The organism is Haloarchaeobius litoreus (genome assembly GCF_024495425.1).
GTDB lineage: Archaea > Halobacteriota > Halobacteria > Halobacteriales > Natrialbaceae > Haloarchaeobius > Haloarchaeobius litoreus.
The window spans coordinates 715769-824418 of sequence record NZ_JANHJR010000002.1; the positions used below are offsets into that span (position 1 = coordinate 715769).

A 108650-nucleotide genomic window follows, 5' to 3' on the forward strand; every position below is an offset into this window, starting at 1 on the left:
GCGAGCGGTGCGTCCGGATACGCCCGCCACGTGACGACGACCTGCCAGGAGGAGTGGACGCCGGCGAGGCGCTGCCGGGTCGCGTTCCGGACGCCACGCTCGAACGGGGACCGGCCCGCGCTCTCGTCGTCGACCACGTCGGCGACTGCAGCCCGGGCGAGGAGGCCCGCCACCGTGCCGTGAGCGGTTCGACAGGCGTCTGGTCGGGCAGCGTCTGCCGGTCGGCACGCGACGGCTCCGGGGTCCTCACCGTCCGTGTTCGGGTCCGTAGCTGCGTAGTGGACCGTCACGGTCGTCGTCCCCAGCAGCGAGGCCGCGCGGTCCGCGGTCTGGGAGTCGTCCGGCACCGGCCGTTCGACCGTCGCGAGGACGCCGACGGAAGCGGTGACGAACAGCAGGCAGACCGCCACGTCGAGCACGGTGCTGACCGCACGTCCGTAGCGGTGACCGAGACGGGTCACGTCCACACCCCCACCCGGAGCCGCCCCGAGACGACGACGCCAGGCGCGATGCGGACGCTCACCGGACGTGCGGCGGTCGCGGCCGTCGGCGGCGCTGCGGGCCCCACCCGCCAGCGCTCGCCGTCGGCCGAAAGCGTCACCGCGACGTGGTACCCGTCCGGACCGACCGCGAGCGTCTCGTTCAGGTCGGCGGGGTCGGCGACACCGGTCTCAGTCAGGGACCCGTGTACCTGCGAGAGCGTCGGTTGAGTGACCTGCCGAGAGCTCTCGTCGGCCGGCAGCGAGTCGACCGCACCGGCGTACAGCGTGAGTCCGACCGCGACCGCGAACACGGCGACGAGCGCGGCGGTCGGCTCGACCTGCGCCCTACGCGTCGACCAGCGTGACATCCATGTCACCCCATTCGAGGTGCCTGACGACGAGTCGGTCGGCGGCGGGCCGCCAGTCGGCGTCGACTGCGCGCTCGCGGGCGGCCTCGACGGCCTCTCGGAATGCGGCCAGCGAGTCGAAGGCCCGCCCCGGCGGCACGCCGCGGGCGACGCGAGCGAGCGCCGTGCCGTCGCCGACGGGGACGACCGGCCCGAACGCGAACGTCGCGTGGCTCGTCTCGCCGTCCGTCCGGAGGGCGAGTCGGTGCGGGCGGAGCCGGACTGCGTCGGCGTCGAGCGGGTGCTCTGCCGCGCTCGCGTACGTCGAGCCGGCGACGGCGTCCACGGTGTCGGCGGCGGCGGGTGCGTCGGGCGCGGGCTGGCTCGGCAGCTCGGTCGCGACGCCGGCGACGGCGACGCTGGCGAGCGCCACGGCGACCCAGGTGTACCAGGCGTCGGGTGGTGCGTCGAACATGCCGGCTCTGGTCCCGGGTTCGTACTTGAACCCTCAGACGACGATGCCCGCTGCGACGACGCTCCCGACGTAGACGGAGACGGCGGTCGGGAGCGCCCGGCCGACGTGGTGGCCGACGAGCGCGCGGTCGAGCCCGTGTCGGAGACCGGTCGAGAGGACGGTGAGGACCACCGCGAGCAGGCAGACGTAGATACCGACGACGAGCCCGAGCTCGGCCGTCGGGAGCGGCGGGACCCCGGTCGCGCTGGAACCGGCACCCGTCGAGCCACCGCCGAGGCCAGTCGCCGCTGCACCGCCGGCGTCGCCACCCATCCCGGCGGCCAGTGCGACCGTCGCGCCGGCGACGAGCGGGCCGAACGTCGTCGCCGTGCTGGCGAGCGTCCCAGTCACCCGGGCGAGGTCGTTGCGGCACTCGCGCTCCAGCGCCTGCAGGTCGGCGAGGTGGTCGGCCATCGAGACGAGCGCCCGACCGGCCGGTGCGCCCTCCTCGCTGGCGAGGCCGAGCAGGGTTGCGGTTCCCCTGGCCCGCGGGCTCGGCACGTCGGCGAGCGCGCCGTGGTCACCGAGGAAGGCCCGCTCGACGCCGACACGGAGCTGGCGCTGGCGGCTGGCAGCCGTCGCGAACGTCTCGCCGGTCTCGCCGTCGACCTCCGCAGCGGCGCGTTCGACGGCCGTCTCGACGGCGGTGCCCTCCGAGACGCGCCGGCCGACGAGGTAGAGCGCGTCGACGAGGTCCGCCTCGACGGCCCGCGCGTGGTCCCGGACCGCCGCGATGGGCCGGTAGCGGACCAGGAGCGCGACGCCGACGCCGACCGCGACGCCGACCAGCGGTGGCGTCCACGCCGGCGCGACGAGGCCGGCGAGGGCTGCGCTCCCGACCCCGGCACCGAGTCCGGCGGCGAGCGAACGCCAGGGTCGGTCGGGCACGTCGGGGTGCGAGCGCGGCACCGACGGCGGCGGGAACGCGACCGGTCGTCGGACGAACAGCCACGCGCTCGCGGCGAGCAGACCGCAGGGGAGCGCCACGTCGTAGACGAGTAGCAGCGCGTCCACGGTGACGGGAACACCGGCGACCCGTGCCGCCGGGAGCACGGCGACGAGCGCGAGCGGCAGGAGCACACCGAAGGCGTAGATGCCGGTTGCGGGGCCCTGAATGCGCGCGCCGAACTCGGCCATCCGGTCGCGGGTCCCCCGCGTGACGGCCGTCATCGCCCGGTCGAGTGTGCGTCCGCGCTCGCCCGACGGCGCGTCGGCGGCCGCGTCGACGAGGTGCAGGGCGCGCCGGAGCGCAGGGAACTCGTCGCCCCACTCGTCGGCGAAGGAGCCGAGCCCGGAGCCGGGTGCCCCGTGGGCCCGCCGGACGTGGCCCGCGAGGCTCCGCGCCAGCGGTCCGTCGTCGGTCCCGGCCGCGAACGCGGCGGCACGCTCGGCCGCCGGTTCGACGTGCATCCGCAGGACGGCCCGGCCGACCAGGTCCGGTGCGTCGCCGAGCGCGGCGGTCCGGCGGGCGCTGGCGAGTGCGCCCGGTGCGGCGTGGACTGCGTGTGTGACGCCCAGCCCGAGCGCGGCGGCGACGAGCGGGACGGTCGTCGGTGCGAGCGGAATCGAGAGTGCAGCCACGGTCCCGACGAGTGCCGCCAGCACACCCGCGACGTAGCCGCCCCGGACGACCGACGCGGCGTCGAGGTCGCTCCCGACGAACCCGAGCGCGCGCTCGAGCTCGTCGCTCGCGTCGACGGGCCACGGGTAGCCACGTGCCAGCGCCCGGAGAACGGCGGTGAACGAGGCACTCACGACCAGCCACCGGTCCCTGGTGCGTCGCCGTCCACCTCGCCGGCGACGGGCGAGACTGCACCCGGCCCGGTCTGCCCGGCGTCGGCCAGCGAGGCGATGGCGTCGGCACGGCCGGCCAGCGCCGTCCGCACGTCGGCGTAGGACTCGCCGGGGCGGGCGAGCGTCGCGACGAGGTCGCTCTCGCCGCGGTCGATGCGGCCCGTCGATTCGAGCGTGCAACCGTCCAGTTCGAACAGCGGGGCGAAGGTGACGCCGTCCCCACCGCCGGCACGCACCTCCTCGATGCGGCAGACGCGCCGAACGCTCCCATCCGGCGTGTCGAGCGGGCGGAGCGTGACGACGAGATCCGTGACGGCGAACGAGGAGACGGGAACCCCGAGGTCGGAGACGACGCGCTCCCGGACGTCCGCGCCACCGTCGCCGTGGATGGTCCCCAGCACCGCGCTCCCGCTCGCCCCGACGCGCATCGCCTCGTAGAGGACGCGTGCCTCCTCGCCCCGTACTTCGCCGACGACGAGCGCGCCCTCGCCCAGACGGAGCGCCGTCCGGAGCGCCTCGTCGGGGGCGACGCTCGGCCCGTCGTCGGTCGCGGTTCGGAGTGCCTGCACGTCTCGCCCGTGGGTCTGGAGGCTCGCGACCGGGAGTTCGGGGGTGTCCTCGATGACGACCGTCCTCGTCTCGACGGGGAGCTCCCAGAGCAGCGCGCCGAGGGTGGTCGTCTTGCCCGCGCCGCGGGTCCCGGCGACCAGCGTGGCGGCTGCTCGCTCGACAGCCAGCGAGAGCAGCGCGGCGGCGCGTGGCGTCACGGAGTCGACGGCGACGAGCCGTGGGAGCGTCCACGCCTCGCTCCCAGAGCGCCGGAACGCGAAGCCGTAGCCGTCGCTGACAGGCTCGGTGACGCCAGCTACCCTGACCCGCGTGCCGGCGACCGTCGCCGTCGCGTCGAGCGTCGGGCTGGCGCGGGAGAACGCCCGGCCGCTCTCGCGACGGAAGCGCGAGGCGAGCGCGGCCGCCCCATCCGCTGTCAGTCGGACGTTCGTCGGCATCGTGTGGCCGTCGGCCGTGACCCGGAGTGGCGTCCCGGTGACCGGCGCGGAGGCGAACACGTCCGAGACCGCGTCGTCCGCGAAGCAGTCGGTCAGCACGCCGAAGCCGCGGGTGTGCTTCCGGAGGACCGCCGAGAGCGTCTCGACCGGGTCGTCGTCGGCGGCGACGGCGCGGACTGCCCGCCCCGGTGCGCGTCGCCCGCCCTCGCCGTCAGTCGTGGCGTCTGTCGTCCCCGACGCGAGTCGTTCGTAGGCGGCGTCGAGCGTCCGCAGGCTCGTCGGGTCCAGCCGGTGCTCGACCGGCTCGACGTGGTACCGGCGTCGGCCCACGGCGTCCTCGTACTCGCGGACCGCCGCGTCGGTGTCCGTCTCGCGGGCCCGCAGGAGCGTCGCGCCCGGCGGTGGGGTCGCGGCGACCCTGGCGCGGGCCAGCGACGGAGCAACGTAGGGGCGCAGAACGGCCTCGTACGGGCCGTTCTCGTCGTCGCCTGCCTCGGCGAGCGTCCGGGCGCGCTCTGCGGCGAGTGCGAGACCCGTCTCGGCGGCGGCGTCGGCGACCGGACCGGCGCGTGCCTCGGCGTCTGCTGCTGCTCGCAGGGGGGCAACCTCGGCGCGTTCGGCCAGTGCCGGGTCGCGGTGCGCGACGGTCTCGGCGAACCGTCCGGCCGCGACGAGCAGCGCCGCGGCGTCGTCCTCGTAGGCGCGGTCTATCCCTTCTGCACGACAGACCACGCGGTCGACGTCACGCGAAGCGAGCGCCCCGACGACCGTCGCCCGGCAGTCCGGGTCGGCGGCGAGGTCGCCACGGCCGTCGCAGCCGCTCGCGTCGACCAGCAGTCGGTCGTCCTCGAACGTTGGGCGACAGCCACAGCGGCCGTCGTCGTCGGCCAGCAGCGAACGGAGTGGTCCCATGCCGCCTCTGGCCGCCCGTTCCGGTTTAAACTCCGACCTGCTCGACGTGGACGCCGTCCGGGGCGAGGGTCAGCCGCAGTCCGTAGCTGCCTGTCCCGTCGAGCACGAGCGGGCCATCGTCGCTGGTGACGAGCGGGAACGGGAGTTCGCTGGTCCGAGGCTCGCCGCCGGCGAGTGTATAGGCGACGACGTGCGGGTCCGGGTTCGCGGTACCGGGGCGTCCGCCGAGTGCGACCCAGTCGACGCGGGCGGTCGTCCAGCTCCTGCCCGGCACGCGGAGCGTGACGAACCGCCGTGGTCCGGTCGCGGGGTTCGACGTCGGGTCCTCGAGGTCGAGCAGCGCCGCCCCCGCGCGTTCGAGGGTCGTCAGGTCGGTCGCGACGACGCGGTCGCTCCGGTACTCGCGGGCGTCGGCCGCGGCAGGGGCGGCCACGGCGAACAGCGCGAGCGTGACGGCGACCGCGAGGACGACGCGCATCACAGCAGGTCACGGAGGCGGGAGAGCAGCCCGGGACTCGCGTCGGTGTCGTCCTCGCTCTCGAAGCGCGGGGCAGGGGAGGTCGGCCAGCCGGCGTCGAGCGTCCGGTCACGGCGCTCGTCGGCCAGCCGGTCGTCGTCGCGTCGGCCGCCGCTGCGGTGGCCATCGTCGCGTCGGCCGTCGCAGTGCGGGCACTGCTCGTCGTGACCGGCGTTGCGGCGTCCGTTGAGTGGTGCCGGGTCCGTTTCGAGCTCGTCGACACGGTCCTCCAGCGACTCGACCGCGGCGAGGGCGGCGTCGGCGCGCTCCTCGACGCGTTCGTCGACCGACCGGACCTTGCCGGCGTAGCCCCGGAGCGCCTGGACGGCGGCTTCGAGCTGCGCGAGCGTCGTCTCGGCGTCGTCGAGGCGGGATTCGAGCGCGTCCAGCCGGCCGTCCTCCCGCTCGCCGTGGTGCGGGGGAGACTGGTGGCCGGTGTTCGGTTCGTCGGTCGTCGTCGTCACGGTCGCGGCGCGGTCGGCCGACCCGTCCAGTGCGCGTTCGACGGCGCGGAGTCTGTCGTCGAGAGCGTCGGGCATGGCCACTCTGGGCGCGTCATCCGACAAAAACGATTGGTCGGAACGTTTACCCACCTCGTCCTCCGACGTTCGGGACATGAAGGTCGTCCTGATTGGTGTCGGCCAGGCCGGCGGAAAGCTCACCCAGGCCCTGGCCGAGTTCGACTACGAGATGGACTTCGACGCCGTCCGCGGCGCGCTCGCGGTGAACACGGCGAAGACGGACCTGCAGACTCTCGACATCGAGACGCAGCTCATCGGCCAGGACCGCGTGCGCGGCCACGGCGTCGGTGGCGACAACGAGCTCGGTGCCGAGGTGATGCAGGAGGACGCCGTCGAGGTGATGGACGGCCTCGACGGGAAGATCACCGCGGAGGCGGAGGCCATCTTCGTCGTCGCCGGCCTCGGCGGCGGCACCGGCTCCGGCGGCGCGCCCGTCCTCGTCCGCGAGCTGAAGCGCGTCTACGACGTGCCCGTCTACACGCTCGGCATCCTCCCCGGTCGCGGCGAGGGTTCGATGTACCAGGCCAACGCCGGTCGCTCCCTGAAGACCGTCGTGCGGGAGGCCGACTCGACCATCCTCGTCGACAACGACGCCTGGCACGACGCCGGCGAGTCCGTCGAGGCCGCCTTCGACACCATCAACCGGAACATCGCCCAGCGCATCGGGCTGCTCCTCGCCTCCGGCGAGAACGTCGAGGGCGTCGGCGAGTCGGTGGTCGACTCCTCGGAGATCATCAACACGCTCCGCGAGGGCGGCATCGCCTGCCTCGGCTACGCCAGCGCGGCCGGCGGCGAGACGGCCGAGGACAACATCAACGCGGTCACCAGCATCACGCGCTCGGCCCTGTTCACCGGCACGAGCCTCCCCGATGCGGTGACGGCCGACGCCGCCCTCCTCGTCGTCGCGGGCCGGCCGGACGCCATCCCGCGCAAGGGCGTCGAGCGAGCGCGTAGCTGGGTCGAGGACCAGACCGGCAGCCTCCAGGTCCGCGGCGGCGACTTCCCGCTCGACTCCGACCGCATCGCCGCGCTGGTGCTGCTCGGCGGCGTCGAGCGGTCGCCCCGCATCGACGAGTTCATGGAGCGAGCCAGGCAGGCCCAGGAGGAACAGGAGCAGGTCGACCACACGGCGAACTTCCAGAACGACGAGCTCGACGACCTGTTCTGAGCTACTCGCGTTCGAGTTCGGGGTCGTCGTCGGCCCGGTCCGTTGTCTTCGACGACCGTTCGAGGCGGGCACGGGCGTCCTCCAGCGTCTCCGTCTCCAGCAGGTGTTCGAGCTTCTGTTCGAACTGTTCCTCCGAGAGCTCGCCCTGCGCGTACCGCTCCCGCAGGGTTTCGAGCGCGTCGCGCTTCGAATCGGGGACGCGGTCCCCGGTCCGTCCCGTCGACGCGTCGTCCATCCGCCGGTCCGTCTCGTCGAGCACGTCGTCGTCGCCGTCGTCGTCGAACAGGATGGCCACGATGGGGAGGACGACGGCGTAGCCGATGACGAAGATGAGCCACCAGTTCGGTACGCCCAGAAAGAGGCCGAGCAGGCCCGCACCGAGGACGAGCAGCGAGGTTATCGCGGAGGCCTTCCCCTGGGAGTCACCGTCGTCACCCGGTGTCATGGCTCGTCGTTCGTGCAATCGTCGCAAAAACGTTCCGACAGGACTCAGGCGAGCGAGCCGCCGTCGAACTCGGTGCGCTCGTAGTCGACGTCCATCAGATCGAGGATGGTCGGGGTCAGGTCGTAGAGGTCCGCGTCGGTGATGTTCACGTCGGGGTCGTCGACGAACAGCGCGGCGTTGTCGAAGCTGTGCATCCCGTTGCGTGCCTCCTTGCCGAACACGTCGTCGTGGCCCTTGAAGCCGGCCTTGAGGTCGAAGCCGTGGTTCGGGATGACGACGAGGTCGGGCGCGATGTCGTCGTGGTCGCCGCGGAATGCCCCCTCCTTCTCGACGACGCGGTCGGCGACCGGGTCTCCGTTCGGCCCCTCCAGGGCCTCGAGTTTCGCCTTGAGTTCGTCGCGCACGGCTTCGTACTCGTCTTCAGGGACGCTGCCGCGGGGTTCGCGCCCTTCGAGGTTGAGGTAGACCCGGCCCGGGATGAACGAGTACGCGCGCGTCTCGTCACTGATGTCACCGAGCTCGCTGGGCTCGTCGCTGTCGAAGGAGAGCCAGCCCTCGCGGCGGAGCCACTCGTTGAGGTGTACCTCGTGGTCGAGCGTGGTGAACCCGTGGTCGGAGGCGACGAGCATCGTCACGTCGTCGGGGAGCGCCTCGTGGAGCTTCCCGATGTACTCGTCGACCTTGCGGTAGAAATCGAGGAACTCCTCCCTGTACTCGCCGTCGCGCTCGTAGTGCTCGAACAGGAAGTGGTTGACCCGGTCGGTCGTCATGAACACGCCGAAGAAGAGGTCCCAGTCGTCCTTCTCGACGTAGTGCTCGAACGCCTGGAAGCGCTTCTCGAGCGTCTCGTGGGCGTTCTCGATGAACGCCGACTTGTCGTCCTCGTGGCCGAGCTTGGCGTTCACGTCGAGGTTGTAGTCGATGGAGTCGAGGTAGTCCTGGAGCTCTTCGGGCTGTGCAGCCTTCGTCATGTCGTCGACGGAGAGGAAGCCGGAGACCTGTCGCTGGACGTTGCGCTGGGGCGGGAACGTCACCGGGACGTTCAGCACGGTCGCGTCGCGGCCGTCCTCCTGCACGCGGTCCCAGAGCCGTTTCGCCTGCACGTCGTCGCCCATCGGTACGTACGTGTCGTAGGTGCCAGTCTCGCGGTCCTGGAAGCCGTATACCCCCGTCTCACCCGGGTTGACGCCGGTGGTCAGCGACGGCCAGCACGCGCTGGACTCCGGCGGAACGATGCTCTCGATCGCCGCGGCGTTGCCCTCGCGAGCGATCCGGTTGAGGTTCGGGAACACGTCCGCGTTGCCAGTGACGAGGCTGTACGGCACCCCGTCGATACCGAAGAAGGCGACGCGTGGCGCGTCGTCACCGCGTAACCTATCGAAGAGACCCATACCTGCCCGTACTGGAGATGGATACAAGAAGCTTCTTTTCACCTGCAGCGCCACCGGCCCTCGTCGATGGCGGCAAGAACGGCTACCGGTCCTCCCGCTCGAAGTTCGTCGGGACGACGGTGACGTGCGAGATGCCGACCGTGGGACGGTCGTCCTCGGCCTCGTGACGGTCGGTCGTGCGGGTCTTGGTGTTGGTAGCCATCACGGGTGGAGGTACGGACGCAGCCCGGATAAGATTACCCATGCTCATAATTCATCGTACGGTCGGCCCGCATAACCGGTGCGTATCCCGGGGAGCCGCGTCGCTGCGCGGGTGCACGATGTCGTCGAGGAAACGGAGAACTGCGGGTCGTGACGGCGTTACTGGAACTCGTCCTCGTAGAGGTCCATCGCGTGCTCGATGGCCTGCTTCGCCGCGGCCTTGTCCTCCCAGCCGAGGGTCTCGACTTCCTTGCCCTTCTCGAGGTTCTTGTAGGTCGCGAAGAACTCGTCTATCTCGTCACGCTGCTGCTGCGGGATGTCCTCCAGGTCCTCGATGTGGTCGTACCGCGGGTCCTCGATGGGGACGGCGATGACCTTGTCGTCCTGCTCTCCGTCGTCGTCCATCTTCATGAGGGCGACGGGGCGCGCCTCGATGATGCAGCCGGGGAACGTCTGGTCCTCGACGAGCACGAGTACGTCGAAGGGGTCCTCGTCGTCGTAGTACGACTGCGGGAGGAAGCCGTAGTCCGAGGGGTAGTGGACGTTGCTGTGGAGCACACGGTCCAGCACGACACCGGGCACGTCCTTGTCGTACTCGTACTTGTTGCGCTCGCCCTTGAGGCACTCGACGACCGCGTAGATCTCTTCCGGCGGGTTCGGACCCGTCTCGAGGTCTTCCCAGAGGTTCGTCATACGTTCCGGCGTGGGACTGGCCGGGGCAAAGTCCTTTCGTCTCGGCTGCATGACTCCGTTTCGCACGGTTTCGGCCGAATCGTGCGTCTCCCTCACAGACCGCTCCCCGCGGTTCACCCGCCGACCCGAACTGGTCACCGTCTGGTTTTTTACCCTGTCCAACTACCTGTACAGAGAACTGGATACAACGAATAGTTGAGAAGTGTTAAATAGCTCGATGACATTTATGTAACCATGTCAGAGGCACAAACAGTCACCGGCAAGCAGGGCATTGCACGCGAACTCACCGCGTTCCAGCACAATATCCTCGTGATTCTGGCCAAAGAGCCCATGTACGGGCTCGCTATCAAGCGGGAGCTGGAGGAGTACTACGGCACCGAGGTCAACCACGGCCGTCTGTACCCCAACCTGGACGAACTGGTCGGGCTCGGGCTCATCGACAAGAGCGAGCTGGACAAGCGCACGAACCAGTACGAGCTGACCGACGACGGCTACGCCGCCGTCATGGACCAGGTCGAGTGGACGCTCGAGAACATCGCGACCGACGAGGAGCGCGCAGACGACGTCCGGGCCATCCTCGAGTAACGACCCAGCTGCGGTAACCCGAATTACGGTCGACGCAGGAGGCGGACTACGACCCGGGCACCCGCTCTCCTGCCGTCTCGTACACCAGTTCGAGCGACTGCTCTACGACAGCGGTCTGCTCGTCGCTCGGCCACGCGTTGCGTGGGTAGTACTCCTCGATGAACTCCTCCATCTCGCCCGCGGTGAGTGACTCGACGGGCTTCGCGTAGTGGTTCCCGGCGAAGTCGGCGAACGCGGTCGCGTTCCTGGCGTGCACCTCGCCGTGCTCCTCGCGGACCTGTTCGACGAGTTCCCGGTTGTGCTCGTCCACCGCGCGCCACTCGTCGGGGTCGCCGGGGCCGGAGAGGGGTACCTCCACCGCGCGCGAGGTGTCCTCGATGCGGTCCATCTGCACGACGCCGTCCTCCAGCCACTCCTGCGGATAGCAGACCAGCGTCGCTTCGTCCTCGCTCCGGACGCGCGCGGCGTATCCGTGCTCGCCGACGAGGTCGGCACGCCGCTCCCGGTACGCCTCGCCCTCGGCGTCGTCGACGGTCTCACGCGCGAGCCGGGACAGCCGCTCGGCCTCGTCGACGACTGACTGTGGGAGCTCGTTCTCGCCCTGCTCGTCCGCCGCTGTGTCATCGTTCGAAGTGTTATATTTCCCTGACATTGACACGTCTTCTCAGGCCTCGTCGAGTGCCTCGTTTGCCAGTTCGTCCGCACGTTCGTTAATCTCTCGGGGCACGTGGCTGATGGCCCACGAGTCGAAGTTCGACAGCAGTTCGCGGACGGTGACGCGTTTCTCGCGCAGCGTGGGATCGTTCGTGTCGTACTCCCCGCGCACCTGCTTGACGATGAGTTCGGAGTCGCCGCGTATCTCGACCTCGTCGTAGCCGTAGTCGACGGCCACCTCGAGCACGCGCAGGAGCGCCTCGTACTCGGCCTGGTTGTTCGTCGCGTTCCCGATGCGCTCGCCGCCTTCGGCGACGATGCCGTCGCTCGTGACGACGACCCACCCGATGGCGGCGGGCCCGGGGTTCCCCCGCGACGCACCGTCGAAGTAGCAGTGCGCGCGGCCGCTCCCCTCGCGGAGGAGCGCCTCGATGTCGGCGGGGCGCGCACCCTGGACGACGACCTTCTCGTCGTAGGCGACCGCGGAGGCGTCCCCGTACTCCGCTCGCCAGCGTTCGTGGTCCGTGTTCCCCCCGGTGATTGTCGCCCCGGCGGCTTCCAGCGTCGCGCGGGCCTCCTCGACGTCGCACTCGATGACCGGCATTGACCCAAGGTCACCGAACCTCGGGTATAACCGTTCTGATTCCAATTTCGTATCAGAAATACTTACATCGCGCAGTCGTGCGGTTACCTTCCTTCCACGCGGTTGTGTCCCCGTAACAGCCGACAGATTACCACCGAGGGTTTAAGTGTGTGGGAAATACTACTATAAAAGTGCGATGACACGGTCCACCCGCCAGCGGGAGCGAGAAACCGAGACCGAGGCGTCGGACGAGCAGGAGGGAGTCAGGGAGTGTCCCGAATGCAGCTCCGAGAACCTGGTCAAGAGTTCCGACAGGGGCGAACTCGTCTGCGACGACTGCGGGCTCGTCGTCGAGGAGGAGAAGATCGACCCCGGTCCGGAGTGGCGAGCGTTCAACCACCAGGAGCGCCAAGAGAAGTCTCGCGTCGGTGCCCCGACAACGCAGACGATGCACGACAAGGGGTTGACGACGACTATCGACTGGAAAGACAAGGACGCGTACGGCCGTTCTATCTCCTCGAAGAAGCGGAGTCAGATGCACCGGCTCCGCAAGTGGCAGGAGCGAATCAGAACCAAGGACGCGGGCGAACGGAACCTACAGTTCGCGCTCAGTGAGATCGACCGCATGGCCAGCGCACTGGGCGTCCCACGCTCGGTCCGCGAGGTCGCCTCGGTCATCTACCGTCGCGCCCTGAAGGAGGACCTCATCCGCGGCCGGTCCATCGAGGGCGTCGCGACGAGCGCGCTCTACGCGGCCTGCCGCAAGGAGGGGATCCCACGCAGCCTCGAAGAGATCTCGGAGGTCTCACGGGTAGAGCGGAAGGAGATCGGGCGCACGTACCGATACATCTCCCAGGAACTCGGCCTGGAGATGCGGCCCGTCGACCCGAAGAAGTACGTCCCCCGATTCTGCTCCGAACTCGAACTCTCCGAGGAGGTACAGACCAAGGCCAACGAGATAATCGAGACGACCGCGGAGAAGGGACTGCTCTCCGGCAAGTCACCGACCGGCTACGCCGCCGCTGCCATCTACGCGGCGTCGCTGCTGTGCAACGAGAAGAAGACGCAGCGCGAGGTAGCCGACGTGGCACAGGTGACCGAGGTCACCATCCGGAACCGCTACCAGGAGCAGATCGAAGCGATGGGCATCCACAGCTAGGGCCCACGACGCCACCCACCCGTTCTTTCGCCCGTCGCGCTGACAGTCCCGACTGGACGGACCGTACGGACCATCCGTGCGACACAACGCTTAACGAGCGGGACGACAGACGTACCCGAAGATGGTGCTCCTCGTCGGTACGTTCGACGGCGTCTTCGCCGTCCACGACGGTCACGACGGCAGTCCCGAGCGACGGCTGCACGCGACCGTCTACCGGCTGTGCTCGACGGGGGGCGGCTGCATCGCGGCGACCGGGTCCGGCCTCTACCGGACGACCGACGGCCACGACTGGGTCCACGTCGCGGAGCTCCCCGGCGCGGCCGTCTCGACGGCTGTCAGCCCGGACGGCGAGCGCTGGTACGTCGGCACCGATCCCGCCGCCGTCCACGTCTCCACCGACGACGGGGCGAGCTGGCGCGAGCTCGACGCACTCCAGTCGCTCCCGGACCGCGACCGCTGGCGCGACCGCGCCCCCGGCGAGGACGCGAACGTCCGAACGATAGCGGTCCACCCTGGCGCACCCGACCGGCTCGCCGTCGGCATCGAACCCGGCGGCGTCTACCTCAGCGTCGACGGCGGCGAGACGTGGTCGGCCCGCTCGGCGGGCGTCCACGACGACGTCCACCACCTGCTCGCGCTCGGGGCCGACGAGTACGTCGCCGCCTGCGGGAACGGGCTCTACCGGACCGACGACGCCGGCCGCACGTGGCTCAGACAGGACACCGACTTCCGCGACTTCTGGTTCAACTACTTCCGCGAGAGCTGCCAGCACGACGGCACGCTGTACACGGCCGCCAACGGCTGGGGCCCGGCTGCACCCGGTGGGGCGCTGTTCGAGGCGACCGACGACGGCGAGGTGGAGCGGCTCCCCTATCCGGGTGAGAACGACTCGTTCGTCGTCTCGTGGGCCATGGAAGACGACACGGTGTACGCCGGCACGATGGACGTACAGGACGGCTTCGGTCAGTACGCTCCTGCTCGAATCCTCCGTCGCGAGGAGCATGGCTGGTTCGAGGCTGCCCAGGTCCCCGCGGGAGCCAGAACGCTCGCCACCATTTAAGGCCGAAGACGGGGCCAGCGTCGGCGTGTCCTGACCAGGGGCCGACTGCGGGTAGCGGGTGTGCGACACGTCGCAGTCGGCGCGTTTTCGGTGTCGCCTGTCCGCCAGATTGAAGCGCTTCGTCGCCGTAGCTCGGTCGAATGCGGCTCGACGACTACATCGAGGGACTGGAGCCCGACGAGTCCCAACGCCGTCGGCGACTCGCCGAGGAGAAGTCCTACGCCATCACCGAGTACCTGGAGGACTTCCAGTCGCGCTTCGAGGAGACGGTGCAGGGCGACTCCCTGTACGGCGCGACGGCACCGTCCATCTTCGTCGGCCGGACGAACTACCCGAACGTCTCGACGGGCTTGCTCTCACCCGTCGCCGAGGGCGACCCCACCGACTTCGTCACGAACGGCGAGTGGTACCAGCAGGGCCTCGGCGTCGGCGACGTCGTCGAGCGGCGCACCGGCCTGCTGAACTCCCGGCGCAGCGCGAACGTGAACGTCGAGGACGTCTGGGACGGCTTCGTCGGCGTCCAGCGCGAGGTCGCCATCGCGGGTGACCCGGTCGACGTGGAGATCGGCCTCGACGGCAAACTCGACCTCGACCTCGACGTTGGCGAGGGCGTGGCCACGCCGACCGGCCCGAGCGCCAGCGCCACCTCGGTCGACCTCACCGAGAATCCCTACGTCCCGCGCCCGGTGAAGAAGACGCTGGAGGACGACGACTGGCAGGCCCAGGGTGCGATGACGTACCTCTACCGGCGCGGCCTCGACGTGTACGACATCAACCGAGTCCTGTCGGCTGGCGCGCTCGGCCAGGGCGAGAACCGCCGGCTCGTCCCGACGCGCTGGTCCATCACCGCCGTCGACGACACCATCGGGCAGTACCTCCGCGGGCAGATCCGCCACGCGCCGAGCGTCGACAGCGTCGAGGTCCGGATGAACGAGTACATGGGCAACCGCTTCTGGGTGCTGCTCGCGCCCGGCCAGTGGGAGTTCGAGCTCGTCGAGATGAAAGCGCCGGGGAGCGTCTGGAACCCCGACCCGACCGGCGACATCTGGATGGGGAGCGCCTCGGAGGGCTACGAGGGCCGCACCGGCTACGTCGACGAGACCGCCGGCGCGTACTACGCCAGCCGCCTCGGCGTGCTCGAACACCTCGCCGAGCGCGGCCGGCAGGCGAAGTGCCTGGTGCTCCGGGAGGTCAGCGACGACTACTGGGCACCGGTCGGTGTCTGGCAGGTGCGCGAGAGCGTCCGCAACGCCTTCGACGGGACGCCGTGGCACAGCGTCGACGCGGACGCGGTGGACGGGTCGCTCGCAGGCGAGCACGGCGAGGCCGAGACGTTCCACGGCGCGGTCCGAACCATCGCGCAGCGGCTCCCCGTCTCCTACGACCGGCTCCGTCGAAAGTCCGACCTCGTCGCTGGGGTGCAGAGCTCACTGGGGGACTTCTGACCCGGGGACAGTCGTGAGGGACGCGTTCAGACGCTGTCGAGGTTCTCGAACGCCGCCTCGACGAGTTCGCCGGTGTCGGCGACGAGCTCGTCCCAGTCCTCGTCGCGTGGTGCCATCCCGAGCAGCGGCGCGATCTTCATGATGGAGACGTGGTAGACGTGCTGTCGCCCGGGTTCCTCCTCCCAGACGACGACGTTACACGGCATCAGCCCGCCGAGCTCCGGACTCATGTCGAGCCCGCGGTCCGCCATCTCCGGGTTGCAGGCCCCGAGGATGTAGTACGGGTCGCGGTCGGCACCGATCTTCTCGGCGAGGAGGTCCGAGACGGAGAACTCGACGGCGGTCCCGAAGCCGGCCTCGGCGAACGCCTCGCGGACGTGGTCGATGGCCTCCTCGTGCTCCATCTCGAGTGTGGCCTGCTTCTTGCCGATCTCGTCGTCGCTCGGTGTCGGCAGTTCGACGTCGCCGTCGTCGTTGGATTCGAGTCCCATACTACAAGAGGCGGCTCGCAAGGGGAAAAACGTATCCTACAGCGGGACGGGCAGCCACTCCAGCCAGCCGTACACGGTCTCCGGTGGGATGAGCGGGTCGTGGATGACCAGCCAGTCGAGCAGCACCAGCCCGGCCCCGTGGGCGATGACCGAGGGTAGGATGGAGTCGCTCTTGTAGTCGACCGCGCCGAACAGCACGTCGGTCGGTCCAGAGAGCAGCATCTCTATCGGGGGCTTCCCGATGTGATGGAGCGCGTAGACCACGGGGCTGATGAACGCGGCCTTGATGCCGAAGCGCTCGCCGACGCCGACACAGAGCAGCCCCCGGTAGTACGTCTCGACGGCGACCACCAGCGCGAACTGCTTGGCGGCGTGGGCCGCGAACGCGCCGGGTTCGCGGAGCTCGGCCGCCGTCGTCCACATCGGGTAGTATGCACGGATGGACGGCAGCGACGACCCGACGAGGTAGAACGGGAGGACGAACAGCGCGAGCAGCGCGGCGTTGCGCACCGCGGTCCGGTCGACGCGGTAGCCGATCTCCTTGCCGTAGTAGGCGGCGAGCGCCATCGGGCCACAGAAGAAGATGAGGCCGTCGATGACCAGCCGCTGGTCCAGCCCGGGCTGGTGGAACACCATCCAGAGTATCGAGAGGACCGCACCGACGACGAGCGACTTCGCGGTCCAGGAGAGGCGCGACCAGCGCAGGGACGCGAGTCTGGTTCGGAGCCAGTCGACGGCATCGGCGACGACGCCGGCGTCCTGGCTCGACACGGCTCTACTCGTCCGCGGTCGCGACGGGGCCGCGACCGACGACGTCGCGGATGGCCTCCTCGAACTCCTGGCGCTTCTCGAAGTACGTGATGTCGACGTCATCGAGCGCCGTGGAGAGCTCGGTCGGGCCGTCGGGCGTCCGGATGACGGCGTCGCCCTCGAGGGTCTCCAGTCGGCTCTTGGTGATGGGCCAGCTCAGGCGGGACGTGACTCGCGCGAGCGGTGCGCCCTCGACGGACTCTCCCTCGCCGAGCTCGACGGCGGGTTCTGCGTCTGCTTCCTCCTCGTCAGCCATGGTCGGGGGTTTGCAACCGCGTCGATTCAACCTTTCGCTTCCGTGCCCGATGTCTGACGTACTGTTTTGTGGTGGGAGGACCAACACGGGTGCATGACCAGTCTCGCGGACGTGTACGAGGACAACGTCGGGGAGGTCGAGGACCTCCGGCGGTTCTACCTGGGGATCGCACTGTTCGCGGCGGGTGCGTTGCTGACGGTGGTGGGTATCCTCGTCGGGGGGACCGACCTGCTCGGTGCGGTCGGCGTGGGAGTCTACGACGCCCGGAAGGTCGCCGGACTGCTCGGTGGACTCGGCGTGCCGGCCGTGCTCGTCGGCGTCTTCACCGTCCTGCCGGCGAGCGAACGCATCCGGGCCGCCGCTGCCATCGGGGCGAGCCTCTGCGTGCTCGGCGTCGCGCTGTTCTGGTACGCCTACCCGACGTACTGGGTGACGGGTCCGCAGGAACGCACCGGGCTCACCCTGCTCGTCGCGGCGGTGTACTCCTTCGGCGTGTTCGCCTCCATCGGCTGCCTGTTCAGTGCGGTGGTCACGTTCAAGACGCGGAACGACCCCGGCGGCACCGTGACGATGGAGGTCACCCGCGAGGGCGAGACCCGCGTCGTCGAGGTGCCCGCCGAACACGCCGAGCAGGCCGCCTACGGCGGCGTCGGGATGTTCGGCGCGGACCCCGACGGCTCCGTCGAGACGCAGACGAACCAGCCCTCGCCGGGTGCCGGGTCGTCGTCCAGCGCGGCCTCGGCCCGGTCGTCCCGCGGTTCCTCGTCGTCCGGTCTCGGCAGCCCGGGCACGCCGACGAGCGACGGCGGCGCGTCGACCCAGGACATCCGGTCGCCGATGGACGGCTACGACGACGGCGAGGTGCTCAAGTCCGAGCCCAGTCGGCAGGAGCAGAGCCTCGCGGACCGCTACTGCGGCAACTGCCAGCACTTCCAGTACGTCCGGACGAACCACGGAATGCAGCCCTACTGCGGCGCGCACGGCGAGGTGATGGGTGACATGGAGGCGTGCCAGCAGTGGGAGCCGAACAACTAGCTCCCTGTCGCCGATTCTCCTGATGCGTCTCGGACGTCCGCCAGCGTCGCGACCATCCGGTCCCAGTGGCTCCCCTTCCAGAACCGCTGGTCGCAGTTCCGACAGCGCCAGACGGGGGTGGCGTGGTCGGGGACGTAGTCGGGTCGGGCGTCCGAATCGGTAGCGTCCACCCGGACGAGCCGACCGTTGCACCGTCCGCAGTGGACCGGCTCCTCGGCAGGGGTGAGGTCGACGCCGGCCGTCGCGAGTTCGCGGAGCTGTGGCTCGGTGTCGCGGTCCCGCAGCAGGATCGACTGTTCGGCCTGCGTGGCGAGCTGTTCGTCGCGGGTGACGAGCGTCCGGTCCCCCGCCGTCGCGAGTCCGAGCACCGCCTCGTCTGCCTCCACGTCGCGGTCGAGCGCGTAGACGGTATCGTGACCGCAGAGCCGCAGGTACGTCGCGAGGTTGCCGAGCATCGCGTCGAGGAGGAGCCGCATCAGTGCAGGAACTCGCGGACGCCGTCGGCGTCCCGCGTGTTCAGCACGTCGGCGGCCTCGGCCCAGCCACGCCGTGCGGTGTGGACGCCGAACCGGACGTGGCCGAACGAACTCGTGCGGTGGGCGTCGGTGTCGATGGCGACCGTCGCGCCTGCGTCGACGGCGACCTTGACGGGACCACCGGAGAGGTCGAGCCGGTGCGGGTCGCTGTTGATCTCCAGCGCGACGCCCTCTCGTGCGGCGGCCTCGGCGAGCGCCTCGGCGTCGACCTCGAGCCCGGGGCGCTGGTTCAGCAGTCGGCCGGTCGGGTGGCCGAGGATGTCGACGGCGGGGTGCTCCATCGCCCGGACGAGTCGGTCGGTGCCGTCGCCGTCGAGGGCGGCGTGTGGCGAGGCGACGACCACGTCGAGCTCTGCGAGCACGTCGTCGTCGACGGATATCTCGCCGTCGGCGGTGATGTTCGCCTCGACGCCGGTGAAGACGGTGATGTCGAAGCCCTCGGCGGCCGCCCGGATCTCGTCGGCCTGCTCGAGCAGCTCCTCGTCGGGGACGCCGACGCCGCCGACGACGCCCGGACCGGTCGCGTGGTCGGTGACGGCGATGTAGTCGTGGCCGAAGCTGGCCGCGCCGTCGAGCATCGACTCGATGGACTCCGCGCCGTCGGACCGGTCGGTGTGGGTGTGGAGGTCGCCGCGAACCTCGTCCTCGGCCACGAGGTCTGGGAGTTCGTCGTCCGCGGCGGCGGGTATCTCGCCGCGGTCCTCGCGCATCTCGGGCGGGATCAACGGCAGGTCGAGCGCGTCGTACATCGACGCCTCGTCGGTGCCGGCGACACGTTCGCCGACGCGCTGGCCGGCGTCGGGGTCCTCCACGTCGCGCACGTCGAACGCGCCGTACTCGTTGAGCTTCAGCCCGCGGTCGATGGCGTAGTTCCGGAGGGCGACGTTGTGGGCCTTGCTCCCGGTGAAGTACTGGAGCGCGGAACCGAACTCCTCGGGGACGACGACGCGCAGGTCGACGCGCATCCCGTCGCTGCGCACGCTCGCCTTCTCCGTGCCGGCCTCGATGACGTCGTCGGTGCCGTCCCAGTCGCGGAGCGCGTCGATGGCGGCCGCGCCGTCGTCGGTGCCGACGAGCACGTCGATGTCGCCGATGGTCGCGCGCCAGCGGCGCAACGAGCCCGCGACCTCGACGTGTTCGACCGGCGAGGAACCGGAGAGGTACGCCACGAGGTCGTCCGCGAGCGGGCGGGCGTCCCCGAGCAGCGTGCGCTCGCCGGCCGACTTCGCGAACGCGATGTTCTCGAGGATGTTCTCCTCGGTCTTCGGTCCGAATCCGTGCAGCTCCCGTATCTCCGCCGCGCGTGCGGCTGCTTCGAGGTCCTCGAGGTCAGTCACGCCGAGTTCGTCGTACAGCGTGCCGACGGTCTTCGGGCCGACGCCCTCCACCCTGAGCAGCGCGTCGAGCGCGACCGGATAGCGCTCGCGGAGCTCCGCCAGCTCCTCGATCTCCCCCGTCTCGGCGTACTCGACGACCTTGGACGAGATCGCATCGCCGACGTGGTCCAGTTCGCCGACTGCGTCGGCTCCTTCCGCGACGAGGTCGTCGAACGACCCCTGGTAGTCCCGGATGCTCTCGGCCGCGCGTCGGTACGCGTTGGGCTTGTACTCCACGTCGTCGGCTTCGAGCAGGTTCGCCATCTCCTCCAGTCGTGCGGCGACGTCGTCCTGTAGGGTCATGTTCGGGGTCCACCGCCCTCGCGGCCGAGGGCCTTCTTCAGGAAGTTCATCCAGCGCTTCTTGTCCGCTGCCGCCTTCGCGTCGGCCTCCGCCTCGATGTTCGTCGGGCCGAGGCTCTCCAGCGCGTTCAGCGCGCGGTCCAGCCCGATTATCGCTTCGACCAGCTCCTCGCCCTCCGCCCAGCTCATCTCGGCCCAGTCGTTCTCGAGTCGCTGTCTGCGCTGGAGCCGCTCGCGTCGCAGGTTCTTCTTCGCCTGCTGCACCCGCTCGCGCTCGCCCGACGGGATGGTGTCCCGACGCTTGATCTCGAAGACGAACGACTGCAGGTCGATGTCCTCGCCCTGCACGTCGATGCGCTCGGGGATGTCCGCGCCCACGGTCGCCCCCTCGCGGTCGACCCGCGCGAGCAGCTGCTTCTGTTCGTACGATTTCACACACGGGAGTCGGGGCCGTGGGACCAAAAACTCCCACGCTGACGGGGGCGAATCCGTTCACAGTTCGACGCGCAGCAGTCCACGTGGCGCGCGACTGGCGAGACTGCGCGAGTGAAGCGAGCGCGTCGAGCCATCCGCGCGAGGGATGAGCACCGCAGCGGAGCGAGGAGCGCAGTCGGCTGGGGAGGCGTGAGGTGCGGTGCTGTGCGGGGCTTTCTGGCTGTTGTCGACCAGATAGTTCCCACAATCGCCATACTGCAACCGGCTCTACTGCGTCAGTTCGCTGGCCGTATCGAGACTCGAAACGACACCCGAACTCGTTGACACCTTCATGTGGGTACGGCCACACCAGGATGATAGGGGATACGAACTCCCCAGTCACGCCATGTCGACCACGAACCGAACCCGCAACCAGACGAACCAGACCCGCCTCGACCTCTCACGGGCCGAGGAGTGGGTCGTCCACCATGCTGTGCTGACGGACGACTCTGGCGTGCGCTCGTTCACACAGAACGACATGGCGGTCGATCAGGCACTTCGACTGGATCGAGACTGATCCAATCCCGGAACGGTTCCAGAGACCGTTCGTCGGCCGGCGACGTACACAGCATCGCCGGCTACGATTCACCCCCTTCCTGACGCACTCCCGACCGCGAGCGACGGCTGGTGCGTGCCCGACTCACTCACAACCAGTGGCCACACTGGCGGCGTGCGTCGGAATCCCAACCCCTTTGCCGTCCGTGTTCGTACGGGCGACCAATGGCCAACTGCGACGAGTGCGGCGACGAGACGAACATGCCGTACACCTGCAACCGGTGTGGCGGGAAGTTCTGTGGCACCCACCGGCTGCCCGAGAACCATGACTGCCCCGGGCTGCAGTGGAACGACCCGCAGGGCGTCTGGGCCGAGGAGCAGTCGGCGTCAGGGAGCGACGACGGCGACGGGGGACTGCTGAGCGGCGTCACGGCCGACCCGTTCCGCCGTGGGGGCCCCCTCGCCTACTTCCGCGGGAACATGACGTACGTGTTCCTCGGGCTGATGTGGGTGACGTGGGCGCTGCAGTACTTCATCGTCCCGAACGTCACCGACATCCAGGCCGGCTCGCAGGCGTGGACCGACATCTTCGCGCTCCAGAGCGAGCACCCCGAGTACGTCTGGGCGTGGTTCACCTCCATCTTCTCGCACGCGCCCAGCCTCTACCACATCGCCGGGAACAGCATCGTGATCTTCTTCTTCGGCCGGCTGGTCGAGGAGTACGTCGGGAGCCGCGACTACATCTTCCTGTTCCTCGGGAGCGGCGTGCTCGCGGGACTGGGCCACATCGGCCTCGCACTGGTGACCGGCGAACCGACCGCGCTGTACGGAGCCTCCGGTGCCGCGCTCGCGCTGATGGGCGTGCTGACGATCATCCGCCCCAACCTCACCGTGCTCATCTACTTCATCATCCCGACGCCCATCTGGGTGCTCACCGGGCTGTACGCGCTCATCAGCGTCACGGGCATTCTCGGTGGGAACATCATGCCCGGCGGGGCGAACGTCGCCCACGCGGCCCACCTGTTCGGCCTCGTGCTCGGCCTGCTGTACGGCCAGTACGTGAAGGACAAGGTGAGCCTCCCCAGGGAGACGAGTCTCGGCGGCGGCCGTCGCGGCGGCGGTGGCGGCAGAGGCCCGTTCTGAGATGCGGACCGAGTTCGTCCCGGACCCGGCGGCCTCCCGCGCGGAGATGGAGGCCCAGCAGCGCGACATCGCCGCGGCCGCGAGTTTCTCGGACGATTTCGAGTTCGACAGCGACGCGGTCGGCAGCGACACCGGCCCGCTCGTCGCGGGTGTCGACCAGGCGTTCCTCGACGACCGGGCGGTGAGCGCCATCGTCGTCACCCGCGGCGACAGCGTCGTCGAGCGCGCCCACGCCGTCTCGCCGCTCTCGATTCCGTACATCCCCGGCCTCCTGTCGTTCCGCGAGGGCAATCCCATCCTCGCCGCGTTCGAGGAACTGGAGACGGAGCCCGACTGCGTGCTGTTCGACGGAAGCGGCCGCATCCACTTCCGGCAGGCCGGGCTCGCGACCCACATCGGCGTCGTGCTCGATATCCCGAGCGTCGGCGTCGCGAAGAACCTGCTCTGCGGGACGCCCGAACGGTCGACGGAGGGCCTCGCGGCGGGCGAGTGCGTCGGTATCGACGCCGACGGCGGCGTGGACGCACCTGCCGGCACCAGGATCGGCTACGCGGTCCAGACGAAGCAGTACGACTCGCCGAACCGCCACGTCAACCCGCTGTACGTCAGTCCGGGGCACCGCGTGAGCGCCGAGACGGCGGCGGACTGGACGCTCGCCACCGCGGCGGGCTACAAGCTCCCCGAACCCACCCGGCTGGCCGACGCATACGCCGCAGACGTGAAACGAACCAACGACACTTAGGTACCTCCCGGGTGAACGCGGGACCATGACCGCAGACGAGGACGACGGCTCGCCCGGCGAGGTGAGCGCGACGGCTGCCAACGAGGGGTCGTCGGGACCGGAACCGACGCTTTCGACCGTGCTCATCACCGGCTGTTCGTCCGGTATCGGCCGCGCGACGGCGAAGGCGTTCCGCTCGGAGGGCTGGCTGGTGTACGCGACGGCCCGCGACGAGGACGACATCGCGGACCTCACCGACATCGGCTGCGAGACGGCCGAACTCGACGTGACCGACCGCGGGCAGGTCGAGCGCGTCGTCGACCGCATCGTCGACGAGGCCGGCCACATCGACTGCGTCGTCAACAACGCCGGCTACGCGCAGCTGGGCCCCATCGAGGACGTCCCGACGAGAAAGGTCCACGAGCAGTTCGACGTGAACGTCTACGGGCCGCACCGGCTCGTCCGCGCCGCCGCGCCGCACATGCGCGAGGCCGAGGACGGCACGTTCGTCAACGTCTCCAGCGTCTCCGGCAAGCTCTCGGTCGCCGGCACGGGCGTCTACTCCGCCTCGAAGTTCGCCGTCGAGGCGATGAGCGACGCGCTCCGGAGCGAGCTGCGCGACTTCGACGTGGAGGTCGTCGTCGTCGAGCCCGGTCCCGTGGCGACGCAGTTCACCGACCGCGCCGACAGCGAGGTCGACGACCTGCCGCGTTCGGAGGCGTACGACGACCTCTACGAGATCTTCGAGGACGCGAGCCTGGTCGCGGGCGACGGCCCGCTCGCCGTCTCGCCCACCGAGGTCGCCGCGGTCATCCTGAACGCTGCCAGCAGCACCGACCCCGCGACCAGATACCCCGTCGGCGTCGTCGCGAAGTACGGCCTGCTCGCGCGCTACCTGCCCGACCGGATCCGGGACGTGGTCGTGGGGCTCGTCCGGCGCTTCGCCACGTAGGACCGCGGGGAACGGACTGTGACTGTCGAGAACCGCGACGAACTGGCGACGACGCCAGCCCGCGAGACCGCACTCTCCTGTGTCGAGGCCGGCATCGAGGCCGCACTCCCGGAGCGGGTCGTCGCGGACACCGTGGCGGTCGCTGATGGGGTCATGTCTGTCTCCTCGGCATCAGACGAGGATGCCGAGGCCAGCTACGACCTCGACTCGTTCTCGACCGTGCTGCTCGTCGGCGCGGGCAAGGGTGCTGGCCGGCTGGCCGCGGCACTGGTCGACGCGCTCGATGGGCGGGTCGACAGCGGCGTCGTCGTCACTGACGAACCGGCCGACGCGGCCCCGGTCGACGTGCTCGTCGGTGACCACCCCGTCCCGACGGAGCGCAACGTCGATGCCGCACGGCGAATCCACGACTGCGTGGCAGACGCGCCCGCCGACGCGCTCGTGCTCGTCGCGCTCACCGGCGGGGCGAGCGCGCTGCTGACGCTCCCGGCGGCACCGCTCCCCGTCGACGAGATCGCCGACGTGACGCGCGACCTGCTCACCGCGGGGGCATCCATCGCGGAACTCAACGCGGTCCGCAAGCACTGCTCTGCGGTGAAAGGTGGGCGGCTCGCCCGTGCGGCGACACCGGCACGACTGGTCACGCTCGCGATCTCGGACGTGGTCGGCGACGACCCGTCCGTCATCGGGAGCGGGCCGACGGCACCCGACGGGACGACGTACGCCGACGCGGTCGCGGTACTCGACCGGTACGACGTGGCCGCGCCGGGCGTCCGCGAACACCTCCAGCGCGGTGTCGAGGGGGCGGAGCCGGAGACGCCCGACGCCGACGACCCGTCGTTCGACCGCGCGGAGTACCACCTGCTGGCGAACACGGAGACGACGCTGTCGGCGGCGGCGACGGTGGCCCGGGAGCGCGGCGACGAACCGCTCGTGCTCTCGACCAGCGTCGAGGGCGAGGCCCGCGAGGCCGGCCGGTTCCACGCCGCTGTCGCTCGCGAGGTGCGCGCATCCGGGCGGCCCGTCGAGCCCCCGGCGGTGCTGCTCTCCGCCGGCGAGTGTACCGTGACCGTCCAGGGTGCCGGTACGGGCGGCCCGAACCTGGAGTTCGGGCTGGCCGCGGCGCTGGACCTGCGCGGGAGCGACGACGTCGCGGTGGCCGCCGTCGACACCGACGGACGCGACGGTTCGACGGACGCTGCGGGTGCGCTCGTCGACGGGCGGACGGTCGACGACGAGGACGCGACCCGTGACGCGCTCGCAGGGAGCGACAGCCTCGGCTACCTGGACGCGCGGAACGGGGTCCTGAGAACGGGTTCGACGGGGACGAACGTGAACGACCTGCGGGTCGTGGTCGTGGAGCCGGGGCGGTAGCCGGGGGTCAGCGCCGGGGACGCCGCCGCTTCGAGGGGACGTTCCCGCCGGGCGCGTGGACGACACCCTCCCGGTCGCCCTCGCCGGTGGCGAGCAGGAACGCGAGGAGTCCGAGCGGGAACAGGAGCGCCGTCCCGAGCAGCCCCCCGACGAGCAGCGAGGTCTCGCTGACGTGGACGACCCCAGCTTCGGGGTCGCCGACGACGACGGCCCCACGCATCGCGGCCGCGTTCCCGCTGGTGCAGGCGTACGTGCTGATGCCGTCGCCGTCGAAGGTGAGCGAGTAGGTCGTGCCGGCGGCCTCGGTGGGCTCGCTGGCGAAGACGCCGTCGCTGTCCTGCACGTCGTGTGCGCCGCCCTCGCCGGTCCACTCCCAGACGACGGTCGTGCCCGGGTCGACACGGACCGCTGCGGGCTCGAAGGCGTGATTGCCACCGTTCCCGGGTGCGCCGACGGCGACGGTGACCTCCTCCTTGCCGCGCATGTCGACGGTGCCCTCGTAGTTCTCGACACCGTCGAACCAGTCGCCGTAGTCGGGTTCCACCTCGACGAGCCCACCGAGCCCGATGTCGACCGGCACGTCGCCGACGACGACCGCGGCCTTCATCCCCATCGCCTCGTGGGGGACGCAGACGTACGTACTGACGCCCTCGCCCTCGAAGGTGTGCTCGAACGTCGCGCTCGCGTCGTCCACGAGGTCGCTCTCGTACGCGCCGTCGGTCGCGGCGACGTTGTGCATCCCGCCCTCGCCGGTCCACTCCCAGACGACCGTGGTGCCGGGGTCGACTCTGACCGCGGCCGGGCCGAAGCCGAACGCGCCGCCGTTGCCCGGCGAGCCGACGGCGACAGTCACCTCGGACTCGCCACGCGCGTCGACGAGCCCGTCGAAGTTGTCGACGTTCTCGAACCACGCCACGAGTTCGGGCGTCTCCTGTGCCCGCGTAGGCGTGCTGGCGGCACCGGCGAGTGCGGTGCCCGCTGCGAGGGTCCCGACCCCACGGAGGACGGTTCGGCGGTCGACGTCGATGTGTGGCTGCGTCGTGTTCATGGAAGGACATACGCGAACCCCGTATAAACCACGTTTTAGGCTTCCCAAAAAGCGGGAAACGTATTCCGTGTATAAGCAGGCGTATGTGTTCTGTTAGGCTGTAAACCATGAGTTCCAGCACGTCACGACGGCGGTTCCTGCAGGCGGTCGGAGTCGGTAGCGCGACGGCCCTCGCGGGCTGTACCATCGGCAGTCAGCACGACGACCTCTCCGTCGTCGAGAACGAGCTGGGGAGCCCGGCGTCGCTCTCGCCGGCCGCACCGGTCGACGTCGACCGCGTCGCCGCCGATCCGCGGGACATCCCCGCACCCATCACGCGGACCGAACCGGCGACGATCGAGGTCGAGATGGAGACGACCGAGGTCACCGCCGAGGTCGAGCCCGGCGTCACGTTCACGTACATGACCTTCGACGGCCAGATCCCCGGGCCGATGGTCCGGGCGCGTGTCGGCGACACGGTCGACCTCACCATCCGGAACAACGAGGCGAACTCGATGGTCCACAACGTCGACTTCCACGCCGCCCGCGGCCCCGGCGGCGGTGCCGAGGCGACGACGGTCGCCCCCGGCGAGGAGGCCCGGCTCCGCTTCCAGGTCACCTACCCCGGCGCGTTCGTCTACCACTGTGCAGTGGCGAACGTCGACTACCACATCTCCGCGGGGATGTTCGGTCTCATCGTCGTCGAGCCCGAGGAGGGCCTGCCCGCGGTCGACCACGAGTTCTACCTCGGCCAGCACGAGCTCTACACGAACGGCGCGGCCGGCGAGGAGGGCCACCACGAGTTCGACTTCGAGGCGATGGCCGCCGAGGAGCCGACGTACGTGCTGATGAACGGCGAGAAGTACGCCATCGGCCCGCAGGGCTACGACGAGATGCAGGTGAACACGGGCGAGACGGTCCGGCTGTTCTACGCGGTCGGCGGCCCGAATCTCACGTCCGCGTTCCACCCCATCGGCAGCGTCTGGGACGAGGTCTGGGAGCAGGGAGCCCTTGCGAGCCAGCCAGACCGGTTCGTCCAGACGACGCCGGTCCTGCCCGGTTCCTCGGCCGTGGCGACGATGTCGTTCCCGGTGCCCGGTCCGGTCAAGCTCGTCGACCACGCGCTCAGCCGCGTGGCCAGAAAGGGCTGCCTCGCCGTCATCGACGTCCAGGGGCCGGAGGACACCACGGTGTTCGACCCGGAGCCGGCGTAGCCCGGCCGTGAACGCTCGGCCGGCTTCCGCGCGGGCCGCCCTCAGTCCAGACAGGCGGCCACGATTCTGAGCATCCGCTCCCCGCGCACCTCGTCGGCGAACAGCGGGACGCGGCGAACGTCGGTCCCGCGGAACAGCTCCTGTGCCTCCGCCAGCGCTGACTGCTGGACGTCCCAGCGGCGCTGGCAGAACTCGCAGTCCGCGAGGTTCGGCTTCACGAACTCGTCGGCGTCGACGGAGTCGGTCACGTCGGCGAGGTCCTCCATCACCCGGTTGACGACGACCGTCCCGACGGGGATCTCGAAGTCGGCGAGCTGGGCGCGCAGCCGTCGGGACTCGAAGACGCTCATCTCCTCGGGCACCATGACGATGCGGAAGTCGGTCTGTGCCGGGTCCCGCAGGACCGCACGCAGGCGCTCGATGCGGTCGGCCAGCTCGTCGAGGTCGGGCGACTGCTGGTTCTCGCCGTCGCCCCCGCCGAACATCCCGCCGAGCCCGCCCATCAGGCCACTGAGCCGCTCGCGCAGCTTGGCGATGCGGCCGACCATCGTGTCCATGACCTCGGGAAGTTCGAGCAGGCGGAGCGTGTGGCCCGTCGGCGCGGTGTCGACGACGACGCGGTCGAAGCGCGGGTCGTCGAGGTACTCCAGAAAGAGCTGCATCGCGGCGGCCTCGTCCGCGCCGGGCATCGCGCCGCCGAACATCGAGCTCATGGGGTCCTCGCCGTCGCCGCCGAGCATGTCGCCGAGGCCGCCCATCGGTCCCTGTCCCATCGGGTCGTCGCCGCCCATCGGCCCCGCCTCGCCGGTCGTGTCGTCGCCGAACGGGTCGGCGGCCGCGTCGCCCCCGCCCGCGCCGCCGAACAGGGCCTCCCCCTCCGCCATCGCCTGCTCGGGGTCGATCTCCGCGGCGAACAGCGGAATGTCCTCGCGGATGCGCGTCGGCTCCGCTGGAATCTCCGTCTCGAACGTGTCAGACAGCGAGTGCGCCGGGTCCGTGGAGACGACGAGCGTGCGCGTGCCGTCGGCCGCGCTGGCGAGGCCCGTCGCGGCCGCCATCGTCGTCTTGCCGACGCCGCCCTTCCCGCCGTAGAGGACGTACTCCGGGGCATCGACGCCGTCCAGCGCGTCCGCCGTCGCCTCGTCGGTGTCCACCGCGTCGACCGAGATGCCGTCGGCCGGGTGCTGGGACTCGTCCTGCGCGTCCGTCGCGTCGTCGGCGTCCTCGACCTCGTCGACCGGGTCGACGCTGATGTCGCTCATATGCGGGCGTATCGCCCGACGACTTGTGTACTAATCGGTCCCGCTATCGGTTGTGGGCCGGAGGCAGCGAGAGAGGGAAACGGGGCGCATCTTCTTTCCCCCACCTGTTGGGATAGCCTCACCCGAACCGCTCGGCGAGCCGGTCGGCGGCCTCCTCGACCCGGGGTGTGACGAGCGCGAACCGGAACCAGTCGTCGAACGCGTCGCCGAAGGCCTCGCCGGGCATCCCGGCGACGCCGGCCTCGTCGATGAGTTCCTTCGTGTTCGCGACGGTGCCGGGGTAGCCGTCGAACCGGGCCATGACGTAGAACGCGCCGTCGGGCTCGGTGTACGCCGCACCGGCCTCGTCGAGGGCGTCGGTGAAGGTGTCCACGCGCTCGGCGAGCAGCTCGCGGTTGGCCTCGTGGTACGCCGGGTCGGTGTTCCGGAGCGCGTGGAGGACGGCGTGCTGGCCCGGGCGCGTGGTCGCGACGTTGACGAGCATGTGTCGGGCCTTCGCGGCCTCGACGTGTTCCTCGGGGAAGACGGCGTAGCCGACGCGGAAGCCCGTGATGGCGAACGTCTTCGAGAAGGAGTTCGTGACGATGCGGTGGTCGGAGTCGACCGACAGCGCGCTCGAAAAGCGGCCCGAGCGGTCGTAGTGGTCGTACACCTCGTCGCTGACGAGGATGGCGTCGTGGTCCTCCGCGATGGCGACGAGTTCGCGGATGGTCGCCTCGGGGTAGACCGCGCCGGTCGGGTTGTTCGGCGAGTTGACGACGATGCAGGCGGTGTCGTCGCTGGCGGCCTCGCGGACGGCCGCGGGGTCGAGCGTGCCGTCGTCGTCGGTCGGGACGAACCGCTGTTTTCCGCCGAGCATCGAGGTCTTGCCCGGGTAGTACGGGTAGACGGGGTCCGTCAGGATGACCTCGTTGCCAGCACCGCGTTCGAGCGCGCGGGCCATCGCGAGGTAGTTCGCCTCGCCGCCCCCGTTCGTGACGACGACCTGTGACTCGTCGACGCCCCGGCGGTCCGCGATCTCCTCGCGCAGGTCGCGCAGTCCCTCCGAGGGCGCGTACTGGAACTCCGACTGGTCGAAGTCGGCGTACTCGCGCAGGCCGTCGCGCAGGGACGCGGGTGGCTCCCAGTCGGGGTTCCCGCTGACCATGTCGACCACGTCGCGGTCGGCGTGGACCGCGTACGACATGATCTCGAAGAACAGCGGTTTCTCGTACTCCATGGTCGCTCCATCGACGGGCGGATGGGTGTTTCTTTCGGGACCGGACGACACGCCCGGGGTAGGCGGTGACTGCGGTCGGCAACACTTGCCCTGCGGGCCGAACGTTCACTCGACACCGAGTCAGAATCGACCGCCCGTTCCCGGAATCTTCTTTTACTGTGCCGGGGTCTCACCACATACGAATGGCAGTACTCTGGCTGGACGACATCCGGGCCGACGACCTGGAATCGGTCGGTGGCAAGGGGGCGTCCCTGGGCGAACTCACAGGCGCAGGGCTCCCCGTGCCACCCGGGTTCGTCGTCACGGCTGAGACGTACCGGAAGTTCATCGAGGCGGCGGGCATCGACGAGGAACTGTTCGAGGCGGTCGACGTCGACGTCGACGACACCGAAGCGCTCGCCGAAGCCGAGGCGCGCGCGAGCGAGCTGATCCTGGGAACCGAGTTCCCCGACGAGCTGCGCGAGGAGATCCTCGAGGCCTACAGCCACGTCGGCGACGGCGAGGCGTTCGTCGCGGTGCGCTCCTCGGCGACGGCGGAGGACCTCCCCGACGCGTCCTTCGCCGGCCAGCAGGAGACGTTCCTCAACGTCACCGAGGAGGAACTGCTCCAGCGCGTGCGTGAGTGCTGGGCGTCCCTGTTCACCCAGCGCGCAATCTACTACCGGACCCAGCAGGGGTTCGACCACGACGACGTGAACATCGCGGTCGTCGTCCAGCAGATGGTCGACGCCGAGAAGTCCGGCGTGATGTTCACCAGCCACCCCTCGACGGGTGCGGCGACGATGATCGTCGAGGCCGCGTGGGGGCTCGGCGAGGCCGTCGTCTCCGGTAGCGTCTCCCCGGACAACTACCACCTCGACCGCGACTCCGGCTCCGTCGAGGAGGTGACCGTCGCCGACAAGAAAGTCAAGATGATCAAGGACCCCGAGACCGGCACGACCGCCGAGGTCGACGTGCCGAGCGACGAGCGCGAGGCCAGGGTCCTCTCCGACGACGAACTCGCCGAGCTGCGCGAGCTCGGTATCACCGTCGAGGAGCACTACGAGACGCCCCAGGACGTGGAGTGGGCCATCGTCGACGGCGACGTGTACATGCTCCAGTCCCGCCCCATCACCACCATCGCGGAGGGTGACGTGGGCGAGGCCGACGAGACGCGCGTCGACGCCGACATCGACAGCGACACGCCGGGCGAGGCGAGTGCGACCGACGGCGGCGGGGCGAACGCCAACGTGCTCGTTCGCGGCCTGGGCTCCAGTCCGGGCATCGCCTCCGGCCGGGCGCGCATCGTCAAGAAGCTCGACCAGCTCGACAAGGTCGGCGAGGGCGACATCATCGTCACCGAGATGACGACGCCCGACATGGTGCCCGCGATGCGCCGCGCCGCCGGCATCGTCACCGACGAAGGTGGGATGACGAGCCACGCGGCGATCGTCTCGCGCGAGCTCGGCGTCCCGGCCGTCGTCGGCGCGGGCGATGCAACGACGACGCTCTCGGACGGCCAGATGATCACGCTCGACGGCGACAAGGGGACCATCCGCGAGGGCAAGACCCAGACCGACGAGGAGCGCGAACCCGTCGAGGAGGTCCGCCCGCAGGCCCCGGTGAAGCCGATGACCGCGACCGAGGTGAAGGTCAACGTCTCCATCCCCGAGGCCGCAGAGCGCGCGGCCGCGACCGGCGCAGACGGCGTCGGCCTGCTCCGCATGGAGCACATGATCCTCTCGACGAACAAGACGCCCGAGCGCTACATCGCGGACCACGGCGAGGAGGCGTACGTCGACGAGATAATCGACGGCGTCCAGCGCGTCGCCGAGGAGTTCTACCCACGCCCGGTCCGGGTGCGCACGCTCGACGCGCCGACCGACGAGTTCCGCCAGCTCCAGGGCGGCGAGGACGAGCCCCAGGAGCACAATCCGATGCTGGGCTACCGCGGGGTGCGCCGCAGCCTCGACCGGCCGGAGGTGTTCAAACACGAGCTGGAGGCGTTCCGCCGCCTGTTCTCGATGGGCTACGACAACGTCGAGATCATGCTCCCGCTCGTGAACGACGCCGAGGACGTCCTCCAGGTCCGCCAGCTGATGGAGGAGGCAGGTATCGACCCGACGAAGCGCCGCTGGGGCGTGATGGTCGAGACGCCGGCGGCCGCGCTGTCCGTGGGTGAGATGGCCGAGGCAGGCATCGACTTCGCCTCCTTCGGCACGAACGACCTCACGCAGTACGTCCTCGCCGTGGACCGGAACAACGAGAACGTCGCCGACCGCTTCGACGAGCTCCATCCGGCCATCCTCGAGCTCATCACCCAGACCATCGAGACCTGCCGCGAGCACGACGTGGCCACGAGTATCTGCGGGCAGGCCGGCTCCAAGCCCCAGATGGTCCAGCACCTCGTCAACACCGGCATCTCCAGCATCTCCGCGAACATCGACGCCGTGCGCGACGTCCAGCACGAGGTCAAGCGCACCGAGCAGAAGCTCGTGCTCGACTCGGTCCGGTAACCGCGGTTGGCGGTTCGTTGGTTCCGTCTTCCGTTGCGCTGTCTCGTCAGTGCAGAGTAAACACGACGTGCACTTCCGCTCTACCGCCGTCGCTCCGCCAGTGTCTTTGTTCCGAATAGAGCCAGTAAAATCCGGGTGCCAGCGGCTGAGAGTGTCTTTCGTGATACTGCCGAGCGGCTGGAAGTTGTCTGATGGCGAGTATTCCGGCGACAGGTCCGATGACCCCGACACCGAGGTCCACTTTCGTCCCGAGATTCTGAGCCATCCCTACGACACCCCGTGGCCAGTTGATAGCTGTCGGGCACGATCGAATGTTGCCCCTTGCCCCTTCGATAGCTCAGTACAGTCGGTATGAGCAGTGACCGAGAATCCACGACGGCTCGGAAGTTAACACATATATCCGACAACCGTGTGCTCCCACTTTATATGCAATTCTGTGACGAGTGTGGTTCGATGATGCACACGGAGGGCGACACGTGGGTGTGTCGCTCCTGTGAGAACGAGGAGCCACGTGACTCGCAAGCAGAAGCGGCGATGACGACCCAGGATGGACAGCAGGACGACGGATCGCCCGACGTGGCTGACGCGACCCAGGGCTCCAGCGAGACGATGCAGGAGCCCTGTCCGGCGGACGACTGCGACAGCGACCGTGCCTACTACGAGATGATGCCGAAGCCGGGCGGCTCCTACGAGGTTCGGCTGTTCACCTGCGTCGAGTGCGGCCAGAAGTGGCGCGAGTCCTGACGGCGCATCTCGCGGACCCCGCCGCCTACATTTGCACAGACCGCCACATCAGAGTCTGGACTCCCTGGGTTACCTGGAGGCACGAGTCGACGTCAAACCGGCTCCAACGACGTTCTCGAGGCTATCAACAACCTCCGTCACGGGAGCCGTCGTTGGGATGTCCACTCCTCCGATCATCGGTGTGGTACTCGTTGGAACACGCTATCTCCAGAGACGGAACCGAAGACGGGGCGGTGTTCGGACTCCACGGTACCCCAGACCTCCCGATCCGCAGACCCACTCAACAGCCGATTCGCGCGTCTCCCAGGGGAATCTACCACCGAAGCGACTCCACCACGCTCACCCGCGAACGCAACCCCTAAATTCCACAACCCGAAGATAGAGGCATGCGCGGCCAGCCACAGGAGTTCGACCGGGTGCTCTCCTCGATGTGCACGGAACCCCACCCGGTCGCCCGCGAGGCCGCAGAGCGGTTCCTCGCCACGAACCCCGGGGACCCCGCGACGTACCAGACCGTCGCGGACCTGGAGGACGAGGCCATCGCCGGTCTCGGCGAACTCGTCGGACTCGACGACCCTGCGGGCTACATCGCCAGCGGCGGCACGGAGGCGAACATCCAGGCGGTGCGCATCGCCCGCAACCGGGCGGTGTCGAGCACGCCGAACGTCGTCGTCCCCGAGAGCGCGCACTTCTCCTTCCAGAAGGCCGCCGACGTGCTCTCCGTGGAGCTGCGGGTCGCCCCGCTCACCGACGACTGGACCGCCGACGTGGGTGCGGTGCGCCGGTTCTGCGACGAGGACACCGCGCTCGTCGTCGGCGTCGCCGGGACAACCGAGTACGGCAGGGTCGACCCCATTCCGGAACTCGCCGACCTCGCCCACGACGTGGGTGCACTCTGCCACGTCGACGCCGCGTGGGGCGGGTTCGTCCTCCCCTTCACCGACCACGAGTGGAACTTCGAGCACGCCGATATCGACACGATGACCATCGACCCGCACAAGATGGGTGCGGCGGCCATCCCGGCGGGCGGACTGGTCGCCCGCGACGGCGAGCTGTTCGACGCGCTCGCCGTCGACACGCCGTACCTCGAGTCCGCGAAGCAGGCGACGCTCACGGGCACCCGCTCCGGGGCGGGCGTGGCGAGCACGGCCGCAGCGATGGCCGAGCTCTGGCCCGACGGCTACCGCGAGCAGTACGAGCGCTCGCAGGCCAACGCCGAGTGGGTCGCGGGGGCGCTCGCGGAACGCGGCTTCGACGTGGTCGACCCGGAGCTGCCGCTGGTCGCCGTGCCGATGTCCGACGAGCTGTTCGAGTCGCTGCGCGAGGCGGACTGGCGGGTCTCCCGGACCGCCGACGGCAAGCTCCGCATCGTCTGCATGCCACACGTCACCCGCGACGTGCTGGAGGCGTTCGTCGCGGACGTCGACCGGCTGCTGCCCACTGCGAACATTAACACTTAGGTCTGCGCACCGCCGAGGCGCAGGTAGTGTCAATCGTCTCGTCTCCGTCGCTCGCCCTCCTCGACGCAGTCGTGTCGGTCGACCCGGTGGTCTGGCTCCCGCTCTCTGAACTCCTCCCCGACTTCGCCGGGCTCGCCGAGGCGGTCCGGAACGCCTCCGGGATCATCGGCCTCGCCATCATCGCGGTCTACTCCTTCCTCATCGCGTTCGTGCTGCCACTCCCGAGCGAGGTGGTCCTCGCCCCGGTCAGGACGGGGACGCTCGCGCTCGGGTTCCCGACATACCTCGAGTACGCCATCGTCATCGTCGTGAGCGGCGCCGGCAAGGCCGCCGGCAGCGTGTTCGCGTTCCACATCGGGCAGGAGGCCAAGGAGTCCGGACCCGTCGTCCGGTTCCTCCGGAACTCGCGGTTCAACATCATCGAGTGGTCCGAGAAGAAGTCCGTCGAGCTCGCCCGGCAGTACGGCTACGTCGGGCTGGCGATGGCGCTGTCGGTGCCGTTCTTCCCCGACACCATCTCGATCTACGCGTTCGCGGTGCTCGAACGCGACTACAAGAAGTTCGCGCTGGCGACGTTCGCGGGCAGCGTCGGCCGGCTGCTGGTGACCATGGGTGCCTTCGGGGTCGCGTTCGTGTTCCTCTAGAGCGCGAGGCCGACGCCCCAGCCGACCACGACGGCGAGGAGACAGGCCGCGAGTGTCCCGAACGCGTTGAGCGCCGCCGCGAGCCAGCGCCCGCGTTCGAGCCGGTCGACGGTCGCGACGCCGAACGAGGAGAACGTCGTGAACGCGCCGCAGGCTCCCGTGCCGACGAGCAGGGCCACGTCGCCACCCGGGCTGGCCGCGGTGAGCGCGGCGAGCACCAAGCTCCCGATGACGTTCACCGCGAACGTGCCGCGCGGGACGGCCTCCTCGCGGCCGGTGAGCGCGACGGAGACCAGCTGGCGACCCACCGCGCCGACCGCGCCGCCGAGGCCGACGAGCAGCGGGGCTGGCAGGTTCATGCGGATACCCCCCTGCCTTCGAACCGGCCCGCGGCCAGCCGGCCGACACCGACGCCCGCGAACCCGAACACGTACGTCGCGACGACGTAGCCGACGGCGACGGTGGGGACGCTGGTCGCCGCGCCGACGACGAACGTGCTGTACGTGGTGAACGAGGAGAGGAAGCCGGTGCCGACGGCGAGGCGGACCCGGCGCGGGACCCGTTCGCGGTCGAGCGAGACGAGGAAGCCGAGCAGCACGCAGCCCACGACGTTGGCGGCGAGCGTGCCGGCGAGCCCCGTGGGGACGCCCGCGAGCGCCACGTCGACGCCCCACCGGGCGTTCGCTCCGGCGAAGCCACCGACAGCGACCAGCGCGAGCGTACGAACGTGGGCCCCGTCGCTCATCGAGACGGAGTGTCGAGGCACGGCCTAAAAGTCCGCCGACTTCGGTCTGGCGCGGTCGCTCGCGGTGGAACTGTCGAACAACGACCCCCGTTCCACATACCCCGAGTCTCGTTTAGAAGACGTACTCGTCTTCGTGGCCCATCATCCCGTCGTCCTCGTAGCCGCCGCCACCGGGCTCGTCGTCGTCGATGGGCCCACTGGTCTTGTAGGCCTTGATCCCGGTCGAGATGAGATCCTCGATGGCCTCCTCGCGGTTCACGAACTCCCCGCGCTCTACCATCTGGGTGATCTGCATCTCGAGGTGTTCGGGGATGTTGATTTCGACCTTTGGCATCAGTGGTAGGGGCTTCGGTGATGTGGTATTTAAGCCTGTTGGGGCCGGCGGGTCCGGGACACGAACGGTCGATTCCCTGGCGGGCGAGCACGCCGTCGTCGGGCGGTCTCGTCGTCGTGGACGCCGCCCGTCCTCACCGAGTCGGTTCCGTCACCCCTACGGTAGCGCGGCCCCGAATGGTGGGTATGAGCGTCACCGACGTCACGGACCTCTACGAGGAGTACGGCGAGGACCGCCTCCCGCCGGGGCAGCGCGAGACCTCGAAGTTCCCCGTGCTCTCGAAGGGGAACACCCCGAAGTTCGACCCCGACACGTGGGAGTTCCGCGTCACCGGCGCGGTCGAGAACGAGCTGACCTTCGACTACGACGAGTTCCGCGCCCTGCCGAGCGTGACGCAGCGCCAGGACTTCCACTGCGTCACCGGCTGGTCGAAGTTCGACTGCGAGTTCGAGGGCGTCACCTTCCCCGAACTCGCCGAGCGCGCGGACGTCCACGACGACGCCACCCACGTCATGTTCGCCGCGCTCGACGACTACACCACGAATCTGCCTCTGGAGGAGTGCATGCGCGACGAGGTGCTCTTTACGTGGGAGTTCGACGGGGACGACCTCCCGCCGGACCACGGCGGCCCGCTCCGGGTCGTCACCCCACACAAGTACGCGTACAAGGGCGCGAAGTGGGTCTGCGGCGTCGAGTTCCTGACCGACCCCGAGCGGGGCTACTGGGAGCGTCGGGGGTACTCAAACACGGCGAACCCCTGGAACGAGGAACGGTACAGCTAGTCGTTCGACTGTTCTAGGTCGGTCGCGATACGGTCCATTCTGCATCTGCTGTCGACATCTCGAAAGTCCAGTGAGTCGTGGGACTCGCTGGTGCCGCGGGCAATCAGAAAGTCCCGAGGTCCTCGACTCCCGCGACCCGTTGCGCTCCTCGTCCACTGCGAGAGCACGCTCTCGCAAGCCTTCGTCGCACGCTCCCGAAGACCTCGCGCGAGCGTGTGCTGCGCGTCTCGCAGGCTCGACACGCAGCACGGCCGCGCGCCACCCGGCCGATTGACCGATTCCGCCGCCGAAAGTTTACAATAATTGTAAACCTTCCGTCGGGGGACTCGTGATTTTCGAACTGGTTCCTGTTTCGTACGCCACCATCACAGTCCCATCTGAACCCACGCCTCGGATAATGAACACCCTTTATAGGACCGCCCCCTGAGATGGGGGCAATGGAACGAGCGGGCAGCGAGGCGGGCGTCGCGAGCGCGACGCGCGAGGACGCCACACTCGTCAGCCGGAGTCGCCCCATCGCGGACGTCTCCTTCCGGGCCTTCCTCGCGGCACGCGACCCGCCGCGACTGCAGTGGGCCAGCCACGAGGGGCTGGAGCTTTCGGGCGCGGGCGTCGCCGCCCGGCTCACGGCCAGCGGCGAGGACCGGTTCGAGTCGGTCCGGACCGCCGCCGAGGCCCTGTTCGCCGACGCCGACTGCTCGAACTCCGACGCGCCGCGACCCCGCCTCGTCGGTGGGTTCGCCTTCCGCGATGACCACGAGCCCGACCCGCCGTGGACCGGCTTCCCCGCGGCCGAGTTCGTCCTCCCCGAGGTGCAGCTCACCCGGACCGACGACGGGACGTGGCTGACCGTGAACCGCTTCGAGCCGGGCGCGGACCCGGACGACGTCGCCGCCGATCTCGACCGCGAGGTCGACGCGGTCGCCGAGCTGCCGAAGATGCGCCCCGCGGGGAACCGTCCGGGCGTGAACGGCGTCCGTCGCCCGACCTCGAAGGCGGACTGGACCGAACAGGTCGCCGACGCCGTCGACCGCATCGAGGCCGGCGACCTGCAGAAGGTGGTGCTCGCCTGCGCGCTGGAGGTCGACCTCGCGGGCGAGGTGGACCTGCCGGACGTGCTCGAAAGACTACGTCGGACGTACCCGAACTGCTACCGCTTCCTCGTCCAGCCCACCGAGGAGGCTGGTTTCCTGGGCGCACCGCCGGAGCGGCTGGTCAAGCGGACTGGCCGGCACGTCGAGACCGAGGCGCTCGCGGGGTCGGTCGGCCGGGGGGGAACCCCGGAGGCCGACGCCGACCTCGCCGCCGAACTCGTCGAATCGGAGAAGATACAGCACGAGCAGCGCCTCGTCGTCGACGCCATCTGCGACCAGCTCGCGCCGCTCGGCGAGGTCTCGGAGGGCCAGCAGACGGTGCGCAAGCTGGCGAACATCCAGCACCTCCGGACCCCCATCTCCGTCGATCTCGACCGCGAGACGCACGTCCTCGACATCGTGGGTGCGCTGCACCCGACGCCGGCCGTGGGCGGGCTCCCGCCCGAGGCGGCGGCGGAGACCATCCGCGACGTGGAGACGTTCGAGCGCGGCTGGTACGCCGCCCCCATCGGCTGGTTCGACGCCGACGGCGACGGCGAGTTCCTCGTCGGCATCCGCTCCGGGCTGGCCGGCGGTCGCAGCGCCACGCTGTTCGCGGGCAACGGTATCGTCGCGGACTCGGACCCACAGGAGGAGTGGGACGAGGTCCAGCTGAAGTACCGACCGCTGCTCGACGAGCTGGAGTGACCGTCCCGTGGCCCGCGACTACCCCAACCGGAACGTCCTCTGGGCGGAGACGCTCGTCGACGAGCTCGCCGCGGGCGGGCTCACCGCGGTCTGTATCGCCCCGGGGAGCCGGTCGACGCCGCTCACGGTGGCCCTCGACGCCCACGACGACGTGGAGACGTTCTCGCACCTCGACGAGCGCTCGGCCGCCTTCTTCGCGCTCGGTCGTGGCCGCCGGACGGGCGAACCGACCGCGCTGGTCTGCACCTCCGGCACCGCCGCGGCGAACTTCCACCCGGCGATCATCGAGGCGAACCAGGCACGCGTCCCGCTGCTCGCGCTGACCGCGGACCGCCCGCCGGAACTGCGGGATTCCGGCGCGAACCAGACCATCGACCAGGAGAAGCTGTACGGGAGCGCCGTGCGGTGGTACCGCGACCTGCCCGAGCCCGAGGCGACGCCACGGAAGCTCCGGCGGCTGCGTACAGACGCGGCCCGTGCCCTCACCGAGGCGATGGGGAGCGACGCCGGCCCGGTCCACCTGAACTGTCCGTTCCGCAAACCGCTGGAGCCGACGCCCGTCGCGGGCGACGTGCCGGAGAACTGGCACCAGGGCGACGAGCGGGCGTCGGTGGGACGCGGCGCGGGAGCGGACGGAACGCCCTACGTCCGCCGACGGCAGGGCCGGCCCGCACTCGGCGTCGCGGAACTGCGCGACCTCGCCGACGCGGTCGCCGCGGCCGACACCGGCGTCATCCTCGCGGGCCCCGCCGACCCGACGACGCTGGCGGACGACGACTGGCCGGACGCCATCGCGGAACTCGCGGCCGCCACGGGCTTCCCGGTCCTCGCGGACCCGCTCTCCGGCGTCCGCTTCGGCGAGCACCGAGACCACGCGACCGTCCTCGGCGGCTACGACGGCTACGTCCACGCGCTGGAGTTCGACCCCGAGCTTGTCCTCCGGTTCGGTGCCTCCGCGACCTCGAAGCCCCTCCGGAAGGCGCTCGCCGACACCGGCGCACGGCAGGTGCTCGTCGACCCGATGGGCGAGTGGCGCGACGCCGAGTTCGTCTGCTCGGACCTCGTCGTCGCCGACCCGGCCGGGACGGCACACGGGCTGGCGGACGCAGTCGCCGGCCCGGCCGACCCCGCCTTCGCCGACCGGCTCGCCGACACCGAAGCGCGCTACTGGGAGCACGTCGCGGAGTTCCTCGCGGACGAGACGCCCGAGGGAGCCATCGCCCACCGCGTGCTCGCGGACGCACCCGACCCCGCCACCGTCTTCGTCTCGAACTCGATGGCGGTCCGGGACGCCGACCGCTTCGGTGCACCACGGGACGCCGACCTCACCGTGCTCGCGAACCGGGGTGCGAGCGGCATCGACGGCGTCCTCTCGACGGGCTTCGGCGCGGGCAGCGCGACGGACGACCCGCTCGTCGTGCTGACGGGCGACCTCGCGTACTACCACGACATGAACGGGCTGCTCGCGCTGGCGCGCTGTGGTGTCGACGCGACCGTCGTCTGCGTGAACAACGACGGCGGCGGCATCTTCCACCTGCTCCCCATCGAGGAGTTCGACCCACCCTTCACCGAGCAGTTCCGCACGCCCCACGGGCTCGACTTCGCGCCGACCGGCGAGCTGTACGACCTCTCCTTTCAGCGGGTCCGCCCGGCCGAGTTCGCCGACACCTATCGGGAATCACTCGCGATGGACGGCACGCAGGTCATCGAGGTGCCGTTCGACGCCGCCGCGAGCCACCGCGCTCGCGAGCGGCTCGCCGACTCCGTCGCCGGGCTGCTCTGATTCAGCCGACGATATGCCTGAACGCCAGTGCGTACCAGAACGGCACGACGCAGGCACCGACGAGGAACACGCTCATCGGCGCGAGCAGGTTCACGCCGACGAACGCGAGCACGAACGGGAGCCCGATGCTCAGCGCGCCGAAGCCCACCACGGCGATGCGCGGGATGGTGAGCAGGTAGCCCAGCAGCAGCAGCGTACACGCCCCGATGACGACGTTGACGAACAGGTTCAGCTGGGGTGAGACGGTGACGTACGCGAGGAACGGGTACATCAGGAACGTCAGCACGGCGAGCACCAGCGACTGCTGTGAGAGGCTGACTGTCACCGGCTCCTGCGCCAGCTCCTCCTCGTCCCAGTCGTGGACGGAGAAGCCGTCCCACTCGTCGGCCTCCGCCTCGTCGGCGGCAACGTGCTCGCCCTGGCCGCGGGTCTTCCGCCGGGCTGCACCGTCGAACGACGAGCCCGTTCCCGTCGCGCCGCCGTCGGTCGAGGCGGAGGCGCCACCGCTTCTGGTCGACCCACCGCCCGAGCCGTCGGTGTCGCCGACGTAGTAGCTCCGCCTCGTGCGGTTCCCCTCCCCGGCGGTCTCGCGGTCCGAACCGGGGTACTCCTGCCGCCGGTTCCGGTTGCCGTACGTGCCGTCGGCCCAGCTCCGCCGCTCGTCGCCCGTCGCCCGCCCGCGGCCGGCACCGTCGTCGGTCTTGGCCGCATCGTCGTCGGTCCGCGTCCGACCCCAGCCGTCCGCGTCGCCGAACATCCGCTGGTAGGAGGCGTGCCCGAGCCGGTCGTAGCGCGCCCGCTCGTCCGGGTCCGAGAGGACCTCCTCGGCCTCGGCAACGCGCTGGAACGCCTCGGCGGCGTCCCCGCTGTCGTTCAGGTCCGGATGCGTCTCCTTGACCCGCTCGCGATAGGCCGCCGTTATCTCGTCCTGCGTGGCGTCGGTATCGACGCCGAGGACGTCGTAGAACGTCTCCGTCATGCGGTCAGGGGGACCCGAAGTTGGTCGACGTTGGGACGGCACGCCCAAAACAGTTCCTGCTATCGATATGTTCTCGCTCGAAACGTGACCGGCGACCGGTTGTTGCCACAGGTCGTCCGGATGTTGTCGGTGTGGAGGACACGACCGGACCGATACCGCCCGGGAAGCCCCGTCATCCGTGTGAGTCACAGGCTCTACCAACAGCCAGCAATCCCCGGCGGACGACGCTCCCGGGACCGCGCGAGACTCCTGCGTCGTCTCGCCAGGCCCCCGACTCCAGCGCCTCGGAGCTTTCTGGCTGTTCGAGGTGCACGCGAGTCCACCGACTGCAGCGCCAGAGACAGAGACCGAACACGGAAGCGAATCTATTTCCGGGGGCCGACCCCACCCCCGTGCATGGTTTCGGAACTGTTCGACCCCGCGCGGTGGGAGGAGCTCGACCGCGACTACCGCGACATCACCTACCACCGGGCGACGGAGTCCGGGACGGTCCGCATCGCGTTCGACCGGCCGGACGTGCGCAACGCCTTCCGGCCGGGGACGGTGGACGAGCTGTACGACGCGCTGGACCACGCGAAGCGCCAGACGGACGTGGGCTGTGTCCTGCTGACGGGGAACGGGCCGTCGTCGAAGGACGGCGGCTGGGCCTTCTGCTCCGGCGGCGACCAGACCGTGCGCGGTGGCGAGGGCTACGAGTACCGCGACGAGGACGCCGACCGGGAGGGCGCGGCCAAGGGTGGCCGACTGCACATCCTGGAGGTGCAGCGACTCATCCGTCACATCCCGAAGCCGGTGCTCTGCGTGGTGCCGGGCTGGGCGGTCGGCGGCGGGCACTCGCTGCACGTGGTCTGTGACATGACCATCGCGAGCGTGGAGCACGGGAAGTTCAAGCAGACGGACCCCGACGTGGCCAGCTTCGACGGCGGCTTCGGCTCCGCCTACCTCGCCAAGCAGGTCGGTCAGAAGAAGGCCCGCGAGATCTTCTTCCTGGGGAAGACCTACGACGCACAGGAGGCCGCCGACATGGGGATGGTGAACGAGACGGTGCCACACGAGGAGCTGGAGGACGTCGCCCTGGAGTGGGCCGAGGAGATGAACTCCAAGTCGCCGACTGCGATGCGGATGCTCAAGTACGCGTTCAACATGACCGACGACGGGCTGGTCGGCCAGCAGACGTTCGCGGGCGAGGCGACCAGGCTCGCGTACATGACCGACGAGGCCCAGGAGGGCCGCGACGCGTTCGTCGAGAAGCGCGACCCCGACTTCTCGGAGTACGACTGGCACTACTGAGCGCACCGCCGACCGGGGTCTTCAGGCGTCGAACTCGTCGAACGCCCGGTTCGGCGGCCGCGGCTTCGCGTTCAGCTCCCACTCGACGCCGTAGCGGTCATCGAAGGTGCAGTGATGGGCGGCGTTGCGCTCGACGGGCGCGCCCGACGCTTCGGCCCGGTCCGCGACCAGTTCGAACGTTGCCGGGCTGACCGCGAGCGCGACGTGGTCGACGCGACCGGTGCCGTCGGTCGCGTCCGGGTCGGCCGCGACGGCGAGGAAGAACCCGTCGCGACCGAGGAACGACATCGTGGGCTCGATACCCGCCTCGATGGCCTCGGGCCAGGTGAGGTGGTCGGGGACGGTGCCCGGGTCGCCGTCGCGGACACCCTCCCGGAACTGCACGCCGAGGTCGAACAGGTCGCGGTAGTAGTCCTCGGCGGCGGGGAGCTCGTCGACGAGCAGGACGAGGTGGTGGAGGCCGTCGATTGCCATACCGTGGACTGGGACGGCCGTCCCCCTAACCGTTGCTCCGCGAGAGAAGAAACGCTCGACGACTCAGGCCAGCAGCACCGGCAGCCCGATGGTGACGATGACGCCGACGAGCATGACGACCGCGCCGAAGGCGACCTGGCTCATCTCGAACTCCTGCATCGGCGACGTGACCCGGCTCGCGTGCTGCTCGTCCGCGTGGTCGCTGCCGTGCCCGTGGTCGTCGTGCGCGTGGTCCTCTGCTGCGTCGTGCTCCGACTCGACGCTGTCGGTGTCCTCGCTCATGCCCGGGAGTTGTGCGAGGCCCTACCTGAAACTATCGAACCCTTCCGCCGTCGAAACCGTCAAACCCGCAACGCCCGAACCACGAGGCAGTAGATGGCACTCACGAAGCGCATCATCCCCTGCATCGACGTGGACCTGGACGAGGACGGCAACGCGGCCGTCTACACGGGCGTGAACTTCGAGAACCTCGCGTACACGGGCGACCCCGTCGAGATGGCCCGGCGGTACAACGAGTCGGGCGCGGACGAGTTCGTCTTCCTCGACATCACCGCGTCGGCCGACGGGCGGGAGACGATGCTCGACACGGTGAGCGCGGTCGCGGACGAGGTGTTCATCCCGCTGACCGTCGGCGGCGGCATCCGCACGACCGACGACATCAAGGAGACGCTGCGGGCCGGCGCGGACAAGGTCTCGATCAACTCCGGTGCGCTGGCGACCCCCGAGCTGGTGAACGCCGGGGCGCGGTCGTTCGGCAACCAGTGCATCGTCATCAGCGTGGACGCCCGACGCAGGTTCGACGAGCAGGGCGAGCACTACGCGCAGGTCGACGGGGAGTCCTGCTGGTTCGAGTGCACCGTCAAGGGCGGCCGCGAGGGGACCGGCCGCGACGTGGTGGAGTGGGCGCAGGAGGCCGCAGAGCGCGGGGCGGGCGAGCTGTTCGTCAACTCCATCGACGCCGACGGGACGAAGGACGGCTACGACATCCCGCTGACGAAGGCGGTCTGTGACACCGTCGACACGCCCGTCATCGCCTCCTCGGGCTGTGGCGGTCCGGAGGACATGTACGAGGTGTTCACCGACGCCGGTGCGGACGCCGCGCTCGCCGCCTCCATCTTCCACTTCGACGAGTACTCCATCGCCGAGGTGAAGGAGTACCTCGACGAGCACGACGTCCCGGTGCGACTGTAGCGTGCCGCACTGCGAGCACCGCCACGCCGACCACCGTTACCCCGAGAACCGCACGCACCCGCCGATTCGTCCACCGGCAACTACTTTCCTGCGCGACCGAACGTACTGGTAGATGGCGTGGGAGTGCGACGACTGTGGGACGCGGTCGACCTCGCCCCCCTGCGACGAGTGCGGGAGCGAGGTCGGCGAGTACACCGGCTTCGTCTGGGTCTGCCCCGACTGCGGCCGCCAGTCCGCGAAGAACAACCCGCCCTGCCCCCGCTGCGGCGGGATGGACCTCGAACAGCGCCGTCCCGACTACAGCGACATCGACGACGAGATCTCGGTGCCGGGCTACGCCCAACTCGCGAAACCGCTCGTGCCGCTCTTCCTGGTCGTCGCGATAGTCGTCGCGCTGTTCGCGACGGGCGTCGTCCCGCTTCCCGAGGACCTCGACGTGGCGCTGAACGGCCCGCGCGTCGTCGACGCCCCCGGCTCGGCCGACCAGGCTGACGGGGTGAACCTCTCCGACGTGGAGTCGGGCATCCTCGACCGCGTGGACGAGTACCGGGCGGAGCGTGACGCGGACGCCCTCTCGCGTGACGGCACGCTCGACAGCATGGCCACGTTCGCCGCCCAGCGCGAGGTCGCCGGCGACTACGACGGCGGCAGGGTGGTCGGCGGGCTCCGGGACTTCTCGCCGGCCTGCCAGCCCGCGATCTTCCTGCTCGGCTCGACCGACGGCGGCGGCGCGACCATCGACGACTTCGAGAACGAGTCCGCCGCGGCGCAGGCACTGTTCGAGGTGCTCGTCGCCGACCTCGAGGGCTCGGCGACGCTCACGGACGCCACCGCCGCCAACGCCGTCGACGTCCACGTCGCTCCCGACGGGCGGATCTACGCAGCGTACGCTGTCTGCTAGGGTGCGGTGAGAACTGAGCAGCAGAGCCGCGAGCGTTACGCCGCCTGCTCGAACGCGCTCCGGAACGCGTCGGTCTTCTCCTGTACGCGCTGGGCGGCGCTCTGGAGCGCGTCGATGGGGTCGACGCCATCCTCGGTCTTGACCGTGAGGATGGGCTCTGTCTGTCCACCGGACTGCTCGGGGTTCACGTCGTAGGTCGCGGCCGCGACGCCGTCCGTCTCCAGCAGCGCGCCCTTGAGGACGTTCATGAACGTGTGGTCCTCGCCAGCGATCTCGACGCGGAGCTCCTGTTCGAGGTTCTCCGTGACGGTGAGTTCCATGTATCTGCGTGGTCGTCCGGCGCGTTTACAGGTTTCGGAACCGAACGCATCGGCTCCCTACGCCGCACGACCCGGGCCGTCGATGGCCAGCTCGATGCGTTCCTGGTCCGAGTCGCGGACGCGGTCGGTCGACGATAGCACCTCGTCGACCGGGTGGAACGCGGCCTCGAACCCCTCGGCCTCGCCTTCGAGCTCGCCGGCGACGTTCGACCGATGGACCGCGTAGGTGAGGAGGTAGAGCGAGCTCTTCGGGAACTCCGCGTGGACGACGGTGACGTACGACAGGTCGTCGGGGTCGGCGGTGAGCCCCGTCTCCTCTTCGAGTTCCCGGAGCCCAGTCTCCTTCGGCCCCTCGTCGTACTTGGCGAACCCGCCGGGGAGGCTGAGGAGCCCCTCGTGCTGTGGAATCGGTTCGTCGAGCATGAGGACGCACTCCTCGTCGTAGACGACGATGTGGACGCCCGGGACGGGGTGGCGCGAGAGCACCGTGTCGCAGTCGGGACACCAGGGGTGTTCGTCTCCCTCCCACTCTGTCGTGGCGACTTCGCTTCCGCAGCGGTGGCAGTGGTCGGGGACGACGGCGATGGAGTCGATGTCCATGCCAGAAGCTACCGCGCCACCTGTCGAAAACGTTTCTATGTAATGATATTTCCTGTCGAATCAGGTGCGGGGCGACCGGGCCTGTCGACGGTCACCAGGTGCCGTGGAACGTGTCGAACTCCAGCGCGTCCAGCGGTTCCTCGCCGATGGCGATGCGGTACTCCTGGGGCGTGAGCATCGGCTTGTGGAACTGCGGGCCGTCGTCGGTGGTGATGCGCGGACAGCCGGTGTTGACGAAGGCGTCCATGTCGAAGTTCCGGAGGCGGTCCGGGGTGACCTCGTCCATGGTGATGAGGTAGGCATCGTCGTTGTTGTCGACGATCTCCTCGGCCTGGTCCCAGCGGCCCTGGCCGATCTTCGTACAGAAGATGACGCCGAACTTCTCGGCGTCCATCGCGCGGTGGACGGCACCGTAGCGCTGCTTCATGAACTTCTCCGTGTCCGCAACGGTGAGCACGTTGTTGACGGGGTCGGCGATGACGACCTTCTTGTCGGGGTGCTCCATCGCGAGCCCGAGCGGGTGGAACTTGCCGCCGCCGACGTAGAGTATCTGGTCGGCGTCGATGTCCGCGGAGGCGTAGTTGCAGCCGAGCACCTGCCCCTCGTGGGTGAGGCGGTCGTCGCCCTTGCGCGTGTGGACGGTGTAGCCGGCGTCCTCAAGGTGCTCGCGCATCTCCTCGAACCGGTTCATGTGCTGGGCGGTGGTGACGAGGCCGACGTCGTCGCCCGCCAGCTCCTCGTCGATGGCGCGGTCGACGCTCGGGAGGACCTCGACGTTGGAGAAGAGGGGGACGTAGATGATCTTGTCAGACTCCTTCATCGGGGAGTGCCCGAAGTGGACGAACACGTCGGTCCGGCGCATCAGATAGGTGTCGAGGTCGCACGCGCCGTAGCAGGGCTGCCCGGAGATGACGACGGTGACGTCGTCGGGGAGGATCTCGCGGAGGTCGTCGGCGACTCTGGGGCCGCGTCGTTTCAGCCCCTCGGGGAACTGGAGGCCGACCTTGTCTGCGTCGCGCTCCTCGACCGCGTCGACGATGCGGTCGAGTTCGTAGTCCCACTCGCGGTCGTGCTTGAGGGACATGCCGGTGTTCCGGAGGTCGCCCTCGGAGTACGATTCCTGACTCATTGGACCGGATTAGCCGGCACGGACGGTTAACTTCGACGGTTCTGGACGGTCGCGAGAACGGGTGAGAGAGGCTCAGGCGGCGTCGACGAGCCGGAACGCGGCCTCGAAGTCGGTCGTGTCGAAGGTGCCCTGGAGCTTGCGCGTCTCGTCGCGGAGCCGGCTGAGCCGACTGTGGTCCGTGGTCGTCGCGCGCCGGGCCGCGGCGACGAAGGCGTCGAGTCGCTCGAAGTAGACGGCACGCGTCGCGAGATGGTCGACCGTCGCGAGGAGGTCGGTCGGACAGACCGGTGCCTCCAGATGGGCGTCGTGGGGTCCGGTGGGTGGTCGCTCCCCGCCGAGCGAGACGAGCGCACAGCCCGGTGCGCGTTCGGTGAGCGTCCCGAGGAGTGCCCGGCGAGAACGGCTCCCGACCCGGCCGGCGACGGCGGCGACGGAGGCCTGTTTGGCCGTCGCCAGGACCTCGTCGGGGACGCCAGTGGCGACCACGTCGTACGGGCCGCCTTCGAGTGCCGCCCGGTAGCGTTCGCGGGTCAGTTCCTCTTCCGCGGCGACCAGTACCGTCGGGCTCCGGCGTGACATCGTAGCTTGCACTCCGAACCGGACATACATCAAGGCCTCATTCCGTTCAACGTTCGTTCAGACCGTTTAATGTACTGTTAGGGCAGTCGAGCCACAGGGATTCGTGAGAACGTCGGTGCTCCGGCAGGTTGAAACACGTCCGCTCCCAAGCGGTGGGCATGAGCATCGAGACGAGTGGTGAGAGCACCGAGGAGTCGGATTCCGTCGAGCAGCGAGCGCGCGAACTCGGTCGTGCGCTCCGTGACCTGCCGGAGTACGAGCGATTCGACGAGGCCCAAGCCGCCGTCGAGGCCAGCGAGGAGGCGCAGGCGAAGATCGAGGAGTTCGAGCAGGTCCGCCAGGAGTTCATGCTCGCACGCCAGACCGGCCAGGCGTCCCAGGAGGATCTGGAGGAGCTCCAGAACACCCAGCAGGAGCTCCACGACATCCCGGTGATGGCGGAGTACCTCGAGGCCCAGAACCAGCTGGATGCCCGTCTGGAGCGGGTCAACAGCACCATCTCCGCCGAGCTCGGCCTCGACTTCGCCGACGAGGCGAGTGGCTGCTGTAACGACTAGGCGTCGCTGTTCCTTCGTCCGTTCGCGATGGTGGGTGGGCGAGCCGTGTCACGGCTGTGGGTTACTCGAACGCCCCGGCGGTGGAGGTTTACAATAATCGTAAACCCTCGGTCCTCCCCGTTCGTTGCGTCACGCCAGCCGCGCGCACCTCTCAGCCCCTACCGGTGACGTCACCCGAAGAGACACGCTTTTGGTGGCAGCGCGACCCGGTTTCGGTATGTTCGTCCTCGTCAACCTGAAGGCGTATCCGTGCGACCCCGTGGCGGTCGCGACCGCCGCGGCGAACGCGGCCGACGACAGCGGCGTCCGCATCGCCGTCGCACCGCAGGCGGCCCACCTCGACGCGGTCGCGGAGACCGGCGTCGAGACCTGGGGCCAGCACATCGACCCGGTCGAACCTGGGAGCCAGACCGGCCACACGCTCGCGGAGACGGTCGCCGACGCCGGCGCGACGGGAACCCTCATCAATCACTCCGAGTACCGCGTGAAGCTCGCCGACCTCGACGGCGCGGTCCGTGCCGCCGAACGCGCCGGACTGGAGACGGTCGCCTGCGCGAACAACCCGGCCCAGGTCGGCGCGGCGGCCGCACTCGGCCCGGATGCCGTGGCGGTCGAGCCGCCGGAGCTCATCGGCACCGGGACGCCCGTCAGCCAGGCGGACCCGGACATCGTCGAGGACGCCGTCGCGGCCGCGGCGGCGGTCGACCCCGACGTCGACGTGTTCTGCGGGGCCGGCATCTCGACCGGCGAGGACCTCGCGGCGGCGGCCGACCTCGGCGCGACCGGCGTCCTGCTGGCCTCCGGCGTCGCGAAGGCCGACGACCCCCGGGCCGCGCTCGACGACCTCGTCGCACCGCTCTGAACTCGACCTTCCTTTGTTTATCTTTTGGCCCATAGAAATAATTAAGTAGTCAGGGGATGGAATGAACTTCGAGGGGTGCGAGAGAACGGGTGACGAAGCTCGCCTCGTTGAACGTCGACGCGGCGGCCCGAGCGGTCGCCGGAGTCGGAGGCATCGGACGGAAGGAGCACCCGGCACTGGAACCGGGTGTCTGCCGAAACTGCGGTGACGACGGGGCCCGCAGACGGGCCATCGTCCCGGACGGCGACCACGGGCGGAACGACATCCGCCTCTGTCAGGACTGTGCCGATGACCGGACCGCGGGCGGCTCGCGGGCCGACTGCGGCGGGCTCCCAGTCGAGCGAGACACCGTGACGGACCGCGACGACGAACGCTGCCGGGGTTGTGGTGTGCGCGAGGCGCTCGTCTTCGGCGACGTGCTCCACCTGCACGCCGTCGTCTCCCCCGCAGCGGGCGGCCACCGGCACGTCCACAACGTGGTCGCACTCTGTCCAATCTGCCACGAGCGCGTCCACGGCAGTGGGTAAGGATTTAGTAGCAGACCGGCGAGGTACCGCCATGGCCGAAGAGCAGGTGTTCGTCTCCCACGCGCCGTCCGATCTCGACCTCGTCCAGGAGCTGTTCTCGACGGTCCAGAACCTGCACATCGACGTCCACATCGCGCTCGAGGAGGTCGAGCCCGGGCGCAACCGCCAGGACCTGGAGGGACGGCTCGCCAACAGCGACCTGCTCGTCGTCGTCCTCACCGAGGGAGGCGCGACGAACAGCTGGGTGAACCAGGAGATCGGCTACGCGGTCGCGAAGGGGATTCCCATCCTGCCAGTGTACACCGACGGGGTCGAGCCCGAGGGCTACCTCCAGCGTCACGAGCGGGTCGAGCTCGACCCCGACGAGATGGACGTCTCGGTGTTCAACCTGCTCTGCCGTCTGCGGTCGGAGCTCGCGCCGCTGGGCACGCTCTCGACGCCGAACTGGTTCGTCCGGTTCCCGTGTAACTTCGAGAACTGTGGCACGGCGGTGACCCTCGACATCGAGGAGACCCAGAAGAAGCTCTGGCAGATGTACGAGCACAACCAGGCACTGGTGGCGACCTGCGAGGAGTGCGACGCGCAGTACTTCTTCAACCCGGCGACGCTCGGCTACGTGCGGCGCGAGGACCCGGTCTAGAACTCGTCCAGCAGGCGGTCGTAGGCGGCCTGCACGCGCTTGAACTCCGCTCGCGAGCCGTCGGCCCGGTCGGGGTGGACCTGTTTGACCTCGCTGATGTACGCGTCGCGGAGGTCGTCCTCGTCCGCGAAGCCCGACGCGCCGAGCACCTCGTAGGCCTCGGCCCGGCGCATCCGGACGTCCTTGATGATGCCGTCGTCGCGGGCCTGCTCCATGCAGTCCGGACAGAACTTCTCGGTGCGTTCGTCGACCGTGACGACGCGGTAGAGTTCGATGGAGTACCAGTCGTTGCACTGCTGGCAGAGGTTGCGCTGGCGGCTCGCCTTCGAGGGCTCCTTGGACTCGAGTTCGGCCGCCGTCTCGGCCTCGCTCTCCTCCTGTCGGCGCTCGCCCGGGTCGTCGTCGTTCGACGGGGCGTGTTCGGCACAGGAGGGACAGCAGAGCACGCTGGTCCCGTCCGAGAGGATGACCTCCTCGAGCTCGGAGACGAGGTGCTCCTCGGTGCAGCCGTCGCACTCGCGGCGTCGCTGGTCGATATCGGAGCCGCTGTCGGTGACCGTCTCCGCGTACTCGCGGCATTCGGGGCAGCAGACGGCTCGCGACCCACCCGGCATCGTGACCGCATGGAGGTTGTCGAGGGAGAACTCGCGGTCACAGCCTTCACAGGCGTGTCGTTCGACCACAGCCATCGACTGAGTCAAAGGGATTCATCCTATATTAGTGTTCAGCCTTCGTGGAAGGAAACTGCCCGGCGACGCGTCGGCGAGGTTTCTCGTCGCGGTGCAGGCCGATGGTCACATCGGGGGTGTCGGGCACGGACGCAGGGACCGGAGACCGCACAACCGGGGGGCGAGGTCACGACAGTAGCTATTTCTGCCACCCGAGGGAACTCTGGGGTATGACAGCCGCCGATTCGACCGACGTGTCGGGCCCGGAGTTCGACTGGCTGAGCCTCGACGAGGACGAGGAAATCGTCTGGTCGGGCAACCCGCACCCGATGAGCGTCGTCCCCGCGCTCATCTTGGGGGTGCCGCTCATCATCCTCCTCGTCGGTATCGTCATCATCGCCGCCGCGTACCTCTGGCGCGAGAACACGGACTACGTCGTCACGACCGACGGGCTGTACACGAAGTCGGGCGTGTTCTCCCGGGACGTCCAGCGCGTCGACTTCGACAAGGTCCAGAACATCTCCTTCTCCCAGGGCGTCGTCGGGACCTACTTCGGCTACGGCAACGTCGACATCTCGACCGCGGGCGGCTCCGGCGTCGAGATGCAGTTCCAGTCGGTCGCCGACCCGAAGTCGGTCCAGGAGCGCATCAACCGGCTCATCAAGGAGAACCGCCGGGGGAGCGACCGCCGCGGCGAGGACGCGCCGGAGAAGGGCGAGGTGCTCGACGAGATACTCACCGAGCTCCGGGCGATGCGCGAGACGTTCGAGCGCATCGAGACACGCCAGGGCGGCGAGACGGGAGAAATCGGCGAACAGCCCGGCACGACCGGTCGTCCCTGGCACGAGGACGACGACCCAGCCAACGACCGATGAGCCGCGACTGGCTCACGCTGGAGGACGACGAGGACGTCCTCTGGGCGGCCTCGCCGCGCGTCCAGAGCATCATCCCGGCGTTGTTCGTCGGGCTGCTGATCGCCGTCGTCCCGGCAGGCGCGTCCCTGCTCGCGCCCGACGCATTACCGGTGCCGGTGTGGCCGCTCGTCCTGCTCGGCGTCCTGCCCCCGGTGTTCACGTACATCTGGATACGCAACGTCGAGTTCGTCGTGACGAACCGGCGCTGCTACCGCAAGCAGGGCGTGCTCTCGCGGGACGTGCTCGCGGTCGGCTTCGAGAGCGTCCAGAACAGCTCCTACGAGCAGGGCGTCTTCGGCACGCTGTTCGGTCACGGGACCGTCTCCATCGACACGGCGGGGGGGCTGGGCACCGAGTTGACCTTCTGGAACGTCGAGGACCCGCGCTCGGTCCAGAGCCTCGTGCTCGACCAGCGCGAGGCGTTCGACGAGGGGGGCGACGAGTTCCCGGGGACGGTCGAACAGTGGCAGGCGGTGCTCGCGGAGGTCCGACGGCTGAGACGGGCGGCAGAACGGTACGAACAGTCCTCTCGTTGAAACTGCATCGGCACACGGCCGATGCGGTCCGCGGGTCGCCCGAGAGACGACTGGACGGTGTGGATGGGGTCGGGAACCCGCGTGTCGAGGTGGCGGCGCCGTCGGTGCCGCCGTGGGGACGATGAATCTTCCCTCCCTGAAGGGGGGAACCGACGGATCGACGGTCCGCCGTGTTACCTGTCCCGACGGCCGAAACGGTCGTGGTCTACGAGTCGTGACGGTCCTCGGGCATGCTCCCTACGGGGGTCGGTGACCTATGTATGGCTCCGATACCGTCGGCCGACGGGGTAGTTCGGCCGGGTCGTAGCACGTCCCTGCCGACCCGAACGACCCGTTCGGGCTACAGGACGGTGCCGTGTTTCTTGTCCGGGAGGTCCTTCTCGACGGTCTCGTAGAACCGGAAGCGGTTCTCGAGCTCCGTACGGAGCGACGACGGCGGCACGACGTCGTCGATGACGACCTCGCTCGCCATCCGGCGCACGTCGATGTCCTCGCGGTACTCCTCGCGCAGCTCGGCCTCGCGCTGGGCGCGCTCGTCGGGGTCGTCGATCTCGTTGAGCTTCCGCGCGTAGACGGCGTTGATGGCCGCCTCGGGGCCCATGATGGCGATCTCGCCGGACGGCAGCGCGATGGTGGACTCGGGGTCGTACGCGGGGCCGGACATGGCGTAGATGCCCGCGCCGTACGCCTTCCGGACGACGACGCACTGCTTGGGGACCGTCGCCGAGGAGGTGGCGTAGATCATCTTCTTGCCCTTCTCCAGGATGGCGTCCTTCTCGACCCCCGAGCCGGCCATGAAGCCCGGCGTGTCGGCGAGGTAGAGCAGGGGGACGTTGAACGCGTCTGACTTCCAGATGAACTCCGCGGCCTTCTCGGCGGCGTCGGGGAAGATGGCCCCGGCGCGCTGGGCGGGCTGGTTGGCGACGATGCCGACCGGCCGGCCGTCGATGCGGGCGTACGCCGTGATGATCTCCTTGCCGTAGTCCGGTCTGAGCTCGAAGTAGCTCCCCTCGTCGACGATGCGCTCGATGACCCGCTCCATGTCGTAGCCCTTGTTCGGCTCCTGCGGGACGACCGAGTCGATGCCCTCGGGGGAGCGGGCGGGTGCCTTCGACTCGGCACGTGGGGGCTTCTCGTCGCTGTTGTCAGGCAGGTAGGTGACCAGCTGGGAGACGAGCTCGCGGGCGTGCTCCTCGCTCTCGGCGACGAGGTCGGCGCTCCCGGACTCGGTGGCGTGCATCTCCGGACCGCCGAGCTCCTGCATCGAGATGTCCTCGCCGGTGACCATCTTCACCATCCGCGGGGAGGCGATCGCCATCGCGGACATCCCCTCGACCATGATGGTGAAGTCGGCGAAGACGGGCGTGTAGGCGGCCCCCGCGATGCAGGGCCCGTAGAGGACACAGATCTGCGGGACGCGCCCGGAGAGCATCGAGTGGTTGTAGTAGTACTTCCCGATGCCCTCGCGGTTGGCGAAGAAGCCCGTCTGCTGGTCGATGCGGCCGCCGGAGGAGTCCATCAGGTAGAGCACCGGCCGGCCGGTCTTCAGCGCGCGCTGTTGCATCCGGAGGAACTTCTCGACGCCCTTGGCGGCCATCGAGCCGCGCTTGACGGTCCAGTCGTTGGCCATGAAGTGGACGTCCCGTCCCTCGAACGTCGCCCCCCCGGTGATGAGCCCGTCTGCGGGGAGCTGGTCGTCGGCGTCGAACTCGGCGAACCTGCCGTCCTCGAAGAGAAAGGCGTCATCGTCGTCCTGATCGAACCACAGGTCGATGCGGTCCCTGACGAACAGCTTGCCCTCCTCGGGGAGCGTGTCCTTGTACTTCTCGGGGCCGCCCTCCAGGATCTCCTCGATCTGTTCGAGTAGCAGTTCCTCCCGCGCGGTCGGGCCGAGGTCCTCGTACTCCTCGGGGACGTCGGACTCGGCGTCGTCGCCCTCGGGAGCGTCGTGGCTCGCGGCCGGTACGTCGCTCCGACCGACGTACACCTCTACGTCGTCCCCGACGTGCTCGGCGAGCGCCGCGGCGATAGCCGACGCCTCCTCGGCCGACGCGCCCTCGCTGATGCGCACCTTCATGTCTCGGGGTGCGCGGGGTTTCGTGAGAAAGGTTTCCCTTTCGGTTGCCGCAGTCGTTGCCGCGGCGTCACCGGTGCCCGAACAGCTCCGTCACTCCAGCGCGGACTCCAGCCGGTCGATGTACTCCTCGCTGCCGACGTGGACGGGGACGCGCTGGTGGAGTTCGGTCGGCTCGACCGACAGGAGCGACTGGCTGCCGTCCGAGGATGCCCCGCCGGCGGTCTCGACGACGTAGCCGATGGGGATGCCCTCGAACTGGAGGCGGAGCTTTCCGTTTGGAGCGGATTCGAGGGCGGGGTACGCGAAGATTCCACCGTAGGTGACGACCTGGTTCACGTCGGCGATCATCGCGCCGCCGTAGCGGAGCTTCAGCTCGTCCTCGACCTCGTCGACGTAGGCCGCGAAGTCGTCGGGCCAGTCGGGGACGCGCCCGCCGAAGCCGTAGACCACGGCGTCGTCGGGGACGGTCACGTCGCGCTCGATGACGCCGCGTTCGTCGCCCGAGAGCTCGTACTCGTGGACGGCCCCGTCGCGCGCGACGAGCATCGTCGTCACCGGGCCGTACAGCACGTAGCCGGCGGCGACGAGGTCCTCGCCGCGGGCCGGGAGTTCGGCGTCGTACACGCCGAAGATGGTTCCCATCGCGTTGTTCGACTTGAGGTTCGAGGAGCCGTCGAGCGGGTCGACCGCGACCGCGACGCCCTCGCCGCAGTCGACGATGTCGGGGCGCTCCTCGCTGGCGTACTGGCCGACGCCGTCGATGCTCGACAGGCGGTCCTCGAGCAGGCCGTCGGCCCACACGTCGGCCTCGACCTGTTCGTCGCCGCTCGGGTTCTCCTCGTCGACGGTGCCGCGGCGGCCGACGAGTCCCTGCCGGATCTCCGGTGCGGTCTCCGCGATGACGTCGACGACCGCGTCGACGGTCGAATCGGACCCTCCCTCCTGCATCATCGGTCCAGCGCTTCCTCGGCGGACGCGCCCTCGTAGATGACCGCTTCGAGGGCGTCGAGGATCTCGCGCGGGTTCTCGCGCTGCCAGACGTTCCGGCCGACCGCGAGGCCCTTGCCGCCGGCCGCGATGCAGCCCTCGACCTGCTTGAGGAACGCGTAGTCGTCGGTCTTCGACCCGCCGGACATGACGACCTTGACCTTACCTGCGGCGTCGACCGCCCACTCCATGTTCTCCGGCGACCCGGGGTACTTGACCTTCGCCACGTCGGCACCGAGCTCGAGCGCCTGCCGGGCCGCGTAGGCGATGGTCTCGGGGTCGCGGTCGTTCTTCAGGCCCTGGCCGCGCGGGTAGGACCACATGACCATCGGGACGTCGTGCTTCCGGGCGTCCTCCTGGGCCTTCCGGAACTCCTCGGCCATCTCGATCTCGTTGTTCGAGCCGCCGTAGAGGGTGAAGCCGAGCGCGTCGGCACCGCACTCCTCGACTGCGTAGTCGACGGAGCAGTTCACCGCGGAGTCCGGCTCGCCCATCCAGAGGTTCGACGTGCCGTTGAGCTTCATGAGGAGGTTCACGTCGTCCTCGTAGGAGGGGTAGTACGCCTCGGCGACGCCCTTCTGGACGGCCATCGCGGTGACGGCGTCGTGTGTCCCCACGTCGAACACCGTCGACGGGTCGATCGTCTCGGGGACCGGCTCGAAGTCGACGGGACCATGCTCCAGCCCGTGGTCCATCGCGAGAATCAGTACCTTTCCGTCGCGGACGATGGGTGAGTCGTCGATGGGTCGCATTCGGTTGCAAGTTCCACGAACCGACTATTAAAGCGTGGTGTTCGGAACGGGGTATCGAACGAACGCACGAGGCGGCTGTAGAGCGCCGCTACTGGCGGCTCGGTGGCGCTGTCGAATCGGAGAAAACACACTACAGCGGTAGTAAATTTTTGGGAACGTTCTTCACTCCCGCTGGAACGCCTCGCGCGCCGAGAACCGCCACGTTCTCGCCTGCATCACGTTCACCTCCAGCGCCGCCGCCAGCGCGGACGCGTCGACCCACGCGAGCTGGCGGACCGACGTGATGCCCGCCTCGGCGAGCTGGTCGGCCACCCAGTCGTCGACGACCGCCTCGACCGGCGTTGGACGCACCCGCCCGGCCCAGATGTCGACGGGTTCGCGCTCGACCGGGTCGTACCCCCGCACGCCGAGTTCCTCCCAGTCGCTCGTCGAGGCCGCGACCCAGTCCCGCTCGTCGTCCTGCAGCCCGCCCATCGACTCCGCGCGCTCGTCCAGTCCGTCGCCCAGCGTCGACGACCACGAGAGCGAGTACTCCCGGCGGAGGTCGGTCGCCACGCCCTGCTCGACGCCCGCCTCGACCAGGTCCGTGTACGTCACCCGCTTCTCGGTCACGTCGCTCGTCGTGACACCTGCCTCCGTCAGCTGGGCCGCCGCCACCGGCGTGACCCCGTCCAGGCCAGCCAGCGTCTCGGCATCGGCTACCAGCTCCTCGCCACCGTCGTTCGTGCCCATCCGTCACTGTTGTTCTCTCCAGCACCCGTCTTGAATGTTGGTGTGCCGGCCGTGATTCGTGGAACCGAACGTGAGTGTTCGGCCACGTGTCATCTCCGGTTCGATGGTCCGCGTGCACGCCTCGCGACGCGCGCTCCGGGTCCTTTTTCTCGACGGCTCTCCTTCCCCGAGACGATACTGTCCCCCAACCCATGAGAGGACTCTCGAAACGGTGGCTCCAGCACAACCAGGTCGCCGTCTACGCCGTCTACGTCCTCGTCGCAATCGCCGTGGGCCTCGGCCTCCCGAGCGTGAGCTCGTCGCTGGAGACGGTCATCAACCCCGTGCTGGCCGTGCTGCTGTACGTGACGTTCCTGGAGATCCCGTTCGTCCGCATCCGCCGTGCGTTCCGGAACCGGCGGTTCATGCTCGCCGCCCTCGGGACGAACTTCCTCCTGGTGCCGGTCGTCGCCTTCGGGCTCACCCGGTTCCTCCCCGACGGGTCGGTGCTGCTCGTCGGCACGCTGATGGTGCTGCTGACGCCGTGTATCGACTACGTCATCACGTTCACGGAGCTCGCCGGCGGTGACGCCGAGCAGATAACCGCCGCCACGCCGGCGCTGATGCTCGTGCAGTTGCTGCTGCTGCCGGCCTACCTCTGGCTGTTCGTGGGGCCCGAGGTGGCCGAGTTCATCGAGGCCGGGCCGTTCGTCGAGGCGTTCGTCGTCATCATCGCCCTGCCGTTGCTGCTCGCGTGGGGGACCGAGTTCGGGGCGGAGCGGTCGGGGCGGGCCGCACGCTGGCAGGACGCGATGGGCTGGCTGCCGGTGCCGATGATGGGCGTGACCCTGTTCGTGGTCATCGGCTCGCAGCTCCCCCGGGTCCAGGACTCCATCGGCCGCATCGCCGCTGTCGTCCCGGTGTACGTGGCCTTCCTCGTCGTCATGCCGCTGGTGGGACGACTGGTGGCCGGTCAGTTCGGGATGGGCGTGGGCGAGAGCCGGGCGCTCGTGTTCACGTCCGTCACGCGGAACTCGCTGGTCGTCCTCCCGCTTGCGCTCGCGCTGCCGGCGGGCTACGAACTCGTACCGGCCGTCGTCGTCACGCAGACGCTGGTCGAACTCTCGGGGATGGTCGTCCTCACGCGGGTCGTCCCGGCGTGGCTGGTCCCCGACTCGTTCGCGTCCGGCACGGTGGTCGAGGGCGGGGTCGGGGACTGACTGCCGTCCGTCGACCACTTCCGCCCCGGCCACCGAACGTCTATAACAGGGGAGGCGATAGGGGTGGGTATGACACGGGTGATCCACACCGCCGACACCCACCTCGGATACCGGCAGTACCACTCGCCCGAGCGCCAGCGGGACTTCCTCCGGGCGTTCGAGCGGGTGGTCGCGGACGCCGTCGAGGACGACGTGGACGCGGTGGTCCACGCGGGCGACCTGTTCCACGACCGACGCCCCGGACTCAGGGACCTCCAGGGGACCGTTGCGGCGCTCCGCGAGCTCGCCGACGCCGGAATTCCGTTCCTCGCCGTGGTCGGCAACCACGAGGGCAAGCGCGACGGGCAGTGGCTCGACCTGTTCGAGGACCTCGGACTCGCCACCAGACTGGACGCCGAACCGCACGTGATCGGTGACACGGCGTTCTACGGGCTCGACTTCGTGCCGCGGTCGCGTCGGGAGGACCTGGACTACGAGTTCGCCGAACACGACGCCGACTACGCGATGCTGGTGAGCCACGGGCTGTTCGAGCCGTTCGCGCACGCCGACTGGGACACGGAACGGCTGCTCACCGAGTCCAGCGTCGACTTCGACGCGCTGCTGCTCGGCGACAATCACGCGCCGGGCGTCGAGGAGGTCGACGGGACGTGGGTCACCTACTGTGGGTCGACCGAACGCGCGAGTGCGACGGAGCGCGACGACCGGGGCTACAACATCGTCGCCACCGAGGAAGAGACGGTCGCCATCAGCCGCCGGGGCATCCCGGACACGCGGCCGTTCCGGTTCGTCGACGTAGAGTTGAAGGAGGGCGAGGGCGTCGAGCGCGTCCGCGAGGCGGTACGCGAGCACGACTGCGAGGACGCCGTCGTCGTCGTCACCGTGACTGGCGACGGCGAGCCCGTCTCCCCCGCGCCGGTCGAGGAGCTCGCCATCGACCGCGGCGCGCTGGTCGCCCGGGTGAACGACCGCCGGGAGTTCGACGAGGAGCAGGAGGTCGACGTGACGTTCGCGGACCCGGACGAGGCCGTCCGGGAGCGCGTCCGCGAACTGGGGCTGAGCCAGGCCGCCCGCGACGTGGACGAGGCGGTCCGCGCGTCGAAGGTCGCCGACTCGAACGTCCGCGACTCCGTGAAGGAGCGCGTCGAGAGCATCGTCGACGACGGCGACCTCGACGCCTTCGAGGGCGCGGAGCCGGCGGACGAGGACGTGTCCGACGACGTGGCTGGCGACGACCCGGCCGAGGACGAGTCGCCTGACGAGGCCAGCGGGGACGAACCACCTGAGTCGGAGCCGGCGTCGACCGACGGCGGTGACACGGTGGTTGCCGAACCCGACGAGACCACCGAGAGCGACGGCACGCTCGACGAACCCGAAGACGACCCCGCAGGGGACGCCGACGGACAGGCCGGCGGAACCGACTCGCAGTCCTCCATGGAGGAGTTCCTGTGAGGGTCGACCGCCTTCGCCTCTCGAACTTCAAGTGCTACGGCGAGGCCGACCTCGGTCTCGACCGCGGCGTCACCGTCGTCCACGGCGTCAACGGCAGCGGGAAGTCGAGTCTGCTGGAGGCCTGCTTCTTCGCGCTGTACGGCTCGGCGGCCATCCCGGGCACCCGCGAGGACGTCATCCGGACCGGCGAGGAGGAGTGCGAGGTCGAGCTCTGGTTCCGCCACGACGGGACCGACTACCACCTCGAACGGGGGCTGAAGGACTACGGCGACCGGGTCTCCCACGACTGTCTGCTGGAAGGCGGCGACGCCTCCTGGGAGGGCCCGAGCTCGGTCGATTCGGCCATCACGAACCTGCTGCGGATGGACGCGGATGCGTTCGTCAACTGCGCGTACGTCCGCCAGGGCGAGGTGAACAAGCTCATCCACGCGAGCCCGAGCACCCGCCAGGACATCATCGACGACCTGCTGCAACTCGGCAAGCTGGAGGAGTACAGAGAGCGCGCCAGCGAGGCCCGACTGGGCGTGAACGACGTGCTCGACAACGCTCGCGGCCGGAAGGAGAGCCTCGACGAGCAGGTCGCGGAGAAGGAGGCGAAAGGGCTGCACGACCAGCTGAACGAGCTCCAGAGCGAGCTCAACGGGACCAGAGACGAGATAGAGCGGCTGGAGGGCAACGTCGAAGAGGCGGAGGCGACCCGCGACGAGGCCCAGGCGGTCCTCGACGACCACGAGGAGAAGCGCGCGGAGCTGGAATCGGTCGAGTCCGACGTGAGCGAGCTGCAGGACGCCATCACGGAGACCGAACGCGAGCGCGAGGAGCTGAAGACTCGCATCGCCGAGCGCAAGGAGGGCCTCGACGACCTGCGCGCGGAGCGCGACGAACTCCTCGACGAGGTCGACCTGCCCGACGCGAGCGACCTGCCCGACGACATCGGCGTCGACGCGGACGACACGCCCGCGCTGGTCGACCACCAGCTCGACGAGCTCGAGGCCGAGGCCGAGGAGCTGCAGGAGCGCATCAACGAGCTCTCGGTCGAGATCGGCACGAGATCGGACGAGGCCGACCGGCTGGCCGAGCGCGCCGACGAACTGGAGAACGAGGCCGAGCAGAGGCGCGAGGAGGCGACAGAACTCGAAGCCGAGGCCGAGGAGGCCGACGCCGACCTCGACGACCTGCGCGAGAAGCTCGACGGCTTCGACGACGACATCGAGAGCCACCGCGAGGCGTTCGACGACGCGCCCGTCGAGTTCGGCGATGCGGAGTCGCACCTCGACGACCTCCGCGACGAGCGCGAGGAACTGCGCGAGGAGGCCAGCGACCTGCGAACCGGGGTCCAGACGCTCCGGACCCGCATCGAGGAGGGCGAGGCGCTGCTCGACGAGGGCAAGTGCCCCGAGTGTGGCCAGCCCGTCGACGGCTCGCCGCACGTCGACTCGCTGGACGACGACCGCGCCGCGCTCGAATCGAAGGAAGGTGAACTCGACGAGCTGGAATCCAGGATCGAGGCCCTCGACGAGCGCATCGACCGCGCCAAGGCCCTGCGCGAGGCCGAGCGGGAGGTCGCGAGCCTGCGCGAGAACCGCGACAACCTGGAACAGCTCCGCGAGCAGAAGGCCGGGAACGTCGCGGAGAAGCGCGAACGTGCCGCCGACCTGCGTGAGGAGGCCGACGCGCTGGAGTCCGAGGCCGCGGAGAAGCGCGAGGACGCCGAGTCGACTCGCGAGGCCGCCGACGAGCTGCGGACCGACCTCGGCGAGGCCAACGGTGGACGCGCCACGGTGAAAGCCACCATGGAGACGCTGGAGCGGCTCTCGGAGCTGTTCGGCGCGGTCGACTCCGCCGGGGCCGATGTCGAGCGACTGCGGGACGAGCGCGCCAGCAAGGCCGAACTCAACGAGGAGCGCCGGGAACGCCTCGCCGAGAAGCGCGAGCGGAAACGGGAGCTCGAGTCGAAGGTCGACGAGGGGCGCGTCGAGAAGGCCCGCAGCGAGAAAGAGCGCGCAGACGAGTACCTCGAGCAGGCGACCGAGGCGCTCGAAGCGCTCGAATCGGAGGAGGCGGACCTTCGCGACCGCATCGGCGGCGTCCGGAACGAGATCGAGGAGCTGGAGTCGCTGCGCGACCGGCGCGACGCCGTGGCCGAACGCGTCGACGCGCTCGAATCGTTGTACGACGAGGCGCAGGACCTCCAGGAGATGTACAGCGACCTGCGTGCCGAGCTCCGGCGGCGGAACGTCGAGACGCTCGAACGGATGCTCAACGAGACGTTCGACCTGGTGTACCAGAACGACTCGTACTCGCACATCGAGCTCTCGGGCGACTACGAGCTGACGGTGTACCAGAAGGACGGCGAGACGCTCGACCCCGAGCAGCTCTCCGGCGGCGAGCGCGCGCTGTTCAACCTGAGCTTGCGCTGTGCCATCTACCGGCTGCTGTCGGAGGGTGTGGAGGGGGCAGCGCCCATGCCGCCGCTCATCCTCGACGAGCCCACCGTCTTCCTCGACTCCGGGCACGTCTCGCAGCTGCTCACGCTCGTCGAGACGATGCGTACCGAGTACGGCGTCGAGCAGATCATCCTCGTCAGCCACGACGAGGAGCTCGTCGGCGCGGCGGACTCGCTGGTCCACGTCGAGAAGGACCCGACGACCAACCGGTCGACGGTCACGCGCGGGAAGCGGCCGATTCCCGGGCTGGACTGACGGTCCTACTCGTTCTCGCGGAGTGCCGTGACGCCTTCCCTCGCGAGGTCCGTCGCCGCGTAGCCACGCTCACCGGCGACGCGTGCTTCCTCGACGAGCCCGGCGGCACGGAACTCGGTCAACAGCCCGAGCAGGTCGCTCTCGCAGAGGTCGTAGTCGGCGAGGAGGTCCCGCACCGCGACGGTCTCGCGGTCGACGAGCTCGACGAGGAGGCCGAGCGAGCGGTCGTCGTGGGTGGCACTCATGATTCGGCGCACTGCGGGCGGGACGGCACCGGCGGCGACCGCGAGCGCGGACCCGTCGTCGACGGCGGCGAGGCTGTCGTTCGGTCGGAACTCCTCGACACCGGTCTCGGGGTCGCGTACCAGCGTCGACTCGCCGGACTCTTTGACCACCAGGAACAGCTGGCCGTCCTCGTCGCGGACCGTTCGCATGGCTTGCGGTTCGGGCGCGAGAGGTTAGTCGTTGTCGTCGTCGGAGTCACCGTCGGTCACTTCGTCGCCGTCGGAGTCGCCGTCCGCGGTGTCGGTTGCGTCTGCGTCGTCGGACGTCGTGTCCGGTTCGCTCCCCTCGTCCCCGGCGGCCGATTCGTCGTCGTCGGCGGGGGTGGACGCCGAGACCGACTTGCTGCCGTCGCCCCGGGGAAGGTCCCAGGTCCGCAGCCGGTAGGCGCCGTAGGCGAAACAGACCAGCCCGGCGGCCAGCAGCCGCCCGCCGAGGTACCAGTCGTTCCGGAAGATGACGTACAGCGCGCCGAGACTCCCGGCGAGGAGCGCGGCGTTGAACGCGAGGACGAGGACCCAGAACTTCCGCTGGAGGTCCGCCGGTGCGTCGATGTCGGCGGTCGAACTGGGCGAGGGTGCCTCGGGGATCCGGACGGATGGCGTGAGCTCCGCCTCGTAGTCGCGGAGGTCGGCCTCCGGGTCAGGCTCGCCGGGGCCCTTCTCGTCGTTACCCTCCAGTAGGTCGTCCAGCACGCTTCACCGTTGGGGCGGCGGCAGGAAAAGGGTTGCTCGTTCGCGTTACGCGTTGCGCGTTGCGGACGGCTCAGGCGTGCTCTCGGAGGGAGAACGTCTCTCCGGCCTCTAGCCACGCAAGCGGGTTCTCGGCGTCGTAGAATACGGTCCCCTCGTCGGTCTCGTATGTCTCGATGGACTCGACGCCGTCAATCTCGTCTCTATCGGCCGTGCGTCCGTCAGTTTGCGTTGCGTGGTCGGACAAGCCGGTCACCTCAGACGGTGGTAGACAGTAACAGGGTATATGTCTTGTTGCCGCGGGTAAATCAGACTCGACCGACAGGACGTGACGGTAAGTGCCGACTACCGGGGTGAACGTGACGTTCGCGGGGTGCGAACCACCGACGTTTTTATCGCTGCCCCCGAACCGTCGCCAATGACCGACGCAGGGGATTCCGAGCAGCTGACACTCGGGGGCGCGTTCGGCGACGGCGGGTCCACCGATGCCGACGAGGACGACGGACTCAGCGAGTCCGACCTCGTCGCCGAGGCCGAGGCCGTCACCACGCCCGGGCTCGAGAACGCCGACTTCGTCGAGGCCGACGAGGCCCTGTTCCCCGACCCCGACGGCACCGTCTCGCTCTCCGTGATGCAGGTCGACTACACCGTCGAGGGGTCGGGCGAGCACGAACAGCCCGTGATGCACGTCTTCGGCCGGACGGAGGACGGGACCGCCGAGCACGTGATGGTGTTCGGCTTCCAGCCGTACTTCTACGCACCGACCGACTCGTTCGACGAGTCCGAACTCGAGGACGAGGACGTCATCGTCGACTGGGAGGCGGAAGACGACGACGGTGAGCCCTACGAGAGCATCCGCGGCGAGCGCCTGACGAAGATCTTCGGGCGCACGCCGCGTGACGTCGGGAACGTCCGCGACCGCTTCGACCACTTCGAGGCCGACGTGCTGTTCCCGAACCGCTTCCTCATCGACAAGGGCGTCAACAGCGGCATCACCGTCCCGAACCGCCGCGGCGCGAGCGGGGCCATCCGGGTGCCACACGAGGAGGTCGAGGCGACCGACCTCACCGCCGACCCACGGGTGAACACGTTCGACATCGAGGTCGACGACCGCAACGGCTTCCCCGAGGACGGCGAGGAGCCCATCATCTGTCTCACCTCGCACGACTCCTACGACGACGAGTACGTCGTCTGGCTCGCCATCGCCGACGAGTTCGACGGTGAGGCACCCGACGCGCTGCCCGGCTACGACCCCATCGAGGGCGAGCTGGACCTCCGCGTCGAGGTGTTCGACGGCGAGGACCAGCTGGAGGCCGAGCGGCGGATGCTCGAGGCGTTCCTCGACTACATCGACGAGACGGACCCCGACGTGATGACCGGCTGGAACTTCGAGGACTTCGACGCGCCGTACTTCCTCGACCGGCTGGAGGTGCTCGACTCGACGATGCACGACCAGGACATCCGGCCGGACCGGCTCTCCCGGGTCGACGAGGTCTGGCGCTCGGGCTGGGGCGGTCCGAACGTGAAGGGGCGGGTCGTCTTCGACCTGCTGTACGCCTACAAGAGCCGGCAGTTCACCGAGCTCGACTCCTACCGGCTCGACGCCGTCGGCGAGACGGAGCTCGACGCCGGCAAGGAGCGCTACACCGGCGACATCGGCGACCTCTGGGAGAACGACCCCGAACGCCTGCTGGAGTACAACCTCCGCGACGTCGAGCTCTGCGTCGAGATCGACGCGAAGCAGGACATCATCTCGTTCTACGACGAGGTGCGCACGTTCGTCGGCTGCAAGCTGGAAGATGCCCCCACGGCGGGCGACGCCGTCGACATGTACGTCCTGCAGAAGGTCCACGGCGAGTGGGTGCTCCCCTCGAAGGGCAAGCAGGAGTCGGAGGACTACGAGGGTGGCGCAGTGTTCGACCCCATCACGGGCGTCAAGGAGATGGTGACGGTGCTCGACCTGAAGTCGCTCTACCCGATGTGCATGGTGACCATCAACGCCAGCCCCGAGACGAAGGTCGACCCCGACGAGTTCGGCGGGGAGACGTACCACGCCCCCAACGGCACCCACTTCCGCAAGGACGAGGACGGGATGATCCGGGCGATGGTCGACGAACTGCTCGAAGAGCGTGAGGCCAAGAAGGAACTGCGGAACCAGCACGACCCCGACACCGAGGACTACGAGCGCTACGACCAGCAGCAGGCTGCGGTGAAGGTCATCATGAACTCGCTGTACGGCGTGCTGGGCTGGGACCGCTTCCGCCTCTACGACAAGGAGATGGGCGCGGCTGTAACCGCGACAGGGCGTAAGGTAATCGAGTTCACCGAGCAGGCCGCGAACGAGATAAACTACGAGGTTGCGTACGGCGATAGCGTGACCGGCGACCGCCCGATAGTGGTTCGAGATCCGGAAGGAATGGTTCGTATCTCCCCGGTTGCGGACCTGTTCGAGGTCGGTGACCCCGTCCACGACCGTGAAATCGTCGTTGCAGCCGATGGAGGACCGGTCGCGTCTTCATCTCCGGGGAAGGACCGCCGTTCTCTCGACGGGTGGGAGGCGCTCTCGGTCGCCGACGACGGAACCACCGAATGGCAACCGATCACGCAGGCCATCCGACACGAGACCGACAAGCCGGTGGTCAACCTGCAACACAAGTTCGGTGAATCGACCACGACGACGGACCACTCGTACATCGTCGAGGACGACGAAGGAGAGCTCGTCGAGGCTTCGCCCGACGAGGTCAAAGCGCCGCTCCGTGTCGACGGACTCCCGGACACAGAAATCCTCGAATCCATCGACGTGTACGAGGTGCTGGAGGGATACACGCGTGAATACGAGGACGGCCGCAGCGTCGGCGCAGCGGAGGCCGAGACGAAGGTGAAGCAGGTCCACGCATCCGATGAGTGGGTCTGGTTCGGCCACGCGCACCACGAGAACCTCGACAAGACGGTTCGGGTCAAGCGACATATCGACCTGAACGGCGAGGACGGACTCGCGCTGGTGCGGCTCCTCGCAGCCTACATCAGCGAGGGGAGTTCGTCGACCATCGAGACGACGGACAGTAAGTTCGGGGTAGGTATCTCGGAATCCAGACGAGAGTGGCTCGAAGGTCTCCAGTCGGACTACTACCGGCTGTTCGACAACACGACGGCGAGTATCATCGAGAGTGACGTGAAGACGGAACGGACCGTCGAATACGACACCGACTCCGGGGGGTCGAGTGCGACGTACGATGACGGAACGCTGAAGCTCCAGATGATGAACGAACTGGCCGCCGTGTTCTTCCGCGAGTTCGCCGGGCAGACCTCGCGGGGGAAACGAATCCCGTCGTTCGTCTACCATCTTCCCGACGAACTCCAGACGACCTTCCTCGACGTCCTCGTGGAAGGGGATGGGTCCCGTGCCTTCCCACGATACACCGACGAGTACGCCGAGCGGAACTTCGACTTCGAGACGACCAGTCGAGAACTCGCTGGCGGGCTCTCGATGGTGCTCAATCAGCGGGGAGAGAAGCACTCGCTCAAGTACCGCGACTCGAAGGAATCGTACACGATTCGAACGTGCGACTTCTACCGCTCCGGTCGAGATCCGGTCACCACCGAAGTCGACCACGACGGCTACGTCTACGACCTGAGCGTCGCCGAGAACGAGAACTTCGTCGACGCGGTCGGTGGCGTCGTGTTGCACAACACCGACTCAGTCATGCTGGAGCTCGGCACCGACGTCTCGCCCGAGGAGGCCATCGAGCAGTCCTTCGAGATCGAGGAGCACATCAACGACTCCTACGACGCGTTCGCCGCGGAGGAGCTGAACGTCGACATCGCGGGCGGCGAGGAGCACCGCTTCCAGATCGAGTTCGAGAAGCTCTACCGGCGGTTCTTCCAGGCGGGCAAGAAGAAGCGCTACGCGGGCCACATCATCTGGAAGGAGGGCAAGCACGTCGACGACATCGACATCACCGGCTTCGAGTACAAGCGCTCGGACATCGCGCCCATCACGAAGGAGGTCCAGCACGAGGTCATCGACATGGTGGTCCGGGGTGCCGAGGAGTCGGAGATCACGGAGTACATCAACGACGTCATCGAACGGTTCCTCGACGGCGAGTACAGCTACGACGAGATCTCCATCCCGGGTGGCATCGGGAAGCGCATCGACAACTACGACACGGACACGGCACAGGTCCGGGGCGCGAAGTACGCCAACCTGCTGCTCGGGACGAACTTCGACCGCGGCTCGAAGCCCAAACGGCTCTATCTGCAGAAGGTGCATCCGGACTACTTCGCCGCACTGGAGGACGCGGGCGAGTTCGACCCGCAGTCGGACCACCTGTACGGCGAGTTCAAACGGGAGCAGGACGTCATCTGCTTCGACTACGCCGACCAGATCCCAGACGAGTTCGAGGTGGACTACGACAAGATGCTCGACAAGACGCTGAAGGGCCCCATCGCCCGCGTCATCGAGGCGCTGGGCATCTCCTGGGAGGAGGTCAAGAGCGGGCAGGAACAGACCGGACTCGGCAGCTTCATGTGAGCGGTCGAGGCCGGATAACCTTCCAGCCCCGGGCCACGTGGGAGAACGACTCTCCCGGTCGCGAGGGTGCTCGTCGGCCGCCGCAGGCGCGGCCGGGAGCGCCGGCGGCGTCTGGTTCCTCGCCGGCGCTGCCCTGACGCCGTCACCGGGCCGAGGACGCCGGTGACGGGTGCCACCGCGGTGATGGCACCCGATTATACAATCGTGAACAAATTTTTCTGATATGCGAATCAGAGACACGGGAATACGCAAGCATTATGGGGCCGACACCCTTTCGCTAGGACACTAGAGGTAGCCAGCATGGCAAAACTCGAACTCAACAATCTCCACGCGAGCGTTGCAGAAGATGATGGCGAGAAGATCCTCGACGGCGTCGACCTCGAGGTCGAATCCGGCGAGATCCACGCCCTGATGGGGCCGAACGGCTCCGGCAAGTCCACGACGGCGAAGATCGTCGCCGGACACCCGGCCTATGAGGTGACAGACGGCGAGGTACTGCTCCACCTCGAAGAAGGTGACTTCGGCGAGGACTTCGAGATCCCCGAGGACAAGCGCACCTGGGACCTGCTCGAACTCGAACCGAACGAGCGCGCCGCCCTCGGCATCTTCCTCGGCTTCCAGTACCCCGCCGAGATCGAGGGCGTCACGATGACGAACTTCCTCCGCACCGCCCTCAACGCGAAGCTCGAGGAGCGCGAGGAGCTCTTCGAGGACGACGACGACGAGGCCGAAGAGGAGGAAGAGGCAGGCTACGACACCTCCCCGATGGAGGGCCCCGCGGACGAGGGCGACGTCGGCGTCGCCGAGTTCCAGCAGCTCCTGCAGGCGAAGATGGAGCAGCTGGACATGGACGAGAAGTTCGCCCAGCGCTACCTCAACGCCGGCTTCTCCGGCGGTGAGAAGAAGCAGAACGAGGTGCTCCAGGCGGCCATCCTCGAGCCGAGCATCGCCGTGCTCGACGAGATCGACTCCGGGCTGGACATCGACCGCCTGCAGGACGTCTCCCACGGCATCAACGCCCTCCGCGACGAGCAGGGCACGGGCATCCTCCAGATCACCCACTACCAGCGCATCCTCGACTACGTCGAGCCCGACCACGTCCACGTCATGATCGACGGGCGGATCGCCAAGTCCGGCGGCCCCGAGCTCGCCGAGCAGCTCGAGGACGAGGGCTACGACTGGGTCCGCGAGGAAGTCTACGAGACCGCGTAACCACCCCGACAACACCACATCACAATCATGAGTTCAGACCAAGACCACCTCAAAGAGACCGACACCGAGGCCCGGTTCGAGTTCAAGAAGGAGGAGAAGTCCGCCTTCCAGACCGAGAAGGGCCTGACCGAGGAGACCATCCGTCTCATCTCGGAGGACAAGGACGAGCCCGAGTGGATGTACGAGCGCCGGCTGCGGGCGCTGAAGCAGTTCCAGCAGATGCCGATGCCGACCGACTGGCCGGGTCAGCCCGACCTCTCGGAGGTCGACATCGACGAGATCGTCCCGTACATCCGCCCGGACATCGAGACACGCGGCGGCGCGGAGAACTGGGACGACCTCCCCGAGGAGATCCAGGACACGTTCGAGAAGCTGGGCATCCCGGAGGCCGAGCGGAAGGCGCTCTCGGGCGTCGGCGCGCAGTACGAGTCCGAGATCGTCTACCAGAACATGCAGGAGCAGTGGGAGGAGAAGGGCGTCATCTTCTGTGACATGGACAAGGCCGTCCAGGAGCACGAGGAGCTCGTCAAGGAGTACTTCATGACGAAGTGCGTCCCCCCGAGCGACAACAAGTTCGCGGCGCTCCACGGCGCGGTCTGGTCCGGCGGCTCGTTCGTCTACGTGCCGGAGGACACGACCGTCAACATGCCCATCCAGGCGTACTTCCGGATGAACAGCGAGGGCATGGGCCAGTTCGAGCACACGCTCATCATCGCCGAGGAGAACTCCGAAGTGCACTACATCGAGGGCTGTTCCGCCCCGAAGTACTCCGCGTTCAACCTGCACTCCGGCGGCGTCGAGGTGTTCGTCGGCGAGGACGCCCACGTCCAGTACTCGACGGTGCAGAACTGGTCGAAGAACACGTACAACCTGAACACCAAGCGCGCCATCGTCGAGGCGAACGGGACGATGGAGTGGGTCTCCGGCAGCATGGGCTCGAAGGCCACCATGCTCTACCCGGCGACCATCCTGAAGGGCCGCGGCGCGACGGACAACCACATCACCATCGCGTTCGCCGGCGAGGGACAGAACATCGACACCGGCGCGAAGGTGTACCACAACGCGCCGAACACGAAGTCGACCATCGAGTCCAAGTCCATCTCGAAGGACGGCGGCCGCACGAACTACCGGGGCCTCGTCCACATCGCCGACGGCGCGGAGAACTCCTCCACGTCCGTCGAGTGTGACGCGCTCATGTTCGACAACGAGTCCACGTCGGACACGATGCCGTACATGGAGATCCAGGAGTCGAAGGTCGACGTGGCCCACGAGGCGACCGTCGGCAAGATCGGCGACGAGGACGTCTTCTACCTCCAGTCGCGCGGACTGGACGACGACGACGCCAAGCAGATGATCGTCGCCGGCTTCATCGAGCCCATCACGGAGGAGCTGCCCATCGAGTACGCGGTCGAACTCAACCGCCTCATCGAACTCGAGATGGAGGGGAGCCTCGGATAACCATGAGCACACAGGTACACGCCAACCTCACACGAGACCAGGTCGAGCAGATCTCCGCCGAGCTCGACGAGCCCGAGTGGCTGCTGGAGACGCGGCTCTCCGCACTCGACGCGCTCGACGACCTCGATATGCCGAGCGTCATCCAGACGCCCGGTCGCACGTGGACGAACCTCACCGACCTCGACTTCGAGGGCTTCGTCGACCCGCTCAACGCCGCCCAGGACAAGGAGCGCGAGAGCGCCGAGGGCATCGAGGTGCTGGAGTGGAGCGAGGCCGTCGCCGAGCACGGCGACCTCCTTAAGGAGCAGTTCGGCAGCGTCGTCGACCCCGAGGAGAACTACCTCACCGCGCTGTCGACCGCGCTGTTCACCGACGGCACCGTCGTCTACGTGCCCGAGGGCGTCGACGCAGAGGACGTGAAGATCCGGACGACGATGAACAGCCGCTCGCTGTTCAACTACACGCTCGTCGTCACCGAGAAGAACGCCTCGGTCACGATTCTCGAGCGCCAGTCCACCGGCGACGACGTCGACGGCGAGCGCTACTACAGCGGCATCGTCGAGATCGCGGGCGGCGAGAACTCCCACGTCCAGTACGGGAGCCTCCAGAACCTCGACGAGGAGACGTACAACTACACGCTCAAGCGTGGCACCGCCGACACGTACGCCACGATCAACTGGATCGAGGGCAACATGGGCTCGCGCCTCACGAAGAGCGAGGTCGAGACGACGCTCGCCGGCGACGGCTCCGAGAGCCACATCGTCGGGGCGTTCTTCGGCCACCACGACCAGCACTTCGACATCAACAGTCGGGTCTGGCACCGCGCCGAGCACACCACCGCCGACCTCGTCACCCGCGGCGTCCTCGACGACCGCGCCCGCTCGGTGTACGAGGGCGTCCAGGACGTCGGCCGCGACGCCTGGAACACCAGCAGCTACCAGCGCGAGAACACGCTGATGCTGAGCGACGACTCCGAGGCCGACGCCTCCCCGAAGCTCATCATCAACAACCACGACACCGAGGCCAGCCACTCCGCCACGGTCGGCCAGGTCGACGAACAGGACCTGTTCTACATGACTAGCCGCGGTGTCGACCCGCGCCGCGCCCGCAACATGCTCGTCGAGGGCTTCTTCGTGCCCGTGCTCGACGAGGTCGCCGTCGACGAACTCCGCGACGACATCCAGGAGCTCGTCGCCCAGCGGCTGCGGGAGTAGATTTCGGTTTTTGCGTTTTTGTTTGGTTCTGAGCACGCTTCGAGTCGTTACCATACAGCAGATACCACCTCGAAAGCCCCCGTCGTCTCGGTTCCCGCGACTCGCTGAGCGCTTCACTCCGTTGCAGTGCTTGCTTCGTCGGGGGTCGCCGAGACGACGGCCCCTTTCAGTCCCACCGTCGGACCGCAGGTCCGACGAGCCCCCGTTCGCTCGCAGGCTCGCTCACGGGGACACCCGACCGCACAGCACCTCACACCTCCCCAACCTCTTGCGATGCTCGCTGGCGCTGCGCTTCTCGTCCCTCGCGCGGATGGCTCGACGTGCTCGCTGCGCTCGCACAGTCTCGCCAGCCACGCGCCAGTCGGTTGGTTCGGTATCGTTGCAGGCCCGAACCCCGTCGCACAGTCAGCAAGAGTTAGGTAGCCCCGTCCCCGCCATTGGGACATGAGCCTGGGGCAGCGCGTCGCGACGGACCACCAGCTCGCCCGTCTCCTGCAGATCGGGGCGGTGCTGGAGGAGGTCGTCGAATCCCGCGCGTACCATCATCTCGACTCCTTCGAGGACGAGCAGGAGGTCGACGACGACGTCCGTGACCTGCTCGAACACGCCGCCGAGGAGTCGGCCGAGCACCGCAGCCGTCTCGAAGCACTCATCGAGGAGCTGGACGCAGAGACGGTCCCCTACGAGGAGATAAACAGGCTGGTCGAGGCGCAGTACGCCCAGACGAAACCCGAGGACTTCGACGGGCTGCTGTACGACCAGCTCTGCAACGAGGAGACCGCGTACAAGTTCTACGACGACCTCATCGAGGCCATCGAGGCCAGCGAGAGCGAGTTCAGTATCGACCGCGACCACGTGCTCACGACCCTCCGCGAGATTCGCGAGGAGGAGGCCGAGGGCGTCGAGGACGTGACCGAGATCATGGAGCGACGAGCGTGAGAACCCACCGATGAACACCGCAGACCAGTACCTCAAGGCGATCTACCTGGTGCAACGGATGGAAGACGGGCCGGCAGCGACGGGCGCGCTGGCGGACATGCTCGACGTCTCCCCCGCGAGCGTCAACGAGATGGTCGGCAAGCTCCAGGACCGGGGGCTCGTCGAGCACGAGAAGTACAAGGGCGCGACACTCACCGACGAGGGCATCGGCCGCGCCGAGGACGCCCTCCAGACCTACTGCATCATCGAGCGGTTCCTCGCGAACGTCCTCGAGGTCGAGGACTACCGCGGCGAGGCCGGGGCGCTGGAGGCCGTCATCGACGACACCGTCGCCGAGCGACTCGACACCATCATCGACCGCCGCGACGAGTGCCCCGACTGCTTCGACGCCGAGGCCGACCAGTGCTGTTATCTGGAGGTCGCGGGCGAGAGCGCCGATTGAACCCGGCTTTACTTTCACTCCGGCTGGCGCGGTTTTAATACACCGGTACTTCTGCTGGAAGTATGGAGTGTCCGACCTGCGAGAAGGTGTTGTCGACCGAGCAGGGAATGCGCCAGCACCACACCAAGGTCCACGGCGTCTCGCTACCGAACCGGGAGTGTTCGGGGTGTGGAACCGCGTTCTACGACCCGAAGGCACAACTTCAGTACTGTGAGGACTGCAATCCGAACGCGGGTGAGCACAACGGGAACTGGAAAGGCGGGAAGGAGCGCACGACCTGCAAAGAGTGTGATACAAAATTCGAGTACTACCCCTCGAACAAGGACGGCGCCTACTGTCCCGCGTGTGTGCAAGGTGCCGAGGGCCTACTCCCCATTCAACCGATGGACGAGGTCCCGACGACTACCGGTGAATGCACGCACTGTGGCCTGGAGTTCGTCGCGTCCCCATCTCGGCTAGCGGGGAAGTCGTACGGATGCTTCTGTTCGCAGCCCTGTTACGCGGAATGGCTCTCAGAAAACGTCGTCGGGGAGGGGCATCATCAGTGGGAAGGCGGCACGATTCGGTACGGACAGGGCTGGTACCGAGTTCGACGCACAGCGCTCGAACGTGACCAGTACGAATGCCAGAACTGCGGCGAGGGAGCCGACGCACTCGGACGGAATCCAGACGTGCATCATCTGAGACCCGTTCGATCGTTCGCGGACCCCGCCGAAGCACACGAACTCGACAACGTCGTCTCCCTGTGTCGTCCCTGCCATCGCCGTGTCGAATCGGGAGCGGTGACGGCACCGGAGCCAACGACTGAAAGATAATCTTATTGTATCGGCATCGCTTACGCCAATTCGAAGTCCCGTGGTGTAGTGGCCAATCATATGGGCCTTTGGACGCGGGTGGACTCCGTCCATTTGCGGAGGAGAGCCTATGACGGCGGTTCGAATCCGCCCGGGACTACTGTAAAATACCTTACACTTTAACGAACCGAGAACGGTTCCTTTTCATGCCCCCTCCCCGTCTAGACGAATCCAATGGGCTTTGGGAGCTACGATGAATCCGAACAACAGGACCAGGACAGCGACATCGACGAGGACGACGCGGTCACCGTCCACGAGCACGACCACGAGGGCGAGGTCTCGTTCGACCAGGGGGGTATGTCGAACGAGGACCTCGTCGGGCAGCTCCAGCAGATGAAAGACGGCGACGACGAATAACTCCTCGTCGCTCGCAGTTGCGGTCGCGGACTACTCGTTCTCGTAGAAGGCGTCGGCCCCGTGGTCGTCCTGCCAGGCGAACGCGAACAGCCGGCGGCTCGGTAGTCGCTCCAGCGAACGGCCGTCGTCGCCCTCGCCGGTCGCCCCGTCCCAGCGGGTGCCGTCGGCGACGAACGTGCCGGGTTCCACGGTGCGCTCGAACACGAAGCCGGGGTTCTCGAAGGCGTGGATACCGTCGGGCGTGGCGAAGACGACCACGTCGCGGTCGCCGACGGTCGTCTGGGCGACGCTCCCGTTCGCCTCGACGCGCGGGAGCGGGAAGCCGAGCGCGTCGTCAGCGACGGTGAGGCCGAGGACGACGGTCTTCGGGTCGATGCCGTCGTCGCGGTCCCAGTCGCGGCCGTCGCCGGTGCCGCGGTGGGCGGCCAGGCCGAACCCGTCCATCTCGAAGTAGCGCTCGTACGGGGCCGCGTCGTAGTCGATGGGCTCGGGGTCGTCGGTGTCGCTGGCGGCCTCGCTCTCGCCGCCCGGCGGGGCGAGCAGTTCACCGTCGGGGTTCGCGTCGCGGAAGCGTTCGACGGTGGTCATCGCGGCCGGGACCACCGTGAGCTGGGTGCCCGAGAGCGGGCCGTCGATGGCGACGCCGCGGCTCTGCTTCCACTCGCTGTCTGTCTCGCGGTCGTACATCACGAGGTCGTCGTCGGCCAGCTTGCCGGAGACGCCGAAGGTGAGCGTGCGGGTCTCGTCGCCATCGCCCGCCGCCACCGTCCGCTCGTAGACCACGGCGCTCCCGCAGAGGGGACACCAGGTGACGGCGACGGGCCTGCCCCCGGAGTCGGTGGCGTTGACGATCTCGTGGTAGTGGAGGTACCGGACTGGATAGGCGCGCGCCGGCTCGCCGTCGACGACGACCACCTCGTCGTCCGGGTCGCCGTCGTAGTCGGTGACCGGCTCGTAGGTCGGGTCGTCGACGCTCGGGATGGCGTCGCGCGGGAGGACGTTCCTGACGTTCACGTCCGGCGATGCGTCCGACTGGGACATAAGGAGTCGGGTGTGTGGTGGGCTCGATGCACGGCAGCGATCCCGGGCAGACCCGGCCCGTGCCGACCTACGCCAGCTCGAACCGGATACGTTCGCCGTCGGAGCCGCGCGTCTCCCGACCGGTGACGGTGACGGTGCCGATGTCCGCCGTCGACTCGACGTGCGTGCCGGCGCAGGCGGTGCGGTCGTAGGGCTCGGCGGCGGCGTCGGCACGGTCGCAGGCACCCGCCGGCCCGTCGCCACCGATCTCGACGATGCGGAGTTCGGTGATGGAGTCCGGAAGCAGGTCGATGCGGGTGCGGTCGGTGTCGAGCTCGGCCTCGGCGGTGGCGCGGTCCATCTCGTACCAGCGGACGGGCAGCTCGTCGGCGACGAGGCCGTTCAGGCCGTCCTCGATGGTGGCGAGGTCGTCGTCGTCGAAACGGTCGTAGGCACAGTCGAGGCGGGCGCGGTCCGTGTACACCTGGTTGCCCGTGGTGGCCGCGTCGAACTCGTCGAGCAGGAGCGCCGAGAGGAGATGCTGGGCGGTGTGGTAGCGCATGTGGGCGTGGCGGCGGTCCCAGTCGAGCTCGCCGACGACGGCGGTGTCCGGCTCCGGCGGGTCGCCGTCGAGCGTGTGGTAGATGGTGTCCTTCTTCGCGACGTCGGTGACGGCCCACTCGGTGCCGTCGGCAGTCAGCGTGCCGGTGTCGGCGGGCTGGCCGCCGCCCGACGGGTAGAAGCAGGTGCGGTCGAGCACGACCCGGTCGCCGGCGACGCGCTCGACGGTCGCCTCGAACCGACGGGTGGCCGAATCTGTCAGGTAGAGCGCTTCAGTCACAGCAGAAACGAGGCTCTCCGGACACTTAATCCGCACTGTCGTAACGCCTAAGAGTTGTAGAGCCGTTTGTACGGATAACAATGACTACGGACCGTCTAATCTGGTGGGATTCTCTATGGGTGTCGAGATAAAGGAATCACGGGTCACCGACGAGGAGTTCGAGGAGATGCAAACGTTCGTGCACGATTACCTCCTCGCCAGCGTCGAGAACGAGGACGAAGGTGGCCGGATGCGCTGGTACCCGTGGCACTCCGCGGAGTACCGCTTCAACCACATCCTGAACGTCGTCGCCCTCGCGACGAAGATCGCGAAGCAGGAGGGCGCGGACGTGGACGTGACGCGGGTCGCCGCGCTGTTCCACGACATCGCGAAGCTCGACGCCGACCAGGACGTCCACGCCGAGGAGGGCGCTCGCGTCGCCCGGCAGTACCTCGAGACCCGCGGCGAGTTCCCGTCGTCGTTCGTCGACGAGGTGTGTCGCGCCATCGAGAACCACTCGTATCAGGGCGACCTCACGGACCTCTCGCTCGAGACCCGGTGTCTCATCGAGGCCGACGTGCTCGACAAGGTCGGCGCGAACGGCACGGCCCTGATGCTGCTCCGGATGGGCTACGAGGCCCGCACGCACATGGACGCCGCCGAGATGGTCGACCGGGTGCTGGAGCGCGGCCACGACGCCGCAGAGCGCATCGAGAGCGACACCGCCGAGAGCATCGCACACCAGCGGCTCAAGCGCGTGAGGTGGTTCCGCGAGTGGCTGGAGCTGGAGGTCGCCGAGATGGAGCTCGGCGACGTCGACCCCGTCGTCTGAGGCGGGCGACCGCTGATTCTGCGTCACGGAGCGACGGCTATACGGGTGCGAGCGTCCGCACCGCGTCCACCAGGAAGAAGCCGCCGAACAGCGCCAGCACGACCGCGCTCGCGCCAGCGACGGCCGGCGCGAACCGGTCGACGCGCTTGCCGACGGCGACGAGCGTCGCCGGGAAGCCGGTGACCCAGAGCAGGATGCCGCCGAAGAAACCGACGACGAGCGCGGGCGAGCCCGCCTGCACGACGACCGTGCCGGCCAGCGTCTCGCTCACGTAGGGGACGTGGGTGAACACGTCGATGGTGCGGTCGTCGAGCATGTGGACGCCGACGGTGAGCCAGAAGACGATCTGGTAGGGGTTCGTGAGCGCGAGCACGAACGCCTTGGAGAAGCCCTTGCGGTCGTCGTCGGGGTCGATGTCGACGAAGTCGGTCTCGCTCATCGCGTCCCGGGCCGCGCCGTAGGCGAAGTAGAGCATGAGGACGCCACCGGCGGCGACCATGACGCCCTTGACCGTCGGGACGGTTTCGACGAAGGCGACGACGCCGAGCCACGCGAGCACGAAGAAGCAGGCGTCGGCGGTGAACGCGCCGAGGCCAGCCCGGAAGCCGGCGAGCCAGCCGCCGAGGACGCTCTCCTCGGCGATTATCGCGTTCATCGGCCCGGGCGGGGAGGCGAGTGCGAAGCCGAACAGCAGCCCCGCGAGCAGCGAGGCGAGCGTCGATGCCATCGGCGGCGGTACGCGAGTGGGCTACAAAAGCCGACCGGAGGCGGCGAAGGCTACGGGAGGACTGCCAGCACGTCGACAGTCAGCGGAAGGGTGCCGCCGAGCCAGTTCGCGACGGCGAAGACGGCGTCCGTGGCCGCCTCGACGAACGTCTCCCAGAACGAGAAGCCCGTCAGCAGCGCCAGGAACGTGTCCAGCCCGAAGAATCCGAACAGCGCGGCGGAGCCGATGTGTGCCATCCGGAGGTTCACCCGGTGGGAGAACCGGTGGAAGACGTAGGCGTTCGCGAGGCTCACCGGGACGATGGCGAGCATCTCGCCCGTCCAGATGGCCGGCGTCGCACCGTACTGGGCCGCGAGCCCGATGGTGACGAGCTGGGTCTTGTCGCCGAACTCGCCGGCGGCCATCATGCCGAAGATGGGGAACCACGCGGCGAGGCTGGCGGGGAGCTCGTAACCGAACACGGTCCTGGTCTCGTCGAGGCCCTCGACCGACCGGAGGACGCCGCCGTCCGTCTCGACGCCGTCTTCGTCGCCGGTGCCGATGCTGTCGAAGCTGCGGTCGCCGTCCTCCGGCATCGAGTGCAGGAGCAGTCCGGCGAACACGAGGAAGAGGGTGCCGGTGAACACGTCGAGGTAGACGCCGGGAAGCACACGGAGCAGGAACTCGCCGAAGAGGATCTCCAGTGCGGTCCAGCCGGCGAACGCCGTGGCCGCGGCGGAGACGACGACGAGCGGGTGATAGCGCGCCGACAGCCCGGCGATGATGAACTGCACCTTCTCCCCCGGCAGCACGGCGAGCTGGGCGACGAACGCGACGACGACGATCTCCGCGAAGCCGGTCACGCCTCGGGCACCTCCTCGGTGGAGACGGCGTCGGTCTCGACCCGCTTGACGCGGATGGAGTCGGCGATCTCCTCCGGGAGGCTCTGTCGGCCGCCGTCACTGACCGCGACGGTGACCATCCCGAAGGGGGCCACGTCGACGATTCGGACGACCGTGCCGGGGGTGATGTTCGCGTCCTTCAGGTACCGGAGCTCGTCCTCGTCGCGGTCGCTGACGCGGGATATCTCGAGGAGGGTTCCGGGGTCGTGTGCGGACAGACGGGTGTGCTCGGCGTCCGCCGGTGGCGAGAGGTCGGCGTCCGGGATCGGGTCGCCGTGGGGGTCGACGGTGGGGTTGCCGAGCGCCTCGGCGACACGGCGCTCGAACTCCTCGGAGATGTGGTGTTCGAGCACGTCGGCCTCCTCGTGCACCTCGGACCAGTCGTAGTCGAGGTGTTCGGTGAGGTAGGCCTCCAGCAGCCGGTGGTGCCGCAGGACCTCGAGCGCGACGGTGATGCCCTCGTCGGTCAGCTCGACACCCTTGTACTTCTCGCGCTCCACGAACCCACGTTCGTCGAGCTTCTCGACCATGCTCGTCACCGTCGGCGGGGTGACGTCCAGGTACTCCGCGATTTCGGAGGTCGAGACCGGCGGGTCGTCGCGCTCCTGGAGGATGTAGATCGCCTTGAGGTAGTCCTCCATCACGTCGGAAAGCATCCTTGTCGAGAATTAGACGACTCTAAAGGAAAAGTTGCCCGGTTGCAGCAGCACGAGGTGGGTGGGAGCTGGAAACGAGGCGGCGGTCAGATACCCTGGCCCATCAGGTGGCTGCGGAGGATGTCGTCGTCCTTGTTGCCCGTGCCGGTGTTGACGAGCACGACGGTGTCGTCCTCGTCGAACTCGCCCTCCTCGGCGAGCTTCCACGCGCCCGAGGCGGCCGCGGCGCAGGTCGCGCCCATCTCCAGGCCCTCGTGCTGGGCGACGGTGATGGCGGCGTCGAGGATGTCTGGGTCGTCCGTCGCGACCGCACCGCCGTCGGACTCGCGGAGCACGTCGAGGATCCACGGGCTCGCGCCGGGGTCGGGTATCTCGATGCCGCCGCAGATGGTGTCGGGGTGCTCCCACGCCTCGTGGACGTCCTTGCCCTCCTGGAAGGCGGCGACGACGGGTGCACAGCCGGTCGCCTGCGCCGCGTAGAAGCCGGGCACGTCCTCGGTCAGCCCCAGTGCCTCGAACTCCTCCGCTGCCTTGTGCATCCCGACGAGGCCGACGCCGCCGCCGGTCGGGTAGACCACCGCGTCGGGGGTCTCCCAGTCCAGCTGCTCGGCGATCTCGTAGTACATCGTCTTCTTACCCTCGTGGCGGTACGGCGTCTCGAACGTCTTCACCGAGTACCAGTGCTCGTTCTCCGGGTCGGCCATCGCCTCGGCGAACGCCTCGCCCGCGTCGGTGATGCGCCCGCCGACGACGGTCATGTCGCCACCGTGGACGTTCACCATCGCCTTGTTCGTGAACCCGGAGCGCGCCGGGAGGAACACGTGCGAGTCCATGCCGGCCCGGGCGGCGTACGCCGAGGCGGCCTGGCCCGCGTTCCCCGCCGACGCCAGCGCCACGTCCGTCGCGCCGTGCTGGGCCGCCGCGGTCATCGCGACGGTCTGCCCGCGGTCCTTGAACGTGCCCGTCGGGTTGCGGCCCTCGTCCTTGATGTACACCTCGGCGACGCCCAGTTCGTCGGCCAGCGTCGGGCACTCGACGAGCGCCGTCGCCCCCTCGTCCATCGTCACCGCCGACCCGCGGGTGAACGGCAGGAGCTCGGCGTAGCGCCACATCGACTCGAACGGTCGGTCCGCGAGCGCCTCGCGCGACAGCGACACGTCGTCGTACGCGTAGGCGGGGTCGAGGATGCCGCCGCAGTCGGGACAGCGGTGTGTCTCCGCCGCGGCGTCGAAGCGCTCGCCGCAGTCGACGCAGTCCAGTCCCACGAAGGCCTCGGTCGTCTCCATGCGCGGGCGTTGGGACGGGGTGTCCTAAGCCCTGTCCATGTCGGCGTCGCCCGGACAGAGCCGGTCGCCGACACCGCGACCAGCGCGGTTTTCATCCCCGTGGCCGAAGGGCGGGTATGGACGCAGACGTCATCGTCGTCGGTGGCGGGTTGGCTGGGCTGATCGCCGCCCGCCGAATCGCCGACGCGGGTGCCGACGTGCGACTGTACGAGCGCGAGGAGACGGTCGGCGGGCGCGTCCGGTCGACCCACGGGGACGGCTTCACCTTCGACCGTGGGTTCCAGGTCGTGTTCACCGGCTACCCCGCGGTGCAGGCGGAGCTGGACCTCGACGCGCTCGACCTGCGGACGTTCGCGGCGGGGGCGTGCATCTGTCGCCCCGGCCATCGCTCCATCCTCTCGGACCCGTTCCGCGACCCGTCGGCGCTGACCGAGTCGGTGCTGAACCGGGACGTGACGGTGAGGGACAAGCTCCGGACGCTGAAGCTGAAACGGGAGCTGTCGGGCCGGTCGACGGAGGCCATCTTCCAGGGGCCCGACACCGACATCGAGTCCTACCTCGGCTCGCGTGGCTTCTCCCGGAAGTACGTCGAGAACTTCGCTGCGCCGTTCTACGGCGGCATCACGCTCGACCGGTCGCTCTCGACCTCCAAGCGCGTGTTCGAGTACACGTTCAAGATGCTCTCGGCGGGCGAGACGGCGGTGCCTGCCGGTGGGATGGGCGAGATACCGGGACAGCTCCGCGAGCGCGCAGCGGCGGCCGGCGTGGACGTGCGGACGGGTGCGACCGTCACCGAGGTCGACTCGGACGAGGGGGACGCGACGGTCACCGTCGACGTTGCGTCCGTCGAGGCCGACGCCGTCGTCGTCGCCACGGACCCCAGAGCGGCACGGGAGCTGACCGGCGTCTCGGCCATCCCCCGGCGGGGCCACGCCTGTGTCACGCAGTGGTTCTCGCTGTCGGGCCGCGACGCGCTCGACGCCGGCACGCGGCTCATGCTCAACGCCACCGAGCAGGGCCCGAACCAGTTCGCCGACCACACCGCCGTCGCGCCGGAGTACGCCCCCGACGGTGTCAGGCTCCTCAGCGCGACGTTCCTCGGCGAGCGCGAGGAGAGCGACGACGGACTGGCGGCGCAGGCCAAGGAGACCCTCGAATCCTGGTACCCGGAGCGTCGCTTCGACGACTTCTCGCTCGAACACACCGACCGCATCCCGTTCGCGCAGTTCCAGCAGCCGCCGGGCTTCTCCGAGTCGCTGCCGGACACACGCGACCCGAGTGGCCCGGTGTACCTCGCCGGCGACTACACGCGCTGGTCGTCCATCCAGGGCGCGATGCAGAGCGGTCAGGACGCCGCCGCGGCGGTCCGCGAGGACCTCGGGTAGCCGGAGTGCCCGCCTCGGGTGCTCAGAGCACCTGCCGTAGCTCGCCGAGCGGCGGGAACCGCAGCGTCTCGTCGGCGTCGGAATCCCGGACGACCGGGTGCAAGCCGCCGGCCCGCCGGACCAGCGGCGAGTCGAAGTCGCGGGCGCGCATCCCGTTGACGACGACGCCCGGCGCGAGCGTGGTGAACGGCGGGAGCATCAACACGGGGACGCCGTCGTAGGCGTCGGCCCCGTACAGCAGGCACGGGTGGCGTCTCCCCTCGACCGCCAGCACCGGATGGTCGTGGCCGACGACGTAGCGGTCACCCGTCTCGCCGGGCTCCTCGTGGCCGTGGCAGACGACGGTCCCGGAGTCGAGTTTGTGGGCGTCGTGGACCGGCTCGCTCGCGACGCGGTCGAGCTGACGGTCGTGGTTTCCCCGGACGAGCACCGGCTCCGCGCCGGCGTCGTGGATCGTCGAGACGACCGCGTCGAGCGACTCGCGCACCGGGACCGGAACGGCGTCGAACCGGTGGAGCACGTCGCCCGCGAAGACGACCGTCTCGGGCTCGAACCGGCCGAGAAGTGCCCCGAGCCGGTCGAGCGTGTCCTGACGCTCGTTCAGCGGGAACTCGACGTTGGAGGCGTGCGCACGACCGAGGTGGATGTCCGCGACGACGAGCGTGTCGTCAGCCGGGAGGAAGACGCCCCTGTCACCGGCGACGAACTCACTCCTGGACATCGCCGCCGTCGGTCCGCACGTCCGGCGAGACGCCCAGCGCGTCCTCGAGGTCGTACTCCGTCCCGGTCGCGACGAACAGCACCTCCTCGAGGATGGCGAGCAGCTCGGGGACGACCTTCACGACGAGCCAGGTGATGCCGACGAGCGCGACGACCGAGGCCATCTGGGAGACGACGCTGTGGGCGAACCAGAACGAGGCCTCGATGGGTTCGATGCCGGCGAAGCCAGCGAGGGTGAGAACAGGCTCCATCGCGAACCAGCCCTTGCCGGCCGCGATGGCGACGAACACGTTGCGGACGATGTTCAGCACCCAGATCACGGGGATGGCGATGGCGAGCGACTTGAGCTTCCGGTGGAGCGGTGCCTCGACCGCGACGATGAGGCCCGCGAAGATGGCCATCGAGCCGATGCCGGTGCAGGCGTAGACGATGTACGTGCTGAACGCGTCCGGCCCGAAGTAGAAGTAGTTCATGTAGCCGTACTCCGGGCCGGTCGTGAACTCGGGATGGTAGCCGAGCTGGTTGATGCCCCAGAGCGTCTGGACCGCGACCGTCTCGATGAGGAACTCGCGGATGGCGGGGATTGCCTGCGTCGGGAAGTAGACCAGACCCATCACGCCCACCGCCCGCGAGAGGACGTGCAGCCGTTCGCGGCCGCCGAGGATGAGGTAGCCGGTGTAGATGGAGGCCGGGACGGCAAAGAGCGCGAGGCCGCCCTCGACGAAGCTCTTGACCTCGAACGCGAAGTGCGGGAACACCGCCAGCCAGAACAGGCCGAACAGGCCCCACGTCGCCGCGAGTACGTACCGCGCGATGTCCCTGTCGTAGACGTCGACCAGCGCGCCGACGAGGAACGCCGCGATCATGACCCACGCGAACAGGTCGGTCGCGGTCATCCCGAACACCGTCGGTCCAACGACGGCCGGGAGGAAGTTCATATCCACTGCAAGGTGGTTCTCGGTTAAAGTCCTAACGCCATCCTACGATGGGATTACCGCCGGGTAACCCGGGGGACGCGTCGTGGTGTGTCCCGACGAGCGTCGACCGCCGTGCCCGCGAGCCAGGTCAGTCCGCGTGCTCCTTCGCCGTCGTGTACGCGTTTCGGACCTCCCGGAACGCCTCCTCGTCGCCGCCGTGGTCCGGGTGGACCTCCATCACCCGCTCGCGGTAGGCGTCCCGGACCTCGTCGGTCGAGGCCGCCGGAGAGAGGTCGAGGGCCCGGAACGCGCGCTCGACGGCGTCGGGTTCGCTCGCCGGCTCCCACTGCAGTTCGGGCACCTCGAACGGGAGCCGTCGACCGAGGTGGTGGCCGGGCATCTCGTGCTCGCACAGCACCGCGTGCGTCCCCCTCGCCTGGATGTCGAAGAACGCCTGCCCGTCGAACGTCACCGCGACGTCGCGTTCGGGAAGGTAGAACGCCACGGTGTGTCCGGCGACCGGATGGCCCTCGGCGTAGCGCTCGCCGATCTCGTCGAGGTAGCGACGGATCTCCGCGTGCCGGCGGGCCTGTCCACGTTCGGGCTCGTCGCTCCGGCGGCCCGGCGGACTCGGAAACAGCTGCTCACCGACGACGAACATCGCCGCCGAGAACGCGGCGAAGACGACGCCGAGCGACAGCCCCGCCAGCACCCACGACGGGAGCGTCGCCGCCCACTCGAAGCCGAGGGCGAGCGGTTGCAGTACCACGACGGGCCGTAGGTGTTGCGCGGTAAAGAAAACAGCGGACCGAAGACGTTCGGGGCACGTTGATGATTCTGGCCCGCGTCCGTGGACGTATGCACAGCGAGCACGAGCGAGCGGGAGACACCGGTCGGGCGGACCGGGCGGGAGCCGAGCGCGGGTCGACGGGGGCCGATGGCGCTCCACCAGCGGGGGACGTCTCGCCAGCGCGGCTCCGGAGCCGGTACGTCGATCTGGACCGGGTCCGTGTCCGGTACTACGCCGCGGGTGACCCGACGGCCCCACCGGTCGTACTCCTCCACGGCGGCGGTCTCGACGAGGCCCGACTCTCGTGGCGACACACGATCACCGGACTCGCCGACGTGTCCAGGGTGTACGCGCTGGACTGGCCCGGATACGGCGCGAGCGGTCCGCCGGCCGAGACGCCGACGCTGGGCTACTACGCCGACGTGCTGACCGACTTCCTCGACGCGGTCGACGTCGAGCGCGCGACGCTCGTCGGCATCTCGATGGGTGGCGGCGTGGCGCTCCGGGCTGCCGTCGACAGCACCGAGCGCGTCGCCCGGCTCGTGCTCGTCGACAGCTACGGCCTCGGAAGCACGGTTCCCGGCGGCCGGCTGGCGAGCTGGTTCGCCGGCCTCGACCGGACGAACCGGCTCCTCTGGTGGAGCCTCGGCCGCAGCCGGTGGCTCGTCGGGCGGACCCTCGCGGGCGTCACCGTCTCGCCCGACGCCGCGCTCGTCGACGACGCCGTGACCGCCCTCTCGCGGCCCGCGAGCGGGCGTGCCTGGCGAGCGTTCCAGCGTCACGAGCTCCAGCCCGACGGACTGCGGAGCTCGTTCGTCGAGGACCTCCCGCACGTCACCGTCCCGACGCTGATCGTCCACGGGGAGCGAGACCCGGTCGTCCCCGTCGACTGGGCCGTCCGTGCGACGACGCTGCTGCCGGACGCGACGCTACGGGTGCTCTCGAACTGTGGACACATGCCACCCCGGGAGCGCCCCGGGGCGTTCCTCGGCGCAGTCGAAGCGTTCCTGTCTCAGCCGATGTAGCGCAGGTCGTCGTCGCTCGGCACGTTGGCCTGCTGTTGCTGCTCCATCTCCTGTATCTTCCCGATGACCTCCTCCATCTCGTCGGCGCGCTCCTCCAGCGAGGCGTAGTCCACGTCCATCCCGAGCATCGCCTCGAGCACCTCCAGCACGGCGCGGGCGCTCTTGGGGTCGACGAGGTAGCCCGAGGTCTCGCCCATCAGGCAGGCGGCCTCGACGTCGCGGCGCGCGCCCAGCCCGAGCAGCAGGCCGGAGACGCCGACGATGCCGCCAGCGGGCTCGTCCTCGCGGAACTCGACGTCCTCCGCTTCGAGGGCCTCGACGATGGACTCCTGGGTCGCCGCCCCGAGCACCGCGTACTCCTCGATAAGCTCGCCGGTCGGGACGCCGCCGAGCGCGTACAGCTCCTCGCAGCCGAACTCCTCGGCCACGTCGAGCACCGCGCTCGCGAGGCGGTAGTGGCCCTCGTTGGTCTGTGCCTGGTGGTCACCGGTCAGGACCAGCAGGTCACGCCCCTCGGTCTCGACGGCGTGGAACTCGAGATGGGTGAGCTCCGCGATGCCGTCGTGGCCCACGTCGACCTGCGGCGGCAGGTCGTGGGAGTAGAGCCGCCGGACGAGCGTCCCATCGTACTGGTCGAGGATGTGCTCGGCCGCCAGCTTGCCGACGTGGCCGACGCCCGGCAGCCCTTCGATGAACGCCGGGTCGGAGAGTTCGGCCGAATCGACAGTCTCGATGTCGAGTGACTCCATACCCGCTACTCGTGGTCGGCGCGCTTAAGAGCGCGTCGGTAGTCGCCGTAGCTGTCCTCGGGGTCGACCGGGGCCGGGGCGCTGTTGACGGCCTCGGCTCCGCAGTCGGGACAGCTGTCAGAAAGGGTGTACACCGGGCGTCGGTGGCGGTCGCGCCACGCCGAACACACCCGGATGTCCGACTTCATTCGTCGTCCGAACGACGCTCGCGGTGGTACTCGCCGGTCCCACCGTGCTCCTCGATGGCGACCTCCGCCCGTTCGGCGGCCGCCTCGAGTTCGGATTCCGCGGTCTTGTAGTTCGGTGCCTTCACGCGGATGCGGTACTCGGGCGAGCCGACGTAGGTCACGTCGAGCTCGACCTCGTCCGGCACCTCGCCGTTGCCTTCGGCGGCCTGCAGCGCCTCCTGCACGTCGTCGACGCCGCTCGGGTTCGGGCTGCGCAGGTCGACGTAGCCGGTGACGGTGACGTACGGCACCGACACGTTGTCGCGTGCGGTGTCGACGAGCTGCTCGACCTCCTCGTCGGCGAGGTCCGTGCTCGAGAGCGCCTCGGGGCCGTGGATGGCCGCCTGCTCGAAGCCGTCGTAGAGGCTGCCGAACTCGGCGAGCAGCTCGTTGGCGACGGATGCGTACTGCTCGTCGCTGACGTCCTCGCCGAACGCGAGCAGCATCCAGTTGTCGGCCTTCTGCTCGTTCTTCCACTCCTGGATCTTGTCCGACCGCTGGTGGTCGTTGACGTCCTTGATGGAGAGGTCGATCTGCTGGGAGTCCTCGTCGACGTCGAGTACCTTACAGACGACGGTCTGGCCCTCTCCGACGTGGTCGCGGACGTTCTTGATCCATCCGCTGGCGACCTCGCTGATGTGGACGAGGCCACGCTTGTCCTCGTACTCCTTGAGGTCGACGAAGACGCCGAAGTCCTCGATCTCGTCGACGTCGCCGACGACGAGTTCGCCCTTCTCGGGCCAGCCGCTGTACTTCATCGTGCGTCGACCGTCTCCACGACCTCGTGGGGGATCTCCGCCTTCCCACCGGTCGGGGTGGCGAGCGTGGTGCCACACACCGCGCAGTTGACGGTGGTCGAGGCGTTCCCGAACACGATCTGTTCGTTCTCGCAGTCGTTACACCTGACTCGGATGAAATCTCCTGCCATGGGTTTACTCCTGAAGCTCCAGTCGACCGGCACGCCATCCCGGGCGGAGGTGCGCCTTGCCGCACTCACCGCAGCGGTACTTGAGGTCGGTCTTCTTCGTGGGCTTGTCGCCACCGGGGACCTTCGAGAAGCGACCGGCGTTCCCGATGACCTTCTTCCCCTCGCGCTGCTTCCGCTGGTCTTTCTTCATACCCGAGCTCCGGCCCGTGCGGACCTTCTCCACCTCGTGCTCGTGGTGCTCGTTGCAGTGAGGACAGTACGTGTTGAAACGTCGTGGCATCTGCATAGATATCGGCCTCTTGGAATCACGTTGTCTCCGGCACTTTAAAACCCGTTTGGTTCGCCGTCGCCGGCCGCTACTTCCCCGAATCGGCCGCCTCACCGGCGGAGCCGTCGTCGGTGAGCTCCTCGTCCTCGTCACTGGCCGTGTCCGTGGCTTCGTCACCGCCGGTCGTCGCGCCGCCGGTGCCGGCGTCGAGCGGCGGGTCGCCCTGGAACGCCTCGCCGAGCTGTTCGCGCCACTCCTCGGTCGCCGCGAGGTCGGCCTCCAGCTCGGCGACGTGGTCGGCGAGCTCGGTCATCGACTCGCCGTGGCGCTCCTCGATGTCCGCGATCCGGGACTGGACCCCGGCGAGGTCGTCCGCGAGCGAGTCGGCACGCGCGTCGACCTCGTCGGTGCGGCCGCCGACGCGGTCGAGGCGCGCGTTCGTCCGGTCGAGGCCCTCGTCGAGCGTCGTCACGTCGTCGGCCACGGCGTCGACCCGGTCGTCGATGCGGTTCTCGACCGCCTCGAACCGGCCCTCGACCGCGGCGAAGCGCTCGTCCACGGCGTCGAACCGGTCGTCGACGGTGTCGAGGCGCTCAGCGGTGCCGGCCAGCCGCTCGTCCACCGCGTCGAGCCGGTGTCCGAGGGAGTCGTATTCGCCGGCGTCGGCGTCGAGCCGCCCCTCGACGGCGGTGACCGCCTCGCGCGCCGCCGCGATGTCGGCCTGCATGTCGTCGACGATCTCGGTCGCGGTGCCGTGCTCGTCGATGAGGTCGCCGAGGCCGTCGGCGTACGCCGCGAACTCCTCGAGACGCGCCTCCAGGTGCTGGAAGTGGACCTCCTCGCTGCGGGCCTGCCCGGGCGCGACGTGCTCGCGCAGTCGCTCGGCCTGCTGCTCGCCGACCGTCCCCGTCTCGAAGGCGTCGATCAGTGCCTCGACGACGGCGTCGGGTGGCAGCGCGGACACCACGGCCTCGGCCGACAGCACGTCCGCGACTGCCTCGCTGGACAGCGCCGCGGCGACCACCTCGGGGGTGAGGGCGTCGGCGACGGCGTCCTCCGTGAGTTCGGCGTCGGACACCGTCGTCGTGTTCCCCCCCGTCCGTGACCGCGTGCCGTCGGAGTCCACGGGGTCGACCATATCGATGTACGGTTCACCGAACACCGGTTGGACGCGGTCAAGCTCGGCCGTCGCGACCACGTAGCCCGTCGTCACGGTGTCCCCGGCCGGCAGGATGTCGACGAGGACGAGCGTGCCCTCGCCGTCCTCGAGCAGCCAGTCGCCGTGTCCGGTGGCGTCGAGGTCGAGCGTCTCGACCGGGAACGCCCGGCCCAGCGACTCCTCGAGGCGGACGGCGGCGGTGTCCGACCGCTCCGACGTGATGCGGTACTTCACCGTCATCGCCCCATCCCCCGGCTGGATACCCTTTGCTACCCGAATCCCGTCTTTGGTGGTCGACTTCGTGTTGCTCAGTGAGTCCGTCGAATGCATGGACGCCCCTCCGTTCTCCCGTCGTACACACCCCACCACCATTAATTTCACGACGGTTCAAACCCCAATCATATCGCGAGACGGCGCGTTCGTCGGATGCTTCGACACGCTTAATGTGGGGCTGTCCGAACCGGCGCACATGAAGCGGCTCATCATCGACGGGGACCCCGGCATCCGGAAGGACGCCATCATCGACTACGACGGCGAGGAGGTCCACTGTTTCTCGGTGACGCGCAACGGCGACTGGCACGGCCCCGAACGCGTCCAGCTCTGGTGCATCGTGGGGAGCGAAGACGAGCACGACGACTTCATGCGGCGCAACTTCATCCCGCACCACCTGGAGGTGGACCGCGTCGAGGCCGAGGCGGTCGACGTCATCAAGGCCAAGGGCGAACTCGCCGTCTGAACGCTCCTTCTCAGCGGCTCCGATTCGCGGTCCCGAGTGCCGACCGGTCGACCTCGTAGATCACCACGTCCCCGAAGCGCTCGGCCACGGAGATGTACGGCTCGGCGGCGAGGTCGTCGACGGTCTGGTGCTGGCGCTCGTGCGGCCCGACGTAGATGTACTGTACGTCGTACGTTGCCAGCACCTCGGCTCTGGCGGTGCTGTTTCCGGTGTACACCGTCCGGACTTCGCCGACACGTTCCTGCCAGCCCGCCTCCGTGTGGTAGTTCGAGGCGTGCGTCCAGCCGGCGATGGTCGGGAGCCCGGTCATCGATGAGACCCCGCTGACGAGCTGTGTGGACGGCGAGTTGATGCCGTAGACGTGCTCTCGTGTCGGCTGTTCGACGACGACGGGCCGACCCTCGCGGTCGTCCAGCCACTCGATGGCCGCCGACTGGTCCGGGTAGGTGCCTTCAGCCCATGCCTTGCTGTCGAGCGTGTTGGCGTCGTTGGTCTCGAAGTGCCCGCTGAGCGCCAGCCCGCCGTACACCGAGAGCGAGACGACGAGGACGACGGCGAGCCCGACCGAGGCGACCTGGCCGGCGCGCTGTCCGCTCGCGGAGCGTCGCGCCGCGAGGCGCTCGCCGATGCTCCAGTCGGGCCACTGCCGGGCGACCACGTCGACGAGCATCACGCCGGCGGCGGTGCCCCAGAGCACCCACACCTGCATGTAGAACTTGAACACCGTGTTGTAGCGCCCGCTGCCGGCCCGCTCGGAGACGTAGATGAACTCGACCATCGTCACGAGGCCGACGGCGGCGACGAGCAGCACCGTCTCGTAGCCGAGGTCGCGGCCGAGTCGGAGCGTCATCCACCCGAGCGCGAGCACCGGGAAGACGACGGCGAGTATCGCGAGGTCGACGGCGATGGCCGCCGCCGCGAGCACGAGGAACGCTGCGATGGCGAGCGCGACGATCTGGGTGTCGGTGTCGAAGCCGGCCACGGCCGCGCCGACGGCGACGACCACCGTCGCACCGTAGACGCCGAGTGCACCGAACGGCGCGCCGAACGTACCCGTCGCGGCGACGGTGACGCCGATGGCGAGCAGGAACAGCAGCGCGGCTGGTCCGCGCTCGTCGGCCTCGACCTGTGTGACCGCGAGCAGCCCGCCCCCGCCGACCAGTACGAGCGGCACCGGAATCCAGCCGCCGATGGCGTTGGCGACCGCGACGGCGGCGAGGACCGTGAGCGGGGCGACCATCCCGAGGTCCGGCTCCAGATCGGGCTCGATTCTCGGTGCGAGGAACGCGGCCGAGACGAGCAGGAACGCGCCGTGGACGAGCAGCAGGCCGGACGCGCCGCTACGCCCGGGGAGCAGCGCGAGCGACTGGCCGCTCGTCGCGCCGGTGAAGAAGGGGAACGCGACGAGCGCGCCGAGCAGGCCGACGGCGATGCCGGCGACGCCCGCGCCGAGCATCCGCAGTATCTCCGAGACGGCGCGGCTGTCGGTCGCCGGGTCCAGCCGCTCCCAGACCGACGCCGGCAGGAGCGAGGCCGGATGCGCGCCCGCAAAGAGCACCGCGAGCGTCGTCAGCCCGGCGACGGAGGGGTAGCTCCAGGTGTTCACGACCGCGAGTAGGCCAGCGAGCAGGGGCGCACACACGAACACGTACGCGCGTCGTCGCCACACCTGCGCGGCGGGCGTCAGCCAGTAGGCGAAGCCGACCGCGGCGGTCACGAGCAGCAGCGGCGTGCTCATCATGTGGGCGTGCAGGTCGCCGTTGAGGAACGCGAACAGGGGGAACTCGTTGATGGTGTTCGGGATGACCCGGCTCGCCGGCCAGTAGTAGAACTGGTCCGGGCCGAGCGCGAGGTCGGTCCACGTGTGACCGAACGCTCGGACCGCTTCGGGACCATCCTGCGCCGCTGGGTTCTCGTCGATGTACGTCTTCATGCTCGACGGGAGCAGCCAGACGACGAGGCGTGCGACCGGCGCGAGGTTGCTCGCGAAGCCGACGAAGAAGAGCGCGAGCGCGCCGGCGACGGTCCGGGGCAGGTCGCGTTCTGCCGCGAGGTTCCGTGCGAGGCCGAACGCAGCGCCGACGAGTGCGCCGAAGAACGTCGCGAGGGCGAGGTTGTAGGCGTAGCGCGGTGCGATACCGGTCAGGCGGGTGAGCTGTGCGGCGATGAGGTGGCCGCCGTAGTAGTACTGTACCCGGTCGCCCGCGTACCAGAAGTCCTCCGGCGGGAGGCTCTCGGCCCGGACGAGCGACTTCAGCAGACCGAAGTCGAGGAACTTCTCGCCCCCGCCGGCGTAGATACCCGGGTCGGCGTTCCGGATGGCGACGACGAGCGCGAAGCCGACGGCGACAGCCGCCAGCCCGAGTCCGACCGACTCCCAGTCCGGCTCGTGGTCGCGGGACAGTGCGAACGCCGAACCGCCACCGAGCACCACGAGCGACGCGATTAGCGCCGGCCAGCCGAACGCCACCTGTCCGACGAGGTAGCTGACGACGCCGACGGCCGCCAGCGCGAAGGGGAGGGCGAGGGTCCCGCCCCGGTCCGACAGGGGGGCGAAGACGAACGACGCGAGGGGTGCGGCGATGGCGGCCAGTCCGGCCACGGTGGCGAGCCACAGCAGGACCAGCCCGTACTCCATGTTCGAGAACGGAGGCGGCGGCGGGTAAGGACTTTTCCCTTCGCCGATTCCCCGCGATGACGGGGCAGTGGGCCGCCGTCCGCCGATGCGGGGTATCTGTCCCGGCCGGAAACGAATGGTTTTACTCCCCTGGGGGACGCGTTTCGAACAGATGAGCCGGTCCGTCGGCGTCGTCGTTCCCGCGTACGAACCGGTGGTCGATAGCCTCGTCGACTACCTGCACGCCCTCCACGACCACCTCGACCCGGCGACGGTGCGCATCGAACTCGACGCGCCAGACGCGGCGACACTCGCCGCGCTCGAGGACGAGCCCTGCACCGTCAACGCCGTCGACCGTCGTCGTGGAAAGGGTGCTGCCATCACCTGCGGGTTCGAGGCGCTCGACACCGACGTCCTCGCCTTCGCCGACGCCGACGGCGCGACCCCCGCCGACTCCATCGTCGACGTGGTCCAGCCAGTCGTCGATGGCACCAGCAAACTCGCCGTCGGCTCGCGCCGACACCCCGACGCGGACGTGCGCTCCCACCAGACCGTCGCACGGCGCTACCTCGGCGACGGCTTCGCCTTCCTCGCGCGCACGCTCCTCTCGGTGCCGCTCTACGACTTCCAGTGCGGTGCGAAGGCCATCGACGCCGAGGCGTGGGCCAGCGTCCGAGACCACCTGTACGAGCCCGGCTTCGCCTGGGACATCGAGCTCGTCGCCATGGCCGCCGCGCTCGGCTACGACCCCGTCGAGGTGCCCGTCACCTGGGAGGACCAGCCCGAGTCCACCGTCTCGCCCGTCGGGACGACGGTCGAGCTCGGCGTCTCGCTGCTCAAGTCCCGCCATCGCGTGAAGCGTCTCCAGGGGAGCTCGTTCCACCGATTCGTCGCTTCCCGGCGGACGACCCGCGTCTCGCTCGTCGACCGACTCGGAGCCGAGACCGATGAGTGAGGACGAGCGCGTGGCGGGGCGGACCGACGCCGACGAGGCCGGGACCGACGGCGGGACGGCCGGTCTCCTCGACGGCGACGCCGCCGAACTCGTCTCCGGTACCCGGTTCGGCCAGTTCGCCTCCGTCGGCGTCGTCGGCGCGCTGTTCGACGTGACCACCTCGACCGCGCTGAAGGAGCTCGGCGTCTTCCCGGAGCTCGCGGTCTTCATCGGCATCGAGGTCGCCGTCGTCGTCATGTTCCTGCTCAACGACAGCTGGACGTTCTCCGGGCAGGGCCACGACGGCCTCCTGGCGACGCTCCGCCGGCTCGCCCGCTCGAACCTCGTCCGCCTCGGCGGTATCGCCGTGCAGCTCGCGACGTTCGGATTCGTCTACCGGGTCATCGCCCTCGAACTCACGGTCGCGACCATCGACGGCTGGTTCGTCCTCTCGAAGGTCACCGGCATCGGCGTCGCCATGTTCGTCAACTACGTCGCCGAGAGTCTGTTCACCTGGCGCGTCCACGCGGAATAAAGAGGCTGTCGGTCGGAGTCCCTGGTGGCACGAACCCGCATACGGCGACCCAAACACAACCCTTAACTAGTGGACCGGGTTACGTGGATGTAGCGGGATGGGATAGCCAGGAGATTCCGGCGGGCTCATAACCCGCAGATCGGTAGTTCAAATCTACCTCCCGCTACTTTCTGACGCGAACCAAACGAGGAGCGCAGCGACGAGTGTCGTGAGCGTCGAAAGTAGCCGGAGGAGGTCTGACCTGGGGAGCGGAACGGAGTGGCGCGACCGTGGTTCGAATCTACCGCCCGCGATCCGGCTTCTCCGATGGTTCTCACCGGGGCAACGAGTCGCTTCTCTCGCACACCAGAACGACTTTGCGGCCGCTCCCGTGACAGCCACCCATGGACGTGACTGACCCACGAGAGCGGTACGACGACCTGCTGACGGAGCGCCGTACGTGGGAGGTCGACGCGGAGACGTTCGCCGCGATGGACGACAACGAGGCGTTCACCGCGGGCTGGGTCACCATCGGCGTCGCGCTGGACGGCGACGGCCGGGTCCTGCTGGTGTACAACGCCGACGACGAGCAGTGGGTGGTCCCCGGCGGGAGCGTCAAGCCCGGTGAGACGCTTCCCGAGGCCCTCGTCAGGGAACTCGACGAGGAGACCGGGGTGCGGGTCGAGCCGGTGCGGCCTCACGCCGCGGTCGAGAACGTCATCGAGTACGAGGGGCGCACCCGCTCGTTCACGACGGTCGCGTTCGAGGCGGACCCGACGACAACCGCGGTCGGGGAGAACCTGGGCGAGGACGACGAGGCCATCGAACGCGCGGACTGGTTCGCGGAACTGCCGGAGGAGACGTTCGAGCGCGAGTTTGCGACACGGCTGCTCGAACGCGTCCGCTAGTCGTCGGCGACCTCGCTCGTCGCGGTCTCGACGGTCTCCGTGCCGTCGACGAGGTGGCAGGCGGCCACGTGGTCCTCGCTGGTCCGTTCGAGTTCGGGTGTCTCCCGCTCGCAGACCGTGGTGAACGTGTCCGAGAGCTGCTCGGCTGCGGCGTCGAGGTCGTCGTCGAGCACGCTGTCGACGGCGGCGGCGACGCTCTCCTCGGCTGTGGGGTCGTCGAGCCCGTCCGGGAGGTCGAATTCCGCGCGGAGCGCGCGCCGGCGGTCGTCGCGGTTGACGTCGCCGCTGTCCCCGTCGCGCTGATGGGCGCGGGCGAGCTCGGTCGCCCCCTCGGCGTCGACGTCGCCGCCCTCGACCTGATGGCGAAAGTCGAGCGCACAGCGGAACTGCTCCTGCGGGAGGTCGAGGTCGTCCGGCTGGATGACCTTCGGGCAGCGCGTGTGGAACCGACAGCCCGACGGCGGGTTCTCGGGGCTCGGCACGTCGCCGGTGAGCTCGATGCCGAGGCCGCGCTGGCGCGGGTCCGGCGTCGGGATGGACGCCAGGAGTGCCTGCGTGTAGGGGTGCTGGGGGTTGCGGAACAGCTCCTCGGTGGGGGCGACCTCGACGATCTCGCCGAGGTACATCACGGCGACGCGGTCGCAGATCTCGCGGATGACGCCCATGTCGTGGCTGATGAACAGCATCGACAGCCCGAACCGGTCCTGGAGGTCCCGCATCAGCGAGAGGATCTCGGACTGGATGGAGACGTCGAGCGCGGAGACCGGCTCGTCGGCGACGACGAACTCGGGGTTGACGACGAGCGCCCGGGCGAGGGCGACGCGCTGCTTCTGGCCGCCGGAGAACTCGTGGGGGTAGCGGTCGTAGTCGGCCGCGTCGAGGCCGACGCGGTCGAGCAGGTCCTCGGCGATCTCGCGGCGCTCCTCGGGGTCGTCGAGCCCGTGGATGAGCAGCGGTTCGGCAACGCTCTCCCCGACGGTCATCCGGGGGTCGAACGAGCTCGTCGGGTTCTGGAAGATCATCTGGGCCTTCCGGCGGAACCGCTTCAGCTGGGACTGCGAGAAGCCGACGACGTCGTTCGGGGCCCGCTCCTCGTCGTCGCCCCGGAGGTTCCGGAGCTTCTCCAGCGGGGTCTTCCGGTTGGTGTCCTCGGGCACCTCGCCGTGGTAGAGGACCTCGCCGTCGGTGGGCTCCTCCAGCCGGAGCAGCGAGGTCGCGGCGGTCGACTTGCCACAGCCGGACTCGCCGACGAGGCCGAGCGTCTCGCCCTCGTACAGCGTGAAGTCGATGCCGTCGACGGCCTTCACGCGACCGACCTCGCGGCGGAGGATACCTTTCGTGACCGGGTAGTGCTTCTTCAGACCACGGACCGAGAGCACCGGGTCGGCGGCCTCGTTCATCAGCTCTCACCTCCGTTCTCGTCGGCGCTGTCGAGGGATGCCTCGGCACCGTCGACGAGGCCGCCGTCGGCGTACGTCTCACCGCCGGCGTCGGAGTCGGACTCCCGGTCGGCGGGCGAGCGGACGACGGAGGCGTCGTAGCCCGCCTGGTAGTAGAGGCACGCTGCCTCGTGGTCGCCGCCGGAGACGGGGACGAGTGGCGGATGGTCGCCGGTCCGACAGTCGTCGATGGCGTGCGGGCATCGCTCGGCGAACCGACAGCCGGCCGGGGGGTCCTTCGGGTCGGGCAGCGTGCCCGGGATGCCGTCCGAACCGCCACCACGGCCGGGCAGGCAGTCGAGCAGGCCCTGCGTGTACGGGTGCGAGGGGTTCTCGAACACCTCGAACACGTCGCCGGACTCCATCACCTTCCCGGCGTACATGACGACGACGCGGTCGGCCACCTCGGCGACGACCCCGAGGTCGTGGGTGATGAGCAGGATGCCCATGTCGAGCTCGTCCTGCAGGTCACGCAGCAGGCGGAGGATCTGCGCCTGGATGGTCACGTCGAGTGCGGTCGTCGGCTCGTCGGCGATGAGCAGGTCCGGGTTGGCCGCGATGGCCATCGCGACGACGACGCGCTGTTTCTGTCCGCCGGAGAACTCGTGCGGGTAGTCGTCGTAGCGCTCGCCGGCCTTGGGGATGCCGACGCGGTCGAGCAGGTCGACCGCCCGTTCCCGGGCCGTGTCCTTCGAGACATCCTCGTGCAGGCGGATGGCCTCGGCGACCTGCCTGCCGACGGTGTAGACCGGGTTCAGCGAGCCCTGCGGGTTCTGGAAGACGTGGCCGATGCGGTCGCCCCGGATCTTCCGCAGACGCTTCTTCGAGAGCTGCAGCAGGTCGCGTTCCTCGAAGGTGACGCGGTCGGCCGTGACCCGGCCCGGTGGCTCCTTGACGAGTTTCGTGATGGACTCGCTGGTGACGGTCTTGCCCGAGCCAGACTCGCCGACGATGCAGACTGTTTCGCCGCGGTCGACGTCGAACGAGACGCCGTCGACCGCGTGGACCGTACCGGAGTCGGTGTCGAACGTGACTTCGAGGTCACGCACTTCGAGTAGCGGCATTGTCAATCACTCCTCGGGTCGAGTACGTCCCGGAGGGCGTCGCCGAGTACGCTGAACGAGAGGACCGTGACGGAGAGGACGACGACCGGGACGGTCGACATCCACCAGCCGTCGGGGATGAACTGGAGCGTGCTCGAGATGGTCTCGCCCCAGGACGGCAGCATGATGTTGTTCAGGGCGAGGAACGCGATCGCTGCCTCCGCCAGGATGAGGTTGGGTATCTGTCGGGTGACCGAGGTCAGGACGGTGTTCGAGACGTTCGGGAGGATGTGTCGGCCCATGATCCGCCAGTGGCCCGCACCTGCGCTCCGGGCCGCCGTCACGAAGTCCTCCTCGCGCCGCTGGATGACCTCCGAGCGGACGAGCCGGGCCGCGCCGGCCCACGAGAACAGCCCGAAGACGACGACGAGGACGAACAGGCTCCGCCCGAACACGTGGATGGTGATCATGTAGACGATGATGGCGGGCAACGTCTGCTGGATGTCGGTGTAGCTCATCAGCAGGTCGTCGACGACGCCGCCGACGTAGCCCGCGACCGTCCCGACGAGCGTCGCCAGCGGGACGATGAGCATCGAGCAGATGAGCGCCACCTGCAGCGAGACGCGCATCCCGCTGAACACGAGCGGAATGAGTCCCTGCCCGTAGCGGGCGGTCCCGAGCGGGTAGTCCCAGGTACCGTAACAGGTGGTTCCGCGCCCGGGGGCCTCCGCGTACGGCGGGCAGGAGGTCGAGCTGACGCCGCCCGCGATGGTGTCGAACTGCAGGAGGTCGTAGACGACGAGCTGGAGGAGCTCGATACCGACGACCAGCACCGCGCCGAACGCGACGACGACCACCGCGGTCGCACGCAGGTGCTCGAGACCGAACGAGCGGTCCGAAACGAGCGCCCAGCGGAGCCCCCACGCGACACCGACGACCGCCCCGATGCCCGCGGCGACTCTGAAGCTCGCCACCGAGAACACGTTGAACACCGTTCCGGCGAGCGTGAACGTGGCGAGGAACCCCAGCGCGAACCGGACGAGCACGCGGGCGATGTCACCGAAGGTGCCGAGCTCGCGATCCCGGCCCAGCCGGTCGAGCAGCGCCCAGGTTGCCAGCGCACAGAGCGAGCCGAGGACCAGCAGCGAGAACAGGTCGACACGGCCCAGCGGCGTCGCGAACGACACCGGCGGGCGCGAGGTCGCCGATATCTCGGGGTCCGGCTGGCCGACCAGTAGCGGGCCGAACACGCCGCCGAAGAAGAACAGCGTCACGTAGCCGAGTGCGAACGTCGCTGCCCGGTTGTTCGTCAGCTTGCCGAAGTACGCCTTCGTCCGGTCGAGGTCCTCGTACATCGGATAGAGCACGTAGAAGGCGAACACGAGCAGCGATACGAGGAACAGCCAGTCGATACCGCGGACGTCCCACGTGAACGGGTCTTCGATGCCCTCCGCGAGCCCGACGTTGTAGAACAGCGGGTCCGGTGCGGCGACGACGAAGTCGTACCACAGCGCCACCAGCACCCCCCCGAGACAGGCGAGAAACAGGAGCGACCGGCGACCAAACCCACCACTCGTCGGGTCGACCACGTCCCAGTCGACCTGTTCGAACCGTGCTCGGTCGTCGGCGTCACTCGTCGCCATCGGTTGGCCCCACCTGCTGTTCACAGCGTTCACGACGCCCAGATTCCATTCTGCTCAGTCCATTTACCGAGGTGGATTAAAAAGCTAGTAGTTGCACAAATCGAGGCTTTACATATCTCCTGCGTCTCGTCGTGCGGTTTCCGTCGATTCGATGGGCCGTTCCCCCCGTATTTATTAGCTCTGCTCCGACAGTCCCGGTCGAATGGTACGACAGGGTCACGGGTCGGTGGTGCGACCGTGAGCATGGTCCGGCGGCTGGTACGGCGGAGTGTTTTCGCGGTCGTCTCCGCGTACATCGTCATGACGGCAGCGTTCGCGGTCATCGCGTTCACGAACGACCCGAACGTGGGTCCAGTCGCACGGGCCGCTGCGAAACGCGGACAGAACATCACGCAGGCCGTCGAGGCGTACCGGGTGGCACGGAACCTGAACGACCCGGTCCTCCAGCGCTACGTGAAGTGGATGGTGAACATCTCCACCGGCGATTGGGGGCTCTCCTACTCGACCGGCCAGCCGGTGCTGACCGCGATCCGGAACAGCATGAAGTACACGCTGTTCTACCTCGTCCCCTCGGTCGCCATCGCGACCGTGATGGGAATCAGCTTCGGGCTGTTCTCGGCGTTCAGACAGCACTCGTTCAGCGACCGGCTCGTCACCGCCGTCGCCTATCTCGGTCTCGGCATCCCGAACTTCTGGCTGGCGACCGTGCTGTTCAGTGCGACCGTCATGGAGCACCAGACCATCCAGTTCCCGAAGCTCCCCCTCGAGTCGTCGCTGCTCTGGTCGTTCGACTTCACGCTCCTGTACGGGTTCGTCCCGTGGATCGACTTCAACACGACGCAGGCGTTCTTCACGCTCCCGATTATCGTGCTCACGACCGCGCTGCTCGCCGGTCAGCTGCGCTACACACGCTCGGAGTCGCTCGAGTACATGGACATGGAGTTCGTGAAGATCGCCCGTGCGAAGGGTGCCGGCCCGTTCCGCGTCGCCCGCCACGTCCTCCGGAACGCCGCCATCCCCCTGCTCTCGCTCTTTCTCACCGAGATGCTCAGCGTCCTCGTCCTCGGCATCCTCGTCATCGAGGAGGTGTTCAACATCCCCGGCTTCGGCAGCCTCATGCTCCGGGCGGTCGGGGCCCGCGACATGCCACTCATCCTCGGGGTGACGATGGTCGTCGCGTTCATCGGCATCGTCGGGAACTTCCTGCAGGACGTGGCCTACACGGTGCTCGACCCGCGCGTCGGGAGCGAAACCGACTAGCCGTCGCCGTCCTCGTCGACGATGACGACCTCGCCGTCGATCACGTCGACGTTGATGAGCGTCTTCACGCTGTAGGGCGACTCCTCGACCTTGTTCTCGCCGCCGACTTTCTTGATGACCGCGACCGAGTCAACGACGTCCGCGCCGATCTCGTCGAGCGCGCCGAGCACCGCCGCCAGCGTCCCACCCGTCGAGAGCACGTCGTCGAGCACGAGCACGCGGTCGCCCGCGTCGACGTCGTTGATGAACATCTCGTTCTCCGAGTAGCCGGTCTGCTGGGCGAGCGACACCTCGCCGTCCAGTCCGTACTCGCGCTTTCGGATGACCGTCAACGGGATGTCCGTCATCAGGGACACCGCCGTCGAGATGTGGATGCCCATCGCTGCCGGTGTGACGATCTTGTCGACGTCCTCCAGGTCCGCCTTCCGGATGATGCGGATGACGATCTCCCGGAGCAGTCTGGGGTCCAGCTGCGGCACGCCGTCGCTTATCGGGTGGACGAAGTAGTGGTAGCCGTCTTTCTCGATGATGGGCGCATCGCGCAGGGACTGGCTGAGTCTGTCCATGTCGTAGCTACACGAAGCAGCAATAAAAGGTGGCGATTGCGACCGGTCCTCGGGCCGGTCTCCCGAGATATCGCCGCCTCAGCCGACCTGCTGTTCGGCGAGGATGGCGGACTGCTCGCCCTTCTGCCAGACGATCCGGATGGTGTCACCGACGGCGACCGTGCTCGGATCCATTTCGAGGGTGAGGCTGTCGCCACCTTCGAGTCCGTCGGCCCACTCGTCGGGCCCGACGATGTTGTAATCGGACCTGTTGCTTCCGGCTTCCCAGGCGATCTCGCCGTCGACGTAGACGGTGACGTACTGCGCCTCGACCGGGTTGCCACCCTCCTGCGTGAGCGTCATCGTCTCTGCGCCGGTACCGTCGACGTCGAAATCGTAGTCGACGACCGCGTTGGGCGTCTTTTCGGTCACCTGCGACCCGATATCCAGCACGAACACGGCGACCGATGCGGACAGCACGACGGTCAGCGCGACGATGAGGACGACGCCGATGACGGGCGACAGCGCCTCCTCATCCGCCAGCATCCCCCTGAAGTTCATCGGACTGAAGTTGTCGGTGGGCCGTGATAAGCCGAGTGGCCAACTGCCGTGGACACGAACCGGTGAGACAGTCGCCCACGGGTGGCGTTCTCGAAGCGACCGGGACGGGGTAGGCGGTCCTTACTCGAAGTCCAGCTCGGGCGGGACCTCCAGATCGCCGAGGCGCATGTTGCGCTCGTAGTAGATGTGGACCGAGGCCGAGACCGTCAACGTCAGCGCGATGAGCGTCGCCCAGGCGACGTCGGGGAAGAGCGTGAACGGATAGACCCCGCCCCAGATCACGGCACAGAGCGCGGTGCTGACCGCGCCGAGCGAAAGGTAGTACTCGCGCCAGGGCAGCTCGCTCCCGGGGACGATCTCGAGGTAGATGGAGAGGTCCTGCGTACGCGGCGTCGGCTGGATGAGTCCAGCTTCGGAGTCGTAGTCGACGATGTGTGCCTCCGCCATCCGCGGGAGGTGTGTCTGCTGGAGCGTCGTGTACACCCGTTTTCGCTGCTCGGAGCTCACCTCGTCGCAGGGGGTGCGGTACTCCCAGGACGCGACCTGTGTCGCCAGGTCCCCGAGCTCGACTGGCTCGCCCTTGCGCTTGAGGTACTGCAGGACGAAGCGTCGGCGCTGGTTCCGGAGGACGTCGAAGATCTCGCCCTTCGACAGGCCGCCGTCTGTCAGGGCGGTCGCGTCCTCGGTCGTGGCGGAATCCTCAGGCATTGGTATGCGGATCTCGTGCCGAACCTCGGAGCGGTCGTGAGTCGTCGCCTCCGCCGTACATCCTACCCTACCGTGTAACCGGAGCGTACATAACGTTTCGTACTCCCCGGCCGGTGACGTGCGAGGGGCGATGCCCGGTGCTGGTTTCACACGTCTCCGAGCTGGTTTTGCGACCTCGCACACCTGCCAGTCAGATGATGCAACACGAACGCCCGTCCCTGCCTGTCTAACCCATTTGAGAACTCTTAAGGCCCGCATTTCGTTCTACTCGACTAGCAATGACACCGGACCTCTGGGTCCTCCTCGCCCTCGTGGGACTGCCGTTCCTCGGGGCCGCGGCGGTGCCCCTCGTCTATCGCGTCCTCGGGGAGCGCACGGCGTACTTCGCGGCGCTGGTCGCACTCGCCTGCCTGGGCCTCGTCGGACTGCTGTACGGTACACACGGGGCACGGTCCGTCGAGTGGATTCCGTCGCTCGGCATCGAACTGCGGTTCTACGTGGACGGGCTCGCGCTGCTCATCGCCACGCTGGCCAGCGGTGTGGGCGTCTGTATCCTCACCTACTCCGGCGGCTACATGCACGGCGAGCCGGGGCAGCCGAAGTACTACGCGACGCTGCTCGCGTTCATGGGCTCGATGCTTGGCGTCGCACTGGCCGCCGACCTCATCACGTTGTTCCTGTTCTGGGAGCTGACCAGCCTCACCTCGTTCCTGCTCATCGGCCACTACACCACGGAGTCGTCGTCGCAGTACGCCGCCCGGAAGTCGATGCTCATCACGGTCGCAGGGGGGCTGTTCATGCTCGTCGGCTTCGTCCTGCTGCACGCGGTGAGCGCCGACGCGCTCGGCACGGCGACCTGGGCGCTCGCGGGCGAGGGCTCGATGCTGGAGAACGCCGGCGCGATGCGGGAGGCGCTCGAATCCGAGGGCCTGCTCGTGGTCGTCCTCGCCCTGCTGGGCATCGGCGCGGCCGCTAAGTCCGCACAGGTGCCGCTGCACATCTGGCTGCCGAACGCGATGGAGGCCCCGACGCCGGTCTCGGCGTTCCTCCACTCCGCGACGATGGTCAAGGCCGGCGTCTACCTCGTCGGCCGTTTCCGGCCGCTGTTCCTCCCGGCGGATGCACACCCGGGCAGCCTCGAACTCTGGACGGTCGGTTTCGCAGCGCTCGGCATGTTGACGATGACCGTCACGGCCATCCTCGCGGTCGCCGCGACCGACATCAAGGAGCTCCTCGCGTACTCGACGGCCTCCCATCTGGGGCTCATCATCGCGGGCTTCGGCTTCGCGGGCCACCTCGGCGCGGAGACCGGAGGGTTCCACATCCTGAACCACGCGCTGTTCAAGGCGACGCTGTTCCTCGTCGCTGGCATCATCGCCCACGAGGCCGGGACACGCAAGATAGCGGAACTCGGCGGCCTGCGCGAGGACCTGCCAATCACGGCGGGCATCGCGGCCGTCGCCTCCCTCGGCATGGCGGGCGTCCCGCCGTTCAACGGCTTCTACTCGAAGGAGTTCCTCTTCCATGCGGCCTGGGAGACGGGCGCGGCCTCGGGCGGGCTCTACTACCTGATTCCGGTCGTCGCCGTCTTCGGGAGCGTCTTCACGTTCCTCTACTCCATCCGCTTCCTGATGCTGTTCTTCGGGGAGAAGCCCGACGAACTGGGACACGTCCACTCCCCGCCGGTCGCGATGCTCGCCCCGCCCGCGCTGCTCGCGACGCTCGCGGGTATCGTCGGCATCGGTGGCATCACGGGGACGTTCGACGTGCCCCTCGGCCCGCTCGAGGAGTTCGTCGGGGGCGTCATCCACGCGGTCGAGCCCGCGGGGGTCGAGGAGGCGTCGTTCCACTACTACCTGCCGACGACGGTGACGCCGTGGGCCATCATGAGCGCGCTCACCATCGCCATCGGCGCGGCGCTCTACCCGCAGTACGACCGGCTGCACGAGGGCATCCGGTCGCTCCTGCGCGGGCCGGTCCGGGCGAACTGGTGGTACGACACCGCCACCGAGGAGCTGAACCCGACAAGTACGGCGGTCCGTGACCGGGCCCAGAACGGCCTGTTGCGCACCTACGCGACGTGGGTCGCCGCCGCGTTCGTCGTCCTCACCTTCGCGGGCTACCTCGCGACGAGCGTCAGGATTCCGGTTCCGTCGGAGCCCGCGACCTACCTGCCGCTGACGCTGACTGTCGTCGTGCTCGTCGCGGCCGTGACGGTGTTCGGCGACGTGTCGCTGCGCGTCGCCACCGCCGTCGCGGGCGTGCTCTCCGTGGTCGCACTCGGCGTGTTCGCCTGGGCCATCTTCGGCCTCGGTCTCACACCGACGGAGCTTGCGACCCAGCCGCCCATCGTGTTCGTGCTCGCGCTGGCGGCCGTCGCCGGCATCGCCGTCTCGCGTGCACCCTCGCACGTGGCCGGCGTGCTGACGCTTTCGATCCTCGGGTTCATGGTCGCCATCTTCTACATCCTGCGCGACGCGCCTGACCTCGCGCTGACCCAGCTCGTCGTCGAGACGCTCCTGCTCGTCATCTTCCTGCTCGTCCTCAACAAGCTCCCGGCGTTCTACGGGGGCTGGGACCGGGGTCGGATGACCAGGGACGGCGTCCTCTCGCTCGCGGTCGGCGCGGTCGTCACGACGACCGTGCTCGTCACGACAGCCGGCGGCCCGAACGAGGACTCCGTCATCGCGAAGGGCCTCGCCGAGGCCTCGTACCCCGAGGCCGGCGGGAACAACATCGTGAACGTCATCCTCGTCGACTTCCGGGCGTTCGACACGCTCGGCGAGATAGCAGTCGTCTCGATGGCCGCGCTCTCTATCGTCACGCTCATCGCCCTCCGGGAACGAGGTGAGACGAGATGAGCTACGGCGACGACACGACGGTCATCGCACGGACGGTCGCGCGCATCACGCTCCCGCTCGTGCTCGTGGTCGCCATCGCGCTGCTGTTCCAGGGGCACAACCTGCCCGGCGGTGGGTTCATCGCCGGCGTGCTCACGGCGGCCGCGTTCGCGCTGGTGTACATCGTCTTCGGGATGCAGTACGTCCAGGAGACCATCTTCGGCGAAGAGTACGACCCCGACGGGAGCGTCGCCGGCCCGGCGGTCGTCGACCGCTACCGGACGCTGTTCGCGGTCGGCCTCGCGGTCGCCACCGGCACCGGGCTCGGCGCGATGGCGTTCGGGAAGCCGTTCCTGACCCACACCGACGAGGTGGTGGAACCGTCGACGAGCTACGTCGCCTGGATCCCGGGTGCCGACTTCATCTTCGGGACGCTGTTCGAGTTCCACTGGGCGACGGCGTTCCTGTTCGACATCGGCGTCTACTTCGTGGTCGTCGGTGGCCTGCTCGCGATCCTCGCGGTGGTGGGAGGCGAATGACGGAGTTCGTCCTCGCCCTCGTGCTCGGCCTGCTGTTCGCGCTCGGGACGTTCCTCGTCCTGCGCCGCGACGTGGTCCGGGTGGTCTGGGGCGTCTCCATCATCTCGCAGGCCGCCAACGTCTATCTGGTCACGATGGGGCTGCTCGACGGCGCGGTGCCCGTCCTCGACGGCCACGGCGAGGGTGCCGGGGCCGTGACGGACCCGCTCGTACAGGCGCTCGTCCTGACCGCCATCGTCATCGGCTTCGGGACCACGGCGTTCGCCCTCGTGCTCACCTACCGGGTGTACGAGGAGCACGGCACCATCGACCTGCTCGAACTCGGAGGTGAGACCGATGGCAACTGAACAGCTCGTCGTCGCACCGCTGCTCGTCGCGCTCGTGACGGCCATCCTGACGCTGGTCGTCCACCAGTACACCCGCGTCCAGCAGGTCGTCAGCGGGCTCGGCGGCATCGCCTACCTCGGTGCCGTCGCGATGCTGGTCCAGCGGGTGCGGTCCGGCGCGGGCTCACACGGCGTCGAGGGCGTCCTCACCTACCAGCTCTCGGACTGGGGGGCACCCTTCGGCATCGCGCTGGTCGCCGACGACCTCTCGGCGTTCATGCTCGCGCTCACCGCCGTCGTGAGCCTGGTCGCGCTCGCGTTCTCCATGCGCTACATCGACGAGGCCGGTCAGCGCGTCTCCTACCACCCACTGTACCACTTCATGCTCGTGGGCGTGACGGGGTCGTTCCTCACCGGCGACATCTTCAACCTGTTCGTCTGGTTCGAGGTCATGCTGATGTCGAGCTACGTGCTCGTCGTGTTCTACTCCGGACCGCGCCACACGAAGGCGGCGCTCCAGTACGTCGTGCTCAACCTCGTCGGGAGCGCGCTCATGCTGCTGGCCATCGGGGGGCTCTACTCGACGACGGGCACGCTGAACATGGCTGACATGGCCCGCCGGCTGGCCGACCCTGCGAGCTTCGGAATCACGCTCGCCCCGGTGCTCGGCCTCTCGGCGGTGCTGTTCGTCGTGTTCGCGCTGAAGGCGGGCATCGTCCCGTTCCAGTGGTGGGTGCCCGCGGCGTACCGCGCCGCACCCGCCCCGGTCTCGGCGATGCTCGCGGGCGTCGTGAAGAAGGTCGGCATCTACGCCATCATCCGGCTCTACTTCACGGTGTTCGCCAACGCCGCGCCGATGGACCTCTCGTTGCCCGGCCTCGCTGGCGAGTCCACGCTCGCGTTCTTCGGGCCCGTGCTGTTCATCATGGGTGCGGCGAGCATCGTCCTCGGCGGCGTCGCCGCGGTGAACCGCGACGACATCGACAACCTGCTCGCGTACTCCAGCATCGGCCAGGTCGGCTTCATCGTCATCGGGCTGGCGTTCGCGGCCGGCGGGGTCGTCGCCGGCTGGCAGGCGCCCGACCCCTACGGCTCGGTCGCGGTGCTCGGGCTGGCGGCCGCACTCGTCTACTCGCTGAACCACGCGCTGGCGAAGGCCGCGCTGTTCCTCGCCAGCGGCGCGGTGTACGAGTCCGTCGGCACCATCGAGTTCGACGAGCTCGGCGGGCTGGCCGGCCGCATGCCGCTGCTCTCGACTGGCTTCTTCGTCGCCGCGCTCAGCCTCGTCGGGGTCCCGCCGCTTTTGGGCTTCTTCGGGAAGTTCCTCGTCTTCGACGCGGCGGTCAACGCCGGCTCGAACCTCGGCATCGGGGTCGCGCTGCTCGGTGCCATCCTCACCATCGCCTACGTCACCCGCGCCTGGAACCGCGGCTTCTGGGGCGAGCGCACTGAAGCCGTCGAGCAGGCGACACCGCAGTACGGGCTGTTCGCGACGGTGCTCGTGCTCGCGGTCGTCGCGCTCGCGGTCGGCGTCGCGTTCGACCCGGTTGTCGACGCGGCCATCGACGCCGCCGAGGCCGCGCTCGGCACGGACAGCTACATCGAGGCGGTCGGGCTGGAGGACAGCCTCACCGGCGGCGACGGAGGTGGGCACTGATGACAGGAGACCAGGCGACGGGCGTCGAGGAAGCGGCCGAGACGGACACCGAGACGTACGACCTCAAGGACGACGGGGGTGAACGCGCGCGGAAGTGGCCCGCAATCGGCGTCGCGCTCGCCGTCCTCTGGCTGTTCGTCCGGGGCGTCCACTTCATCGAAGAACCCGGCCTCGCGGCCGGCGAGTTCATCATCGGGCTCGCGGTCGGGCTCCCCATCGCCTACGGCATCCGCGGCATCTACGCGCCGACGTACGGCCTCCGGCGCTCGCTGTCGATACTCCCGGCGGCGGCCGTCTACATCGGCCTGTTCCTCTGGGAGCTGGTCACCGCGAACGTCGACGTCGCCAGACGTGTGCTCCTGCCGTGGGTCACGATCGACCCGGACGTCATCGAGGTACCGCTACGCGTCGAGTCGGACATCGCCATCACCACCATCGCGAACTCCATCACGCTCACCCCCGGCACGCTCACCATGGACTACGACGAAGACCGCAACTCGCTGTTCGTCCACACGCTCGCCGCGACCGACGATGCGTCGGTCGTCGAACCCATCCGGCGGTGGGAGGACTACGCGCTCGTCATCTTCGACGAGCGCCTCTCGCCGGGCTCGCCGGTGCCGGAGCCTGCCAGTCCGGACCCCGACGGAGGTGAGGACGATGCTTGACCTCGCCAACGCCCCCTGGTGGTTCGTCGCGAGCCTGAACCTCGGTCTGTTCGTGGCCAGCGCGGTCACGCTGCTGTGTGCCTACCGGGTCGTCCGGGGGCCGACGACGCCCGACCGGGTCGTCGCGCTCGACACCATCGGGACCAACGTCGTCGCCATCGCCGTGCTCTGGGCGATGATCCGCGCCCGCGGCCTGTTCGTCGACGTGAGCCTCGTGCTCGCCATCATCGGCTTCGTCAGCACCATCGCTGTCGCACGCTACGTCACGGAAGGTGACATCATCGAATGACGCTCATAGAGACAATCCAGTACGCCGCAGTCGCAGGGTTCGTGCTCGTGGGCAGCT

The 108650-nt window shown here is 68.7% G+C and carries 115 protein-coding genes and 2 tRNA genes (2 of these 117 running past the window's edge); 56 read left to right on the plus strand and 61 right to left on the minus strand.

Annotation, left to right across the window (positions count from 1 at the left end; genetic code table 11):
* The 7 genes in view from NOW55_RS10405 to NOW55_RS10435 are tightly spaced (at most 33 nt apart) and all read right to left on the minus strand, a layout consistent with a single transcriptional unit that may run on beyond the window.
* On the minus strand, window positions 1-461 hold the 5' portion of the coding sequence (locus NOW55_RS10405) for a DUF7284 family protein (protein ID WP_256400026.1). Its footprint begins 445 nt before the window's first position; 461 of the gene's 906 nt are visible here — the first part of the coding sequence; it begins with the start codon at window positions 459-461; the stop codon falls past the left edge of the window.
* A complete protein-coding gene (locus NOW55_RS10410) occupies window positions 458-850 on the minus strand; it encodes a DUF7285 family protein (protein WP_256400027.1) in 393 nt (130 codons plus the stop codon). Before NOW55_RS10410 ends, NOW55_RS10405 begins: the two co-directional genes overlap by 4 nt.
* Window positions 828-1304, minus strand: coding sequence for a DUF7283 family protein (locus tag NOW55_RS10415; RefSeq protein WP_256400028.1), 477 nt, complete (start codon window positions 1302-1304; stop codon window positions 828-830). The genes NOW55_RS10410 and NOW55_RS10415 overlap by 23 nt, the downstream gene beginning before the upstream one ends.
* A gap of 33 nt (window positions 1305-1337) precedes the next feature.
* Entirely contained in the window at window positions 1338-3098 is a 1761-nt protein-coding gene (locus NOW55_RS10420; RefSeq protein WP_256400029.1) for a type II secretion system protein, read from the minus strand.
* Window positions 3095-5056: an ATPase, T2SS/T4P/T4SS family gene (locus NOW55_RS10425; protein WP_256400030.1), complete on the minus strand. Its 1962-nt coding sequence runs from the start codon at window positions 5054-5056 to the stop codon at window positions 3095-3097. The genes NOW55_RS10420 and NOW55_RS10425 overlap by 4 nt, the downstream gene beginning before the upstream one ends.
* A gap of 25 nt (window positions 5057-5081) precedes the next feature.
* Window positions 5082-5534, minus strand: a complete 453-nt coding sequence (locus NOW55_RS10430; protein ID WP_256400031.1) for a DUF7311 family protein — start codon at window positions 5532-5534, stop codon at window positions 5082-5084.
* Window positions 5534-6112, minus strand: a complete 579-nt coding sequence (locus NOW55_RS10435) for a DUF7310 family coiled-coil domain-containing protein (protein WP_256400032.1) — start codon at window positions 6110-6112, stop codon at window positions 5534-5536. Before NOW55_RS10435 ends, NOW55_RS10430 begins: the two co-directional genes overlap by 1 nt.
* A gap of 76 nt (window positions 6113-6188) precedes the next feature.
* On the opposite strand from NOW55_RS10435, the gene NOW55_RS10440 reads away from it, so the two are divergent.
* Window positions 6189-7262 (plus strand): tubulin/FtsZ family protein, encoded by a 1074-nt coding sequence (locus NOW55_RS10440; RefSeq protein WP_256400033.1) that lies wholly within the window; start codon window positions 6189-6191, stop codon window positions 7260-7262.
* Between the two features lies 1 nt (window position 7263).
* On the opposite strand, the gene NOW55_RS10445 is transcribed toward NOW55_RS10440, so the two are convergent.
* From NOW55_RS10445 to NOW55_RS10455, 3 genes are all read right to left on the minus strand, one after another.
* Complete coding sequence (locus NOW55_RS10445) at window positions 7264-7707, minus strand: SHOCT domain-containing protein (RefSeq protein ID WP_256400034.1); 444 nt, start codon at window positions 7705-7707, stop codon at window positions 7264-7266.
* Window positions 7708-7751: 44 nt separating this feature from the next.
* Window positions 7752-9098, minus strand: a complete 1347-nt coding sequence (locus NOW55_RS10450) for an alkaline phosphatase family protein (protein WP_256400035.1) — start codon at window positions 9096-9098, stop codon at window positions 7752-7754.
* Window positions 9099-9458: 360 nt separating this feature from the next.
* Complete coding sequence (locus NOW55_RS10455; protein ID WP_256400036.1) at window positions 9459-9992, minus strand: inorganic diphosphatase; 534 nt, start codon at window positions 9990-9992, stop codon at window positions 9459-9461.
* A 234-nt stretch (window positions 9993-10226) separates the two neighbouring features.
* Between NOW55_RS10455 and NOW55_RS10460 the strand changes: the two genes are divergently transcribed.
* Complete coding sequence (locus NOW55_RS10460) at window positions 10227-10577, plus strand: PadR family transcriptional regulator (protein WP_256400037.1); 351 nt, start codon at window positions 10227-10229, stop codon at window positions 10575-10577.
* Between the two features lie 46 nt (window positions 10578-10623).
* Here NOW55_RS10460 and NOW55_RS10465 read toward each other — a convergent pair whose 3' ends face one another.
* Together NOW55_RS10465 and rnhA are read right to left on the minus strand one after the other, a co-directional pair.
* Window positions 10624-11229, minus strand: a complete 606-nt coding sequence (locus NOW55_RS10465; protein ID WP_256400038.1) for a DUF7108 family protein — start codon at window positions 11227-11229, stop codon at window positions 10624-10626.
* Window positions 11230-11241: 12 nt separating this feature from the next.
* Entirely contained in the window at window positions 11242-11835 is a 594-nt protein-coding gene (gene rnhA / locus NOW55_RS10470) for a ribonuclease HI (protein ID WP_256400039.1), read from the minus strand.
* 175 nt (window positions 11836-12010) lie between these two features.
* On the opposite strand from rnhA, the gene NOW55_RS10475 reads away from it, so the two are divergent.
* The 3 genes from NOW55_RS10475 to nreA all read left to right on the plus strand — a co-directional run bounded on the left by NOW55_RS10475 (window position 12011) and on the right by nreA (window position 15478).
* Window positions 12011-12973 (plus strand): transcription initiation factor IIB, encoded by a 963-nt coding sequence (locus NOW55_RS10475; protein ID WP_089731433.1) that lies wholly within the window; start codon window positions 12011-12013, stop codon window positions 12971-12973.
* A gap of 121 nt (window positions 12974-13094) precedes the next feature.
* Complete coding sequence (locus NOW55_RS10480) at window positions 13095-14033, plus strand: WD40/YVTN/BNR-like repeat-containing protein (protein WP_256400040.1); 939 nt, start codon at window positions 13095-13097, stop codon at window positions 14031-14033.
* A gap of 140 nt (window positions 14034-14173) precedes the next feature.
* A complete protein-coding gene (gene nreA / locus NOW55_RS10485; RefSeq protein WP_256400041.1) occupies window positions 14174-15478 on the plus strand; it encodes a DNA repair protein NreA in 1305 nt (434 codons plus the stop codon).
* Window positions 15479-15504: 26 nt separating this feature from the next.
* On the opposite strand, the gene NOW55_RS10490 is transcribed toward nreA, so the two are convergent.
* The 3 genes from NOW55_RS10490 to NOW55_RS10500 are packed head-to-tail and all read right to left on the minus strand — an operon-like array spanning window position 15505 to window position 17035.
* Window positions 15505-15969, minus strand: coding sequence for a DUF302 domain-containing protein (locus tag NOW55_RS10490; protein WP_256400042.1), 465 nt, complete (start codon window positions 15967-15969; stop codon window positions 15505-15507).
* Window positions 15970-16005: 36 nt separating this feature from the next.
* Window positions 16006-16740: a CPBP family glutamic-type intramembrane protease gene (locus NOW55_RS10495; protein ID WP_256400043.1), complete on the minus strand. Its 735-nt coding sequence runs from the start codon at window positions 16738-16740 to the stop codon at window positions 16006-16008.
* Window positions 16741-16744: 4 nt separating this feature from the next.
* Window positions 16745-17035: a DUF5789 family protein gene (locus NOW55_RS10500; protein WP_256400044.1), complete on the minus strand. Its 291-nt coding sequence runs from the start codon at window positions 17033-17035 to the stop codon at window positions 16745-16747.
* Between the two features lie 93 nt (window positions 17036-17128).
* Between NOW55_RS10500 and NOW55_RS10505 the strand changes: the two genes are divergently transcribed.
* Entirely contained in the window at window positions 17129-18070 is a 942-nt protein-coding gene (locus tag NOW55_RS10505; RefSeq protein WP_256400045.1) for a cell division protein CdpA domain-containing protein, read from the plus strand.
* Here NOW55_RS10505 and NOW55_RS10510 read toward each other — a convergent pair.
* Genes NOW55_RS10510 through NOW55_RS10520 form a run of 3 tightly spaced genes read right to left on the minus strand, consistent with a single transcriptional unit; the run spans window position 18067 to window position 20719 of the window.
* Window positions 18067-18546 carry a Mut7-C RNAse domain-containing protein gene (locus NOW55_RS10510; protein ID WP_256400046.1) on the minus strand — a complete coding sequence of 160 codons (480 nt, stop codon included), beginning with the start codon at window positions 18544-18546 and terminating at the stop codon, window positions 18067-18069. The two genes, NOW55_RS10505 and NOW55_RS10510, sit on opposite strands and share 4 nt — an antisense overlap.
* Window positions 18546-20285 carry a DNA polymerase/3'-5' exonuclease PolX gene (gene polX, locus NOW55_RS10515; RefSeq protein ID WP_256400047.1) on the minus strand — a complete coding sequence of 580 codons (1740 nt, stop codon included), beginning with the start codon at window positions 20283-20285 and terminating at the stop codon, window positions 18546-18548. The genes NOW55_RS10510 and polX overlap by 1 nt, the downstream gene beginning before the upstream one ends.
* Complete coding sequence (locus NOW55_RS10520; protein WP_256400048.1) at window positions 20282-20719, minus strand: DUF5788 family protein; 438 nt, start codon at window positions 20717-20719, stop codon at window positions 20282-20284. Before NOW55_RS10520 ends, polX begins: the two co-directional genes overlap by 4 nt.
* A 385-nt stretch (window positions 20720-21104) precedes the next feature.
* Here NOW55_RS10520 and NOW55_RS10525 point away from each other — a divergent pair, with 385 nt between their 5' ends.
* The 5 genes from NOW55_RS10525 to NOW55_RS10545 all read left to right on the plus strand — a co-directional run bounded on the left by NOW55_RS10525 (window position 21105) and on the right by NOW55_RS10545 (window position 25443).
* Window positions 21105-21275: a hypothetical protein gene (locus tag NOW55_RS10525; protein WP_256400049.1), complete on the plus strand. Its 171-nt coding sequence runs from the start codon at window positions 21105-21107 to the stop codon at window positions 21273-21275.
* A 203-nt stretch (window positions 21276-21478) separates the two neighbouring features.
* Window positions 21479-22396: a rhomboid family intramembrane serine protease gene (locus NOW55_RS10530; protein ID WP_256400050.1), complete on the plus strand. Its 918-nt coding sequence runs from the start codon at window positions 21479-21481 to the stop codon at window positions 22394-22396.
* A gap of 1 nt (window position 22397) precedes the next feature.
* Window positions 22398-23138, plus strand: a complete 741-nt coding sequence (locus NOW55_RS10535) for an endonuclease V (RefSeq protein ID WP_256400051.1) — start codon at window positions 22398-22400, stop codon at window positions 23136-23138.
* 25 nt (window positions 23139-23163) lie between these two features.
* On the plus strand, window positions 23164-24069 hold the full coding sequence (locus NOW55_RS10540) for an SDR family oxidoreductase (protein WP_256400052.1): 906 nt from the start codon (window positions 23164-23166) through the stop codon (window positions 24067-24069).
* Between the two features lie 18 nt (window positions 24070-24087).
* Window positions 24088-25443, plus strand: a complete 1356-nt coding sequence (locus tag NOW55_RS10545) for a glycerate kinase type-2 family protein (RefSeq protein WP_256400053.1) — start codon at window positions 24088-24090, stop codon at window positions 25441-25443.
* 7 nt (window positions 25444-25450) lie between these two features.
* Here the strand turns inward: NOW55_RS10545 and NOW55_RS10550 are convergent, their stop codons facing one another.
* On the minus strand, window positions 25451-26491 hold the full coding sequence (locus NOW55_RS10550; protein ID WP_256400054.1) for a halocyanin domain-containing protein: 1041 nt from the start codon (window positions 26489-26491) through the stop codon (window positions 25451-25453).
* Window positions 26492-26598: 107 nt separating this feature from the next.
* On the opposite strand from NOW55_RS10550, the gene nirK reads away from it, so the two are divergent.
* Complete coding sequence (nirK, locus tag NOW55_RS10555; protein WP_256400055.1) at window positions 26599-27684, plus strand: copper-containing nitrite reductase; 1086 nt, start codon at window positions 26599-26601, stop codon at window positions 27682-27684.
* Between the two features lie 41 nt (window positions 27685-27725).
* Here the strand turns inward: nirK and NOW55_RS10560 are convergent, their stop codons facing one another.
* Entirely contained in the window at window positions 27726-28946 is a 1221-nt protein-coding gene (locus tag NOW55_RS10560) for an ArsA family ATPase (RefSeq protein ID WP_256400056.1), read from the minus strand.
* Between the two features lie 118 nt (window positions 28947-29064).
* Complete coding sequence (locus tag NOW55_RS10565; protein WP_256400057.1) at window positions 29065-30165, minus strand: pyridoxal phosphate-dependent aminotransferase; 1101 nt, start codon at window positions 30163-30165, stop codon at window positions 29065-29067.
* Window positions 30166-30347: 182 nt separating this feature from the next.
* On the opposite strand from NOW55_RS10565, the gene ppsA reads away from it, so the two are divergent.
* The 4 genes from ppsA to NOW55_RS10585 all read left to right on the plus strand — a co-directional run bounded on the left by ppsA (window position 30348) and on the right by NOW55_RS10585 (window position 35508).
* Window positions 30348-32660: a phosphoenolpyruvate synthase gene (gene ppsA, locus NOW55_RS10570; RefSeq protein ID WP_256400058.1), complete on the plus strand. Its 2313-nt coding sequence runs from the start codon at window positions 30348-30350 to the stop codon at window positions 32658-32660.
* A gap of 426 nt (window positions 32661-33086) precedes the next feature.
* Window positions 33087-33404: an RPA12/RPB9/RPC11 RNA polymerase family protein gene (locus NOW55_RS10575; RefSeq protein WP_256400059.1), complete on the plus strand. Its 318-nt coding sequence runs from the start codon at window positions 33087-33089 to the stop codon at window positions 33402-33404.
* A 386-nt stretch (window positions 33405-33790) separates the two neighbouring features.
* Window positions 33791-34864 (plus strand): tyrosine decarboxylase MfnA, encoded by a 1074-nt coding sequence (mfnA, locus tag NOW55_RS10580; RefSeq protein WP_256400060.1) that lies wholly within the window; start codon window positions 33791-33793, stop codon window positions 34862-34864.
* Between the two features lie 71 nt (window positions 34865-34935).
* Window positions 34936-35508, plus strand: coding sequence for a YqaA family protein (locus tag NOW55_RS10585; RefSeq protein ID WP_256400411.1), 573 nt, complete (start codon window positions 34936-34938; stop codon window positions 35506-35508).
* On the opposite strand, the gene crcB is transcribed toward NOW55_RS10585, so the two are convergent.
* The 3 genes from crcB to NOW55_RS10600 form a co-directional block, all read right to left on the minus strand.
* Window positions 35505-35867, minus strand: a complete 363-nt coding sequence (crcB, locus tag NOW55_RS10590; RefSeq protein ID WP_256400061.1) for a fluoride efflux transporter CrcB — start codon at window positions 35865-35867, stop codon at window positions 35505-35507. The two genes, NOW55_RS10585 and crcB, sit on opposite strands and share 4 nt — an antisense overlap.
* Entirely contained in the window at window positions 35864-36253 is a 390-nt protein-coding gene (locus tag NOW55_RS10595) for a fluoride efflux transporter FluC (RefSeq protein ID WP_256400062.1), read from the minus strand. The genes crcB and NOW55_RS10595 overlap by 4 nt, the downstream gene beginning before the upstream one ends.
* Before the next feature lie 112 nt (window positions 36254-36365).
* Window positions 36366-36587, minus strand: a complete 222-nt coding sequence (locus NOW55_RS10600; RefSeq protein ID WP_256298835.1) for a ribbon-helix-helix domain-containing protein — start codon at window positions 36585-36587, stop codon at window positions 36366-36368.
* 185 nt (window positions 36588-36772) lie between these two features.
* Between NOW55_RS10600 and NOW55_RS10605 the strand changes: the two genes are divergently transcribed.
* The 3 genes from NOW55_RS10605 (at window position 36773) to menD (ending at window position 40933) form a co-directional block, all read left to right on the plus strand.
* A complete protein-coding gene (locus tag NOW55_RS10605; RefSeq protein WP_256400063.1) occupies window positions 36773-37369 on the plus strand; it encodes a sulfite oxidase-like oxidoreductase in 597 nt (198 codons plus the stop codon).
* Between the two features lie 437 nt (window positions 37370-37806).
* Window positions 37807-39150, plus strand: a complete 1344-nt coding sequence (locus tag NOW55_RS10610) for an isochorismate synthase (RefSeq protein ID WP_256400064.1) — start codon at window positions 37807-37809, stop codon at window positions 39148-39150.
* 7 nt (window positions 39151-39157) lie between these two features.
* Window positions 39158-40933, plus strand: a complete 1776-nt coding sequence (gene menD, locus NOW55_RS10615; RefSeq protein WP_256400065.1) for a 2-succinyl-5-enolpyruvyl-6-hydroxy-3-cyclohexene-1-carboxylic-acid synthase — start codon at window positions 39158-39160, stop codon at window positions 40931-40933.
* Window position 40934: 1 nt separating this feature from the next.
* Here the strand turns inward: menD and NOW55_RS10620 are convergent, their stop codons facing one another.
* Complete coding sequence (locus tag NOW55_RS10620; RefSeq protein ID WP_256400066.1) at window positions 40935-41912, minus strand: J domain-containing protein; 978 nt, start codon at window positions 41910-41912, stop codon at window positions 40935-40937.
* Between the two features lie 396 nt (window positions 41913-42308).
* Between NOW55_RS10620 and NOW55_RS10625 the strand changes: the two genes are divergently transcribed.
* A complete protein-coding gene (locus NOW55_RS10625) occupies window positions 42309-43202 on the plus strand; it encodes a 1,4-dihydroxy-2-naphthoyl-CoA synthase (protein WP_256400067.1) in 894 nt (297 codons plus the stop codon).
* Between the two features lie 21 nt (window positions 43203-43223).
* Here NOW55_RS10625 and NOW55_RS10630 read toward each other — a convergent pair whose 3' ends face one another.
* A complete protein-coding gene (locus NOW55_RS10630; RefSeq protein ID WP_256400068.1) occupies window positions 43224-43676 on the minus strand; it encodes a VOC family protein in 453 nt (150 codons plus the stop codon).
* Between the two features lie 63 nt (window positions 43677-43739).
* Entirely contained in the window at window positions 43740-43958 is a 219-nt protein-coding gene (locus NOW55_RS10635; RefSeq protein ID WP_256400069.1) for a DUF7550 family protein, read from the minus strand.
* A gap of 93 nt (window positions 43959-44051) precedes the next feature.
* Between NOW55_RS10635 and hisF the strand changes: the two genes are divergently transcribed.
* Both hisF and NOW55_RS10645 read left to right on the plus strand, forming a co-directional pair.
* Window positions 44052-44867, plus strand: a complete 816-nt coding sequence (gene hisF / locus NOW55_RS10640; RefSeq protein WP_256400070.1) for an imidazole glycerol phosphate synthase subunit HisF — start codon at window positions 44052-44054, stop codon at window positions 44865-44867.
* 112 nt (window positions 44868-44979) lie between these two features.
* Window positions 44980-45768, plus strand: coding sequence for a hypothetical protein (locus NOW55_RS10645; RefSeq protein ID WP_256400071.1), 789 nt, complete (start codon window positions 44980-44982; stop codon window positions 45766-45768).
* A 35-nt stretch (window positions 45769-45803) separates the two neighbouring features.
* On the opposite strand, the gene NOW55_RS10650 is transcribed toward NOW55_RS10645, so the two are convergent.
* The 4 genes from NOW55_RS10650 to NOW55_RS10665 form a co-directional block, all read right to left on the minus strand.
* The gene (locus tag NOW55_RS10650) at window positions 45804-46088 is read right to left on the minus strand and encodes a DNA-directed RNA polymerase subunit L (RefSeq protein WP_256400072.1); all 285 of its coding nucleotides are present in this window, start codon (window positions 46086-46088) and stop codon (window positions 45804-45806) included.
* 57 nt (window positions 46089-46145) lie between these two features.
* A complete protein-coding gene (locus tag NOW55_RS10655) occupies window positions 46146-46688 on the minus strand; it encodes an NUDIX hydrolase (RefSeq protein ID WP_256400073.1) in 543 nt (180 codons plus the stop codon).
* Window positions 46689-46779: 91 nt separating this feature from the next.
* Window positions 46780-47817, minus strand: a complete 1038-nt coding sequence (gene dph2, locus NOW55_RS10660; protein WP_256400074.1) for a diphthamide biosynthesis enzyme Dph2 — start codon at window positions 47815-47817, stop codon at window positions 46780-46782.
* Window positions 47818-47889: 72 nt separating this feature from the next.
* Window positions 47890-48396 (minus strand): hypothetical protein, encoded by a 507-nt coding sequence (locus tag NOW55_RS10665; RefSeq protein ID WP_256400075.1) that lies wholly within the window; start codon window positions 48394-48396, stop codon window positions 47890-47892.
* 158 nt (window positions 48397-48554) lie between these two features.
* On the opposite strand from NOW55_RS10665, the gene NOW55_RS10670 reads away from it, so the two are divergent.
* From NOW55_RS10670 to NOW55_RS10685, 4 genes are all read left to right on the plus strand, one after another.
* Window positions 48555-48953: a YlbF/YmcA family competence regulator gene (locus NOW55_RS10670; protein WP_256400076.1), complete on the plus strand. Its 399-nt coding sequence runs from the start codon at window positions 48555-48557 to the stop codon at window positions 48951-48953.
* 217 nt (window positions 48954-49170) lie between these two features.
* Window positions 49171-49815, plus strand: coding sequence for a triose-phosphate isomerase (tpiA, locus tag NOW55_RS10675; RefSeq protein ID WP_256400077.1), 645 nt, complete (start codon window positions 49171-49173; stop codon window positions 49813-49815).
* Between the two features lie 89 nt (window positions 49816-49904).
* Window positions 49905-50342, plus strand: a complete 438-nt coding sequence (locus tag NOW55_RS10680) for a hypothetical protein (protein WP_256400078.1) — start codon at window positions 49905-49907, stop codon at window positions 50340-50342.
* A gap of 31 nt (window positions 50343-50373) precedes the next feature.
* Complete coding sequence (locus NOW55_RS10685) at window positions 50374-50982, plus strand: toll/interleukin-1 receptor domain-containing protein (RefSeq protein ID WP_256400079.1); 609 nt, start codon at window positions 50374-50376, stop codon at window positions 50980-50982.
* On the opposite strand, the gene NOW55_RS10690 is transcribed toward NOW55_RS10685, so the two are convergent.
* A complete protein-coding gene (locus tag NOW55_RS10690) occupies window positions 50979-51671 on the minus strand; it encodes a J domain-containing protein (protein ID WP_256400080.1) in 693 nt (230 codons plus the stop codon). The genes NOW55_RS10685 and NOW55_RS10690 overlap by 4 nt on opposite strands.
* 209 nt (window positions 51672-51880) lie before the next feature.
* On the opposite strand from NOW55_RS10690, the gene NOW55_RS10695 reads away from it, so the two are divergent.
* On the plus strand, window positions 51881-52525 hold the full coding sequence (locus NOW55_RS10695; protein WP_256400081.1) for a PH domain-containing protein: 645 nt from the start codon (window positions 51881-51883) through the stop codon (window positions 52523-52525).
* On the plus strand, window positions 52522-53100 hold the full coding sequence (locus NOW55_RS10700) for a PH domain-containing protein (RefSeq protein ID WP_256400082.1): 579 nt from the start codon (window positions 52522-52524) through the stop codon (window positions 53098-53100). The genes NOW55_RS10695 and NOW55_RS10700 overlap by 4 nt, the downstream gene beginning before the upstream one ends.
* A gap of 340 nt (window positions 53101-53440) precedes the next feature.
* On the opposite strand, the gene NOW55_RS10705 is transcribed toward NOW55_RS10700, so the two are convergent.
* The 4 genes from NOW55_RS10705 to NOW55_RS10720 form a co-directional block, all read right to left on the minus strand.
* Window positions 53441-55177 carry an acyl-CoA carboxylase subunit beta gene (locus NOW55_RS10705; protein ID WP_256400083.1) on the minus strand — a complete coding sequence of 579 codons (1737 nt, stop codon included), beginning with the start codon at window positions 55175-55177 and terminating at the stop codon, window positions 53441-53443.
* Window positions 55178-55267: 90 nt separating this feature from the next.
* The gene (locus NOW55_RS10710; RefSeq protein WP_256400412.1) at window positions 55268-56125 is read right to left on the minus strand and encodes a class 1 fructose-bisphosphatase; all 858 of its coding nucleotides are present in this window, start codon (window positions 56123-56125) and stop codon (window positions 55268-55270) included.
* On the minus strand, window positions 56125-56916 hold the full coding sequence (locus NOW55_RS10715) for a class I fructose-bisphosphate aldolase (RefSeq protein ID WP_256400084.1): 792 nt from the start codon (window positions 56914-56916) through the stop codon (window positions 56125-56127). Before NOW55_RS10715 ends, NOW55_RS10710 begins: the two co-directional genes overlap by 1 nt.
* A gap of 162 nt (window positions 56917-57078) precedes the next feature.
* On the minus strand, window positions 57079-57648 hold the full coding sequence (locus NOW55_RS10720; RefSeq protein WP_256400085.1) for a DUF7409 domain-containing protein: 570 nt from the start codon (window positions 57646-57648) through the stop codon (window positions 57079-57081).
* Window positions 57649-57839: 191 nt separating this feature from the next.
* Here NOW55_RS10720 and NOW55_RS10725 point away from each other — a divergent pair, with 191 nt between their 5' ends.
* The 3 genes from NOW55_RS10725 (at window position 57840) to rad50 (ending at window position 62998) form a co-directional block, all read left to right on the plus strand.
* Window positions 57840-58847 carry an arsenic resistance protein gene (locus NOW55_RS10725; protein WP_256400086.1) on the plus strand — a complete coding sequence of 336 codons (1008 nt, stop codon included), beginning with the start codon at window positions 57840-57842 and terminating at the stop codon, window positions 58845-58847.
* A 69-nt stretch (window positions 58848-58916) separates the two neighbouring features.
* Window positions 58917-60296 (plus strand): DNA double-strand break repair protein Mre11, encoded by a 1380-nt coding sequence (mre11, locus tag NOW55_RS10730; RefSeq protein ID WP_256400087.1) that lies wholly within the window; start codon window positions 58917-58919, stop codon window positions 60294-60296.
* On the plus strand, window positions 60293-62998 hold the full coding sequence (gene rad50, locus NOW55_RS10735; protein ID WP_256400088.1) for a DNA double-strand break repair ATPase Rad50: 2706 nt from the start codon (window positions 60293-60295) through the stop codon (window positions 62996-62998). The genes mre11 and rad50 overlap by 4 nt, the downstream gene beginning before the upstream one ends.
* A gap of 5 nt (window positions 62999-63003) precedes the next feature.
* Here the strand turns inward: rad50 and NOW55_RS10740 are convergent, their stop codons facing one another.
* The 3 genes from NOW55_RS10740 to NOW55_RS10750 all read right to left on the minus strand — a co-directional run bounded on the left by NOW55_RS10740 (window position 63004) and on the right by NOW55_RS10750 (window position 64219).
* Window positions 63004-63432, minus strand: coding sequence for a DUF7346 family protein (locus NOW55_RS10740; RefSeq protein WP_256400089.1), 429 nt, complete (start codon window positions 63430-63432; stop codon window positions 63004-63006).
* Between the two features lie 24 nt (window positions 63433-63456).
* Window positions 63457-63975: a DUF7322 domain-containing protein gene (locus tag NOW55_RS10745; RefSeq protein WP_256400090.1), complete on the minus strand. Its 519-nt coding sequence runs from the start codon at window positions 63973-63975 to the stop codon at window positions 63457-63459.
* A 70-nt stretch (window positions 63976-64045) separates the two neighbouring features.
* Complete coding sequence (locus tag NOW55_RS10750) at window positions 64046-64219, minus strand: DUF7331 family protein (RefSeq protein WP_438266574.1); 174 nt, start codon at window positions 64217-64219, stop codon at window positions 64046-64048.
* A gap of 171 nt (window positions 64220-64390) precedes the next feature.
* On the opposite strand from NOW55_RS10750, the gene NOW55_RS10755 reads away from it, so the two are divergent.
* The 9 genes from NOW55_RS10755 to NOW55_RS10795 all read left to right on the plus strand — a co-directional run bounded on the left by NOW55_RS10755 (window position 64391) and on the right by NOW55_RS10795 (window position 74979).
* Window positions 64391-68503, plus strand: a complete 4113-nt coding sequence (locus tag NOW55_RS10755) for a DNA polymerase domain-containing protein (RefSeq protein WP_256400092.1) — start codon at window positions 64391-64393, stop codon at window positions 68501-68503.
* 300 nt (window positions 68504-68803) lie between these two features.
* On the plus strand, window positions 68804-69715 hold the full coding sequence (locus NOW55_RS10760) for an ABC transporter ATP-binding protein (protein ID WP_256400093.1): 912 nt from the start codon (window positions 68804-68806) through the stop codon (window positions 69713-69715).
* 27 nt (window positions 69716-69742) lie between these two features.
* Entirely contained in the window at window positions 69743-71173 is a 1431-nt protein-coding gene (gene sufB / locus NOW55_RS10765) for a Fe-S cluster assembly protein SufB (RefSeq protein WP_256400094.1), read from the plus strand.
* Window positions 71174-71175: 2 nt separating this feature from the next.
* Entirely contained in the window at window positions 71176-72387 is a 1212-nt protein-coding gene (gene sufD / locus NOW55_RS10770) for a Fe-S cluster assembly protein SufD (protein ID WP_256400095.1), read from the plus strand.
* 444 nt (window positions 72388-72831) lie between these two features.
* Window positions 72832-73326, plus strand: a complete 495-nt coding sequence (locus tag NOW55_RS10775) for a ferritin-like domain-containing protein (protein WP_256400096.1) — start codon at window positions 72832-72834, stop codon at window positions 73324-73326.
* Window positions 73327-73336: 10 nt separating this feature from the next.
* The gene (locus NOW55_RS10780) at window positions 73337-73768 is read left to right on the plus strand and encodes a metal-dependent transcriptional regulator (protein ID WP_256400097.1); all 432 of its coding nucleotides are present in this window, start codon (window positions 73337-73339) and stop codon (window positions 73766-73768) included.
* A 62-nt stretch (window positions 73769-73830) separates the two neighbouring features.
* Window positions 73831-74583 (plus strand): HNH endonuclease, encoded by a 753-nt coding sequence (locus NOW55_RS10785; RefSeq protein WP_256400098.1) that lies wholly within the window; start codon window positions 73831-73833, stop codon window positions 74581-74583.
* Window positions 74584-74617: 34 nt separating this feature from the next.
* Window positions 74618-74722, plus strand: a tRNA-Gln gene (locus NOW55_RS10790).
* A gap of 74 nt (window positions 74723-74796) precedes the next feature.
* Entirely contained in the window at window positions 74797-74979 is a 183-nt protein-coding gene (locus NOW55_RS10795) for a DUF5786 family protein (protein WP_256400099.1), read from the plus strand.
* A 30-nt stretch (window positions 74980-75009) separates the two neighbouring features.
* Here NOW55_RS10795 and NOW55_RS10800 read toward each other — a convergent pair whose 3' ends face one another.
* Window positions 75010-75993, minus strand: a complete 984-nt coding sequence (locus NOW55_RS10800; RefSeq protein WP_256400100.1) for a DUF3179 domain-containing protein — start codon at window positions 75991-75993, stop codon at window positions 75010-75012.
* A gap of 94 nt (window positions 75994-76087) precedes the next feature.
* Window positions 76088-76840, minus strand: a complete 753-nt coding sequence (locus NOW55_RS10805; protein ID WP_256400101.1) for an alanyl-tRNA editing protein — start codon at window positions 76838-76840, stop codon at window positions 76088-76090.
* A gap of 115 nt (window positions 76841-76955) precedes the next feature.
* Between NOW55_RS10805 and NOW55_RS10810 the strand changes: the two genes are divergently transcribed.
* Window positions 76956-77651, plus strand: a complete 696-nt coding sequence (locus tag NOW55_RS10810; protein WP_256400102.1) for an HD domain-containing protein — start codon at window positions 76956-76958, stop codon at window positions 77649-77651.
* Between the two features lie 37 nt (window positions 77652-77688).
* Here NOW55_RS10810 and NOW55_RS10815 read toward each other — a convergent pair whose 3' ends face one another.
* From NOW55_RS10815 to NOW55_RS10830, 4 genes are all read right to left on the minus strand, one after another.
* The gene (locus tag NOW55_RS10815) at window positions 77689-78378 is read right to left on the minus strand and encodes a LysE family translocator (protein WP_256400103.1); all 690 of its coding nucleotides are present in this window, start codon (window positions 78376-78378) and stop codon (window positions 77689-77691) included.
* 50 nt (window positions 78379-78428) lie between these two features.
* Entirely contained in the window at window positions 78429-79220 is a 792-nt protein-coding gene (locus NOW55_RS10820; RefSeq protein ID WP_256400104.1) for a TMEM165/GDT1 family protein, read from the minus strand.
* Window positions 79217-79915 carry a metal-dependent transcriptional regulator gene (locus NOW55_RS10825; RefSeq protein ID WP_256400105.1) on the minus strand — a complete coding sequence of 233 codons (699 nt, stop codon included), beginning with the start codon at window positions 79913-79915 and terminating at the stop codon, window positions 79217-79219. Before NOW55_RS10825 ends, NOW55_RS10820 begins: the two co-directional genes overlap by 4 nt.
* An 86-nt stretch (window positions 79916-80001) precedes the next feature.
* The gene (locus NOW55_RS10830) at window positions 80002-81201 is read right to left on the minus strand and encodes a threonine synthase (RefSeq protein ID WP_256400106.1); all 1200 of its coding nucleotides are present in this window, start codon (window positions 81199-81201) and stop codon (window positions 80002-80004) included.
* 116 nt (window positions 81202-81317) lie between these two features.
* On the opposite strand from NOW55_RS10830, the gene NOW55_RS10835 reads away from it, so the two are divergent.
* Entirely contained in the window at window positions 81318-82586 is a 1269-nt protein-coding gene (locus NOW55_RS10835; RefSeq protein WP_256400107.1) for an NAD(P)/FAD-dependent oxidoreductase, read from the plus strand.
* 22 nt (window positions 82587-82608) lie between these two features.
* Here the strand turns inward: NOW55_RS10835 and NOW55_RS10840 are convergent, their stop codons facing one another.
* The 3 genes from NOW55_RS10840 to NOW55_RS10850 all read right to left on the minus strand — a co-directional run bounded on the left by NOW55_RS10840 (window position 82609) and on the right by NOW55_RS10850 (window position 84992).
* Window positions 82609-83307, minus strand: a complete 699-nt coding sequence (locus NOW55_RS10840; protein ID WP_256400108.1) for a metallophosphoesterase — start codon at window positions 83305-83307, stop codon at window positions 82609-82611.
* The gene (artA, locus tag NOW55_RS10845; RefSeq protein WP_256400109.1) at window positions 83294-84244 is read right to left on the minus strand and encodes an archaeosortase A; all 951 of its coding nucleotides are present in this window, start codon (window positions 84242-84244) and stop codon (window positions 83294-83296) included. The genes NOW55_RS10840 and artA overlap by 14 nt, the downstream gene beginning before the upstream one ends.
* A gap of 127 nt (window positions 84245-84371) precedes the next feature.
* The gene (locus NOW55_RS10850; RefSeq protein ID WP_256400110.1) at window positions 84372-84992 is read right to left on the minus strand and encodes a DnaJ domain-containing protein; all 621 of its coding nucleotides are present in this window, start codon (window positions 84990-84992) and stop codon (window positions 84372-84374) included.
* Between the two features lie 89 nt (window positions 84993-85081).
* Between NOW55_RS10850 and NOW55_RS10855 the strand changes: the two genes are divergently transcribed.
* Entirely contained in the window at window positions 85082-86038 is a 957-nt protein-coding gene (locus NOW55_RS10855) for an alpha/beta fold hydrolase (RefSeq protein ID WP_256400111.1), read from the plus strand.
* Here the strand turns inward: NOW55_RS10855 and NOW55_RS10860 are convergent.
* The 6 genes from NOW55_RS10860 to NOW55_RS10885 all read right to left on the minus strand — a co-directional run bounded on the left by NOW55_RS10860 (window position 86026) and on the right by NOW55_RS10885 (window position 89699).
* On the minus strand, window positions 86026-86787 hold the full coding sequence (locus NOW55_RS10860; RefSeq protein WP_256400112.1) for a proteasome assembly chaperone family protein: 762 nt from the start codon (window positions 86785-86787) through the stop codon (window positions 86026-86028). The two genes, NOW55_RS10855 and NOW55_RS10860, sit on opposite strands and share 13 nt — an antisense overlap.
* Window positions 86788-86792: 5 nt before the next feature.
* The gene (locus NOW55_RS10865) at window positions 86793-86975 is read right to left on the minus strand and encodes an RNA-protein complex protein Nop10 (protein ID WP_256400113.1); all 183 of its coding nucleotides are present in this window, start codon (window positions 86973-86975) and stop codon (window positions 86793-86795) included.
* Window positions 86972-87772, minus strand: coding sequence for a translation initiation factor IF-2 subunit alpha (locus NOW55_RS10870; protein ID WP_256400114.1), 801 nt, complete (start codon window positions 87770-87772; stop codon window positions 86972-86974). The genes NOW55_RS10865 and NOW55_RS10870 overlap by 4 nt, the downstream gene beginning before the upstream one ends.
* Window positions 87769-87942: a 30S ribosomal protein S27e gene (locus NOW55_RS10875; protein WP_256400115.1), complete on the minus strand. Its 174-nt coding sequence runs from the start codon at window positions 87940-87942 to the stop codon at window positions 87769-87771. The genes NOW55_RS10870 and NOW55_RS10875 overlap by 4 nt, the downstream gene beginning before the upstream one ends.
* Window positions 87943-87946: 4 nt before the next feature.
* Entirely contained in the window at window positions 87947-88228 is a 282-nt protein-coding gene (locus NOW55_RS10880) for a 50S ribosomal protein L44e (RefSeq protein WP_089731356.1), read from the minus strand.
* A 70-nt stretch (window positions 88229-88298) separates the two neighbouring features.
* Window positions 88299-89699 carry a hypothetical protein gene (locus NOW55_RS10885; protein WP_256400116.1) on the minus strand — a complete coding sequence of 467 codons (1401 nt, stop codon included), beginning with the start codon at window positions 89697-89699 and terminating at the stop codon, window positions 88299-88301.
* A gap of 139 nt (window positions 89700-89838) precedes the next feature.
* Between NOW55_RS10885 and NOW55_RS10890 the strand changes: the two genes are divergently transcribed.
* Window positions 89839-90105: an HAH_0734 family protein gene (locus NOW55_RS10890; protein ID WP_256400117.1), complete on the plus strand. Its 267-nt coding sequence runs from the start codon at window positions 89839-89841 to the stop codon at window positions 90103-90105.
* Between the two features lie 10 nt (window positions 90106-90115).
* On the opposite strand, the gene NOW55_RS10895 is transcribed toward NOW55_RS10890, so the two are convergent.
* Window positions 90116-92743 carry a DUF2298 domain-containing protein gene (locus NOW55_RS10895; protein WP_256400118.1) on the minus strand — a complete coding sequence of 876 codons (2628 nt, stop codon included), beginning with the start codon at window positions 92741-92743 and terminating at the stop codon, window positions 90116-90118.
* Between the two features lie 151 nt (window positions 92744-92894).
* Between NOW55_RS10895 and NOW55_RS10900 the strand changes: the two genes are divergently transcribed.
* From NOW55_RS10900 to NOW55_RS10915, 4 genes are all read left to right on the plus strand, one after another.
* Entirely contained in the window at window positions 92895-93677 is a 783-nt protein-coding gene (locus NOW55_RS10900) for a glycosyltransferase (protein WP_256400119.1), read from the plus strand.
* Window positions 93670-94191, plus strand: a complete 522-nt coding sequence (locus NOW55_RS10905) for a GtrA family protein (RefSeq protein WP_256400120.1) — start codon at window positions 93670-93672, stop codon at window positions 94189-94191. Before NOW55_RS10900 ends, NOW55_RS10905 begins: the two co-directional genes overlap by 8 nt.
* Before the next feature lie 91 nt (window positions 94192-94282).
* Window positions 94283-94357 (plus strand) — tRNA-Met (locus NOW55_RS10910).
* Window positions 94358-94574: 217 nt separating this feature from the next.
* Window positions 94575-95078: an NUDIX domain-containing protein gene (locus NOW55_RS10915; RefSeq protein WP_256400121.1), complete on the plus strand. Its 504-nt coding sequence runs from the start codon at window positions 94575-94577 to the stop codon at window positions 95076-95078.
* Here NOW55_RS10915 and NOW55_RS10920 read toward each other — a convergent pair.
* The 3 genes from NOW55_RS10920 to NOW55_RS10930 are packed head-to-tail and all read right to left on the minus strand — an operon-like array spanning window position 95075 to window position 99203.
* Window positions 95075-96478, minus strand: coding sequence for an ABC transporter ATP-binding protein (locus tag NOW55_RS10920; RefSeq protein WP_256400122.1), 1404 nt, complete (start codon window positions 96476-96478; stop codon window positions 95075-95077). The two genes, NOW55_RS10915 and NOW55_RS10920, sit on opposite strands and share 4 nt — an antisense overlap.
* A complete protein-coding gene (locus NOW55_RS10925) occupies window positions 96478-97581 on the minus strand; it encodes an ABC transporter ATP-binding protein (RefSeq protein ID WP_368407754.1) in 1104 nt (367 codons plus the stop codon). The genes NOW55_RS10920 and NOW55_RS10925 overlap by 1 nt, the downstream gene beginning before the upstream one ends.
* 2 nt (window positions 97582-97583) lie before the next feature.
* Complete coding sequence (locus tag NOW55_RS10930) at window positions 97584-99203, minus strand: ABC transporter permease (RefSeq protein ID WP_256400124.1); 1620 nt, start codon at window positions 99201-99203, stop codon at window positions 97584-97586.
* 300 nt (window positions 99204-99503) lie between these two features.
* On the opposite strand from NOW55_RS10930, the gene NOW55_RS10935 reads away from it, so the two are divergent.
* Entirely contained in the window at window positions 99504-100463 is a 960-nt protein-coding gene (locus NOW55_RS10935; protein WP_256400125.1) for an ABC transporter permease, read from the plus strand.
* Here NOW55_RS10935 and hpt read toward each other — a convergent pair.
* The 3 genes from hpt to NOW55_RS10950 all read right to left on the minus strand — a co-directional run bounded on the left by hpt (window position 100460) and on the right by NOW55_RS10950 (window position 102277).
* Window positions 100460-101029 carry a hypoxanthine/guanine phosphoribosyltransferase gene (gene hpt / locus NOW55_RS10940; protein WP_256400126.1) on the minus strand — a complete coding sequence of 190 codons (570 nt, stop codon included), beginning with the start codon at window positions 101027-101029 and terminating at the stop codon, window positions 100460-100462. The two genes, NOW55_RS10935 and hpt, sit on opposite strands and share 4 nt — an antisense overlap.
* 78 nt (window positions 101030-101107) lie before the next feature.
* Window positions 101108-101569, minus strand: a complete 462-nt coding sequence (locus NOW55_RS10945; protein WP_256400127.1) for a type IV pilin domain-containing protein — start codon at window positions 101567-101569, stop codon at window positions 101108-101110.
* Window positions 101570-101689: 120 nt separating this feature from the next.
* Window positions 101690-102277, minus strand: a complete 588-nt coding sequence (locus tag NOW55_RS10950) for a DUF7344 domain-containing protein (RefSeq protein WP_256400128.1) — start codon at window positions 102275-102277, stop codon at window positions 101690-101692.
* Window positions 102278-102555: 278 nt separating this feature from the next.
* On the opposite strand from NOW55_RS10950, the gene mbhE reads away from it, so the two are divergent.
* The 7 genes in view from mbhE to mnhG are tightly spaced (each overlapping or abutting the next) and all read left to right on the plus strand, a layout consistent with a single transcriptional unit that may run on beyond the window.
* Window positions 102556-105138 carry a hydrogen gas-evolving membrane-bound hydrogenase subunit E gene (mbhE, locus tag NOW55_RS10955; protein ID WP_256400129.1) on the plus strand — a complete coding sequence of 861 codons (2583 nt, stop codon included), beginning with the start codon at window positions 102556-102558 and terminating at the stop codon, window positions 105136-105138.
* A complete protein-coding gene (locus NOW55_RS10960; RefSeq protein WP_256400130.1) occupies window positions 105135-105656 on the plus strand; it encodes an MnhB domain-containing protein in 522 nt (173 codons plus the stop codon). The genes mbhE and NOW55_RS10960 overlap by 4 nt, the downstream gene beginning before the upstream one ends.
* A complete protein-coding gene (locus NOW55_RS10965; protein WP_256400131.1) occupies window positions 105653-106003 on the plus strand; it encodes a sodium:proton antiporter in 351 nt (116 codons plus the stop codon). Before NOW55_RS10960 ends, NOW55_RS10965 begins: the two co-directional genes overlap by 4 nt.
* Window positions 105993-107639 carry a complex I subunit 5 family protein gene (locus tag NOW55_RS10970; protein WP_256400132.1) on the plus strand — a complete coding sequence of 549 codons (1647 nt, stop codon included), beginning with the start codon at window positions 105993-105995 and terminating at the stop codon, window positions 107637-107639. Before NOW55_RS10965 ends, NOW55_RS10970 begins: the two co-directional genes overlap by 11 nt.
* Window positions 107639-108304 (plus strand): Na+/H+ antiporter subunit E, encoded by a 666-nt coding sequence (locus tag NOW55_RS10975; RefSeq protein ID WP_256400133.1) that lies wholly within the window; start codon window positions 107639-107641, stop codon window positions 108302-108304. The genes NOW55_RS10970 and NOW55_RS10975 overlap by 1 nt, the downstream gene beginning before the upstream one ends.
* Window positions 108297-108593 (plus strand): MrpF/PhaF family protein, encoded by a 297-nt coding sequence (locus NOW55_RS10980; protein WP_256400134.1) that lies wholly within the window; start codon window positions 108297-108299, stop codon window positions 108591-108593. The genes NOW55_RS10975 and NOW55_RS10980 overlap by 8 nt, the downstream gene beginning before the upstream one ends.
* Window positions 108590-108650 carry the 5' portion of a monovalent cation/H(+) antiporter subunit G gene (gene mnhG, locus NOW55_RS10985; protein ID WP_256400135.1) on the plus strand. Its footprint extends 311 nt past the window's final position, so only the first 61 of its 372 coding nucleotides appear in the window; its start codon is at window positions 108590-108592; its stop codon lies beyond the right edge, outside the window. Before NOW55_RS10980 ends, mnhG begins: the two co-directional genes overlap by 4 nt.

What these genes read in the sequence shown, in the direction of transcription:
- NOW55_RS10600 (WP_256298835.1), bottom strand. Translation starts at nt 36,587, where the DNA reads ATGCCAAAGGTCGAAATCAACATCCCCGAACACCTCGAGATGCAGATC.
- NOW55_RS10945 (WP_256400127.1), bottom strand. Translation starts at nt 101,569, where the DNA reads ATGAACTTCAGGGGGATGCTGGCGGATGAGGAGGCGCTGTCGCCCGTC.
- tpiA (WP_256400077.1), top strand. Translation starts at nt 49,171, where the DNA reads ATGTTCGTCCTCGTCAACCTGAAGGCGTATCCGTGCGACCCCGTGGCG.
- NOW55_RS10920 (WP_256400122.1), bottom strand. Translation starts at nt 96,478, where the DNA reads ATGAACGAGGCCGCCGACCCGGTGCTCTCGGTCCGTGGTCTGAAGAAG.
- NOW55_RS10565 (WP_256400057.1), bottom strand. Translation starts at nt 30,165, where the DNA reads ATGGAGTACGAGAAACCGCTGTTCTTCGAGATCATGTCGTACGCGGTC.
- NOW55_RS10645 (WP_256400071.1), top strand. Translation starts at nt 44,980, where the DNA reads ATGGCGTGGGAGTGCGACGACTGTGGGACGCGGTCGACCTCGCCCCCC.
- NOW55_RS10780 (WP_256400097.1), top strand. Translation starts at nt 73,337, where the DNA reads ATGAACACCGCAGACCAGTACCTCAAGGCGATCTACCTGGTGCAACGG.
- NOW55_RS10970 (WP_256400132.1), top strand. Translation starts at nt 105,993, where the DNA reads ATGGCAACTGAACAGCTCGTCGTCGCACCGCTGCTCGTCGCGCTCGTG.
- sufB (WP_256400094.1), top strand. Translation starts at nt 69,743, where the DNA reads ATGAGTTCAGACCAAGACCACCTCAAAGAGACCGACACCGAGGCCCGG.
- NOW55_RS10450 (WP_256400035.1), bottom strand. Translation starts at nt 9,098, where the DNA reads ATGGGTCTCTTCGATAGGTTACGCGGTGACGACGCGCCACGCGTCGCC.
- NOW55_RS10475 (WP_089731433.1), top strand. Translation starts at nt 12,011, where the DNA reads ATGACACGGTCCACCCGCCAGCGGGAGCGAGAAACCGAGACCGAGGCG.
- NOW55_RS10655 (WP_256400073.1), bottom strand. Translation starts at nt 46,688, where the DNA reads ATGGACATCGACTCCATCGCCGTCGTCCCCGACCACTGCCACCGCTGC.
- NOW55_RS10480 (WP_256400040.1), top strand. Translation starts at nt 13,095, where the DNA reads ATGGTGCTCCTCGTCGGTACGTTCGACGGCGTCTTCGCCGTCCACGAC.
- NOW55_RS10865 (WP_256400113.1), bottom strand. Translation starts at nt 86,975, where the DNA reads ATGAAGTCGGACATCCGGGTGTGTTCGGCGTGGCGCGACCGCCACCGA.
- NOW55_RS10840 (WP_256400108.1), bottom strand. Translation starts at nt 83,307, where the DNA reads ATGTCCAGGAGTGAGTTCGTCGCCGGTGACAGGGGCGTCTTCCTCCCG.
- hpt (WP_256400126.1), bottom strand. Translation starts at nt 101,029, where the DNA reads ATGGACAGACTCAGCCAGTCCCTGCGCGATGCGCCCATCATCGAGAAA.
- NOW55_RS10455 (WP_256400036.1), bottom strand. Translation starts at nt 9,992, where the DNA reads ATGACGAACCTCTGGGAAGACCTCGAGACGGGTCCGAACCCGCCGGAA.
- NOW55_RS10785 (WP_256400098.1), top strand. Translation starts at nt 73,831, where the DNA reads ATGGAGTGTCCGACCTGCGAGAAGGTGTTGTCGACCGAGCAGGGAATG.
- NOW55_RS10575 (WP_256400059.1), top strand. Translation starts at nt 33,087, where the DNA reads ATGCAATTCTGTGACGAGTGTGGTTCGATGATGCACACGGAGGGCGAC.
- NOW55_RS10795 (WP_256400099.1), top strand. Translation starts at nt 74,797, where the DNA reads ATGGGCTTTGGGAGCTACGATGAATCCGAACAACAGGACCAGGACAGC.
- mbhE (WP_256400129.1), top strand. Translation starts at nt 102,556, where the DNA reads ATGACACCGGACCTCTGGGTCCTCCTCGCCCTCGTGGGACTGCCGTTC.
- NOW55_RS10935 (WP_256400125.1), top strand. Translation starts at nt 99,504, where the DNA reads ATGACGGCAGCGTTCGCGGTCATCGCGTTCACGAACGACCCGAACGTG.
- NOW55_RS10755 (WP_256400092.1), top strand. Translation starts at nt 64,391, where the DNA reads ATGACCGACGCAGGGGATTCCGAGCAGCTGACACTCGGGGGCGCGTTC.
- nirK (WP_256400055.1), top strand. Translation starts at nt 26,599, where the DNA reads ATGAGTTCCAGCACGTCACGACGGCGGTTCCTGCAGGCGGTCGGAGTC.
- NOW55_RS10625 (WP_256400067.1), top strand. Translation starts at nt 42,309, where the DNA reads ATGGTTTCGGAACTGTTCGACCCCGCGCGGTGGGAGGAGCTCGACCGC.
- dph2 (WP_256400074.1), bottom strand. Translation starts at nt 47,817, where the DNA reads ATGAGTCAGGAATCGTACTCCGAGGGCGACCTCCGGAACACCGGCATG.
- NOW55_RS10825 (WP_256400105.1), bottom strand. Translation starts at nt 79,915, where the DNA reads ATGCTTTCCGACGTGATGGAGGACTACCTCAAGGCGATCTACATCCTC.
- NOW55_RS10715 (WP_256400084.1), bottom strand. Translation starts at nt 56,916, where the DNA reads ATGCGACCCATCGACGACTCACCCATCGTCCGCGACGGAAAGGTACTG.
- NOW55_RS10835 (WP_256400107.1), top strand. Translation starts at nt 81,318, where the DNA reads ATGGACGCAGACGTCATCGTCGTCGGTGGCGGGTTGGCTGGGCTGATC.
- polX (WP_256400047.1), bottom strand. Translation starts at nt 20,285, where the DNA reads ATGACCCTACAGGACGACGTCGCCGCACGACTGGAGGAGATGGCGAAC.
- NOW55_RS10815 (WP_256400103.1), bottom strand. Translation starts at nt 78,378, where the DNA reads ATGGCATCGACGCTCGCCTCGCTGCTCGCGGGGCTGCTGTTCGGCTTC.
- NOW55_RS10830 (WP_256400106.1), bottom strand. Translation starts at nt 81,201, where the DNA reads ATGGAGACGACCGAGGCCTTCGTGGGACTGGACTGCGTCGACTGCGGC.
- NOW55_RS10560 (WP_256400056.1), bottom strand. Translation starts at nt 28,946, where the DNA reads ATGAGCGACATCAGCGTCGACCCGGTCGACGAGGTCGAGGACGCCGAC.
- NOW55_RS10610 (WP_256400064.1), top strand. Translation starts at nt 37,807, where the DNA reads ATGGAACGAGCGGGCAGCGAGGCGGGCGTCGCGAGCGCGACGCGCGAG.
- NOW55_RS10885 (WP_256400116.1), bottom strand. Translation starts at nt 89,699, where the DNA reads ATGCATTCGACGGACTCACTGAGCAACACGAAGTCGACCACCAAAGAC.
- NOW55_RS10425 (WP_256400030.1), bottom strand. Translation starts at nt 5,056, where the DNA reads ATGGGACCACTCCGTTCGCTGCTGGCCGACGACGACGGCCGCTGTGGC.
- NOW55_RS10525 (WP_256400049.1), top strand. Translation starts at nt 21,105, where the DNA reads ATGTCGACCACGAACCGAACCCGCAACCAGACGAACCAGACCCGCCTC.
- NOW55_RS10875 (WP_256400115.1), bottom strand. Translation starts at nt 87,942, where the DNA reads ATGGCAGGAGATTTCATCCGAGTCAGGTGTAACGACTGCGAGAACGAA.
- NOW55_RS10430 (WP_256400031.1), bottom strand. Translation starts at nt 5,534, where the DNA reads ATGCGCGTCGTCCTCGCGGTCGCCGTCACGCTCGCGCTGTTCGCCGTG.
- NOW55_RS10445 (WP_256400034.1), bottom strand. Translation starts at nt 7,707, where the DNA reads ATGACACCGGGTGACGACGGTGACTCCCAGGGGAAGGCCTCCGCGATA.
- NOW55_RS10810 (WP_256400102.1), top strand. Translation starts at nt 76,956, where the DNA reads ATGGGTGTCGAGATAAAGGAATCACGGGTCACCGACGAGGAGTTCGAG.
- hisF (WP_256400070.1), top strand. Translation starts at nt 44,052, where the DNA reads ATGGCACTCACGAAGCGCATCATCCCCTGCATCGACGTGGACCTGGAC.
- crcB (WP_256400061.1), bottom strand. Translation starts at nt 35,867, where the DNA reads ATGAACCTGCCAGCCCCGCTGCTCGTCGGCCTCGGCGGCGCGGTCGGC.
- NOW55_RS10510 (WP_256400046.1), bottom strand. Translation starts at nt 18,546, where the DNA reads ATGCGGCTCCTCCTCGACGCGATGCTCGGCAACCTCGCGACGTACCTG.
- NOW55_RS10505 (WP_256400045.1), top strand. Translation starts at nt 17,129, where the DNA reads ATGACCAGTCTCGCGGACGTGTACGAGGACAACGTCGGGGAGGTCGAG.
- NOW55_RS10960 (WP_256400130.1), top strand. Translation starts at nt 105,135, where the DNA reads ATGAGCTACGGCGACGACACGACGGTCATCGCACGGACGGTCGCGCGC.
- NOW55_RS10635 (WP_256400069.1), bottom strand. Translation starts at nt 43,958, where the DNA reads ATGAGCGAGGACACCGACAGCGTCGAGTCGGAGCACGACGCAGCAGAG.
- NOW55_RS10650 (WP_256400072.1), bottom strand. Translation starts at nt 46,088, where the DNA reads ATGGAACTCACCGTCACGGAGAACCTCGAACAGGAGCTCCGCGTCGAG.
- NOW55_RS10435 (WP_256400032.1), bottom strand. Translation starts at nt 6,112, where the DNA reads ATGCCCGACGCTCTCGACGACAGACTCCGCGCCGTCGAACGCGCACTG.
- NOW55_RS10500 (WP_256400044.1), bottom strand. Translation starts at nt 17,035, where the DNA reads ATGGCTGACGAGGAGGAAGCAGACGCAGAACCCGCCGTCGAGCTCGGC.
- NOW55_RS10540 (WP_256400052.1), top strand. Translation starts at nt 23,164, where the DNA reads ATGACCGCAGACGAGGACGACGGCTCGCCCGGCGAGGTGAGCGCGACG.
- NOW55_RS10870 (WP_256400114.1), bottom strand. Translation starts at nt 87,772, where the DNA reads ATGAAGTACAGCGGCTGGCCCGAGAAGGGCGAACTCGTCGTCGGCGAC.
- NOW55_RS10915 (WP_256400121.1), top strand. Translation starts at nt 94,575, where the DNA reads ATGGACGTGACTGACCCACGAGAGCGGTACGACGACCTGCTGACGGAG.
- NOW55_RS10415 (WP_256400028.1), bottom strand. Translation starts at nt 1,304, where the DNA reads ATGTTCGACGCACCACCCGACGCCTGGTACACCTGGGTCGCCGTGGCG.
- NOW55_RS10700 (WP_256400082.1), top strand. Translation starts at nt 52,522, where the DNA reads ATGAGCCGCGACTGGCTCACGCTGGAGGACGACGAGGACGTCCTCTGG.
- NOW55_RS10760 (WP_256400093.1), top strand. Translation starts at nt 68,804, where the DNA reads ATGGCAAAACTCGAACTCAACAATCTCCACGCGAGCGTTGCAGAAGAT.
- nreA (WP_256400041.1), top strand. Translation starts at nt 14,174, where the DNA reads ATGCGGCTCGACGACTACATCGAGGGACTGGAGCCCGACGAGTCCCAA.
- NOW55_RS10530 (WP_256400050.1), top strand. Translation starts at nt 21,479, where the DNA reads ATGGCCAACTGCGACGAGTGCGGCGACGAGACGAACATGCCGTACACC.
- NOW55_RS10705 (WP_256400083.1), bottom strand. Translation starts at nt 55,177, where the DNA reads ATGAAGGTGCGCATCAGCGAGGGCGCGTCGGCCGAGGAGGCGTCGGCT.
- sufD (WP_256400095.1), top strand. Translation starts at nt 71,176, where the DNA reads ATGAGCACACAGGTACACGCCAACCTCACACGAGACCAGGTCGAGCAG.
- NOW55_RS10465 (WP_256400038.1), bottom strand. Translation starts at nt 11,229, where the DNA reads ATGTCAGGGAAATATAACACTTCGAACGATGACACAGCGGCGGACGAG.
- NOW55_RS10550 (WP_256400054.1), bottom strand. Translation starts at nt 26,491, where the DNA reads ATGAACACGACGCAGCCACACATCGACGTCGACCGCCGAACCGTCCTC.
- NOW55_RS10685 (WP_256400079.1), top strand. Translation starts at nt 50,374, where the DNA reads ATGGCCGAAGAGCAGGTGTTCGTCTCCCACGCGCCGTCCGATCTCGAC.
- NOW55_RS10740 (WP_256400089.1), bottom strand. Translation starts at nt 63,432, where the DNA reads ATGCGAACGGTCCGCGACGAGGACGGCCAGCTGTTCCTGGTGGTCAAA.
- NOW55_RS10490 (WP_256400042.1), bottom strand. Translation starts at nt 15,969, where the DNA reads ATGGGACTCGAATCCAACGACGACGGCGACGTCGAACTGCCGACACCG.
- NOW55_RS10880 (WP_089731356.1), bottom strand. Translation starts at nt 88,228, where the DNA reads ATGCAGATGCCACGACGTTTCAACACGTACTGTCCTCACTGCAACGAG.
- NOW55_RS10620 (WP_256400066.1), bottom strand. Translation starts at nt 41,912, where the DNA reads ATGACGGAGACGTTCTACGACGTCCTCGGCGTCGATACCGACGCCACG.
- NOW55_RS10900 (WP_256400119.1), top strand. Translation starts at nt 92,895, where the DNA reads ATGAGCCGGTCCGTCGGCGTCGTCGTTCCCGCGTACGAACCGGTGGTC.
- NOW55_RS10855 (WP_256400111.1), top strand. Translation starts at nt 85,082, where the DNA reads ATGCACAGCGAGCACGAGCGAGCGGGAGACACCGGTCGGGCGGACCGG.
- NOW55_RS10535 (WP_256400051.1), top strand. Translation starts at nt 22,398, where the DNA reads ATGCGGACCGAGTTCGTCCCGGACCCGGCGGCCTCCCGCGCGGAGATG.
- NOW55_RS10665 (WP_256400075.1), bottom strand. Translation starts at nt 48,396, where the DNA reads ATGTCACGCCGGAGCCCGACGGTACTGGTCGCCGCGGAAGAGGAACTG.
- NOW55_RS10890 (WP_256400117.1), top strand. Translation starts at nt 89,839, where the DNA reads ATGAAGCGGCTCATCATCGACGGGGACCCCGGCATCCGGAAGGACGCC.
- mfnA (WP_256400060.1), top strand. Translation starts at nt 33,791, where the DNA reads ATGCGCGGCCAGCCACAGGAGTTCGACCGGGTGCTCTCCTCGATGTGC.
- NOW55_RS10965 (WP_256400131.1), top strand. Translation starts at nt 105,653, where the DNA reads ATGACGGAGTTCGTCCTCGCCCTCGTGCTCGGCCTGCTGTTCGCGCTC.
- NOW55_RS10410 (WP_256400027.1), bottom strand. Translation starts at nt 850, where the DNA reads ATGTCACGCTGGTCGACGCGTAGGGCGCAGGTCGAGCCGACCGCCGCG.
- NOW55_RS10860 (WP_256400112.1), bottom strand. Translation starts at nt 86,787, where the DNA reads ATGGAGTCACTCGACATCGAGACTGTCGATTCGGCCGAACTCTCCGAC.
- NOW55_RS10630 (WP_256400068.1), bottom strand. Translation starts at nt 43,676, where the DNA reads ATGGCAATCGACGGCCTCCACCACCTCGTCCTGCTCGTCGACGAGCTC.
- NOW55_RS10690 (WP_256400080.1), bottom strand. Translation starts at nt 51,671, where the DNA reads ATGGCTGTGGTCGAACGACACGCCTGTGAAGGCTGTGACCGCGAGTTC.
- NOW55_RS10925 (WP_368407754.1), bottom strand. Translation starts at nt 97,581, where the DNA reads ATGCCGCTACTCGAAGTGCGTGACCTCGAAGTCACGTTCGACACCGAC.
- rnhA (WP_256400039.1), bottom strand. Translation starts at nt 11,835, where the DNA reads ATGCCGGTCATCGAGTGCGACGTCGAGGAGGCCCGCGCGACGCTGGAA.
- NOW55_RS10975 (WP_256400133.1), top strand. Translation starts at nt 107,639, where the DNA reads ATGACAGGAGACCAGGCGACGGGCGTCGAGGAAGCGGCCGAGACGGAC.
- NOW55_RS10695 (WP_256400081.1), top strand. Translation starts at nt 51,881, where the DNA reads ATGACAGCCGCCGATTCGACCGACGTGTCGGGCCCGGAGTTCGACTGG.
- NOW55_RS10670 (WP_256400076.1), top strand. Translation starts at nt 48,555, where the DNA reads ATGAGCATCGAGACGAGTGGTGAGAGCACCGAGGAGTCGGATTCCGTC.
- NOW55_RS10710 (WP_256400412.1), bottom strand. Translation starts at nt 56,125, where the DNA reads ATGCAGGAGGGAGGGTCCGATTCGACCGTCGACGCGGTCGTCGACGTC.
- NOW55_RS10720 (WP_256400085.1), bottom strand. Translation starts at nt 57,648, where the DNA reads ATGGGCACGAACGACGGTGGCGAGGAGCTGGTAGCCGATGCCGAGACG.
- NOW55_RS10440 (WP_256400033.1), top strand. Translation starts at nt 6,189, where the DNA reads ATGAAGGTCGTCCTGATTGGTGTCGGCCAGGCCGGCGGAAAGCTCACC.
- artA (WP_256400109.1), bottom strand. Translation starts at nt 84,244, where the DNA reads ATGAACTTCCTCCCGGCCGTCGTTGGACCGACGGTGTTCGGGATGACC.
- NOW55_RS10460 (WP_256400037.1), top strand. Translation starts at nt 10,227, where the DNA reads ATGTCAGAGGCACAAACAGTCACCGGCAAGCAGGGCATTGCACGCGAA.
- NOW55_RS10725 (WP_256400086.1), top strand. Translation starts at nt 57,840, where the DNA reads ATGAGAGGACTCTCGAAACGGTGGCTCCAGCACAACCAGGTCGCCGTC.
- NOW55_RS10775 (WP_256400096.1), top strand. Translation starts at nt 72,832, where the DNA reads ATGAGCCTGGGGCAGCGCGTCGCGACGGACCACCAGCTCGCCCGTCTC.
- NOW55_RS10605 (WP_256400063.1), top strand. Translation starts at nt 36,773, where the DNA reads ATGAGCGTCACCGACGTCACGGACCTCTACGAGGAGTACGGCGAGGAC.
- mre11 (WP_256400087.1), top strand. Translation starts at nt 58,917, where the DNA reads ATGACACGGGTGATCCACACCGCCGACACCCACCTCGGATACCGGCAG.
- NOW55_RS10950 (WP_256400128.1), bottom strand. Translation starts at nt 102,277, where the DNA reads ATGCCTGAGGATTCCGCCACGACCGAGGACGCGACCGCCCTGACAGAC.
- NOW55_RS10905 (WP_256400120.1), top strand. Translation starts at nt 93,670, where the DNA reads ATGAGTGAGGACGAGCGCGTGGCGGGGCGGACCGACGCCGACGAGGCC.
- NOW55_RS10980 (WP_256400134.1), top strand. Translation starts at nt 108,297, where the DNA reads ATGCTTGACCTCGCCAACGCCCCCTGGTGGTTCGTCGCGAGCCTGAAC.
- NOW55_RS10595 (WP_256400062.1), bottom strand. Translation starts at nt 36,253, where the DNA reads ATGAGCGACGGGGCCCACGTTCGTACGCTCGCGCTGGTCGCTGTCGGT.
- NOW55_RS10930 (WP_256400124.1), bottom strand. Translation starts at nt 99,203, where the DNA reads ATGGCGACGAGTGACGCCGACGACCGAGCACGGTTCGAACAGGTCGAC.
- NOW55_RS10895 (WP_256400118.1), bottom strand. Translation starts at nt 92,743, where the DNA reads ATGGAGTACGGGCTGGTCCTGCTGTGGCTCGCCACCGTGGCCGGACTG.
- ppsA (WP_256400058.1), top strand. Translation starts at nt 30,348, where the DNA reads ATGGCAGTACTCTGGCTGGACGACATCCGGGCCGACGACCTGGAATCG.